Genomic DNA, 101,726 nt, shown 5'->3' with positions numbered 1-101,726 from the left:
CCACCAAACCCTCCGCCAAACCCTCGACCAAATCACCCACCCGAGACCTGACCCAGGGCCCCATCGCCAGCACGCTGATGGTGTTCTCCCTGCCGATTCTGGCGGGCAATGTGCTGCAGTCGCTCAATGGCTCGGTCAATGCCGTCTGGGTGGGCGGCCATCTGGGAGAAGCCGCGCTGACCGCAACGGCCAATGCCAACAATGTGATGTTTGCGCTGATTGGCGCGGTATTCGGCATCAGCATGGCCAGCAATATTCTGGTGGCCCAGGCCATGGGGGCCAAGAAGCTCGGCCAGGCCAAGCGCGTGCTGGGCAGCAGTGCCACGTTTTTCGGCTTTGTCTCGCTGCTGATCGCCCTGCTGGGCGTGCCGCTGTCGCGCAAGCTCATGCAGTGGATGGGCACGCCCGAGGAGGCCCTGCATCTGGCCGAGGCCTATCTGCAAATCATTTTTCTGGCCATTCCCCTGCTGTTCATGTTCACCTTCGTCACTGCCGTGCTGCGCGGCGCGGGGGACACCAAAACACCGTTCTGGTTTTTGCTGATCGTGGTGGCGCTGGACATGGCACTCAACCCGCTGTTCATCTTCGGCTGGGGGCCGGTGCCGGCCCTGGGCATCAAGGGCTCGGCCGTGGCCACGCTGATTGCCAACGGCCTGAGTTTTGCGGCTCTGCTGATCTGGCTGCGTACCCGCCGCCACCCGCTGTGGATTGGGCGGCGTCAGCTAGGCCTGTTCAAGCCGGATCTGGCCATCATCCGCACCCTCATCACCAAGGGCCTGCCCATGGGTGTGCAGCTGGTGATGATTTCCATGGCCATGATCGCAATGATTTCCATGGTCAATGCCTATGGCGTCACCACCGCCTCGGCCTATAGCGCCGCCCTGCAGCTGTGGACCTATGTGCAAATGCCGGCCATGGCGATTGGCGCAGCCTGCTCCACCATGGCCGCCCAGAACGTGGGCGCTGGCCTGTGGAAGCGGGTGGACGCCACGGCCCGCGCCGGCATGCTGGTCAATGTGCTGCTGACCGGCGGCCTGATCGCCCTCATCGTGCTGCTGGACCGCTTTGTGCTGGGCTGGTTTCTGCCCCTGGGCAGCCCTTCGCTGGAGGTGGCCCGCCATCTCAACCATATCGCCATAGGCTCGTTCCTGTTCTTTGGCGTCACCTTTGTGCTCTCGGGCGTGGTGCGTTCCACAGGGGCGGTCATGCCGCCACTGATCATTCTGGCTATCGCCATGTGGGGCATACGCGTGCCCGTGGCCAAGGGCCTGCAAGGTGCACTGGGCGCGGATGCCATCTGGTGGAGCTTTCCCATCAGCTCGCTGGCTTCGGTGCTGATGATCCTGGCCTATTACCGCTGGGGCAACTGGCGCAAGGCACGCATGCTGCCGGCCGCTGCAGCCAAAGCCGAGGAACAAACGCCGGAGCAGGAAGATGCGGAAGCCGCTGCCCCGGTGGACAGCAATGCCTTGCTGGCGCAATCGGGGCCTTGCGAGCGCATTGCCATGCCCGCCGAAGTGGCCGGCCTGCCGCCCTGCCCCGTGGCCACCCAGGCTGAAGCCATAGAGGCTGTGGAGACGGCAGCAAGCGACAAGAGCAGATAGCCGGTCGGCCCGGCCAGGCTAGCCCTAATCACCTCGGTGCACGGCAGGCCGGCGATGGAACCAAAATGCAGGCCTGCGCTCCTATATAACGCCATGCACTCCCTCTTCCCCCATCGCCGCCTAGCGGACTCTGCGCTGCTCCTGTGGCTGTCAGTCTTTTTTTTGATAGCTGCCAGCGCTTTATCCACAAGCGCCAGAGCCGAAATTACTCTTAAAAACAGCCATCTCTCCGCCGCTGTCGCCGGCGCCGCATCGCCCGTGGTGCAGACGCCGCGCGTGCGCGCCGAGCTGGTGGCCCAGGTGCCGGATGGAATTACCGCCGGCCAGACCTTCTGGCTGGGTCTGAAGATAGAGCACCAGCCCGACTGGCACACCTACTGGAAGAACGCTGGCGATTCCGGCCTGCCCACGGAGCTGCAGTGGCAGCTGCCCGCAGGCCTTACGGCCGGTGCCATCGACTGGCCCACACCCCATGCTCTGCGCGTAGGTCCTCTGGTCAACTACGGCTATGAAGGCATGGTGCTGCTGCCCGTTCCGGTCACGGTGGCCGATGATTTCAAGGCCCCGGCCTCGGGCATGGTGGAGGTGCAACTCAATGCCAGCTGGCTGGTGTGCCGCGTGGAGTGCATTCCGGAGAGCGGCAGCTTTCAGCTGCCCATTGCCGTGCAAGGCAGTACCGCCAGCCATGGCGATGCGTTTGTCAAAGCCCAGCTGGCGCAGCCCCGGTTGCTGAAACAAGCCGGCCAGGCCCAGGTCCAGCCCGAGGCACAAAGCCCAGGCACCGGCAATGTGCTGCGTGATGACCGCATCAGCCTGCGCGTGCCCGGCCTGCCTGCCAGCCTCCAAGGCCAGACACTGGAGTTCTACCCCGAAAACGGCGACACCTTCAAGCATGCGGCCGAAGCCGGCAAGGACTGGACACAGCGCTGGGATGGCGCGGTCTGGGTGGCCGAGAACCTACCCCTGTCCGATATGCGTGGCGACACGCCCCAGCAGCTGGCAGTTGTACTGGCCTTGTCGCCTGAAAAGCGCGCCGCCGCTCAAGATCAAGGCCAGCCCGTGGCCTGGCGCAGCGAGCTGGCCGTTGCAGGCCAATGGACACCAGCCACGCTGGCAACCGTCTCTCCGGCGCTGGCAGCCGCTCTGGAAGCCAACAAGAGCGCGGCCCAGCCGGCCACCACAGCCGGCAGCTCGGCCGGCAATTCGGCCAGCCTGTGGGCCGCCCTGCTCGGCGGTCTGATTGGCGGGCTGATCCTCAACCTCATGCCCTGCGTTTTCCCGGTGCTGGCCATCAAGGTGCTGGGCTTTGCAGGCCACGGCCAAAATCGCCGCGCACAGCGCCTGGGTGGCATGACCTATGCCCTGGGCGTAGTTCTGTCCTTTATGGTGCTGGGCGCCCTGCTGCTGGGCCTGCGCGCTGCCGGCCAGCAACTGGGCTGGGGCTTTCAGCTGCAGTCGCCGGTGGTCGTGGCGCTGCTGGCAGGCCTGTTTACCCTGCTGGGCCTGAATCTGGCCGGCCTGTTTGAGTTTGGTCGCATGCTGCCCAGCAGCTGGGCCAGCGCCCAGGCGCGCAATCCGGTGCTCGATTCATTCTTGTCCGGCGTGCTGGCCGTGGCCATTGCATCGCCCTGCACCGCCCCCTTCATGGGTGCCTCCCTTGGCTTTGCGATTGATATGCCGCCTGCCCAGGCCTTGATGGTGTTTGCCGCCCTCGGTGTGGGCATGGCCCTGCCCTATGTGCTGGCCAGCTTTGTGCCCGCCGTCTTGGGCTGGTTGCCCCGCCCCGGCCCGTGGATGGAGACCTTCCGCCGGGCCATGGCCTTCCCCATGTTTGCCACGGTGATCTGGCTGGTCTGGGTGCTGGGCCACCAAAGCGGCATGGATGCTGCCGCAGCCTTGCTGGCCCTGCTACTGGCGCTGGCCGCGCTGATCTGGGCGCTCAACCTCAGCGGCAAAAGCCGCGTCGCACTCGGCATCGCCGCCCTGCTGCTGAGCGCGGTCATTGCCTACCAGGCCGTGCCGCTGATCACCACGCAAGCAGCCAGCGTGCAGGCTCAGGCGGGCGAGCGCTGGCAGCCCTGGTCTGCCGACAAGCTGCAAGCCTTGCAGGCCGCCGGCCAGCCAGTGTTTGTGGATTTCACCGCCGCATGGTGCGTGACTTGCCAGGTCAACAAGCGCACCACGCTGAACAATGCCGAAGTGCTGGCCGCTTTCGATGCCCGCAAGGTGCAATTGCTGCGCGCCGACTGGACGCGGCAGGACCCGGCCATCACCCAGGCCTTGCAAGCTCTGGGCCGCAGCGGCGTGCCGGTCTATGCGCTGTACGCCCCGGGGAAATCCCCCCTGGTGATGACCGAGCTGCTGAGCAAGAGCGAAGTGCTGGATGCGCTGAAAAGCCTGTAGGCTGCCACTACAGCCCGGCCCAAGGGAGCGATTCGTCGCTCCCTTTTTCATGCGGACCGTGCCCTACCCTATGGCGCAGCCACGGCAAAAGTCCTAGACTGAAATCGCTCTGCGGACCTTTCCACGGAGCAGAGTTGTGCAGCTGCCGTGTCCTGTGCAAAGAGCGCAGCTGTACATCTCCATCCCAGCCAGGAGGTGAATCATGCATGCGCTTCATCTACATCCCTCGCCACGCAACCGCAGTCTGCTGATGGCACTGGTTCTGGCCAGTCTGGCGGTGGCCGGTCTGGTTCTGCCCTTTGTCTGGGATGCGCTGGCGGCCATCAACGAGCTGCCCAAAATGCTTTGGCTGCAACACGCGCTGGCTCAAGTGCCCATTGCCAGCTGGCTGATGATGTTTGTCTGGGGAGCAGCCGTTCCGGCCGTGCTCCTGCTGGGCATGCACAAGGCACCGGCCTTCGGACTGAGCTGCGCGCTGACCATTGCCGCACTGATGCTGATGGCCGTCACCTGGTATGTGCACATGCCGGCATCCAGCCAATGCATGGCCATGTACAGCAAAGCCGAATGGGCCTGCACGCTGCTGCGCTGGGGCTACAGCCTGAGCCTGGGCCTGGCCACAGCCGCCTATGTGTTCACCATGCTGGCCATGGGCTTCTCGGCCCTGGGTCTGCTGGCCGAAAACCTGGAAGAGCCCAAGGCCCACGCCTGACACAACAAGCCTATCCTGCGCGCATGCGCAAGGACTGGTTAAGAACGTGTTTACGATCTCCTCGGCGCCGCGCTAGTATCTTTGCGGGATGGGATGCTAGGCGCGATACCGCAAAGGCACTGGCCCGAAGGGTTGAGGCGAAATCGGGCGATCTCTTCGCGCTGCGGTTTGCTTGCACCCCGGTGCAAGCTGCTCCACATCGCTTCGAGCTCATCCCGATTGCGCCTCAACGCGGCTGCGTAGAGGTCGTAAACACGTTCTAAGCGCTCAATGCAAAGAGCGGGTGTTTTGCACCCGCTCTTTTTCGTTCACTGGCGACATTCGCCCATGGCTGGGCGAGCGCTTATTTCTTGAACGATTTTTCCGCAGCGTTAGCCAGATCGGCCACCTTGGCTTCGGCCTTGCCCGTGGCTTTTTCCAGCTTGCCTTCCACTTCCAGCTTGGTGTTGCCGGTCAGTTTGCCTGCAGCCTCCTTGATCGCTCCCTTGGCCTGATCCACACGACCGGTGATCTGTTCCTTCTTCATAAGCCACTCCTTTGCTTCGATAAACAAGCCGTCAGATCTGCATCTGAGCCGGCCAGTCACCTCACTTTGCCCTGCTTTGGGCCAGCATCTCGTCGGAGTCCAAGGCCCAGGCCGGTCATCAGCTGCAACTTGGTCGAGTAGGAGAGCAGCGCTCAAGTCTCATCAAAATAAATAGCTACAAACCTTTTAAATCAAAGGCATTAACAGCATTTTTTGCATAAATCAAAATGCAAGCACCACCGGCATGCAGCGGGAAAGCCGCAAGAAATGCGCCTTAGCTGCGTCGGCCAAACAGGCGTCGGTAGCGCGATGGCAGATCCTGCATACGCATCATGATGGGCAGATCGGCAGTGTTGAAGTCGCTATCCCAGGCCGGAGCACCCAGCACCTTGGCGCCCGTGCGCAAATAGCCCTGAATCAGCGCCGGAGGTTCTACCTTGAGATCGCTGGCAGACACATCGCTGGCATGGGCCAGCTGCTCGGGCAAAGCCACGCGCGGCTGCACCTGAAACTGCGCTTCGGCCAGATGCGTCTGGCGCAGCTGCTGCCAGATGCGTGCCGGCCCTTCGCCGTGGGCCAGACCCGGGTACTGCATGGGAATGCTGGCGCAGCCCACCATGGTTTCCAGCTGATTGCCCTGCATGAATTCGGCCAGAGCACCCCACAGGGCCAGAATGACGCCGCCCTGGCGATGCTCGGCATGGACACAGCTACGTCCCAGCTCCACCATATTCGGGCGCAGGGCATCGATGGCTGCGAGCTCAAACTCCTGATCACTGTACAGGCCGCCGGCTCGAATCGCCTGGGTGGGAGTGAGTAAACGATAAGTGCCTATCACCTTGCCCTGCACTTCGTCACAGACCATCAGGTGTTCGCAGAAATCATCAAAGACATCGATGTCGTGACCGGCCAGCGGCGTCTGCAGCAGCGCGCCCATTTCTTCGGCAAACACCTGGTAGCGCAGACGCTGGACCTGACGCACTTCATCCTGGTGTCTGGCCCAGCGCACATTCAGTCGCAAGGGCGCTGCTGGCGGCGCGGTTTGAGAGGAAAGCGGAGCAATTGGCGACCGGGGCGCTCTGATGACCTGAGGGTTCAGCGCTTCAAATACGTCAGGATGCCTCATATCTGCTTTCCTCTCTGTGTTGGACGCAGTTGGCGGCCTGCCTGTGCCACACGGTATGCCTGCGTGTCGCTATTGTGGAAAACACAGATGAAGCGCTTGCGACAGTTGCATGACGGTTGCATGACAGACATGAAAAAAGCAGCTGCGAACAGCTGCTTTCGAGGCGGCCTGCAAGCCCGGACTCAGGCCACGGCCTGCGCCTTGTTGCCCATGCCCAGATAGGTATCGATGATGCGTCTATCGTTGAGCAAGTCTCGTGCAGCACCCGTGAGCGCCACCGCGCCCATCTCCAGCACATAGGCGCGATCGGCCACCTTGAGTGCCGCGCGGGCGTTCTGCTCCACCAGCAGCACCGAGACACCATGGTTGCGCAGGCTGGCCACCACTTGCAACACCTCTCGCACGATCAAGGGCGCCAGACCCAGAGAAGGCTCATCGAGCATGAGCAAACGCGGTTTGGCCATCAGCGCCCGGCCTATGGCCAGCATCTGCCGCTCGCCGCCCGAGAGCGTGGAAGCCATTTGAGCCCGCCTTTCCTTGAGGCGCGGGAAGATGGAAAACACCTCCTCCATGCGCTGGCTCTGATCGCGCTGGCCTTTGCGCCACAGCGAAAAGCCGCCCAGCAGCAGATTGTCTTCCACCGACATTTCGCCAAACAGCTCGCGCTTTTCCGGCACCAGGCTGACACCGCGCGCCACCATGGCTTCCACCGATGGGCGTGCAATGCGCGCCTCGTCAAAGCGGACTTCCCCCTTGGAGGGCAGCAAGCCCATGGCCGCAGACAGCAGCGTGGTCTTGCCAGCCCCATTGGGGCCGATGACGGTGACGATTTCCCCGGCGCGCACATCCAGATCCACCTGATGGATCGCCTCCACCGGGCCATAGGAGACGCTGAAGCCGCGCAGCTGCAACAGATTCTTTTCACTCATGCTGCACTCTCCTCATTGTCATCGCCGCCACCCAGATAGGCATCGAGCACCCGCTGATTGGACTGAATCTCGGCAGGCGATCCGGCCGCAATCACGGTACCGAACTCCAACACGGTGATGCGGTCGGCCAGATTCATCACAAACTCCATATCGTGCTCCACCACCAGAATGCCCAGCCCCTGGGCCCGCAGCTGGCGCAGCAAATCGGCCAGCGCCTGCTTTTCCAGGTGGCGCAAGCCGGCGGCCGGCTCATCGAGCAGCAGCGCGGCCGGCTGGCCGGCCAGGGCACGGGCAATCTCCACAATCCGCTGCTGACCCAGCGCCAGAGACGCCGCCGGCACATGGGCAAAAGCCGCCAGGCCGCAGCGCTCTATCTGCTGGCGGGCTTCGTCCAGCAGAGCGGCTTCTTCGGCCCTGTCCATGCGCAGCATAGAGGCCAGCCAGCCTTTGTGTGCGCGCTGATGCGCGCCCAGTGCCACGTTCTCCAGCACGCTACGCTGTCCCAGCAGGCGCACATGCTGGAAGGTGCGTCCCAGGCCCAGCGCCGCAAAAGCACGCGATGGCGCATGGCCCATGGTCTTGCCCATGAGCTGCACCTGCCCTTCGGTGGCCGAATCCACGCCCGAGATCATGTTGAAGAAGGTGCTCTTGCCCGCACCGTTAGGGCCGATCAAGGCATGGACTTCACCGGCCTTGAGCGTCATGGACACGTCGTTGTTCGCCACCAGACCGCCAAAGCGCTTGGTCACATGCTCTGCGGCCAGCAGCACCGTACCGGCAGGCGGCAGCGCATGCTGATCCAGTGGTTTGACGGCAGCGGGCAGCGCCGCTTGCGGCTGGTAGACCCAGCGCGAAGCCATGCGCTGCAGCGTAGGCCACAGCCCTTCGGCAAAGCGCTGCAGCACCAGCACCATCAACAAGCCAAAAACAATGACTTCAAAGTTGCCGTTGGTGCCCAGCAGCGCGGGCAGTATGTCCTGCAGCTTTTCCTTGAGCAAGGTGATGACCGTCGCACCCAGCACTGCGCCCCAGAGATGGCCGGCACCACCGACCACCGCCATGAACAGGTATTCAATGCCGATATTGAGGTTGAAGGGCGCGGGACTCACAAAGCGCTGCATGTGCGCATAAAGCCAGCCCGACAGCGTGGCCAGCAAAGCCGCCAGCACAAACAGTTTGACCCGGTGGCGCGCGGTGTGGATGCCCATGGATTCCGCCATGATCTGCCCGCCCTTGAGCGAGCGGATAGCGCGGCCCTCACGCGAATCGAGCAGGTTGTGCAGCAGCCACAAGGCCACCAGCAGCACGATCCAGATCACCACGCCCATGGCGCGTGGCGACTCCAGCGACAGGCTGCCGAACTTGATGGCCGGAACGCTGGTGATGCCCGTCTGGCCGCCCAGAAATTCCATATTGCCGAACAGGTAGTACAGGCTCAGGCCCCAGGCAATCGTGCACAGCGGCAGGTAATGCCCTTGCAGCTTGACCGTGACCGCACCCAGAAACCAGGCCACCACAAACGTGATGAGCAAACCCAGCAGCAAGCCCACCCAGGGCAGGCCGTTGGTTCCGACAAGAGCACCCAGCGCCTGGGTGGCCACGGGCGAAGTGCCCACCCAGGCCGTGGCATAAGCGCCTATGCCCACAAAAGCGGCCTGACCAAACGAGGTCATGCCGCCCACGCCGGTGAGCATGACCAGACCAGCTGCAACGATGGAATACAGGCCGATATAGCTCAGTATCACCACCGTGAAATCCGGCAGAAAGCCCCAGGACACGGCCAGCAGAGCGACGGCCATCAGCGTCAGCGCACGGGTGCTGACGAAGCCACGGCGCGCGGGCGTAGCCGCAGGCTCGGCTGGCTTGGCCTGCGCTGTTTGAGAAGTGAGAGGCGCGCTCATTCTTCTTCCTCCACATGGTGACTGCTGCGTGAACGCCACCACAGCACGGGAATGATCAGAGTGAACACCAGAACTTCCTTGTATGCGCTGGCCCAGAATGAAGAGAAAGCTTCCAACAGCCCCACCAGCAAGGCCCCGGCCAGGGCCAGCGGGTAGCTGGCCAGGCCCGCCACAATGGCGGCCACAAAGCCTTTGAGGCCCATCAAAAATCCGGTGTCGTAATACACGGTGGTGATGGGGGCGATCAGCAGACCGGAGACCGCACCGATCAAGGCGGCCAGTGCAAAGCTGACATCACCCGCCAGACCGGCGGGAATGCCCATCAGACGCGCTCCCACGCGATTGATGGCCGTGGCGCGCAAGGCCTTGCCCACCATGGAACGGCCGAAGAACACAAACAGCGCCAGCACCAGGCAGATGGCCGTGCCGACCACCACCAGCGACTGGCCGGAGATACCTATATCGCCCAGCTGAAACTGGGCCTCGGAGAACGCCGGAGTGCGCGAACCTTCAGCACCAAAGAAAACCAGGCCCAGGCCCACCAGAACGCCGTGCATTGCTACGGAAACAATGAGCAGGCTCAACACCGTTGCATTGGCCAGAGGGCGATAGACCAGGCGGTACATCAGCGGTCCCATGGGCGTGATGATGGCCAGCGTCGTAATGGCTTGCAAAATCAGCGACGAAGGGCGCAGACCCCAGGCCAGGGCAAAGGCAATGCAGGGCGCAATCACCGTCCAGAAAATCGAGGCCGACCAGCTCACTTCGCGACCTGCACGGGCCCGCAGGATATCCAGCACCAGCACCATGGCAGCCAGCGCCACCAGCAGCCACAAGGTGGTCGGCAAACGCCCGGTCTGCATCATGGCCAGGGTCAGCGCGCCAAATGACACGAACTCGCCCTGGGGAATGAAGATGACGCGGGTTACGGAGAAAACAAGCACCAGAGCCACAGCCAGCAGCCCATAGATGGCGCCGTTGACTATGCCGTCCTGCCCGAGCAGCAAGGCAATCTGCAAATCCATATTCGACACTTTCGCGAAAGCAGCCTGCAGCCGGCCCTGCCCCGAAGCGCCGGCCATGTGCCAGCGACTTCAGGACAGTGCCGGTGTTTCAGGCGGAATCAAGCTCAGGGCTGGTATTTCCAGCTGCCGTTTTCGATCTTCACCATGACCACGCCATGCTGTATGCCCAGGTGATCGGTAGGTGACATGCTGAAAACGCCATGGGCGCCGGCCACATCCTTGGTGCTCTCCAGCGCATCACGCAAAGCGGTACGGAACTCCACAGTTCCCGGCTGCGCCTTCTTCAGCGCGGCAGGGACGGCAGCTTCCAGCACCTTGCCTGCATCCCAGGCATGGGCGCCAAAGGTGGCAGCCGAGCCCTTGCCGTACTTGGCCTCGTAAGCATCCACATAGGCCACGGCAGACTTCTTCACCGGATGGGCATCGGGCAGCTGATGGGCTACCAGCACCGGACCGGCGGGCAGCAGCGTGTTCTCCACATCCTTGCCGCCTACGCGCAGAAAGTCGGCATTCGCCACGCCATGGGTCTGGTAGTACTTGCCTTTGTAGCCACGCTCCTTGAGCGTTTTCTCGGGCAAGGCCGCAGGTGTGCCCGAACCCGCAACCAGCACCGCATCGGGCTTGGCGGCCATGATCTTCAAGGCCTGGCCGGTGACCGAGGTGTCGCTGCGCGAAAACGCTTCGGTGGCCACCAGCTTCATGCCCTTGGCTTCGGCAGCTTTCTTGAATTCCTGCAACCAGCCTTCGCCATAGGCGTCGTTGAAGCCGATGAAACCAACCGTCTTGATGCCGCTTTTGCCCATGTGATCGGCAATGGCGCCGGCCATCATGCTGTCGTTCTGCGGTGTCTTGAAGACCCACTTCTTCTTGTCGTCCATGGGCGAGATAATTCGGGCCGAAGCGCCCAGCGTCACCATAGGCGTCTTGCCTTCGGCCACCACGTCGATCATGGCCAGGGAATTGGGCGTGGTGCTGGAGCCGATGATGATGTCGGCCTTGCTTTCGCTGATCAGCTTGCGCGTATTGGCCACGGCAGCCGTGGTGTCCGAGGCGTCATCCAGAATGATGTAGTTGACCTTTTGTCCGCCCATGGTCTGGGGCATGAGAGCCACGCTGTTTTTCTCTGGAATGCCCAGCGATGCCGCAGGACCGGTCGCCGAAACCACCACCCCCACGGTGATATCGGCCTGAGCCGTACCCCATGCAGTTGCCAATGCCGCCGCCAACAGGCCCAGTTTGGTAAAGCTCTTCATGTCTGTCTCCTCGATTAGTTGTTCACACAAAAATCACTCTTGCCACTCCATCGGGAATCAGACCGCGTCCTATCAACTGGCCGTTCCCGCTTTTAAAGTGTTTGTATCTGGCGCACTCAAGGCGATGAAATTTACCTTGACAACTACTTTTGCACCAGCTTTTTTTCGACCTCCGTGGCTGGGGTTTGTACGGCATGGATTCCCCCCATGAACAAGTCCGCAACGACGGGGGCAATACCGGTATGGTCCAGCGCTCCACCGGGTTTGAGCCAGGTGAACATCCAGTTCATCATGCCAAACAGCAGCATGGTCAAGGCCTTGGAAATCCCGGCCTGGTCGGCATCGGGTCGTATCTGGGCCACGGTCTCGCTAAAGCCCGCCACCACGGCACGCTCCTTGTCCAGCACCCGCTGCTGATCTTCGCTTTCAAGAAACCGCACATCCTCGGTCAGCACCCGGTGCGCCTCCTTGGCATGGGCGTACTCCTGCACAAAGCGCTCGATCAGCGTGCGCAAGCGCAGCTCGGCGGGAAAATCCTGCTGCTGCACCTCCTGCACCAGGGCATGCAGACGCGAGACATGGCCGTCGCAGATCTGCAGCAGCAGCGCATATTTGTCCTGGAAGTAGTGGTAGATGCTGGGCTTGGACAAGCCACAGGCCTGGGCCACCTCATTCATGCTGGTGGCCGGGTAGCCGCGCTGGGCAAACAGCTCGGCTGCGCGCTGCAAAATCATGGTGCGCTGATCGTCATATCCGGGGGCGCGACCTCTAGCCATGGACTGCCCGGTGTTTGCTATTTTTCATCGATTTTGCGCTGTACTGCTTGGTTGAAAAGCGCCTACCGCTCATCAAACGATAGCGTAACCGAAGCACTGAGAGGGCGGCACTGGCAGGTCAGCACAAAGCCCTCAGCCACCTCGGCTGCGTTGAGGGCGAAATTGCGCTCCATGCGTACCTCGCCTTGCGTGCACTTGGCGCGGCAGGTGCCGCACACGCCCGAGGTGCAGGAAAAAGGCACTTCCAGACCCGCCGCTTCGGCCGCCTGCAGCAGACTGGCATGCTGCTCCTTGAAGGGGAAATTGCGCGTCAAACCATCGCGAATCAAGGTGATCTGCGCGCTGTGCGCATCCTGGCTGCGGCCGGCCTGTTGCGCGGCAGCAGAGCCCGCAGCCGGCAGCACGCCAAAGCGTTCGATATGGATATGCGCCTGCTCCACGCCGGCCGCCAACAAGGCGGATTCGGCTTCGTCATTCATTTGATAAGGGCCGCAGACAAAGGCTTCGCTGACTTGCTGCGCCGGCACTACCGTGGCCAGAAACTGCGCAATCTTGTCGCGGTTCATCAGCCCCATGTTCAAAGGCGCATCGGTGTCCTCGGCCGAAAACACATGGTGCAGCACCAGCCGCGTCAGATAGCGGTTCTTGAGGTCTTCCAGCTCCTCCTTGAACATGGTGGACTGCACGCTGCGATTGCCGTAGATCAGCGTGAAGCGGCTGCCGGGCTCGCGCGCCAACACCGTCTTCATGATGGACAGAATCGGCGTGATGCCGCTGCCGCCGGCAATGCCCAGATAGTGGCGCTGCGCAGCCGCATCGATAGGCACAAAAAACCGGCCTTGCGGCGGCATAACCTGAATCTGGTCGCCGGCCTTGAGGTGTTCATTGACCCAGTTGGAGAACACGCCGCCGCCCACGCGCCGCACGCCCACGCGCAGCTCCTTGTCGTCCACGCCGGCGCAGATCGAATACGAGCGGCGCAGATCCTGCCCCTCGATTTCGGTTCGCAGCGTGAGGTACTGCCCTTGCGTGAAGACAAACTGCGTGCGCAAGGCATCCGGCACCTCGAAGCAAACGATGGCGGCTTCGGCCGTATCGGCCTGCACGGAGCGCACGGTCAGCGGGTAGAACAAGGTGCTCATGGCGGACTCAGATCGGTTTGAAATATTCGAAAGGCTCGCTGCAACTCAGGCAGCGGTACAGCGCCTTGCAGGCCGTGGAGCCATAGGCGGAAAGCCGCTCGGTCTGCGCACTGCCGCAGCGCGGGCAGGCCACACCGGCTTGAGTCTGGCCACGCTGCTGCTGGTATTGCGCACACGGCACAAAGCGCAAGGTGATGGATTCATGGGGCTGCACCTGGCCAGGCGGCGCAATGCCATAGGCGCGCAGCTTGGCGCGGCCCTCGGGCGTGATCCAGTCCGTAGTCCAGGCCGGTGCGCGCTGCAGCCTTGTCTGCACCGGACCCAGACCGGCACAGCGCAGGCCGTCGATCACGCTCTGTTCTATCATTTCCGTAGCTGGACACCCTGAATAAGTGGGCGTCAACGCCACTTCCAGCACCTCACCCACCTCCTCTACCGAGCGCACCATGCCCAGGTCGCAAAGCGTGACAGCCGGCACTTCCGGATCGGGAATCTGCGCCAGCACGGCCCAGGCCTGGGCCACGCGCGTCAGGTCTGCGGGATGCGCAAGAGCCGCGTTCATCACCACACCCCGCCCGGGTAGGCACGCTGCAGATGCTGCATCTGCGCCAGCATGAAGCCCATGTGCTCGCTGTGAATGCCATGCTTGCCGCTGCTGACGAAGGCGCTGTCCTTGGGCGCTACCAGTGTTGCCGCATCCAGCACCGCCTGCATCTGCGCCAGCCACGGTTTTTGCAAAGCGCTCCAGCGGGGGCCCAGACCGGTTTTTTCGGCATGTAGATCCACGGCATCGGCGCTGAACAGCTCGGGCGTGTAAAGCCATAGCGCATCCACGGCATTCTGGGCGCGGCGATGCGATTCCTCGGTGCCGTCGCCCAGGCGCACCAGCCAGTCGGCCGCATGCTCCTGGTGATAGCGTGCCTCTTTGACGGCCTGGCCTGCAATGGCGGCCAGCTCGCCATCGTCGGACTGCTGCAGCTCGCTCCACAGCAGCAACAGCCAGGTGGCGGCCATGGTGTTGCGCACCACGGTATGGGCAAAGTCGCCGCGCGGCAGCTCCACCAGCGTGGGGTTGTAGTAGTGGCGCTCCTCTCGCAAAAAAGCCAGCTGGTCTTCGTCGTGACCCGAAGCCTTGCCCGCCAGCGTCAGCACGGCGCGGGCCTGGCCCACCAGATCCAGCGCCATATTCGACAGCGCGATGTCCTCCTCCAGAACCGGCGCGTGACCGCACCACTCGGCCAGGCGCTGCGCCAGGATGAGGCAGGTATCGCCCAGGCGCAGCAGGTATTGCTGCGCCAGATCATCCGGCAATGCGATGCTGTGTTGCATGGCTGCGCCCTCCTACATGTGGTTGACCGCCTGGGGCAGCTGGTAAAACGAGGGGTGGCGGTACACCTTGTCCTGCGCGGGATCGAAATACATATCCTTGTCGCCGGGATCGCTGGCCACGATCTGTTCGGACTTCACCACCCAGATGCTGGTGCCTTCCTGGCGACGGGTGTAGACATCGCGCGCCATCTGTATGGCCATGGCGGCATCGCAGGCGTGCAGGCTGCCGCAGTGCTTGTGATCCAGCCCGGCCTTGCTGCGGATAAATACCTCCCACAGCGGCCATTCCTTTTTGTCTTGAGCGATGTTCATCACGGACCTCGATTCTCTGGCTTCAAATAGCGTGTTTGCGCGGCATCTGCGCCTGCTTTTCGGCATGGGCCAGGGCCGCTTCGCGCACCCAGGCACCGTCGTCCCAGGCCTTGACGCGGGCGGTCAGGCGCTCGCGGTTGCAGGGGCCGTCGCCTCCCACCACACGCCAGAACTCGCTCCAGTCAATCGCGCCAAAGTCGTAGTGCTGGCGCTCTGCGTTCCAGCGCAGCTCGGGGTCGGGAAAGCTCACGCCCAGCACGGCGGCCTGCTCTTGCGAGGCATCGACAAACTTCTGGCGCAAGTCGTCATTGCTGATGCGCTTGATGCCCCAGCGCATGGACTGAGCCGAATTGGGCGACTGGTCATCGGGCGGGCCGAACATCATCAGCGTGGGCCACCACCAGCGGTTGACCGCGTCCTGCACCATGTCGCGCTGTGCCTGCGTGCCCTGCTTCATCATGGTCAGCAGGCTGTCAAAGCCCTGGCGCTGGTGAAAACTTTCCTCGCGGCAGATGCGCACCATGGCGCGTGCATAAGGCGCATAGGAGCAGCGGCAGATGGGCACCTGGTTCATGATGGCCGCGCCATCGACCAACCAGCCGATCACGCCCACATCGGCCCAGCTCAGCGTGGGATAGTTGAAGATGGAGCTGTACTTGGCCTTGCCGGTGTGCAGCGCATCCACCATCTGGTCGCGGCTGGTGCCCAGGGTTTCGGCGGCGGCATAGAGGTAGAGGCCATGGCCGCCCTCATCCTGCACCTTGGCCAGCAAAATGGCTTTGCGCTTGAGCGTGGGCGCGCGCGTGATCCAGTTGCCTTCGGGCAGCATGCCGACGATTTCCGAATGCGCATGCTGGCTGATCTGGCGCAGCAGCGTCTTGCGGTAATGCTCGGGCATCCAGTCCTTGGCTTCTATGAAGTCGCCGGCGTCAATGCGGGCATCGAAGCGCTCCTGCAGCTGCAGCTCCTCGGCGCTGCGCAGCACGGGCTTGTCGGCCTGGCCTTCCTTGGCCATCAAATCCAGGGCTTGGGTGTACATGGCGTACTCCTTTGATTAGCGCGGGCGCTTGTCGATCACGCGGCGGGCCTTGCCCACCAGGGTGCGTTCTATGGAATCGGCGCCCAGCACCTCCACCGCCGTGCTGATGCCTATCAAGGTCTTGATGCGCTGCTGCACCCAGTCGGCCAGTTGCTGCGCCTGAGCTTGCATGCCAGGCTGCAGCTCGCAGCGCACGGCCATCTGGTCTAGATTGCCGTCGCGCGTCACCACGATCTGGTACTGGCCCGAAAGCTGCTGGTTTTGCAGCACGATCTCTTCGATCTGGGTGGGAAAGACGTTGACGCCACGGATGATGAGCATATCGTCCGAGCGGCCCACGATCTTGCCCATGCGCTTGAACGAGCGCGCCGTGGGCGGCAGCAGACGCGTCAGATCCCGCGTGCGGTAGCGGATGATGGGCATGGCCTCTTTGGACAAGGAGGTGAACACCAGTTCGCCCTCGCTGCCGTCGGGCAGCACTTCGCCGGTGTCGGGGTCTATGACTTCGGCGTAGAAATGGTCCTCCCAGATCACCGGGCCGTCCTTGGTTTCCACACACTCGCTGGCCACGCCCGGGCCCATCACTTCCGACAGGCCGTAGATATCGACCGCGTCCAGCCCGCCCTTGCTTTCCAGTTCGTGGCGCATGGCTTCGGTCCAGGGCTCGGCCCCAAAGATGCCGGTGCGCAAGGAGCTGGCACGCGGGTCCTTGCCCTGGCGCAGCATCTCTTCGAGGATGACCTGCATATAGGAGGGCGTGACCATGATGATGTCGGGCTTGAAGTCCTCAATCAGCTGTACCTGCTTTTCTGTCTGTCCGCCCGACATGGGAATCGCCGTGCAGCCGGCACGCTCCACGCCGTAGTGCGCGCCCAGACCGCCCGTGAACAGCCCGTAGCCGTAGGCGATATGCACCATGTCCCCTGGCCGGCCGCCGGCCGCACGAATGGAGCGGGCCACCAGATCGGCCCAGACATTGATGTCGTTCTGGGTATAACCCACCACCGTGGGCTTGCCCGTGGTGCCGCTGGAGGCATGGACCCGCGCCACCTGCGTACGCGGCACGGCAAACATGCCGAAGGGGTAGTTGTCGCGCAAGTCCTTCTTGGTGGTGAAGGGAAACCTGGCAATGTCCTGCAGGCTTTTCAGATCGGCCGGGTGCACGCCTGCCGCATCAAAGGCCTGGCGGTAATGCGGCACATGGTCGTAAGCGTGTTGCAGCGTCCAGCGCAGGCGCTGCAGCTGCAGCGCCTCAATTTCATCGCGGCTGGCGGTTTCTATGGCTTCGCGTGCATTCATGCTGCTCACCTCTTCAAGCTTGAACAGGCACGGTAGGCCTGCCCTTCATGCAGTAGGAGCGACCACGAAACAGTGCAATCGCCTCGCCCTTCTGGTTGCGAATCGTCACGTCATACACGCCGGTACGCCCGGCCTGCGAGACCTCGGTCGCTTGCGCCACCAGTACATCGCCGGGTCGGCCCGGAGCCACAAAATCCACGGCCAGTCCCGAGGCCACCGTCATCTCGTTATAGGAGTTGCAGGCATAGGCAAACGCCGTATCTCCCAGCGTGGTGATAAAGCCGCCATGGCAGATATCGAAGCCGTTAAGCATGTCGTCCCGCACGGCCATTTCAATCGTGGCCTGACCCGGGGCGATATGGGTGATGCGCATGGCCAGCCCCTGCGCGGCGCGGTCGCGGGCCAGCATGCCGTCGCGCACATGTTCTGCGGTTTGTTGAGGATTCATATCGTCCTGCTTTCAACGATCGCTGAACACCGGCGCACGCTTGGCCATGAAGGCGGCCACGCCTTCAAGGTAGTCATGGGCGCTGCCCAGGGCTTTTTGCTCAGCGGCCTCCAGCGCCAGCGAGGCGCCAAAGTCCAGATGCTGCGCCGCATCAATCGCCTTGCGCGTCGCCACCAAGGCCTTTGTCGGCATGGCGGCCACCTTGTCGGCCATGGCCGCCACGGCCAGCTCGAAGCCGGCATCGGGCAGGCTGCGCCAGATCAGCCCCATTTGCTCGGCCTCGCTGGCCGAGAGTTTGTCGCCCAGCAACGCCAGCCCCAGAGCACGTTGACGCCCCACCAGACGCGGCAGCAGCCAGGTGCCGCCGCTATCGGGCAGCAAGCCGATACGGGTAAAGGCCTGGATAAAACTGGCCGACTCCGCCGCCACCACCAGATCGCAGCACAGCGCGATATTGGCGCCCGCCCCGGCCGCCACGCCGTTGACGGCCGCAATCACCGGCACGGGCATGCTGCGCAGCAGCTCGCACAAGGGGCGGTAATGGCGCTCGATCAAGACGCCCAAGTCCGTGGGCGGCTCGCCTGGGGCCGCAGGCGCGGCATCCGCATCGGCCAGATCCTGACCTGCACAGAAACCGCGTCCAGCACCTGTCAGAACTACGCAACGCACTTCTGAATCTGCAGCAGCCTGCTGCAGCGCTGCCAGCAGTTCCTCATGCATGGCTCCGGTAAAGCTGTTGAGAGCCTGGGGTCGGTTGAGCCACAAGGTGCGCACGGCACCACGGTTCAGCACCAGGACAAGAGGTTCCGACATGCTCACTCCTCTGCTAGCAAGACTGGCTTGCGGCAGATCAGAAACAAAATCTACCGCTTGGTCGGTAAATAGTAATTTGAGCCAGCGCAAGCAGTGCCCGAACAAACCCGAATCGCGGCAAACAGCAGAGACTGCAGCAGACAAGGGCAAACCCCGGCAAAGCCTTGTGCGGCCTGAGGCCTTGGCGTCTCTTGCGGCTTTTGGCAGTCCTTTGCAACCTATTGGTTCCATCACCTGCTCGGGAATGCATGCACCTGACGGGCCGGAGTGGGCGACAATCCCCCCATGAGTTTCGCTCCCCTGACCAATGACACCTTCCTGCGCGCCTGCCGTCGCCAGGCCACTGACTACACGCCGCTGTGGCTGATGCGCCAGGCGGGCCGTTACCTGCCCGAGTACAAAGCCACCCGCGCCCAGGCCGGCAGCTTCATGGGTCTGGCCACCAACGTGAACTACGCCACCGAAGTCACGCTGCAGCCGCTGGAGCGCTTCCCGCTCGATGCCGCCATTCTTTTCAGCGACATCCTGACCGTTCCCGACGCCATGGGCCTGGGTCTGTCGTTTGCCGAAGGCGAAGGCCCGCGTTTCGCCAAGAATGTGCGCGACGAAGCCTCCGTGGCCGCGCTGGCCGTGCCGGATATGGACAAGCTGCGCTATGTGTTCGATGCCGTCACCAGCATCCGCAAGGCACTCAACGGCCGCGTGCCCTTGATCGGTTTCTCCGGCAGCCCCTGGACGCTGGCCTGCTACATGGTGGAAGGCAAGGGCAGCGACGACTACCGCCAGGTCAAAAGCCTGATGTATGCGCGCCCCGACCTGATGCACCGCATTCTGGAAATCAACGCCGACAGCGTGGCCGCTTACCTGAATGCCCAGATCGATGCCGGTGCCCAGGCCGTGATGATTTTTGACAGCTGGGGCGGCGTGCTGGCCGACGGCATGTTCCAGCAATTCAGCCTGGCCTATACCAAGCGCGTGCTGGCCCAGCTCAAGCGCACCGGTGTGGACGGCACGGATGTGCCCCGCATCGTGTTCACCAAGGGCGGCGGCATCTGGCTGCAGGACATGAACACCCTGGACTGCGAAGTCCTGGGTCTGGACTGGACGGCCAACCTGGGCAAGGCCCGCGCCATCGTCGGCGGTGAAGTCGGCGGCCCCGGCAAGGCACTGCAGGGCAATATCGACCCCAATGTGCTATTTGCTCCACCCGAGCAAGTGGCCGCCCAGGCCCGTGCCGTGCTGGACAGCTTTGGCAAGCCTCACACCGACAAGACCACCACCGGCCCTACCCACATCTTCAACCTGGGCCACGGCATCAGCCAGTTCACCCCACCCGAACATGTGGCGGCCCTGGTCGAAGCCGTGCACAGCCATTCGCGCGCCATGCGTGCGGCGGGCTAAACGGCTGCGCTCAGCAAAAAGGACCTTCGGGTCCTTTTTGCTTATGGGCCATGTCGGAGCCTTGCCACATGCCCTTGAAGCTCGGACGACTGCGGCGCAGATTGAGTTCAGCAGCAATTAAAGGGTAAACCCTTGGAATTGACAGAGTTATCCACAGATTGGGCTTTTGATGCGCCACCGCCTTGCCGCGTCCGGCCATGACGCTATGTTTTTAGCGAAATATGGAGCGTATTGACGCATTTATCGACATTTAGGTCCTGGGAGCTACGCGCTTGACAGCGACCGCCATGCTGATTTATGCACAAGCACGCTCAGGCAGCAATCTAGCGCTTACCGGCGGATTCCATAGATATCCACAACACAGAATAAAACGCAAGTTATTGATTTTAATAGAAAATATCTAAATCATATTTCAAGAATGTGAGCACAAAAATCAATCACCAGCAGCCGATGACGCCGATCTGGCTCGCTTTCCCCACAAAGTTATCCACATAAATCCCATGAACCTCCGCCGGCGCCCTCAGCCAGCGCCTCGCGTATGCTTGGGCCGCCCTCGGATCGTTTCGCCTGCCCATGCCCCATATCTCCCATGTCGCCGTTCAGACCCCCGCCCATAGCGCGGTGGGCGAGCTGCTCAGCTACACCTGTGACGAGGTGCTGCAGCCAGGCACGCTGGTACGCGTACCTCTGGGCAAGCGGGAACTGCTGGGTGTGGTCTGGGATACGCCGGCCGCGCCGGCAGACATTCCGCCGGGCGTGGAGCTGCGCAGCATTGCCTGCGTGCTGCCGGGCATTGCCCCCCTGAGCCGGGGCTGGCGGCGGCTGGTGGGCTTTGCCGCTCACTACTATCAGCGCAGCGTGGGCGAGATTGCCGTGACGGCTCTGCCGCCCCAGCTGCGCGATATGACGGCCGAGCAGCTGACCCGGCGCCTGGCTCCGCCCAAGCCCGCCAAGGCCAAGAGCAGCAAAAGCAAGAAGGCCCAAGCCGAGGAAAACTTCGAGGACGCAGCAGCCGCCATTGCCGTGGCAGCGCCGGCCCCCACTACGCCTTTGGTAGCACTAAGCGCAGAACAGACCTCGGTATTTGCGCAAATCGAGCAAAATCCCGGTCCGTTTCTGCTTTACGGCAGCACCGGCAGCGGCAAGACCGAGGTCTATCTGCGCGCCGTACAGGCCTTGCTGGATGCCAACCCCGAGGCCCAGGCCCTGGTAATGGTGCCCGAGATCAATCTGACGCCCCAGTTGCAAGAGCGCTTTGTGGCACGCTTCACGCCGCAGTACGGCCAGGAGGCCGTGGTCAGCATGCACAGCGGCATGACCAATCCTCAGCGTCTGAAAAGCTGGCTGGCCGCCCACACCGGCCGCGCCCGCATTGTGCTGGGCACGCGCATGTCTATCTTTGCCAGCCTGCCGGGCCTGAAGCTGATCGTGGTGGACGAGGAGCATGACGCCAGCTACAAGCAGCAGGAAGGCGCGCGCTACTCGGCCCGCGATCTGGCCCTGTGGCGCGGGCGCGATACCGGCTCCAAAGTCATTCTGGGCAGCGCCACGCCCTCGCTGGAGAGCTGGTATGCCAGCGATGGCGAGGTGGGCCGCTACCAGCGGCTGGAGATGCCCAGCCGGATTGGCGCAGCGGCTCTGCCCCGGGTGCGGCTGGTGGATATGACCCAGCAGCCCAAACGCATCGTGTTCTCGCCGCCGCTGATAGATGCCATCACCGACCGCGTCAAACGCGGTGAGCAAAGCCTGATCCTGCTCAACCGCCGAGGCTTTGCCCCCGTGCTGTTTTGTGCCGATTGCAACTGGAAAAGCGACTGTCCCCATTGCAGCGCCCACCAGGTGTTCCACAAGGGCGACCGCACGCTGCGCTGCCACCACTGCGGCTTCACCCAGCGCGTGCCCTTTGCCTGCCCCAGCTGCGGCAACCCCGACATCCTGCCGCTGGGCAAGGGCACGGAGCAGCTGCAGGAGGAGCTGGAGCGGCTGCTGCGCAATGTGCAACGCCCCGACGGCGATCCGGCCCGCGTGGCCCGCATCGATGCCGACACCACCAAGGCCAAGGGCAGTCTGGAAGAGCAACTGGCCGCCATGCACGCCGGAGACATCGACGTGCTGGTGGGCACGCAGATGGTGGCAAAGGGCCACGACTTTAGACGCATCACCCTGGTGGCTGCCGTGCAGCCCGACAGCGCTTTGTATTCGAGTGACTACCGTGCGCCGGAGCGCCTGTTCTGTCTGCTGATGCAGGCCGCAGGCCGGGCCGGGCGCGACGCCCTGTATGTGAAGGCCCAGGGCAGCGCGCCGGAGATGTGGATTCAGACCCATGATGCACAGCACGCCGTCTATGCGGCCCTCAAGCGGCACGACTACCCGGCCTTTGCCAAGCAGCAGTTGCAGGAGCGGCTGGACGCGGGCATGCCGCCCTATGCCTTCCAGGCCATAGTCCGCGCCGATGCGCGGACCCAGGAAGCCGCGCAGGCGTTTTTGAGTGCGGCGACCCAGGTGGCCAAAGACGCCGGCCTGCCCTATCTGGACGAGGTCTTCATCTACCCGCCCATCCCCATGGCGGTGCAGCGCGTGGCCAATGTGGAGCGCGCCCAGATGCTGCTGGAAGCCACCAATCGCAGCGCCCTGCTGCGCTTTTTGAACAGCTGGCAGCAGTATCTGCACTGGTTGCGCGGCCTGCCCGATCACAAAGGCCTTGTTCGCTGGCTGGTCGATGTGGATCCTCTGAGCATCTGAAGCTATGCGTCAGCTCAGAAATTTAAGCCTTTTTGGCCTCCAGCCTTTATGTATCAAGCACATGCAGCTATCAAATAAACCCTAAATTCTTTTCATACCCGGCGCCATCGGGATTTGCGCGATTGTGCATCCCGGCATGGCTATTGCATGGTGCGAGGGGCTGCTCCACGAGAGCAGGCACTTTCAACCCTCGGAGCACTCTTACATGCACAAGCGTATTCTTCGTCGCACCCTGCTGGCCGCCAGCCTGGCCGTTTCCGGCTTGCTTTCCCTGCCCGGCGCCGCACTGGCCCAGGATGCATCGGCCACTGCCGCCAAGAGCGCAACAGCCCAGACGGCCAAGCCCAATGTGGTGGTGCTGGCCACCGGCGGCACCATCGCGGGTGCGGGTGCCTCCACCGTCAACAGCGCCACCTATACGGCTGCCAAGGTGCCGGTGGACAAGCTGCTGGCCGGCCTGCCCGAGTTGGCCCAGGTGGCCAATGTGCGCGGCGAGCAAGTGTTCCAGATCGCTTCCGAGAGCTTCACCAATGACAATCTGCTGACCCTGGCCAAGCGCGTCTCGCAGCTGTCCAAGCAAGCCGATGTGGACGGTATCGTCGTCACCCACGGCACGGATACGCTGGCCGAGACCGCCTACTTTCTGAGCCTGACCGTGCACACCGACAAGCCCATCGCCGTGGTCGGCAGCATGCGCCCCGGCACGGCCTTGTCGGCCGACGGTGCGCTGAACCTGGTCAACGCCGTCAGCGTGGCCGGCTCCAAGGATGCCAAGGGCAAGGGCGTGCTCGTCACCATGAATGACGAGATCAACACCGCCCGCGATGTGAACAAGGACATCAACATCCAGACCGGCGCCTTCAAGAGCCAGTGGGGCGCGCTGGGCATGGTGGTGGAGGGCAAGAATTACTGGTTCCGCGCCCCCGTCAAGCGCCACACCAACCAGTCCGAATTCAATATCGACAGCATCGACAAGCTGCCCCAGGTGGACATCGTCTACGCCTACGGCAGCGTGCAGCCCACGGCCGTGAATGCGCTGGTGGATGCCGGCGCCAAGGCCATCGTCCATGCCGGCACCGGCAATGGCTCGGTGGCCGACCGCATGGTCAAGCCGCTGCAGGACGCCCGCGCCAAGGGCACGCTCATCGTGCGCTCCTCGCGCGTGCCTTACGGCTTTGTGCTGCGCAACGCCGAGCAGCCCGATGACAAATACGACTGGGTCGTGGCCCACGATATGCGCCCCGAGAAAGCCCGCATTCTGACCATGTTGGCGCTGACCAAGGGTGCGAACACCAAGGAACTGCAGCGGATGTTCTGGGAGTATTGAGACTCACCCCCTGAGGCGCTGACGCGCCTTCCCCCTCTCTCTTCGGGAGGGGGACGACACCTTCGGTGCGGGGCGGCCCTTCCTCGGTGTCTCTTTGATGGGACATGCCTAATTTACGGACATCGATAAAAACAGCGGCTTGTACAGATGTGATCTGCGCAGGCCGCTCTTGTTTTTGATCAAACCATCAAGGCCACGGCGGCGGAGAAGGTCAGAAAGGCCAGGCTGGTTGAGACCAGAATGATTCTGGCAACGCGGCCGCTGTGGGCACCGTAACGCTCGGTGAGCAACGAGACATTGCTGGCCGATGGCAGCGCCGCCAGCAGCACCAGCACCACCAGAGCGCTTTGACTCAAAGGCAGGCCCAGGGCCATGGCAGCCTTGCCCACGGCAAACACCAGCAGCGGATGAACCACGAGTTTGGCCAGCGCTATGGGCACATAGTCACGCGCGGCCACGCGTTCGTGGCTGTTGCGCTGCGAACGGGCCAGCACGGCACCGATGGTGAACAGCGCCACCGGCGAGGCCGCTGCCGCCAGCATGGCCACGGTTTGATCGACCGGGCCCGGCAGAACCCAGCCCATGGCCGAGGCCATGCCGCCCAGCGCAATCGACCAGGGCATGGGATTGGCCAGCATGCCTTTGAATGCATTGCGCAGCGCCGGCCACAGGCCGCCCGCCAGATCCAGCCGCGACAGCCCTATGCACAGCGAAGTGGTGAGAATCATGTCTATGGCCATGGTCACAATCACCGGGCCGGCGCTCTGGGCACCCAGCAACGCCACCAGCATGGGCACGCCCATGAAGCCGGTATTGGGGAAGGCGGCCACCAGCGCGCCAAAGGCCGCATCATTCCAGCCCATGCGCCGACGGGTCAGCATCACCGTCGTCCCCACCATGAGCAGACCGCACAGCAGATAGACCACCGTAACGTTCACATCCAGCAGCTGCGCTATCGGCGTCTGTGCGCCAAAGCGGTACAGCATGCAAGGCAGGGCAAAGTACAGCACAAAGGCATTCAGCCCCGGAATCGCCGCCAGCGGCAGAACACCGCGCCAGGTGGCGATGAAGCCGCAGGCCACCAGGGCAAAGAAGGGGAAGGTGATGAGTAGAACGGACAGCACCCGCAAATTCTGACAGGGCCGCAGCCTTTGGAAGCTGTTCACGCCCGCAGGCATCACGTGAAATTTTTGCAGCCACCGCCTCACCAGGCAGCGCCCGAAACAACAAAGCCTGCGCGAGGCAGGCCGATGCGAGCTTGATGAGAACCGGATGGGTGCTGACGCTTACAGCTTCAAATCCCTCTCCACATCCACCACCTTGCGGCGGGCCAGCGCCAAGTTCGCACGGGTCTTGTCCAGCACAAAGTAAAAGAACACACCTTCGTTGGCCACCACCGGGCGAATGATGTGATATTGCTTGCCCAACGTGATCAGGATGTCGTCGATCTGATCGCTCAGATTCAGCATGCGCATGGTCTTGAGCTTGGCGCGCACCACCTCGGTATTGCCTGCCGCCGCCAGTTCCATGTCCACCCCGCTTCCCGCGCTGCCCATCAGCATGCCGCTGCTGCTGTCCACCAGAGCGCCGCAGAGCGCGCCGTCCATGGTCATCAAGCTATTGAGAGAGTCTTGAATAGAAGCCATACGTTCACCTTAGGTTAAGAATGCCGGCACGGGATAGCGGTGCGATTCAACGCACTCAATTCATCTTGTATCAGAAACTCTTTGAGACAACTATCGGTGTAGGAACCCGGTTGCCACCTCGGCTGCCGCCCACAGCGCACGGCCCAGCAAGGCGTTTTGATCCACCACCAGGCACAAAATCGCAGGGAATTCCCCGGGCACGGCCTGAAAGACCACGGTGCCCGATTCCGTCTCGAACGTCAGGCGGCGGCAGTCCTGGTGGCCGATCTCATTGGCCACCGCCCTGGCCATGGCCATCAGCGAGCCCGCCATGGCCGACAGGCGCTCGGTCGGCAGATCGCTGTGAAAACGCACCGTCGTGATTTCAAAGCCATCCGGCGTGCACAACAAGGCAATGCGCACGCCTTCCACGGGTGCCACGATGCGGTGGAGGATTTCTTGCCCGGCTTGCGCCATGCCCGATGGGATCACAGGAAGTGCGTTGTTTTTCATAGGCTTTGGCTTTGCAGGGACAGCAGGGACGCCAACACACCCAGCGCATCCAGCATTTGCTGGCGCTCGCGGGGATCGGCCTGGATGATGGGCACCAGTTCATGCCCGCCGGCGATCAGGGCCGAGCTGAAATCCTCCAGCTGCTGTCCTGTGGCCTCACGACAACTCAAAATGATGATCAGCGGAGTTGTGTCCAGTTGTGCAATGCCCTTCAGCATCCCGGCAACGTAATCCACCGCCTCTTCATCGCCGACATCCACCATCAGCAGCGCACCGACGGACGCGGACAGCACCCAGCGGCGCACGAAATCGAAACGGTCCTGCCCCGGACTGCCCACCAGTTGCAGGCGTTCGCCTGAGCCCAGATCGATCTCGCCAAACTCGGCCCCGACAGTGGTGAATTCCTTGCTGTGCGCCGCGCGGTCCAGGTTGCGCACATCGGAGCCGGCCATCAGCTGGCCGCAAAGGCTGCGCAAGGCCGTGGTCTTGCCTATGCCCATGGGGCCCAGCAGGCTGACCCGCATCAGCCCCTGGCTTGGCTGCGTGGGAATGAAAACTGTCATATGCGCCCTCCACGCGTAATCCAGCCGGTCAGCTTCTTCACCCAACCCTGGGAGACCGCTGCCGGCTGATTTTTTACTTCGTGCTGCGGCTTGGCCGCCTCGCTGGTTGACAAGCTGCAGCGCAGCACTTTTTGCACTGCCGCCTGGGCCAGCAAGTGCTGCAGCTGGCCGATGTCAATCGCACCGTGCTCGCACAGTGCTCTGGCCGCAATAGGGCCTCGTGCCAGCAGGGCCAGAACACGGCTGTTTTGTGCCGAGTTGACGCCGCCCGGCAGCACCACCCAGGAAGCAAGCTGAAACTGGTGCGTACAGTTCTCGCCCATGCTCAGCAAATCCTGCATGGCAGCAGGCAGCGTCAATGCGGAGGGCGCAGAGAGCGGGAAAGAAGTCGGGGCACAGGCAGGAGCAGTGGCCGGAGCAGCCATAGGGCCTGAGCGGCATGCTTTCCAGTCCATGAGAAAGACTGCGGCCCTGTCCAGCATGTCGATCAGGTCGGAGAGCGTGAAATTCACATCCAGATGCGCTGCCCAGCCCCGGGCCGAGCGCCCCAGCGGCTGGTTTGCGGCCTCGCCGCCCACATAAACCACGCAAGGGATGCTGGCCGCAGCATGGGGCGCGGCAGCTCCGCCATCGACCACCAGCACCTGGGCCCTGCCAGGCGGCACCTCACGCCAGCTGGACAGCGATTGACGCGAGGCGACGGCAAACAATGTTTCGAAACGCTGCTTGATGGCGGGAGTCCACAGCTCTGCCGCCAGACCTACTTCACCAATGGTTCTTGCCATGCTTTGCTACCTTGTTGCACAAAAGATAGATAAAACAAATAGCCCCACGTCAGCCATCGCAAAAGCACGTAAATCACTAAACATACTGATTCACGAACCAACAATTAAACACCTAAATGCCTCACATCGACTTACACCTATGCGACGCATGATGGAAACGCCACGACTTTCATGAGCGCTGTCCGGCCCTGACACAGTTTGTCAAAACCACCCCGCCGAGCATGAACAGACCAAGGCTGTATGCTCCCAGCTCCCCTATTTTTATGAGTTCCTCTGCTACATGTCCGCAGGTCTAAACCTCGCTCAGCTTCAAGCCGTGCATTACACAGAAGGCCCATGCCTGGTGCTGGCCGGTGCCGGCTCGGGCAAAACGCGGGTGATCACGCAAAAGATTGCACGTCTGATTGAAACAGGCATGGCTCCCAAACGTATTGCAGCCATCACCTTTACCAACAAGGCGGCAGCAGAAATGCGCGAACGTGCGACCGGGCTGATAGGCCGCAAGGCCAAGGAAGTGCTGATCTGCACCTTCCACGCCCTGGGCGTGCGCATGGTGCGTGAAGACGGCCATGCGCTAGGCCTCAAGCCCCAGTTCAGCATTCTGGACACCGATGATGTGACCGGCATCTTGAAGGATTGCGCCGGCGGCACCACCGATGCGGCCACGGCCCGCCAATGGCAGTGGACCATCAGCGGCTGGAAGAACGCCGGCTGGGACAGCCGCAAGGCCCTGGCCATGGCCCAGGACGACAATGAGCGCACGATTGCTCTCATCATGCAGCGCTATGAAGAGCGGCTCACGGCCTACCAGAGCGTGGACTTCGACGACCTGATCGGCATGCCCATGCGACTGCTGCGCGGCCACCCCGAGGTGCGCGAGAAATGGCAGCGTTTGCTGGGCCATGTGCTGGTCGATGAATACCAGGACACCAATGCCACGCAGTACGAGCTGCTCAAGATGCTGGTCGGCGAGCGCGGCCACTTCACGGCCGTGGGCGATGACGACCAGTCCATCTACGGCTGGCGCGGCGCCACGCTGGACAACCTCAAGAAGCTGCCCATAGATTATCCCGAGCTCAAGCTCATCAAGCTGGAGCAGAACTACCGCTCCACCAGCGCTATTCTGCGGGCGGCCAACAATGTGATCGGCCCCAACCCCAAGCTGTTTCCCAAGACCCTGTTCTCCGAGCTGGGCGAAGGCGAGCCGGTGCGCATCGTGGATTGCGACACCGAAGAACATGAAGCCGAGCGCGCCGTAGCCCGCATTCAGGGCCTGCGTGCCGGCAGCAATCCCCAGCCCGCGTGGAAGGACATGGCGATTCTTTACCGCGCCAACCACCAGGCCAAGCCTTTCGAGAAAGCGCTGCGCAAGGCCAATATTCCCTACAAGGTTTCGGGCGGCACCTCGTTCTTTGACCGCGCCGAAATCAAGGACTTGTGCGCCTGGTTTCGTCTGTGGATCAACAACGATGACGACCCGGCTTTTCTGCGCGCCATAGGCACGCCCAAGCGCGGCATAGGCCATACCACACTGGGAAAGCTGGGCGAATTCTCTGGGGCGCACAAGCTGTCCATGTTCGGCTCGCTGTTCAACTCCATGCTTGAAGATGCGCTGCCCAAGAAGGCCTTCGAGAGCCTGCTGGAGTTCGGCCGCTACATCAACGATCTGGAATACCGCGCCCGCCATACGCTGGGCGCGCAGGATTCGCGCAGCTTTCTCGTGGACTGGCTCAAGGAGATCGGCTACGAACAGTATCTGTACGACAGCGAGGACAGCGAAACCGTGGCTGCCGCGCGCTGGAGCAATGTGCTGGAGTTCTGCGACTGGATGGCCCAGCGCGCAGGCGGCACCATCGAAGATGCGGCCGGCACCACCACGCAGACCGAGGTGAAAAGCCTGCTAGAGGTTTCACAGAATATTGCTCTGCTCTCCACCATCAGCGAACGCGAAAAAGAGCAGGACATGGTGGTGCTCTCCACGCTTCATGCCTCCAAGGGTCTGGAATGGCCGCATGTGATCCTGGTGGGCGTGACTGAGGGCATGCTGCCCTTCAAGCTCGACGATGACAACGGCCGCCAGCTGCAAGTGAGCGACGAAACCGCCGCCCGCCTGCAGGAAGAGCGCCGCCTGATGTATGTGGGCATCACCCGTGCCCAGCGCACCCTGGCCGTGAGCTGGACCAAGCGCCGCAAGAAAGGGCGCGAAATGGTGGCCTGCCAGCCCAGCCGCTTCATCAAGGAGATGGGGCTGGACTCCGCCACTGCCAAGGAAGACCCGCGCGAGAAACTGCGCAAGCTGCGTGAGGAATTTGCCGCGCGCAAAGCCCCCACTGCCACCGGCCCGACAACCGGGCCGACCCATTGATCCGATTGAAATGACCCAGCACAAGCTCAAACAAGCTCTGCTTTTCATAGCTACAAGCGCTTTTCTATCAAGCCCTTTTGCACAAACCACTTCTGAAACCGCCAGCGCTTGCAACGCCGACTCCGTCATGACGGACAAGCAGCTGCAAGGCCAATGGCAGGGCACGATCTCCGGCCGCGATGAGGCCGTTCGCATCGTGCTGGCCCCCCATCCTGAATGGAAGGGCAATGTCAAAGGCACGATAGAACGCCCCGGCAGCCGCTACCCCATGGTGGGCGATGTGAATCAGGGCAGCATCACGCTGGAGGAAAGCGCAGACGGCGTGCACATCACCGGCACCTGGCTGGGCCAGGCGGTGGGCGACAGCTGTGCCCGCGAAATCCAGGGCGAATTCCAGGCCGGCGAAGACGGCGAGCGCCAGAACTTTGTCCTGCGCAAAAGCCAGCCACAAAGCCAGCAATAACCCAAACCCCACCCAGAACGCAACAGCCGCCACATTCTTTTCACCTTTTTGCAGCCATCTTGACCATGTACCCCTTTGTGCCAACCGCGCGCCTGAAACCACTGCCACAAGCAGGCACGGCCGCCGCCATTGCGAGCGCACTGGCGGCCTGTGGCTGGCTGCTGCCGGCCCAAGCGGCCGAAACCACTCCTCTGCCGGCCGAAGCCTGGCGCCAATGCGCGGCCACCACGGACAACCAGACCCGCCTGGCCTGTTTCGATACCTGGGCGCAAGCCCAGCAACCGCTGAGTGCACCGCCTGCCAGCAGCTGGTCGGCACCGGCAGCCACGGCCTCCATGGCCGCGGCTGACGATAACGCCACGCCCACTGTTACGCCAGTTGCCGCAACGACGGCGACCGTAGCGCCGGCCGCCATGGCAGCGGACGGCAGCGCCCAAGGTCTGGCGCTTCCCCTCACCCCCACCAATGGCGGTTGCCGCGATCCCCGCTACAGCGAAATCTCACGCTACTACGAGCTGGAACCGGGCTCGGACTGCGGCACCTTCAGCTTCCGCGGCTACCGCCCCATGAGCGTCTCGGTCGTCGTGGGCGATAACGTCAACCAGCAGCCTTATTCCCCCTCGCGCGGCTCACCCGACTCCCAGCCCTACCAGGAGCACGAGATGCGGCTGCAGCTGTCGGCGCGCACCAAGATTGCATCGGGCCTGCTGACCGGCCCCACCTCCAGCGGCAAGGACTCGCTATGGTTTGGCTATACGCAGCAGTCCTACTGGCAGCTGTTCAACAGCGATATCTCGCGCCCCTTCCGCAACACCGACCATGAGCCCGAGGTCTTCTACGTCTACCCCAGCGATGCCCAGCTGCCGTTCGGCTGGCGCTGGCGCTATTCGGGTGTCGGCCTGGTCCACCAGTCCAACGGGCAGAGCAATCCGATTTCCCGCAGCTGGAATCGCTGGTATCTGATGACCGGCGCCGAGCTGGGCAACCGCTGGCAATTGCATCTGAAGGCCTGGCAGCGCCTGAGCGAAAGCGCTCTGGAAGACGACAACCCCCATATCCAGGACTACATAGGCCGCGGCGAAATCAAGCTGGGCTGGAACGTCAACGAGCAGAACTACCTGGGCTTTACCGCACGTGGTTCGGTGGGCAAAGGCAAGGGGTCCGGCCGCGTCGAATGGCTGCGCACCCTGGGCGAGGGCTGGAATGGCGGCAAGAGCAATCTGCGCCTGCATGTCCAGCTTTTCAGCGGCTATGGCGACAGCCTGATCGACTACAACAACAAGCGCACCACGTTCAGCGTGGGCTTGAGTCTGCTGGATTTCTAAGACCGCAGACCCGCAAGACAAAAGGCGCCGACGGCGCCTTTTGTCTTGCGGGTGCTGAACTCAAGCCATTTCCGGCTTGAGCCCACGTCCATCATGCGTGTGCAGCTACGCAATCCATAGCTGCATCACTCAGGCACCACGGCAGTCACCTCAATCTCCACCTTGGCCCGGTCTTCAATCAGCGTCGCCACCTGCACCGCCGTCATCGCCACGCTGAACGAGCCGATCAGATCGCGGTAAGCCCGGCCGATCTCGGCCTGCTGGGCCAGATAGTCTTGCTTGTCGGTGATGTACCAGGTCATGCGCACAATGTGCTCGGGCTTGGCGCCGCCGGCGGCCAGCACCGCCACAATGTTTTGCAGCGCCTGGCGTACCTGGCCGGCCAGCTCGTCGGTGTGGAACACGCCATCACCATCCCAACCAATCATTCCGGCCACAAAAATCTGGCGGCCTTGCACCGAGACGCCGTTGGCATAACCCTTGGGCCGGGGCCAGCCCGGTGGCAGCAGTACTTGCATGTTTGCTTCCTTTTCAATGTGAAGACGATTGCATCCACTGCTCCATGGCAGTGCGGATATTAGAGGGAATGTTGAGCGCCTGATGGGTTTGCAGATCGGTGAACACCAGCACCTTCTGCGCCGAGACGCGCAGCTGGCCGTCGGGCCCCAGGCAGTCGAGCGCCAGAGTCAGCGAGCGCGTGCCCAGCCTGGCCACGGACAGCCCCAGGCTCACCACCTCGCCCATGCGGGTGATGGCACGAAAATCGCACTCCAGATGCACGATGGGCAGACCAATACGATCCGTCGCCAGCATCTGCGCATAAGGCACTTGCAGCACCTGGTTGAACCAGTCTTCCACCAGACCGTTGAACAGCACCAGATACTGCGGAAAGAAAATGATGCCGGCCGGATCGCAGTGCGCAAAGCGAATCGGCACTTGCGTCACAAAGCGCGGCAGGGCGGCGACAGTCTCAGACATGCAGGGCTCCAGAAATCAGACAAATATCGCGCTAAGCGCATATTACATATACACAACCAGCTATTACAAGCATAGCAATCACGACTGGTGCAATCTGAAGCGCTGCAGCTTGCCCGTGGGCGTGCGCGGCAGCAGGGAGACGAACTGCACGGCGCGCGGATACTTGTAGGGTGCCACCGTGCTTTTCACAAAATCCTGCAGCGTCTTGGCCATGGCCTCGTCGCCCGCATGGCCGGCACGCAGCACTACAAAAGCCTTGACGATCTGACCGCGCTCGGCATCGGCCACGCCGATCACCGCGCATTCGGCCACGGCCGCATGCGCCATCAACGCTTCTTCCACCTCGGGCGCGGCAATGTTGTAGCCGGCCGAGATGATCATGTCGTCGGTGCGTGCCTGGTAGACAAAGTAGCCGTCGGCATCCATCAGATAGGCGTCGCCGGTCAGGTTCCAGCCATGGCTGACATACTTGGTCTGACGGCTGTCGTTCAGATAACGGCAGCCGGTAGGGCCTTGCACGGCCAGCTTGCCCACCGTCCCCGGCGGCACCTCCTGGCCCTCGTCATCCACTACCTTGGCTTGGTAGCCGGGCACGGCCTTGCCGGTGGCGCCGGGCCTGGCCTCTTCCTCGCGGTGCGAGATGAAGATGTGCAGCATCTCGGTAGAACCTATGCCGTCAATGATCTCGATGCCGGTGGCATTCTTCCACAGCGCACGCGTGGAGGCGGTCAAGGCCTCACCGGCCGAGACGCATTTGCGCAGCCGGGTCTTGCGCATGCGCTCGCCTTGCTGGGCCATGACGCGGTAAGAGGTGGGCGCGGTAAACACCACGGTCGCGCCAAACTGCTCTATGCCGTCGGCCAGCTGCGGTGGCCCGGCTTTTTCCAGCAGCGCCATGCTGGCGCCTATGGCCATGGGAAACAGCACCTGTCCGCCCAGCCCGAAGGTGAATGCCATCGGCGGGCTGCCTATGAACACATCGTCGGCATTGGCGCGCAAGGTGTGCAGCGGCCAGCAGGCGCAGACGGCCATCACATCGCGGTGGAAATGCATGGTGGCCTTGGGAACGCCGGTGGTGCCCGAAGTAAAGCCCAGCAGACAGGTATCGGTTGCTGCCGTGTCCACCGTCTCGAACTGGCCGGAGGCTCCATCCATCAGAGCTTCCAGCCCCTGCAGGCCATCGCCGCTCTTGGCATTGAAGAACTGCACCACCTTCAGGGTCTGGCATTGCTGCTGGGCGCCCAGCACTTCGGCGCGCAGCGCCTCGTCGCACAGCGCATGGCTGACCTGCGCAATATCGACGATGGTAGACAGCTCCTTGGCACGCAGCAGCGGCATGGCCGCCACGGCAATACCGCCGGCCTTGATGACGCCAAACCAGCAGGCCACCATCATGGGATTGTTGGGCGCACACAGCAGCACGCGGTTGCCCGCCACCAAGCCCAGCTGCTGCGTGAGCACATTCGCAATCCGGTTGGCCTTGTCCTGCAGATCGGCATAGCTCCAGCGCACACCGGCGGCCTGAATGCACAGGCGCTCGCCACGCCCTTCGGCCACATGTCTGTCCAGCAGCTGCGCCGCACAGTTCAGCCGCTCGGGGAACTGCAGCTCGGGCAGCTCAAAAACAAAGTCCGGCTGCAGCTGCAGCGGCGGCAGATTGTCGGCAGCAAAAGTGTCGATATGTGCGGTGTACGACATGGTTCCAAACCTTTTGAACAAAAACCCGGTCTTGCGTTGGTTGGTCTTGCGCTTTTAGCTATGACTTTTGATTAAGTCACGGCCAATGATGAGCTGCTGCACCTCGGTCGCACCTTCATAGATGCGCAGGGCGCGGATCTCGCGGTACAGCCGCTCCACGGGCTGATCGCTGACCACACCCAGGCCGCCCCAGATCTGCACGGCGGCATCGATGACTTGCTGCGCGTTTTCCGTTGCCGTCATCTTGGCCATGGCGGCCTCGCGCGTCACGTTCTGTCCCTGGTCGCGCTGCCAGGCTGCGCGGTAGGTCAGCAGGGCCGCGCTATCTATCAAGGTGGCCATCTGCGCCAGCTTGGCCTGGGTGAGCTGGAAATCGGCCAGCACGCCGCCGAACATCTTGCGCGTGGTGGCGCGCTGCAGCGCTTCGTCGAGCGCCCGGCGCGCAAAGCCCAGCGCGGCAGCGGCCACCGAGGTGCGAAACACGTCCAGCGTGCGCATCGCCACTTTGAAGCCTTCGCCGCCTGCGCCTACGCGCTGCGACACAGGCACGCGGCAGTTGGTAAATTGGAGGCGTGCCAGCGGGTGCGGAGCAATCACGTTGATGCGCTCGGCAATCTCGAAACCCTGCGTGTCCGCATCCACAATCAAGGCCGAGATGCCGCGCGAGCCCGGAGCCTCACCGGTGCGCACAAAGACCACATAGAAATCGGCAATGCCCCCGTTGGAGATCCAGGTCTTCTCGCCATTGAGCACATAGTGATCGCCGTCCAGCCGGGCTTCGCAGGCCATGGCCGCCACATCGGAGCCGGCTTCGGGCTCGGACAAGGCAAAGGCCGAGATCGCTTCACCGGCAGCCACCCGGCTCAGATAGCGCTGCTTTTGCGCAGGCGTGCCGGCCAGGCTGATCGCCCCCGAACCCAGGCCCTGCATGGCAAAGGCAAAGTCCGCCAGGCCGTTGTGACGCGCCAGGGTTTCGCGTATCAGGCAGATGGCGCGGGTATCGATCTGCTCGCCAGCGCCGCCATTTTCCACTCCTGCCACGGCATGGCGCAGCCAGCCGCCCTGGCCTAGGACCTTCACCAACTGGCGGCAATCGCCATCGTTGTCATCGCTGTGGATATGTGCCACGTGCTGCGCGGCCCAGGCATCGAGCTCGGTGGCGAGCTGGGCGTGTTTTTCGTCAAAGAAAGGCCATTGCAGATAGCTGGTGTCCGCCATATCAGTTCCCCTTGAATTGAGGTTTTTGCTTGGCGACGAAGGCATGGTAGGCACGCGAGAAGTCTTCGGTCAGCATGCAGATGGCCTGCGCCTGCGCTTCGGCTTCAATCGCCTGCTCTATCGTCATCGCCCATTCCTGGTGCAGCATGGTCTTGGTGATGCCGTTGGCAAAGCTGGGGCCGGCGGCCAGATCGGCGGCCAGCTTCTGTGCCTCGGTCAGCACCGCCTCGGGCTCGCAAAGACGGTTGAAAAAGCCCCAGCGCTCGCCTTCCTCGCCCCCCAGGCTACGGCCGGTGTAGAGCAGCTCGCTGGCCCGACCCTGACCGATGATGCGCGGCAGGAAAGCGCAAGCGCCCATATCGCAGCCGGCCAGGCCCACGCGGTTGAACAGAAATGCCGTCTTGCTGCGCGCCGTGCCCAGGCGCATGTCGGAGGCCATGGCCATGATGGCACCGGCACCGGCGCAGACACCGTCCACCGCCGCGATGATGGGCTGGGGGCAGGCACGCATGGTCTTGACCAGCTCGCCCGTCATGCGGGTGAACATCAGCAGCTCGGGAGCCTTGAGCGCTACCAGCGGGCCAATGATTTCATGCACGTCGCCGCCCGAGCAGAAGTTGCCGCCATCGCCCACGATGACCACGGCCTTCACGTCCTGCGCCCATTTGAGCTTATGGAACAGATCACGCAGCTCGGCATAGGAGTCGAAGGTCAGCGGGTTCTTGCGCTCTGGCCGGTTCAAGGTGATGGTGGCCACCTGGTCTTTGACCTGCCACAGAAAATGCCTGGCCTGGTAATCGGCCAGATGCAGCTGATTGCCGGCGCGCAGCGCGGGATCAATGGAGTAGTCGCTCATAGTCATTCCTCGTGTTCACATCACATCACTTCGCCACCGGCAACGGCAATAGCCTGCCCGGTCACTGCGCCCGCGCCCTGGCCGCACAGCCACAGCACGGCGTCGGCCACTTGCTGCGGCTGCACCAGACGGCCCTGGGGATTGTTTTTGACAAACTCGGCCATGGCCTGCTCCGGCGTGCGGCCGGTCTTGGCCACCACGCGCTCAATGCTGGTGGTGACGATTTCGGTCTCTGTGTAGCCGGGGCAGACGGCATTGACGGTGATGCCCTTCTGGGCAAACTCCAGCGCCAGCGATCGCGTCAGCCCTATCACGCCATGCTTGGCCGCGCAATAGGCCGCCACATAGGCATAGCCGGTGAGCCCTGCCGTGCTGGCCACATTGACAATGCGGCCGCCACCGGCCTCCACCATGGCCGGCAGCACCTGCTGAATGCAGAGCATGGTTCCCGTCAGGTTGACGGCCAGCATGCTCTGCCAGTGCTGGTCATCCAGCTTCAGAAAAGGGCTGCTCAAAGCCTGACCGGCGTTGTTCACCAAAATATGGATAGCACCTTGCGCAGCCACAGCCTGCGCAAAAGCAGCTTTTACCTCGGCCGCATTGGCGATATCGGCCAGCACCATATGGCAACGGTCCGGGTGTTCATCCACCAGTTGCTGCAAGGGCTGGGGCCGCCGCCCCAGCACCGTCACCCTGGCGCCGCGCGCCAACAGCTGTCGTGCAATCGCCTCGCCAATGCCCTGGCCCGCACCGGTCACCAGTGCGTGTTGATCATTTAGATCGCCTGTCATTTAGTTCTCCATCGCTCACGAACAGGGCACACCCGCCCTTGGGACACCGATGGTGTCGTCCCCCTCCCGCAGCGCGCAGCGCGGGGAGAGAGGGAAGGCGCGAAGCGACTCAGGGGATGCTTCATTTCAAGGCCTTTTCGCGCTCGAACAGGCTTTCCATCTGACGCTTGCCCTGGTAGATCTGTTTGGGCCATTCAATCGGCGTGTAGCCAATCTTGGCGGCTTCGGTCAATGTCCAGTTCGGGTTGGCCAAATGGGGTCTGGCCACGGCACACAGATCGGCGCGGCCGGCGGCAATGATGGAGTTGGCATGATCAGCCTCGCTGATCGCACCCACGGCAATCGTGGCGATGCCCGCCTCCTGCCGCACGCGGTCGGCAAACGGGGTCTGAAACATGCGACCGAAGGTGGGTTTTTCCCGCTTGCTGACCTGACCCGAAGACACGTCGATCAAATCGGCGCCGGCCGCCTTGAAGGCCTTGGCAATCTCCACCGCGTCATCGGCCGTAGTGCCACCCACCACCCAGTCGGTGGCAGAGATGCGCACCGACATGGGCTTGTCCTCGGGCCAGACGGCGCGCATGGCCGTGAAAACTTCCAACGGATAGCGCAGCCGGTTTTGCAGACTACCGCCATATTCATCGCTGCGCTGGTTGGTCAGCGGCGAGATGAAGCCCGACAACAGATAGCCGTGCGCGCAGTGCAGCTCCAGCCAGTCCACGCCGATCTCGGCCGCCATGCGTGCCGCCTGCACGAACTGGGCCAAAACCAGGTCCATGTCGGCACGTGTCATGGCTTTGGAAATCTGGCTCACGCCCTCCAGATACTGCTGCGGCGAGGCCGACATGATGGGCCAGTTGCCCTCGGGCAGAGGCAGGTCCGTGCCGTCCCAGGCCAGGCGGGTCGAAGCCTTGGCACCGGCGTGGCCGATCTGCATGGCGAACTTGGCATCGGTGTATTGATGAATCCAGTCGCTGATGCGCTTCCAGGCTTGCTTTTGCGCCTGATCATAGGTGCCGGGGCAGCCGGGGGTGATGCGGCCTTCAGGGCTCACGCAGGCCATCTCGGCAAACACCAAGCCGGCGCCACCCATGGCGCGAGCGCCCAGGTGCATCAGGTGGTAGTCGCCGGGCACGCCGTCCACGGCCGAGTACTGGGCCATGGGCGAGACGACGATGCGGTTCTTGAGCGTGAGCCCGCGCACGGTATAGGGCAGGAACATGGGCGGCGGCGCCTTGCCTTGCACCGTCACGCCGTTTTTCTCGGCCAGCCATTGCTCGTAACCGCCCAGCCACTGGGCATCGCGCAGGCGCAAATTTTCATGGCTGATGCGCTGGCTGCGGGTGAGCATGGAATACATGAACTGCTCGGGCTCCAATTGGTCGCAGTAGCGCTTGCCGCAGACCTCAAACCACTCCATGGCGTTCCAGGCCGCATTCTGGATACGCAGCGTCTCCACGCGGCGCACTTCCTGGTAGGCGGCCAGGACCTCGGGAAGATGTTCCTTGCCATCGCCCGCCAGCTTGAACTGGCGCGCCAGCTCGATCGCATCCTCGATGGCCAGCTTGGTACCCGATCCAATCGCAAAGTGCGCCGTGTGCACGGCATCGCCCATCAGCACCACATGGCTGCCCTGGGTGTTTTGGAGCCACCACTGGTCGCAGACCACGCGGTTGAAGTTGATCCAGGCCGAACCGCGCAGATGGCGCGCGTTGGTCATGAGCTTCTCGCCTTGCAGATTGTCGGCAAAGATTTTTTCGCAAAAATCAATCGACTGCTGCTGATCGGCGGTGTCCAGACCGCTGGCCTTCCAAGTCTCTTCGGTAGTTTCGACGATGAAGGTCGATGTCTGGTCGTCAAACTTGTAGATATGGGCCTGAAACCAGCCGTGCTCGGTGCGCACGAAGTCAAAGGTGAAGGCCTCGTATACCTTGTGGGTGCCCAGCCAGATGAAGCGGTTGGGCCGCACCACGATGTCGGGTTTGAACACCTCTTGGTACTGGGTGCGGATGCGCGAGTTCACGCCGTCGCAGGCCACGATGAGATCGGCATCGGGGTAATCTGCATCCGATTGCACATCGGTCTCGAACACCAGTTTCACGTCCAGCTCTTCGCAACGCGCCTGCAGAATATTGAGCAAGTGCTTGCGGCCTATGCCCACAAAGCCATGACCGCCAGAGCGCAGGGTACGGCCCTTGAACAGCAGCTCGATATCGTCCCAGTGGTTGAAGGCCTTTTCCACCTGCGCGGCGGTGACGGGGTCCCACTCGCGCATATTGTCCATGGTGGCATCCGAGAACACCACGCCCCAGCCAAAGGTGTCGTAAGGCTTGTTGCGCTCGACCACGGTGATGTCGTGCGCGGGGTTCATCTGCTTCATCAGCAGTGCGAAGTACAAGCCGGCGGGACCGCCACCGACGCAGACGATTTTCATGGCTGATTTCCGGGTGAAGAAAAATTACTTTATATCTAAATTATTCACCCATGAATATTTCACTAAAATCCGAGATAACCCTGAACACCTAAACGCCGTGCAGCGGCACGATGTGAAACCATGGCCACCAAGAAAACTCTGCCTACTGTTGCCACACCGGATGTGCCGGGCCGCGAAGCGGGTCTGTCGCATGACGACCACCAGGCCGTGCGCCTGTGGCTGCGCCTGCTCACCTGCAGCACGCAGATTGAACAGGTGATACGCAGCAATCTGCGCACCCAGTTCGCCACCACGCTGCCGCGCTTTGATTACCTGGCCCAGCTCAGCCGCTTTCCTCAGGGGCTGCGCATGAAGACGCTGTCGGAGTATCTGATGGTGACCGGCGGCAATGTGACGGGGCTGACGGATCAACTGGTCGCCGAAGGCTGGGTGGAACGCGTGGCCGACGATGAAGACCGCCGCTCCATGATCGTGCGACTGACGCGCCGTGGCAAAAAACAGTTCGCCGCCATGGCCGCAGCCCACGAGCAGTGGCTGGAACAGCTGCTGGCACCGCTGGGCCTGAAAAGCTCGCGCGAGCTTTATGAGCAACTGGGGAAACTGAGGCTGATACTGGCGGGAAACCAGGCGTCTTGAGCTACAGCGGGGCGAGAAAAAGCGCTCTCGCGGTTTTCGTGGAGAATGACCTGCACGACGCTTCAAGGGGCACCGCTCATGGATTTGCAACATCTGCAATATCGGCTCAAGGCTGGGTACTACTACCTCTACGACATGCGCGAGGTGCCCAATGCCGTCACGGGCGAGCGGCGTTTCAAGCTCAGGACCGAGCTGGTAGCGATTGCCTTTGACCTGATCACCGGCCAGGTACACCAGCACGGCCACCCCACACGCATACACAGTTGGGCCATGGGGATTCGCCGCAAGCTGCGCGCCGCCGGCAACTGGGAGATGGCAGACCGCCTGATCGTGGTCTCCGGCCCCTTGCCCGAGCATGAGATCAATCAATGCCTGCGTGTGCGGGGCTATTGCCGCTGGATGTTTAGGCGCCTGGCCAACCTGCCCCACGGCAAGTTTGGCAACCAGGCACGCCACAGTCGCCAGCAGCGCGAAGCAGGCCACCAGCGGCAGGCAGCCTGATCACCATCAAAAAGGCCTACCCCCTTGATCAGAAAGCTTAGACAGCTATCAAATCAGGACCATCAGGACTCTTCGTCCGTACTGTCCATGGTTTCCGGCACGTCCGGCAGTTTCACAATCGTCACCGGCAGACGGCTGTGGCGCGCCACCTCTCTGGAGACCGAGCCGATCAGAATGCTGGAGAGCCCGCCCTGCCCCGTGGCACCGACGATGATCTGATCGCACTCGTTGCTATCGGCGATGTCGATCAAGGTATTGGCCGCTTCGCCCAGACTGATCTCCACTTCATAGGAGGCACCGGCCGCCTTGAGCAGATCCTGCGCCGAGGCAATCAAGTCCATGCCGGCATCGATGCTGGCGTTGGCAATGAGATCGGAGTCCGTGGTTGCCAGCTCCAGCAGCGATGCCTCCTTTTGCACATGGGCAATCACGAAATGGGCTTTCAGCCCCTGCTCATACAGCTTGATGCCGTGGCGTACGGCCTCCAGCGAGGCATCCGATCCATCGACGGCAATCATGATTTTGTGCATATCAACCTCCGTGTGTGAGCATGAGAGCAGTGTAGGCGTTCAGAGAAAAAACAGGCAGTGGATACAGGGCAAGCCCGGGCCTTTGCAGCAACGCTTTCTCGCATCTGGGAAAATGGTGGGCTATGCTGCAGTTTGACCTCCTCAAGACCGACCCGACCAGCCACGCCCGCCGTGGTGCGCTCACGCTCAACCACGGCGTGGTGCAGACCCCCATCTTCATGCCCGTGGGCACCTATGGCACCGTCAAGGGGGTGATGCCGCGCAGCCTGGAGGAAATGGGTGCGCAGATCATTCTGGGCAATACCTTCCACCTGTGGATGCGCCCCGGCCTGGACATCATGAAGTCCTTTGGCGGCCTGCACGGTTTCGAGAAGTGGAACAAGCCGATTCTCACGGACTCGGGCGGTTTCCAGGTCTGGTCGCTGGGCGCCATGCGCAAAATCACCGAGGAAGGCGTGCACTTCCAGAGTCCCGTCAACGGCGACAAGCTGTTCATGTCGCCCGAAGTCAGCATGCAGATCCAGACCGTGCTGAACTCCGACATCGTCATGCAGCTGGACGAATGCACGCCCTACGAGACCAACGGCAAGAAGACCACCGAAGCCGAGGCACGCAAGTCCATGGAGATGAGCCGCCGCTGGGCCAAGCGCTCCAAGGACGAGTTCGAGCGCCTGGAAAACCCCAACGCCCTGTTCGGCATCGTGCAAGGCGGCATGTTCCTCAATCTGCGCGAAGAATCGCTGCAGGCGCTGGTCGAGATGGACTTCCCCGGCTATGCGGTCGGCGGCGTTTCCGTGGGCGAGCCCAAGGACGAGATGCTGGAGATCATGGCACACACGCCCCATCTGCTGCCCGCCCACAAGCCCCGCTACCTGATGGGCGTGGGCACGCCCGAAGATCTGGTGCAAGGCGTGGCCGACGGTGTGGACATGTTCGACTGCGTGATGCCCACCCGCAATGCGCGCAACGGCACCATCTTCACCCGCTACGGCGACCTGAAGCTGCGCAACGCCCGCCACAAGAGCGATCACCAACCCATCGATACCACCTGCACCTGCCACGCCTGTGCCGGTCAAAGCGGCGTGAGCTGGGACGATGGTGGCCGTGACGGCTTCAGCCGCGCCTATCTGCACCATCTGGACCGCTGCGGCGAAATGTTGGGCCCCATGCTGACTACCATCCACAATCTGCACTACTACCTAAACCTGATGCAGGAAGTGCGCAACGCCCTGGATGCCGGCACGTTTGAGCAGTTCCGTGCCCAATTCAAGGCTGACAGAGCCCGCGGCGTCTGATCAGACCTGCTCCACCAAAAAGCCAGAACCCGGTTCTGGCTTTTTTTGCGCCTTGCAAGGCCTTGGCAATCGAAAAACAGCAGTCGATAGCGCACTCAGTGGTTCGAGCCCGCCACCACGATCTGGTCATAACCGCTGGCATGGCCGTGCTGCAGCGCAGCCTCGGCGCGCTCGAACATCTGCTCGGCCGTCTCGCCGCTGCGGTATTCGGCCACGGCCATGGTCAGCGTCAGCCCCTGCTTGGCCGCCGCGTTGAGGCTGCGCGCCTCGCCCCACTGCCCATGGCGCATGCTGTCGCGAATACGATGCAGGACCGCAATCGCATGCATGGCGTTGGTGTCCTCCAGCACCAGCAAAAAAGCATTGTGGTGATAGCGCCCCACATGATCCAGGGCACGCAGCTGGGTAATGAGCAGGCCGCTGAGCATCAGCTGCAGCTTGTCGTTCAACGAGGGGCGATTGGGCTGTTCTGCCACAGGGGACTTGGCTATCCACGGGTCCAGCTCCAGCAGCACCACGCAAAACGGCTCCACTTTTCGGGCATAGCGTTCGCGCAATAGGTTGATCGCATCGAGCGAGCGGGCAAAGTTATCCACACCGGTCAGCGCATCGGTACCTGCCGCCGCCCCCTGCTCACGCAACTGCTGCTGCAGGCGCAGCCGGTCTTCGTCCAGCGAGCGGCCCTGCTGCTCAAGCGCCAGCATCTGCAGCTTCTGCAGCCGCAACTGCCTATGCAGTTGCTGCACGGCCCCCATTGCCAGCACCGCGTGCAGCAGCACGGGCAGCAGCAGCGCCGCCAGTTGCAAGCCGTCGTGCAAAAGCGCAGGCGCGGCCAGGAAAAACATCTGCAGTGCCGCCCCCACCACCAGCAGCGAGCCGCTGATCAAGGCCAGCAGCGCGCCGGTGCGGCTCAGTCTCAAGCCCTGGCCCCAGAGCATCAAGGCACCGCCAGACAGGCCTATGGATAGCGCCAACCAGACCAGCTCAGGTTGCAGTATCAGCAAGGCGATGGCGGCCAGAGTCTGCAGAGCCCCCCAGCCCAGAAGCCGCCATCGGGGTGGTGAAAGCAAAATCCAGCCCAGACCCAAGGCCAGCCACAGCCCCATGAGCCAGCCCAGGCCGCTCCAGCTCCAGTGCCCCGTGAAAACGGCTGCGGCCAACAAAGCGCCTGAGCCGGCAAACCCGGCCAACGCCAACGCGTAAGCCCAGTGGTCCACCAGCAGTCGTCCAGGCTCATGCGACTGCGCGGGCAAGGAGTTAGTCCGTAAGGGTTCTGTGGTGATCACCATGGTGGGCATGCTGGTCAAACGTTAAAGACGTCTGCCAATGATGTCACAGGCCCGGGATTGCGCGCATCCGATTTTTTGCGCGCCCATGAACGAGGGCTGCTTGGGGCTGACGTTTAGGGCGTGCCGTGCTGCGGCATAGGCTTTGGCGCTACGGCCGCGCTTGCGAGCTCTGCATCCTGCCTGGACAGCAGCTTGCGAGCCGGCACACCACAAGCATGGCAAAAACGGCTGAAGGCGCTCTTACGGGTATTGCAGTGGCCGCAGTGATCGAACAGCCCGATGCCGCAGTGCGGGCAGAAGTCGATCTCGGTATTCTTGAGATCCACCGGCCGCTCGCAGCCCGCGCACACGCTTTTGGCTAGGCGCTCCAGTGCCACGTCATAGCTGAGTTCTTCGCGGCGCTTGTTCTCGGGCAGGGCTTCCTGCAGCTTCTGCCTTTCCAGATAGCGGTTGAGCGCCACGATGGCATAGCGCCCCAGCAGCACCGTGACCACAATGCCCACGATATAGCGCACATAGCCGCCATAGTCAGGCAGATACGGCACCAGCTCCACAAAAAAGGCGAATAGGGCAAAAAAGATGAAGCCCCAGACAAACGGCCACCAAGTGCTCTTGCGCTTTTTGGCAAACAACCAGCCCGCAGCCACCAGCAAAGGCAAGGTCAGAGCCAGGCGGTACAGGAAGACGCGCAGCTCGATGGAGCGCATGGCCGACTGCCACTGCGGATACGCGGCATCGCGCAGCTGGCTCATTTCGCTTTGCGCATTGGAGAGCGCTTGCGAGGCCTCCAGATGCGTCTGCTCCTGCTTTTCCAGCTCCTGGCGCGTGCGGTTCTCGGACTGCTTGAGAGCGTCCAGCGCCTTGGAGCGGGCGATCAGCTCCGTATCCTGCTCGGGGCGCTCGGTGGCGCGGCGCGTGGCCACCCAGTTGTCGAAGGTTTCGCGGGCCGACTGGTAGCGCGCGCGCTCGGCCTCAAACCGCAACTGGGCCTTGTCGCGCGCCATGTCCGCCAGATTGGCCTGTGCCTGTGCCTGCGCCTGATCGATCTGGGCACGCACGCGCTGGGCATCGGCCTCAGGGATGAAGGCCTCCACCTCCAGAGAGCGCTCCACCTGGGGCAGATTGCCCACGACCAGACTGCCCAGCCCGATCAGAAAGAACGCAAAAGCCGCCGCTACCAGCCACAGGCCGCGGCGAAACCACTTTTCGGGCAATCGCAAGGATTTACTCATGGCGTCTTACTCCTTGATTGATAGCTACAAACGTTCAATTCATATGAACTGCAAGCCCATTTTTCTAAAAAATCATTGCACCGTGCGCACGGGAGCCGCCAGTTGGGCGCGCTGCAGCCACTGGGTGACGGAATCCACGGTCACCGTCTCGATGCGGCTGGCGTAGCGCTTGTCATTGGGGTGATCGTCGAAAGCGATATTGGCCGCCGTCATGCGTCCGCCCAGACGCGAAAAAGCCCGGATGATGAGGGTGCTGGGCTCATAACCCCTGGCCTGCAGCCAGGTCTGCGCCTGGGCCCGGTTCTGGATGGCGGCCGGCTCCATGGCGGCGGCCAGCGTTTCCGTGGCCCACTGGTTGGACTGCTGGTACTTCAAACCCCAGGCATAGCTGATCATGCTGTAAGGCTCGCTTTGCAGGCGCAGCACCGTGGGCGCCGTCAGAAACTTCAGCAGCGCCTGCTGCACCGCCGGAGTGGGCACCTGGATCACGGCCTCATAGCGCCACAGATCGTCGAGGAAAAACTCGCCCAGGCCCTGGCGATAGACATGGCCGCCGGCCGTTCCGCATTCGTTGAGCTTATGGGCCACGCGCCACGGGCCTTCGGCCGATTTGTAGGCCCAGCCGTAATGGGAGTATTGAAGCTCGTACTTGCTCAAATCCTGGCCCTGGCGCGCCAAGAGCACCACCTGGGTGCCGTTTTTCTTGAACTCGGCGTCCAGCGCCTGCGAGGTGCGCAGAGCCAGATTCAGGCCCTTGGCCATGACATCGGCCGTCAGCGGCTTGTTCTCGCAGCTGCGACCCGCCTGGGCCGATCCCGCCCAGGCAAACAAAGCGGTGCCCAGCGCCAGCACCAGGGCTCGGGCAATGGGGGTAGATGAGCTACGCGCAGGCGCAACCGCCTGTACAACGCCGGTGTTTTGCATGAGTGGCTCCGTGAGATTACAGACGTTCGTTGTGCATCAAGGCCTTGCCGATTTCGTTGGGTATGAAGGCCAGCACCTTGCCTGCGGCGGAAAGAATCACGCCTGCACCGATCACGCTGGTCTGCACCACCGTGCCCACACCGACCGACAAGGCGCCTGCGGCCTTGCCCGATACCTTGACCACGGCCGAAGCACCATCTGCCACATTTTTCAGCACATAGCTCACGCCATCGGCCGTGGACTCCACCGCTGCCACCACGACGGATGCACCGGCAACAGAAAGAAACAAGGGAATTGCCACAACGTCCTCCGATGCGCCTCCAGAAGCTGCACCAATCACCGAGGCCACGGGCAGGGCCGACAGCACCAGAGAGGCTTCGCTCTGGGCGTAGGCGACACCGCCGCCCAGCAAAGCACATGCCATGCCCAGAGCACACAGACTGTTGCGAAGAGGACGGGTGATGGCTGAGGCGTTGATCACAAAATGCTCCTGGTTATAGAAATGAATGCCGCAACACTTTGGGCTGCGGTGAAATGAATCATCTGCGCGATGGACTCGCCAGAAGCCTGGTTTGTCACAATCGGCGTTATACAGGCCTTGGGGTATTGAATATCGATACTTTCAACCGCCTGCATGTCTCCGCTGGAGCACACAGGTGTGACCTGTCCGGCATCTTGCCCCGAACCCGCGCCCAAAACCTTTAAAAATCATGAGGCACATCATTCGGACCATCTCTCACCGCCGCACACCGTGGCGAACGCCGCTTGCCGCTGCACTGGCAGCCTTCACGCTGCAAGCCGGTCTGGCGCAAAGCCCCAGCCCCGCGCCATTCTCGAAAATGACCGCGGGTGCGCTGCCCGCGCCCTGGCACTTTGCCAGCCTGCCCAACAAGACGCCTACCGAATTTGGCATCGTCCAGCTCAATGGCGAGAACGTGCTGCGCGTGAGCACCAAGGATGCCTACGGCAACATGGTTCATCCCCTGCACCAGCAGGGCAGCGCAGCCATGCAGCTGCAGTGGCGCTGGCGCGTGGACGAGCTGGTCGGCAAGGCCGATATCCGAAGCCGCTCGGGAGACGATGCGGCGCTCAAGCTCTGCGTGTCTTTCGACTTCGACCGCTCCCAGCTGGGTTTTGGTGAACGCACCAAGCTGCGCCTGGGCAAGATCAGCACCGGCGAAGACATTCCGGCGGAGACGCTTTGCTACCTCTGGGACAACAAGCAGCCCGTGGGCACGCAGTTGCACAACGCGTTTACCCACCGCATGCGCTTTATCGTGCTGCAAAGCGGTAGCGCCCATCAGGGCCAGTGGATGACGGAGCAGCGCAATCTGGCCGCCGACTACGCCCAGGCCTTTGGCGACGAATCCAGCGCCATGCCCGAGCTGATTGGCATCACCGTCTCTGCCGATTCGGACAACACCCACGGCAGCGGCCTGGCCTATATGGGTGATATCCGCCTGCAGCCCTGAATCAGTTCTGCATCAGCTGCGCCACGCGCTGCTGCAGCAAGCCTGGCGTGGCCTCGCCGGATGGAACGGCCGGGCCTGCCTGCAGACTCACCCGGTTGAGCCAGCCCCGGCGCAGCGGCTTGACCATGGCCACGTTCTTGCCGCCCCGCACTTCGATGCGGCTGAAATACGAGCCCCAGAGATTGCCCAGCGCCATGGGTACCACGGGCACCTCCAGCCCGTCGGCATGAGCCTGCTCCAGAATTTTCATGATGCCGGCCTTGAAAGGCTGGAGCTGACCGTCGGAGGTGATGCCGCCTTCGGGGAAGATGGCCAGCAGATCGCCTTCACGCAGCACCTGAGCGGCGCTGGAAAATGCGGCCTGATACACGGCCGGATCTTCCTTTTGCGAAGCCACGGGAATCGCCTTGGCCAAGCGGAACAGCCAGCCCAGCACGGGCGTCTTGAAGATGCGGTGATCCATGACGAAATGAATGGGCCGCGGGCTGGCTGCCATCAGCAGGATCGCGTCCACAAAGCTCACGTGATTGCAGACCAACACCGCAGGGCCGTCGTGGGGGATGTTCTCCTCGCCACGCACCTTGAAGCGGTACACGAAGTGGGTGATGATCCAGGCCACAAAGCGCAGCAGATACTCAGGCACCAGCAGGAACACATACAGAGCCACCAGGGCATTGGCGATGCCGGTGATCAAAAACACCTGGGGAATGCTGCAGCCTGCCGCCAGCAAGGCACCGGCCAGCACGGCCGAGGCAATCATGAACAGCGCATTCAGAATATTGTTGGCCGCAATGATGCGCGCCCGGTGCGTAGGCTGGCTGCGCATCTGGATCAGCGCATACATGGGCACGCTGTAGATGCCGGCAGACAGGGCCAGCATGCCCAGATCGAACATCACGCGCCAGTGCTGGTGCTGGGCAAAAAAAGCGCCCACACCCATCAGCTCGGAGGCCGGCAGGGAACGCGTGGCAAAGAACAGGTCGATGGCAAACACGCTCATGCCTATGGCGCCCAGCGGCACCAGACCGATTTCCACTTGGCGGCGGCTGAACACCTCGCACAGCAACGAGCCAATGCCTATGCCTACCGAGAAGATCACCAGCAGCAGCGAAGCCACATGCTCGTCGCCATGCAGCACTTCCTTGGCGAAGCTGGGGAACTGGGACAGAAACACCGCGCCGAAGAACCACATCCAGCTGATGCCCAGCAGCGAGCGGAACACCACGGGCTGCTCATGCGCCAGCTTGAGATTGCGCCAGGTTTCGGTGAAGGGGTTCCAGTTGATGACCAGATTCGGATCGGTCGCCGGCGCATGGGGAATGAACTGCGCGCAGATGCGGCCCAGCACTGCCACGCTCACGCAGGCAATCGCCACCTGGGTATGACCGACCTGGGGCACGGCAACCAGCAGACCGCCGGCCACCTGGCCCAGCAAAATGGCCACGAACGTGCCCATTTCCACCATGCCGTTGCCGCCGGTCAGCTCTCTGTCGTTGAGCACCTGGGGCAGATAGGCAAACTTGACGGGCCCGAACAGCGTGGAATGCAGTCCCATCATGAATACGCACAGCAGCAGCACCGGCACATGGGCGTTGATAAAGCCCCATGCGGCAATCAGCATGATGGCGATTTCCAGATTCTTGACCAGGCGGAACATGCGGGTCTTGTCCCACTTGTCCGTGAGCTGCCCCGAGGTGGCCGAGAACAGCAGATAGGGCAGCGTGAACAGCGCGCCAATCACCAGCCCGGCCAGCGAAGGCGGCAGCCAGGAGACGCTGAGCTGGTAAGTCACCATCACCGTGAAGGCGAACTTGAACAGATTGTCATTGCCGGCGCCAGCAAACTGCGTCCAGAAGAACGGCGCAAAACGCCGCTGCCCCAGCAGTGCAAACTGGTTGGGATGGGCGGCAGGCGCCGTCTGTTCGGTCTGCGTTGAATTCATGAATCTCTCCCGGAAGCAGTGCGGCTCATTGTGCCTTTTATGCTTTCATCAACCATGGATATTGCGCGAGCCGCTATGAATTTGATTGCCTGGCGTGGAACGCTTGCAACACAGGCAAGGCTGCTGCCGCCACCACCCAGTGCTTGAGGCTGTGGCCGGAAATCCAGCCGCCCGTGAGTTCGAACACATCCAGATCGGACAGCTCCAGCAGCTTGGCCAGCCCATACCAGGCGATGACCCAGCCCAGGCTCAGCGACATGGCGTTTTTGCGCACGGCCACAAAAGCCAGCCACAGCACCAGCAACATGCCGCCGCCTTGCAGCAGCACCCAGGGCAGGAGATTGCCTGAATGGCTCCATACGCCCATGCTGAGCGCCGCCGCCACCAGGGTGGCAATGGCGGTCAGCCAGGCACTGCCGTCATCCAGCCGGGTTTGCACCGCCAGCCCCAGCAGGCCCGCAAACGCCACGCCCATGGCCATGCGATCCCAGAACAGGCCCGCATCCGTGGGTGCTAGGTGGTATGCGGCGGAGGCCAGGGCCGTACAGGCCAGGCCGACAAAGAACAGCGCGCACATGACCCGTGTCGTGCCGCTGATCTGCCAGCCGTGCTTGAGCAGCTGCCTGCCGCCCGCCAGTGCGGCCAGCGCAAAGCCCAGATTGCTCAGCACATCGCCGGCATAAGCCAGGCCCAGCCAGCTGCGCTGATCGGCAAACGCGTGATAGTGCTCAGGCTGGGCCACGGCGGGTAAAAGCAGCGCCAAAACCAGCAACAGCAGCATGCCCCCGTAGAGCGCCAGAGCTTGCTCCCAGAATCCGTGGCGGCGAGGCTGCAAAACAGCCGTCAGCACCGGCAAGACAGGTTGCAGACGACGAAGCGGACTGGAAGAGTGCGTGCGCATGATGGCTGCTCTTGGGCAATGAAGATGGGGTGAATATCCAAAAGCAACGCTCCAAAAGCATCGATCCACTACACTTGGCTAGCCAGATAACACCATCGGTACACGATAAAGATACCTCCCACCATGAGCACGACTGCAGACCTCATCACCGCCCTCAAGAAGGAACTCAAGGCCGCGCAGATGACTTATGCCGATCTGGCCAAGTCCATAGGCATGGCGGAGTCCAGCGTCAAGCGCATGCTGGCCAAGGGCGATATGCCCCTGACCCGCATCGATGAGATCTGCCGCGCCCTGCATCTGGACTTTGCCGATCTGGCACGCAGCGTGGCCGACAGCCGCCCGCTGCTGCAGCAGATCTCACGCGAGCAGGAAGTCTCGGTGGTAGCCGACCGCAAGCTGCTGCTCACCGCCATCTGCGTGCTCAGCCAATGGACGCTGGAGCAAATCGTCACCACCTACCGCATCTCGGAAACCGAGGGCATCGGCTACCTGGCCCAGCTGGACCGCATCGGCATCATCGAGCTGCGCCCCGGCAATCGCTACAAGCTGCGCCTGGCCAAGACCTTCCGCTGGCAGACCAACGGGCCGGTCATGGATTTCTTCCGCGAAAACGCGGTGCTGGATTATTTCGGCGGCCACTTTTCCGATGAGGATGAGACCATGCTGCTGGTCCATGGTTCGATTGCCCCGCATCTGGCGCCCAGCTTTGTGGAGCGGATCCAGCGCATAGGCCAGGATTTCTCGCAGCAACATTTACAGGACCAGCGCCTGGCACCCAGCAAGACCGAGGGCTACACCCTGGTGCTGGGCATGCGCAAATGGGAGCTGCCGGCCTTTGCCAGCTTGCGGCGCTGACCACATACCGTAGAACTACCAAAAACATAGCTGCTTGCGCTTATCAGTGAAGGGCTTGAAGCCAATTAAGCCTCAATCTTTCGATTGGCAACCAATCTTCACTAAGCAGATACACAAGATTGCAAGACTTCGCGCCGCAGCAACCCCCGCTTGACGCAAGGCCTTCAGCATTCAGGTCATGGGATGCCGGAGCACAAAGCACGGCAACCCGCCCACTTGAACAGGAGGCCCCATGCTGAATATTCGCTACACCTTCCAAACCGCCCTGGGCGCCACCGCACTGGCCATGCTGGGCTTTGCCGGCACCGCCCAGGCCCAGACGGGCTACGGCTACGGTCCCGGCTACCATCCCGCAGCCCAGCAGGGTGCTTCGATCAATGTGCAGTTCAACGCACCTCCGGCGCCGCGCCGTGAAGCCGTTCCCTCCCCGCGCCGCGGCTATGTCTGGGCTCCGGGCTACTGGGAGCCGCGTGGCCACCGCCATGTCTGGCGCACCGGTCACTGGGTCAAGGCCCGCCCCGGTTATGTGTATCGCCAACCGGGCTGGCAGCAAAACGGCAACCGCTGGAATTACAACGCCAGCCGCTGGGATCGCGACGGCGACGGTGTGCCCAACCGCTACGACCAGCGCCCAGGCAACCCCTACCGCCATTGACGCCAGTCGCTGAGCAGTATTCAATCGCTGCGTCCGCCGGCCATTTTTCCGCCCTCAAGCCAGCGGATCTTCAAGCCCTGCATTTGCAAAAATGCAGGGCTTTTTCTGCGCCATGCCAAAAGACCTTGCTGCGCCATATGCAATATAAGCATATAGAAAGCGGTTCTTAACTTAGATACACAATTGGCAGATTCATTGTTCCATCGGACTGCGTCACTCCCATGCGCCTGCTCACCCGCTCTTTTTCCGGATCCCGCGCCCTCGCTGTTTCGGCCTCAGCGCTGACTCTGGCATTGCTGTCTCACATCAGCCATGCGGCCGAAGCTGTGGCCCAGTATCCACACCAGCCCATCACCCTGATCATGGGCTTTAACGCAGGCTCGGGCGTGGATGTCGTCGGCCGTCTGGTGCAGGAGCCCCTGAGCCAGAAGCTGGGCCAGCCCATCATCATCGACTACAAGACCGGCGCCGCAGGCAATATCGGCAGCGAGCATGTGGCCCGTGCCAAGCCCGATGGCTACACCCTGTATTTCGGCACCGCCGCCACCCACGGCAGCAATGCCGCCCTGTACAAAAAGCTGCCTTTCGATGTGGAAGCCGACTTTGTGCCGGTGGCACCGCTGATCGATGTCGCCAACGTGCTGACCATCAACCCCAATGTGATCAACGTCAAGAACCTCAAGGAGTTCGTGGACGAGGTCAAAGCCCACCCCGGCAAGTACAACTTTGCCTCCACCGGCAACGGTGCAGGCACCCATATGGCGTTTGCCGAGTTCAACTCGCGCCTGGGTCTGGACATGGTTCACGTCCCCTACAAGGGCGGCCCCGAAGCCATCACCTCCGTGGTGCGCGGCGAGACCTGCTGCATCATGAACCAGGTGCAGACCGTGCTGCCCCATTACAAGGCGGGCAAGGTGCGTCTGCTGGGAGTGACCACCGCCAAGCCGGTGGAAGCCGTGAAGGAAGTGCCCACCATCGCCTCCAGCGGCCTGCCCGGCACCAAGGGCTTTGACAGCTCGATCTGGTTCGGCATTTTTGCGCCCAAGGGCACGCCAGCGGCCATCGTCAGCAAGCTCAACAAGGCTGTGCGCGAAGTACAGCAGCAGCCCGAAATCCGCGAACGCTTTGTCTCGCAAGGCAACAGCCTGCGCGAAGAATCGCCCGAACAATTCAAGAAGACCGTGCACAGCGATCGCATCAAATGGGCCAAGGTGGTCAAGGATGCCAACATCAGCATTGATTAAGATCGGCATACAGAGTTAGTTTGCGCGCCTGCAGCCTCTTGGCTGTAGGCGCTTTTTTGGGTTTTTCTATGTCAATTTCTGCTTCTACGGCCTCCCAGCCTTTGGGCCTGGCCGCTCTGGAAGAACGCCTGCGTGACGATCTGCTCACCCTGGGCTGGCCTGCCAAGGCCTGGATTCCCTCCTTCACCCGCAACAACCAGCCCGTGCATGACGTCATCGTCATCGGCGCCGGTCAGGCGGGCCTTGCGCTGAGCATGGCACTCAAGCAGGTGGGCATCACGCCCGTGCTGCTGGACAAATCCCCGCTGGACATGGAAGGCCCCTGGGCCACCACGGCACGCATGGAGACCCTGCGCTCGCCCAAGGAGCTGACAGGCCCGGCCATGGGCATTGCTTCGCTGACCTTCCGCGCCTGGTTCATTGCCCAGTTCGGCCTGCAAGCCTGGACGGCGCTGGACAAGATCCCCCGCCTGCAGTGGATGGACTATCTGCGCTGGTACCGCCGCGTCACGCAAGCCGATGTGCGCAACAGCCATGAAGTGCTGGCCGTGCGCCCCCAGGCCGATGGCGTGGTGGAAGTCGATGTCAGGGCAGACGGCCAAGTCCAGACCTGGCAAACCCGCCGCCTGGTGCTGGCCACGGGCCGCGACGGCCTGGGCGGCGCGCAGCTACCCGCTTTTTTGCAAGGTGTGGACCGAAAGTTCTGGGCCCACTCTTCGGACGAAATGGACTACGCCACGCTGGCCGGCAAGCATGTGGGCGTGGTGGGCGCCGGAGCCTCGGCCATGGATAGCGCGGCTACTGCTCTGGAGAACGCCGCCGCCAGCGTGGACATGCTGGTGCGCCGCAAAGAGCTGCCGCGCATCAACAAATCCAAGGGTTCGGGCGTGCCCGGCCTGACCCACGGCCAATATCTGCTGGCCGATGAATGGAAATGGCGCATACGCCACTACATCAACGCCCAGCAGGTGCCGCCACCCCATGGCAGCACACTGCGCGTCTCGCGCCATGCCAATGCCCACTTCAACTTTGGCTGCGCCGTGCAAAGCGTGGAGCAGGCGGGCGACAAGCTGCATGTCAGCACGCCCGGCGGCGTGTTTGTACTGGACTTTCTGATCGTCTCCACCGGCTTTGCCATTGACTGGAGCCTGCGACCGGAATTTGCCGACATCGCCCCTCACGTCAAGCTGTGGAATACGCGTTTCACACCCGAAGCGGGCGACGAAGATGCCGAGCTGTCGGCCTCGCCCGATCTGGGCCCGCTGTTCGAGTTTCAGGAAAACACTCCGGGCCAGCAGCCAGGGCTGAATCACATCCACTGCTTTTGCTACCCCGCTGCGCTCTCGCATGGAACCGTCTCCGGCGACATTCCCGCCATCAGTGACGGCGCGCGCAAGCTGGCGCAAGGTCTGGCCTCGCTGTTTTATCGCGACGATATCGCGCAGCACTTTGCCCAGCTGCAGTCCTATGCCGAGCCCGAGCTGGACGGTACGGAATGGACACCAGCCAACCCGGCCGAGCGCGTGCAGGCGCTGAGCCAATCCCACCGCATTTAAGCCACAAGATTCGAGAGACAAGACATGAGCGACACAATTGACCGCCTGGCAGGCCTTGGCAATGCCTCCCCCACCTTCACCACCCGCCATGAGCGCGAAAAAGTGGCCGTGGCCACGCAGGCCTGCGAAGACCTGCTGCTGGGCAACACGCTGGCCGGCTCGCTGACCCAGGCCGAACGCCTGGTGCTGGCCGCCGAGCAAGCCCGGGTGAGCGGTGTGGCAGCACTGGAGGCCGAGTACCGCAGCCGCGCCCAGGCGCTGGACGGCACCCTCGCACCCGAGCTGCAGGCCATTCTGGCCACGGCAGGCGTGCAGACCGGCAATGCCCGCATGGATGCCATGCTGCACTTTGTCCGGGCGCTGGCGCTCAATCCTGCCGAGAGCGATCAGCAGGCCCTGCTGGCCATTCCCGCTGCCGGCCTGTCGGTGGACGACACCGTGCTGCTGGCCCAGCTGATCGGCTTTGTGGCCTATCAGGCCCGGCTGCTGGTGGGCGTGAAAGCCATGGCCGATATGGGCGGCCAGGCCGATGCGCCGGCCGCAGAGCCTGCAGCCGCCGTCGCTTTTGTGCACCCCGCCAATCTGCCGGCCCCGGGCGAGCCGCTGCGCCGCAACGGCTTTACCAGCGAAACCCTGGACTGGAAGGCCTGGCTGCCGGTGCTCGACCCTGCAACGGCCACGCCCGAGCAGCAAAAAGTGCTGGAAGTCAGCCACCCCAAGGCCAAGAGCATGGACTTTTACCTGCTGCTGGGCCGCCAGCCCGAGGTGCTGATGGAGCGCTCACAGGCCTTCAACGCCATCATGTATGCGCCCGGCGGCCTCTCGCGCGCCGAGCGTGAAGTGGCAGCCACGGCCGTATCGCGCTCCAACCGCTGCGTGTACTGCGCCTCGGTCCATGCCCAGCGCTTTGAGCAACTGGCCAAACGCAACGATGTGATGGCCCAGATGTTCGACGACCCCGATACCGCCGGCACCAATGCCCGCGAACGCGCCATCATTCAATCGTCGCTGGCACTGACTCGTACGCCCGGCAGCTTTGGCAAGCAGAACCTGCAGCCGCTGCGCGATGCAGGCCTGTCGGATCTGGAAATTCTGGACATGCTGCACTCCGCCGCCCTGTTTGGCTGGGCCAACCGCCTGATGCTGAATCTGGGCGTGGAAATCTATCCACAGGCCAGCTAAGGTTTGCAGGCATTAAAAAAGCGAGGCTGGCCCTCGCTTTTTTAATTGCTATTTATTCAGAAGCAGCTGTCCATTGATGGACCAGGGCTTGGTGGCTATTCCACGGTATCAACTTCGGTAAACACCGTCAGCACCCCTGCCAGGTGATGCAGCCGGCCATCCATGATTTCGGCATCGGCCATCAGCCCTATCAGCGGCACCGAGCCCAGCGCATGGCGAAGGATCTGGAGCTCGGCATCGGGCCCGCCAAACAGCTCGCTGCCTCGGCCTTTGCAGCTGACATAAATCGCGCCGCGAATCTTTTGTGCCACCGCTTCCGGCACGGAGGGTGAATCGCCCTCAGCAAAATCCGGCTGCAAAGCATCCTTGAGCGCAGCTGCCATCTGCATCAGCTCCTGCCGCGCCGCGCTGGGCTGGCGCTGGCAGAAGATCACCGCACTGTCTGCCTCGACCGCAGCCGACAGGGCCACGCCATGGCGCATGGGGTCCAACCCCACCAGGTTCAGCACCTGGGCTTCGTCGGTCAACACGCCGCGCTCCAGGCCATGGCCTGGCTGCGCAATCGCGGCCTGGGTCTGGCGCAAGGCCTTGAGCGCGAAATCCCAGCCGCTGTGCCCGACATCACTGTCTTTTTCCTGCTGCAGATCCAGCAGGCGCAGCAGCTTGGGCAAAGCCGGCTCGCCATCGAGGCTCAGCAGCACGGGGCCTTGGGCGGCCGTGATTTCCATCTCCTCGCCCAGCGGCGTGCAGCCCTGGGCCAGACGGGAAAGGCAGGCCACCTCGGCAGAGAAAGCCACGCCCGAGAAGCCGCCGCGGAACACGCCTACGGCCGCACCGGTACGCAGCGCTGGCAAATCGTCGCTGCGGCAGGCGAACTGCACGCCCTGGGCCTGCGCGCCGCCCAGCGCACCAAAGAGATGGCCGGATGCCGTTCGCTCGGCAAGTTCCTGCAGCAGCTCGGCCAGTTCAGGCTGACCGGCATCGGTATGCACCAGGGCGGCCTGGGCCTCAAACCCGGCTTCGGTGCCTCCCAGGGCCAGCGGCGCCACGCCGGAATACACGCGGTAATGGGCCGCAGGCACATCCAGCAGCATCACTGCCAGGCCGTTGTCGTCCAGGTATTCATGCTCCATGGCCAGCACGCCGGCGGCGGAGCAGCCCACCCAGTCCGTTACCTGCGGCAGAGACTGGGCCAGCAGTGCCAGCATGTCTTGCGCATGGCGGGCAAAGCCATGCGAGGCATAGATCAGCCCCAGCTGAGGCCGCTTGGCGCATTGCTTGCGCAGCATCTGGCTGCGCAGCTGCTGCACCACCTCCTGTACCGCTTCACGCCATTGAGGGTGGCTGGCATGCCCTACAGGAAACAACGACATGGGGGACCTCCTTTTCTGGACAGGTCTGGCGCTGTTGCGCTCAGACCATGCCATCTACAGGCCGGCAGCGTTTAAGCGCGCGGGCTGCTTTTCTTGGCCGCCGCCTTTTTGGCTGCCGGTTTGGCCGCTGCCTTCACGGCGGGCTTGGCTGCAGATTTGGCTGCGGCTTTCTTGGCCGCTGCCGCGCGTGGTGCGCCGGCCTTGTCTTCGGCGGGCTGAGGCGGGGTCTTGCCGGCTGCAAACGCACCAGCCTGCTGCATGACCTTCTCCATGGAAGCCTTGGCAAAATCGCTGGCCATATCGGAGGCTCGCTGCGCTGCGGCCACGGTCTGGGCCGGCACCGGCTCTGCCATGGCCTTGGCGGCAATCTGCTGAAACTGCTGGGTCAGCGCACCCCACCACTGCATGGCCTGGCCCATGGCGGCCTGGGCCTGCTGTTGCGGGTTGGCAGCAGACTCCGATTCTGTCGCCTGAGCCTGGGGTTCCGGCTGCGGTTCGGACTCGGGTGCCGCTTGTGGCGCAGGTGAAGGCGCAGCAGCTGGCTGCGGTGCAGGCTCAGCGGCCTTGCCCTCGCCCGTCATGGGCCAGGCGCCAAAACCCTTCTGGGCAGCCTCGGCAGCGGCCGAAGCCACGCCGGGGAACTGGAAGGACTTGGCCAGATCGCCCATGCTCACGTTCATGCCCTGCAAGGTGGAGAGCGTCATGCGCTGCACCTCCAGCGCCTGAATCGTGGCCGACAGCGCCTTGCCGTTTTGCTCCAGCCAGAATTGCACGGTCTTGAGCTCGGCAATGCGCTTTTCCACTTCTTCCACGCTGACCGTGGGCGCAACCCACTGCGATATGCGTCCCATGGGGTTGTTGGCAGAACCGGCGTTTTGCGCCAGATTCTGCAAAAACTCGAAACCGGGGATGAACTTGCCGAAACCAAACGGGGATGTGTCGCTCATGGATGCCTCTCGCAGGAAAATTGCACGTTGAATAGAGCTTAACCCAGAGCTCCCAACTCACCGCACGCGGCATTGCGGCTCAGCTCCGTGCTTTCCCCGAAAAACAGGTCCTGGAGGTTCAAGCCAAGGCCTGTTCATTCTCAATGCTGATGGCCGCCGTGGCCCGTGTGATCCGTGGCCGGTGCTGCGCCCTTGGGCGGCACCATGCTCACCGGCACTTGCAAGGTCAGGCGCGATACGGCGCCCTTGCCGTCCTTGAGCACCAGGGTGATGGGCACTTGCGAATCCTTGACCAGCGGCGCCTTGAGCTGCTGCAGCATCAGGTGGTAGCCGCCGGGCTTGAGCTCCACCGTCTTGCCCGCAGGCAAAGGCAGAGCCTCGACGGCACGCATGCGCATCACATCGTTTTCCATCTTCATCTCATGCACCTCGGCCACGGCGGCGGCCGGAGTTTCCACACCGATCAGCGTCAGCGGCTCTGTGGCCGTCAGGCGCATAAAAGCTCCCGTACCCTGCTGACCCGGCACGCTGGCGCGGGCCCAGGCCCCTTCGGCCTTGACATGGGCAGCATCGGAATGCGCCATGGCCGCTGCGGAAAACAGGGCAGAGCCAAGGGCCAGGGCAGCGCCGAATTTGCGCAGATTCATGTGATTTTCTCCATTCAAGACATTTGGCATTAAAACCGGCTTGCTGCAGCAAAAATGCGTTCCAGCCCAAGAGATTCATGCGCAGAACGCTCTTGTTTCAAGAGCAAAAAGCCGATGCAGCAGGCGATGGCGGCGCAGGCAAACCCAGGGCCGCATCTCGATTCATTGTAGAAGCCGCGCTATCCAATCGGTGACGCAGGGTTCTCGCAGCCTGCGACTAATATGCGGACACGCGGCCACAACTCTCACCCCGACGGCGGCAGATATTTCACAACCCTAGGAGACAACAGCATGATCACTTTGTGCGGATTCTCGGCCAGCAACTACTACAACAAAGTCAAACTGGCCCTGATGGAAAAGCGCATCGCTTTCGAAGAAGAAAATGCCTGGCTGGGCGAGACCAATCCGGCCGAATCGCCTCTGGGAAAAGTGCCTTATCTGCGCACCCGCCACGGAGCCATCAGCGAATCCGACGCCATCATCGAGTACGTGGAAACGCTGTCCAGCGAAGTGCCGCTGCTGCCCGCCGATACATTTGCCGCCGCCAAGGTGCGCGAGCTGTGCGTGTATCTGAATCTGCACCTGGAGCTGGTGGCGCGCAATCTCTACCCCCAGGCTTTCTTTGGCGGCAAGGTCAGCGACAGCACACGCGACCGAACGCTGGAGCAGCTGGAAAAAAACGTGGCCGCCTTTGCCAAGCTGGCCCGCTTTGATACGCCCTTCATCGCCGGTGAGCAGTTCACCCTGGCCGACTGCAGCGCCATCGTCCACCTGCCGCTGATCAGCGGCGCCAGCAAGATCGTCTGCGGCAAGGACGTGCTGGCCGATTTGCCGACACGCGACTACCTGGCCCGCATGGGCGAGCGCCCCACGGTGCAAAAGCTCAATGCCGACCGCAAGACCAATACCGCCGAGCTGATGGCACGCATCCAGGCCAAGGCCAGCCGCTAAAGCCCAGGTGACGGACTTTGGCCGGCGGCAGGCCTGGGTGGTGCTATCTTAGGCAGCACTATGCAAAGCCTGTTTCACCTTGCCTACCACGTGACCGATCTGGATGAGGCGCGCCGCTTTTATGGCGGCGTGCTCGGCTGCCGCGAGGGCCGCTCCACGGATTCCTGGGTTGATTTCGACTTCTTCGGCCACCAGATCTCTCTGCATCTGGGCCCGCCTTTTGCCGTGGCCAATACCGGCAAGGTGGGCAACCATATGGTGCCCATGCCCCACCTGGGCGTGATCCTGCTCAAGCCCGACTGGCTGGCCCTGGCCGAGCGCCTGAAAGCCGCCAATACCCAATTCGTGCTGGAGCCTCAGGTGCGCTTTGAAGGCGAGCCCGGCGAGCAATGGACCATGTTTTTCTACGACCCCAGCGGCAACCCCATCGAGGTCAAAGGCTTTGCCAACTGGGAAGCGGTTTACGAGCATTGAAAATGCCTGAAGCGCTTGTCAATCAAGCGCTTTTTGCTCCAAAAATCGCAGCAAACCGCTGGAGCGCTGCGTCGGGCTGGCAATGGCCGAGGCCAGCAGCCCCGGCACTTCGGCCCAGAGCGTGAACGCCTCGCGGGCCCGCGTGATGCCGGTGTAGACCAGCTCGCGGTTGAGCACGCTGCCGCCCTGTGCGGACAGCACCAGCGCCGTGTGCTCGAACTCCGAGCCCTGGCTTTTGTGCACCGTCATGGCAAACGCGGTCTCCACATGGGCCAGCCGCGCAGTGCTCACATGGTGCAAGCCATCGCCTTGCAAGAAATACACGCGCAGCCGTGCTGGGTCGGCAAAGCTGGGCAAGGCCATGCCTATATCGCCGTTGAACACGCCCAGCGCCGCATCATTGCGGCTGACCATCACCGGGCGGCCCATATACCACTCGCCCTCCTTGCGGATCACGCCCTGGGCCTGCAACTGGGCTTCCACGGCACGGTTGAGGCCGGCCACACCCCAGTCGCCTTCGCGCACGGCGCACAACAGGCGAAAGCGGTCAAAAGACTGCAGCACCTCCATCACCCAGGCCTGATGCGCAGGCTCGGTCTGCGGGCGGCTTTCGCGCCACAGGCCCAGACTTTGCGCATAAGCGGCATAGCTGGCCTGGCTTCCACGACCTTGCACGGCAGCGCTGGAGACTTCCGCCACCTCGCCTCCTTGTCTGGCCCACAGTACGGCCGAGCGCCCCAGGCGTGAGTGCTCCTCGAGCAAGGCCAGGGCCTGCCGCGCCTCACCCTGGTTCACGGCTTGTGCCAGCTGGCCTATGGGGCCGCCAAAGCGGCGGCTTTTGCGCAGCATCACGGTGTGCTGGGCCAGCGGAAGCGCCGCCTGGGCGGCCACAAAACCGGCGGGAATCTCCAAGCCCGTCACGCGCCGGGCATAGGCCACGGTATCGGGCAGATAGCAGCCAGCCTGCGCATCGCGGCATAGATCGCCAAGCACGGCACCGGCCTCCACCGAGGCCAGCTGGTCCTTGTCGCCCAGCAGAATCAGGCGCGCCGTGGGCGGCAAGGCCTGGAGCAGCGCCGACATCATCTCCAGATGGATCATGGACGCCTCATCCACGATCAGCACGTCCACATCCAGCGGCTTGCCGGCATGGTGGCCCCAGTGGCGGGTATCTGGCCGCGCGCCCAGCAGCGAGTGCAGCGTGCGGGCGCCGCCCATGCGCTGCACCAAGGCCTGCAGATCCAGCTCGCCCTGCACCACGGGGTTCAGGTCCAACAGCGCCGTATCAATCGACTGCTTGAGCCGCGCCGCCGCCTTGCCCGTGGGCGCGGCCAGCGCCACGCGCAGCTGCTGCGCATCGGGTGCGGTGGCAAACAGCAAGGCCAGCAGGCGCGCCGCGGTATAGGTCTTGCCCGTGCCCGGACCGCCCGTAATGACGGACAGCTGGCCGCGCAAAGCCAGCGCGCAGGCCAGCTTTTGCCAGTCCAGATCGACCGCCTCGGCTGAGCTGGTTGAACTGGCAGAAGCGGCAAACAACCGGTCCAGCCAGAGGCGTACCTTGGCTTCATCCACGCCAGCCTCATCCACGGCCGTGCGGCTGGCAATATGCGCAGCCACGCTGCGTTCATAGTCCCAGTAGCGGCGCAGATAAAGCAGCGGAGCTTCGCCGCCCAGCAGCACCAGGGGCTGGCCATGATCGGCATCGCGGCCCAGCACACGCACCACGGGGCTGCGCTGCAAGGCGGCCAGCCAGTCGGTAAGGCTGGCGGGCAGCTGCGCCCATAGCACTTCCTGCGCGGCCAAGGCCTCCTTGGGCCAGGCCAGCACGTTATTGGGGCTGCGCACCAGCTCTGCCAGCGGCAGGCAGCTGTGACCGCGCCCCTCCATCTGCGCCAGCACGGCGGCCGCCATCAGCAAGGCCGGCTGCGCCGCCGCATCCTGGCTCCACAGAAACTGCGCCAGAGCGCTATCAATTCTGCGCAGCAAGCCCGCATCGCTCAAGCGCTGCAAGGCAGTCAGCATGTACTGCACGCTCAGCTCGGGCGCGGCAAACAAATCCTGGGTATGCACATCCAAGTGGCGTTTGCTTTTCATGCCTCGCCCTCCTTCTCCTGCAGCAAGGCATCCAGCCCATCCAGCAGCGCCAGCATGTCGTCGCTGCAGCCCTGCACATGCATGCCTTGCGTCTCGCCATCGATACCGCGCAAAAAGTAGTACAGCGCTCCGCCCAGCTGCTGTGCGGGCTCGTAAGCCTGGCCCAGGCGGCTGCGCAGCAGACGGTGCAAGGCCAGCAGGTACAAAGCGGCCTGCACGTCATAGCGGTGGGCCAGCATGGCATGGGCCAAGGCCTGGGGAGTGTAGGCACCGGCATCCGGGCCCAGATGGTTGGTCTTGTAATCAAGCACCCAGTAGCGCCCCTGGTGGCTGAACACCAGGTCGGCAAAGCCCATCAACATTCCGTGCAGCTCGCGCTGCGGCAGCGCCGGGCGCGGCAGGCCGGGCAGGATGTACTGGCGGCACAGCGCATCGATGCGCGGAGCCGAGAGCTTGTGGGCCGGCAACCAGAACTCCATCTCGGCCAGCAAGGCCTGTTCCCGACCCAGCTGCACCAGGCTGGTCTGCAGCGGCGGCAGCGGCTGGTGCACCACGGCGCGCAACCAGCGCAGCACATCCAGCGCCTGATCCTTGCGGCCTGCGCGCTCACAGCGGCGCAGCAACCGGGTCTCCAGCGCACTGAACTCCCCTGCTTCGCTCGGCACCTGCGGCAGGTCAAAGCCCTCGCCCATCAGCCATTCCAGCTGGTCGTGCAGAAAGTTGCCCACCACGGGGCCGCGCATGAAGCGGTGCCAGACGGCAGCCACGGGCGCGGCCTGCATGGGCAGGCCTGGCAGCAAAGCGTCCGGCAAGGTGTTGGCAGATGCGTTGTCGGCGGCGTCCGGCGTTGCAGCCGGCGCCTCATCGTCGGCCGGATGCAGGGACACCACGGGCAGCACCGGCACGCTGGGAGCGGCCATGGCCCGCGTCAGCGAGGTAAAACTGCCAATACCCCAGCGTCGGTCAAATTCCGCCGCGTACTGGGGCGCGGCCAGCAGCGCCGGAGCGGCCTCTGGCGACTGCCAAAGCTGCAGCTCGGGCAGCTGCGCCGGCAGATCCAGCACAGCAATCTGTTCGCAGCCATCGGCCAAGGCGCCCAGTTGCTGGCGCCAGCCGGGCAGGGATTGCGCCTCATCGCCGGCCAGCAGATAGCCGGCCGAGCCTTTCTCATTCACGCAGGCCTTGCCATTGCCGCGCTTCATGGGCGCCATGCCCATCCACAGCGCGTGGCGCGGACGGGTGAGCGCCACATAGAACAGCCGCAAATCCTCACGCAGCCGCTCGCGGTCGGCCTGCGCCAGCTGCTCGTCGTCATAGTCCAGCACCAGTTCGCGCGCCGGGCCTGCCTCGCCCTGCACGGGCAGCGACAGATAGGCCGTGCCGCGCCGCTCCATGAGCCTGAAGCTGCCGGCAAACGGCAGGCAGACCACGGGATATTCCAAGCCCTTGCTTTTGTGCACCGTCACCACCTTGACCAGATCGGCATCGGATTCCAGTCGCACGATCTGCGCCTCGCCGCCGCTGCCTGGCTGCTCGATCTGCGTGGCCAGCCAGCGGATCAAGGCTTGTTCACCCTCCAGCTGGGCGCTGGCAGTTTGCAGCAACTCGGCCAGGTGCAGATAGTTGGTCAGCCGCCGCTCGCCCCCCAGCTCGGCCAGCCAGCGCGCAGGCAGCTGGAAGCGGTATAGCGTCTGGCGCAGCATGGCCAGCACGCCGTGGCGCAGCCACAGGCTGTGCAACTCGCGCAGTTGCTCGCTTTGGGCATCAAAGGCCTCTTCATCGGCGGCCAGCCAGGCCAGTTCGTCCAGCGTCAGGCCCATCAAACGGGTGGCCAGACCCGCGCGCGCTGCCATTGCATCCAGCGGCGCGGCCACGGCGCGCAGCCAGTACAGCAGGTCTTGCGCCTCGTCGCTGGCAAACACCGAATCCTGATCAGACAGATACACCGAAGCCACCGAACGCTGGGCCAAAGCACGGCGCACGGCGGCAGCCTCCTTGCCGGTACGCACCAGCACGGCAATATCGGCGGGCCGCAGGCGCTGCAGCGGCTTGCCCGGCTGCGCAAAACCCGTGGCCTCATCCATCAGCCACTGCACGATCCGGTCGGCACAATGCTCGGCAAACCGGCGACGAATCACCTCGTTGCTCAGCGGCTCATCGCTCACGGAGCCATCCCAGGCCACGGTCAGCGCGGCCATGGGCTGGGCCCCGGTCATCAGCACCTCGGCGCGGCCGTTGGCAACCACAGCCTCAAATGGCAGAGGATTCTCGGCGCTGCTCTGGCGGAACATGAAAGCGCCTTCGCCGGGCCGCTTTTCTGCCTCGGCAAACCAGTGATTGACGGCAGCCACCAGAGCCTGGGTGGAGCGGAAATTGGTGCCCAGCACATAGTGCCGGCCCTCGGTGGCTTGGCGCGCCTGCAGATAGCTGTAAATGTCGGCACCGCGAAACCCGTAAATCGACTGCTTGGGATCGCCGATCAGCAGCAAAGCACTTTCCGAGTCGTTGTCGGCCGTGCGGTAAATCTGCTCAAACAGACGGTATTGCAGCGGCGAAGTGTCCTGAAACTCGTCAATCAGCGCCACCGGGTACTGGGCCAGAATGCTGGCCCTGAGCGCCGCGCCGTTCTCGCCAGCCAGCGCGCCATCCAGCCGCTGCAGCATATCGGCAAAACCGAAGGTGCCGGCTTGGCGCTTGAGCCATTGCAGACGTTGTCGCACCTGGGCCGCAGCATGCAGGCGCAGCACCACGGCCATGCTGGGAATCCGGGCCAGCTGGCCCAACAGCTGCTGCAGCTGGGCAAATTCCGTGGGCAGCAGCAAATCCATGGTCGAGCCTTTGAAGGCCTCGGCCATGCCCTCGGGGCTCAGGCGCTTGCGCGCGGCATCCGTCAACTCCAAGGTGCTGTTCAAAGGGTCAGCGGCCCAGGCCGCAATCTGCGCCAGCCAGCCCGTGTAGCGCCCCGGCTGCAGCTTGCGCTTGTCCCATAGGGCACCGTTGCCGTCCAGCTGCGCATCCAGCCAGGTCTGCAAGCGCTGGGTCTTGTCCGCCCAACCCTCGGCCAGGGCTTGCAAGGCCTGGCACCGCTGTTGCCGGGCTTGCGCCACGCATTCGGCCAGCGAGCCGGCTCCGGCCTCGGCCGGCACCGCCTCGCGCTGCAGTGACTGCATATCGCCCACCAGCGCCCCCACATGGGGCCAGACCTCAAGCACCTGCTCCAGCAGTTCGCCAGACAGGGGGTAGCACTGCTGGCGCCAATAGTCCTGGGCCGCTTCGATCTGGCGCTGGCTTTCATCGGCTTCCAGCGTCTCGTCAAACAGGTTGCCGCTGTCGAAAGCATGCTCGCGCAGCATGCGCTGGCACCAGGCGTCTATGGTGTGAATGGCCGCGTCGTCCATGCATTGCGCGGCCATGTCCAGCCGCCATGCAGCGGCTGCGCGCAGCGGGCCTTCGGGATAGACCGCGCGCAGATCGCGCAGGAACACATCGTGCTCCTCAGGCTCTTGCTCGCCGCGAAAGCATTTGACGGCATTCACCAGGCGATCGCGAATCCGGTCCGACAGCTCGCGCGTGGCGGCCCGGGTAAAGGTCATGACCAGAATATCGGGCGGCATCAGCGGCCGGTTGAAGCCCTGCTCGCCGCCATGGCCCAACACCAGGCGCAGATACAGGGCGGCAATCGTCCAGGTCTTGCCCGTGCCCGCGCTGGCCTCGATCAGGCGCGAGCCCCAGAGCGGAAGCTGAAACGCATCAAGAATATGGCTGGCCGCCTGGGTCATGGGATTCATCTCTTGTGGCCTGCTCATGCCTGTCCCTGGTTCAGCTCGGGCAAGGCCTCGGTGCGCAGGTACTGGCTTTTCCATTCCAGCAGGGGGGTGTAAGCCGTCTTGGCCAGGTCTTGAAACTGGCCGCTGGCCAGCAAGTCGTCCCAACCGGCATAGCAACGCGCCCAGCTGGCATCCGTGCATTCGCCGTCCAGCACATGGCTGCCCTCATAGGCCGTCGTGGCGGCGCGCAGATCGTCAGCGGCAGCGGCCATGGCCGTGCGCAACGGCAAGGGCAAGGGCGCGCTCTGGCCTTGCAGCCACAAGGTCATCAAGGACCGCAGCGCCGATTGTGCTTGGCGCTGCTCCATGGGCAAGGCCCAGAGCACGGTATCGCGCGCCACCACACAGCCCAGGGCCTGTGTGCCCGTGGCAGACAGAGCCAGGCTGCGCACATAGATGGACAGCAGCTTGTCCGCACGCGGCTGGCGCTCCTTGTCCAGGAGGCTACGCGGGTCCATGGCAAACCAGCTCAGTTGAAATTCATGGGCCTGCGCCGTGAGGGCGTCGCTGCGCTGACGCAGACCGTCCACCCAATCATCCAGCAGCAAGTCATTTTCTTGTAGCAGCAAGCGCATTCTGGATGCCGGCTGCGGCCATTCTTTCATCAGATTTTGCCAAGCCACCAGCGAGGGTGTGACCTGGGCTTGCAAGACCTGGGCTTCGCGTGCACCCAGACCCGCCAGCGGCAGCACGCCCGCGCGCGCCAGGCGTTGCACCTGTTGCTGCACCTGCCGCGAGACATCTGCATCCACCAAATCTCCGGCATGAACCAGCTGCGTGACCACGTCTTGCTGCAGCTGCTGCACCAGGCTGTAGGCGGTCAGGCCGTCCACCTGGAACAGCTCGTCGTCTTCGATGACCTCCTCGTCCGGCTCGAAGCGCACCAGCAGCCGGTTGCGCAAAAAAGCACGGGCAGGGTGGCGCAGAAAATCCGTCAACCGCGCCAGCGTGAGCGGGGTGCCAGCATCCAGCACAAAGGGCACGGCCTGGGAGGCGACGGCCGCAACTTGCGCCGCGTGCGCCGCATGCCACTCGCGGGCATAGGTGCGCACAGCGGAATCGGCCTCGAAATAACGGCGGCTAAAGGGTTGCAGCGGGTGCTGATGCGTGCGCTGCGCCAGCAACTTGCCTCCCTCCTCGCCCTGCCAGGCCTGCTCCAGATAGTCACGCAGCTGCGAAACCAGTACGGACGGCGGCTGCTCGCTGTTGTCGCGCACATGGCGCCCAGCCCAGCTGATGTAGAGCATGCGCCGCGCAGACAGCAGAGCATCGAGCATGAGCTGGCGATCGTCATCGCGCCGGGCCCGGTCGCCGGGACGCGATTGCTTTGGCAAGGCCATCAGATCGAAATCGGAACGGCTGGCACGACGCGGATAGTCGCCATCATTCATGCCCAGCAGGCAAACCACCTCAAACGGAATCGCCCGCATGGGCATGAGGGTGCAGAAGGTGACGCCACCGGCACGAAAGCGCTGGTTCAAGGCGGGTTCCGACAAGGCCTGCAGCCAGGCCTCCTGGGCAACTTCCAACACCAGCTCGGCATGAAAATCGGCCTGCTCGCAGGCTCTTTGCCAGTGGACCAGGGCCATATCCAACGCGGCCAGCAAAGCCTGATCCTCATCGCTACGGCTGACAAAAAAATCGTCCAGCAGGGCGCGAAAGCGCTCTGCCCACTGCGCAGGCGCTGCAGGCTCATTGGCGGTTTGCCACCATTGCAGCAGACGCTGCAGCAAGCTGGCCAGGCTGCCGGCCAGCTCGGCACTGAGACCACCAACCTCGTCATAGGGCTCAATCCCGGCAAAAGCCTGGACTTGCGTCTCGGCGCTGCCGCCGCTGGCATAGCCCAGCAACATGCGTTGCAGACCAAACCAGGCGCTATTGGGGTCGCCGCAGGCCTGCAAGCCCAGTTGCGAACGCTGGGCTTCATTGAGGCCCCAGCGTATGCCCGCCCCCGCCATCCAGCGGGTGAGCTGCGGCAGCTCATCGGCATCCAGCCCCACACGGGCCGCCACGGCAGGCACATCCAGCAGATCGCATAACTCACTCAAGCGGCAGCGCTGCTGCGGCAGCTTGAGCAACCATTGCAGCGCCGTGATCAGCGGGCTGCTGGCGCGCGCGCCCATGTCGGCAATATCGAAAGGGATGTATCGCGCATCGTGGCGCCCGTACTGGCCGAACACAGCACGGATGGACGGCGCCGCCTCTTCGATCGCCGGCAGCATGACCACCACATCGCGCGGGGCCAGCCTTGCCTGCTCGCCTTGCGCAGGTTGGGCCAGCATGTGCAGCAATTCATCGTGCAACACCTCCAGCTCCCGCACCAGGCCATGGGCCTTGTGGAAAACGATGGAGCGGTCAGCTGCGGGAATCTGCAGCTGCGGATGCTCGGCCAGCGGCACCAGATCGCGTATGCGCTGCTGCACCTGGGTGAGCAAGGGAGCCTGCGCCAGATCATGGGCATCGGCTTCGTCATACACATCCACACGCGGCCAGCTCCATTGTGCAGCCACCTCGTCCGTGGTGTCGAAGCTGTCGAGCTGGCGCACATAGTCGCGGCTTTGCCGGCCCCAGGCCGCCAGCAGCGGATGGGCATGGGCGTGCATGGCCTCCAGCGGTATGCGCGCCAGATCCTGCCCCCCTCGATGCGGGTGACGGCGGCGCTCCTGCCGTAGCAGCTCGCGCCCGTCAATCGCATCGGCCCAGTGGAAACGGCAGGGGTTGGGCACGGCAATCAGCACCTGGCTGTGCTGGGCAATGCCACTGAGAAACTGCATCAGAGACAGCGGCATCTGGCTCATGCCGAAAACCACCACCCGGCGGGCCAGCGGACTGACCGGCGGCTGACCGGATTGCAGCGCAGCCAGCACGCGCGCCAACAAGGCAGGGCGCGTGGCTTCGCGTTCCACCTCATCAAGCTCGGCCAGTACCGTGCGCCACAGGCTGGGCTGCCACAGCTGGCCTTCGGGGACGGGCACATCGGGGCGCCCGGGGTTGCGCAGCACAGCCAGCCCCTGGGCCCAGGCATCCAGCCAATCGGCCCGGTAAATCTGATACTGGTCAAACAGGTCGGCCAGGCGCTCGGCCAGCTGCAGCAGGCGCTGAGGTTCGCCAGGTCGCAAAAAGCTGGCAATCGGCGCAAATTCAGGCTGCTCCAGACATTGCGGCAGGATGCGCATCAGACGCCAGATCATGGGCGTTTCGTCCAGCGGCGATTCACGCGGCACCTTGTCCGCACCCAAAATCTGGCGATAGCTGCGCCACACAAAACGCGCGGGCAGCTCGACCCGGGCGGCGGCACACACGCCTTGGGCCGCTGCCATGCGCATCTTGAACCACTCGGCCATGCCGTTGCTCTGCACCAGCACGATCTCCGGCTCCAGCACCTGCAGCGGATGCGCGGCCAGCCAGGCCAGCACCGTATCGGCCAGCGCTTCGGTCTGATTTCCATGCAGGGCGATCAGCCCCGGCTGCCATTGTGTCGTCACGTAAGCCCTCCCAATGCCCTGCCTGCGCCTTGTACGCCGGCAGCATGGCAAGCAGCGAGCTTACCGCGTCTTGTCTACCCCGCGGCTGCATGCCGAGCGCCCGCAAAATCCCAGGGCCCGGGCCTTGATGCAATGAGAAAAGCCCCAGTACTTTGCAGTACTGGGGCTTTGAATCTGGTGGCCTGGGACGGAATCGAACCGCCGACACAAGGATTTTCAATCCTCTGCTCTACCGACTGAGCTACCGGGCCTTTTTCATTCAGCGTTGATGTTTGCTGAAGTCGTGATTATATGCATACTTTCGCCATCGCATCGTGCCTAGGCATCCGGCGATGAAGTCGCCGTTAGAAATCAGGCCTGAATGCAAAAATCCCCAGTACCTTGCAGCACTAGGGATTTGAATTTGGTGGCCTGGGACGGAATCGAACCGCCGACACAAGGATTTTCAATCCTCTGCTCTACCGACTGAGCTACCGGGCCTTTTCTTTATGCTCTCGCATACCGAAGCCACGATTATATGCATACTTTTCGATCTCAAATCGAAATACGCCAATTTTCTGAAAATTATCCGCGGCGATTGCGTCCGAGGTCCACGCCCAGTTGTCGCAGCTTTCGGTACAGGTGGGTACGCTCCAGCCCCGTCTTCTCGGCCACACGCGTCATGGAGCCGCCTTCACGGGCCAGATGGAACTCGAAATAGGCTTTTTCAAATCCATCACGAGCTTCACGCAACGGGCGATCCAGGTCAAAGCCCTGGTGGGCATGGGGCAGATTGTCTTCAGTTGCCTGAGCCGAGACGCTGGTGGCCAGCGTCGGTGCGATGCCATCATTGCTGGCGGCTGTAGATTCAGCCGCCTGGCTGGTCGAGCTTCGGGCCAGACCCTGCTCCACCGCTTTGAGCAGCTTTTGCATGGTGATGGGCTTTTCCAGAAAGGACAGCGCGCCTATGCGCGTGGCTTCCACAGCCGTCTCTATCGTGGCATGACCGCTCATCATGATGACGGGCATGGTCAGCTGTCCGGCCGTTGCCCATTCCTTGAGCAGCGTGACGCCATCCGTATCCGGCATCCATATATCCAGCAACACGAGGTCATAGGCATTGGAGGCACGCGCTATGCGCGCCTGATTGGCGTTCTCCGCCACGTCCACACTATGACCTTCGTCGTTGAGGATTTCCGACAACAAATCCCGGATCCCCAGTTCGTCGTCGACCACCAGTATGTTTGCCATGTGTCTAAAGCCTATTGCTATGCGGTGTGCGAGGCGGCATCAGGCCACGTCGCACGGTCATCAGGTGCAAATGATAGCGAGACTCGTGCACCTTGCACTATCCCGTCTTCCTCTCGATTACCCAGGTCAACCCGGGCATGGTGCTCGTCGGCAATCTTTTTAACCACTGCCAGACCCAGTCCCGTGCCACGCGATTTGGTAGTCACGTAGGGCTCAAACGCCCGTTGCAGTATGTTGGCAGCAAATCCCGTGCCACTGTCGCTGATGCTCAGCCTTACCCGTTGTGTTGAATCAATCCAGCGGGTTTCAATAGTGACGGGCCCTGGAGTCTGCCCGGTTTCCTGAGCCTTTTGCATCGTCGCGTCCTGCGCATTTTGCAAAAGATTGTGGATGACCTGTCGCAACTGCTGGCTGTCACCATGAATGGGAGGGCATTGCTCGTCCAACATGGCGTCTACGCGCACCGTCGCATTTTCCTCGCCATAGAGCTGAAGCACCTCGGTCACCAGAGTGTTCAAGTCTAACGCCTGCAGATTGGCGGCCGGTAAACGCGCATATTCGCGGAACTCGTCCACCAGCCGTTTCATGGCGGCCACCTGATCCACGATGGTTTTGACGGATTTGGCCAGCAGGGCTTGCTCCGTTGGCTGCAGCTTGTCGGTAAGCTTCATCGCCATGCGCTCCGCAGACAGCTGAATCGGGGTCAGCGGATTCTTAATCTCGTGCGCCACCCGTCGCGCCACTTCGCCCCAAGCCTGTGCACGCTGGGCGGACACAATCTCGGAGATATCGTCAAACACCAGCAGGCGCTGGTCATCCGGCAGCTCTGCACCACGCATGACCAGGCTCGTCGTGTTGTGCACCACGTCGCCGTCGCCGCCGTCGAGCTCGAACACCAGCTGCCAGCGGTCGCGCCCCTGGGCGGCATTGGGATCGCCAAGGAACAGGGCAAACTGCTCCTGCACCACACGGGCAAATTCCTGCAGCCCCGACACATCGCGCAAGCGCTTGCCCTGGAACACTGCCATGGGCGCACGCAAGATACGGGTCGCGCCCGGATTGCTGAGCACGATGCGTCCCTGGTCATCGAGCACGATGACACCCGAAGTCAGATTGTCCAGAATGGTTTGCAGATTGGCGCGGGCGGAATCGAGCTGCAGCAAATTACGGTTGGCATCCGAGCGTGCATCGGCCAGCTGCTGTGTCATCACCGCAAACGAGCGGGTCAGCCCACCGATTTCATCCTTGTTCTGCAGGGCGGGCTTGGGCCGCAGATCGCCTCTCGCCACATCGCGCATGCCCTGGGCCAACAAAAGCAGCGGTTTGGCCAGCTGATTGCCCAGCACCACGGCCAGCACCACGGCACCAAACACGGCCAAAAACAGGGCCAGCGTGAGCGTGCCTATATACATGCGCTGCAGGCCGCCACGGGCCAGGGCGCGCTCCTGGTACTCCCGGTTCGCCTCCTGCACGGCCAGGGCATTGGTCACCAAACTGGACGGCAGCGGGATGGTGGCTTGCAGATAGCGCGGTTCTTCCAACAGGTTGACGGAAGGGTTGGGCACCTGCACCAGGGTCCGCACGCGGGCGTTGGCAGCAGCCTTTTCTGAAGGGCCTTCGGTTTCGTCATCCAGCCCTTCGATGCTGGCAATCGTTCGCTGCTCGCGCAGAGTGCGCAGCTCCTGCGTGCTGGGGCGCTCCGGCTGCAGATCGAATTGGGATTTACCGACACTGGCAATGGCCCGGCCCGAGGCGCTCCAGAGCACGGCATCCGTGGCGCCAATCTGATCCCGTATGCGCTCCAGCACCAGCGCCGCACCGGTGTCGGACACCGTGGACAGCTGAGCGACTGCCGTGCGGGTGTTATTGGCCATGTCGTTGGCCACCGTCTCCAGCGTGGCGCTGGCCAGACTCACCCCGGCGGACAGCGCCCCTTCCACCTTGACATCGAACCAGCTCTCGATGGAGCGGGACACAAACTGATAGGACACGACATAAATCAGCAAGCCCGGCACCAGGCCCACCAGAGTGAAGATACCTGCCAGCTTGAGCAGCAGCCGGCTGCCGAAACGTCCACGGCGCAGGCGCAGGGCAAGACGTATGCCGCCCCACAGCAAAATGAACAGCAACAGGCCTGCGGCCACCACATTGGCGGCAAACAGCCAGTTGTAATTCCTCTCGTAGGCCAAGCGGTTATTCGTAGCCAAGGTGAGCAGAAACAGCAGCATCACGCCGACAACGGCCATCAAAGCCACGCCCGTACCCACGGCCAAGCGGGTGGCGCGGGACCAGCGCGTGGTGGACGGCAGCGCGCCTTCGGAATCCAGATGCTTGAAATCAGCCATCAGGGCTCCAGTATCTGTGTGCGCGAGAGTTGCAAATTCCAGCCCGAACGGCCGAGAGCGCCAATTTGCAAAGGCCTTGGCAAGGCCGACAAATCCACTCTGAAGCGCAGTTGTACCGAGACACCCGAGGTGCCATTGAGCTGCCCCGGCTCCATGATCTTCCAGCGCGAGATGCGCTGAATGGCAGCAAGTGCGTCTTCCAGCTGCTCATAGGTCTGGCCCAGAACCAGCCCCCCGGAGGAACTGGTGAAGGCGTTATTGGAGATATGCAGACGCCAGCGGCGTGTCAGCGGCTGGTGGGTGAGGCGGTAATAGCGCGTGGCCGTGCCCAGTTGCTGGTCGGACCAGTACCAGCGCTCGCGCTGCACCTGGGCTTCGGCAGCAAAGTAAATGGGGATGCCCTGCCGCAGGGCATCATCGACCTGCATGGGCAAATCGAACTGCAGATTGGCAGACAGAAACAGGCCTTCGTCACTACGCTCGACCTTCATGGAACTGATATCGGCCGGCACCGTGTCCGCCCAGCTTTTCATCAGCATGCCGGAAGCCGCCAGACACAGCATGCAGGCCAGCAGCGTTCGCCACCAAGCCTGCGCGAAAGTGTCAGCGCGTTTTTTCCAGCAGTGCGTAATAAAAGCCGTCGTGGTCACCTAAAGCATTGTCAGTCAGCCCATCCGCTTTTTCCGGTTTGCCAGGAATTAAATGCCCTGCCGCAGGCAAGCTGAGCGCCGTAGTGTTGCGTGCAAGAAACGCTTGCACCTGAGCCTCCCCCTCGGCCTTGAAGACCGAGCAGGTGCAATAAACCATGCGCCCGCCGGGTTGCAGCAAGGGCCACAAGGTATCGAGAAGACGGGATTGAATCTCCCCCAGCTGGGCAATATCGGTTTCACGGCGCAGCCAGCGTGCATCGGGCTGGCGGCGCACAATGCCCGAAGCCGAGCAAGGCGCATCCAGCAAAATGGCATCGAACAGCTCGCCACCGCACTGCGATGCAAACCACTGATCAGGCGCGCTGGCGTCTGCCACCAGCACCTGGGCCTTGAGGCCCAAACGGCCCAGCGTGTCATCAATGCGGTGCGCGCGCTCAGCATCGATCTCCAACGCCGTCACTTGCAGCGAGCCAGGCGCGGCATATTCCAGCAAATGCGCCGTTTTGCCGCCGGGTGCTGCGCAGGCATCGAGCACGCGCAGCGGGCGGCCTGCTACCGGCGTCAGGCCCTTGAGCAGCAAGGGAGCGGCCAGTTGCGCGGCCGCATCTTGCACGGAAGCCCAGCCTTCGGCGAAATGCGGCAACTCGTTCACCGGCGCAGCATGCTCCAGCTGCAAGCCCATATCCGCCACCAATGAAGCTCTCAAATCAATAGCTTCAAGCGCCTTCAGGTACTGGGATTGAGTGCATTTTTGCTGATTAACACGCAAGGTCATGGGCGGCTGCGCATTGTTGGCGGCCAAAATGGTCTGCCAATCCTGCGGATGGTCTTTTTTCAGACGTTCTATCCACCAGGCAGGATGGTTCCAGACGGCCACCGGGCTCGCTTGCGTGGCCGCAACCAGCGCATCACGCTCGCGCAAAAAACGGCGCAAACAGGCGTTGATAAAACCCGACTGGGCACGTGCCGCACCGCGCTTGGCCGCTTCGACGGCCTGATTGACCAGGGTAAACGGCGGATACGGTGCCTGCTCATCCGTCCAGGCCAGGGCCAAGGCGGTGCACAGCAAGGCACTGACCTTGGGGGCCGGAGCGCGCGGCGCCAGCTGCTTTTGCAGCGCTTGCGCACGACCCAGATTGCGCAGCACCTGGAACAACAAAGCCTGGACACCGGGGCGCAAGCGCTGTGGCACCTGTGCCAACACCGTCTTGCTCGACTGCCCACCCAAGATGCCATGCAGGGCCTGGGCCACGGCATCCAATTGCTGCCACAGCGCAGGCGCATGGTGCTGATCTGCTGTGGGCTGCTTTTTCTCGGGCTTTTGATTCATGGACGACAGGCCTTGAAGCCAAGGCAGATTTAAATAATTCTTCAAAAGAAAAACGCTCCCGTCTGCGGCAGGCAGAGCGGGAGCGCACAGCTGAGCTCAATCCAGGGCGGTTGCCCACCCTGGATCCGGCTGCAGCTTACTCGGCAGAAGCGTCGCTGGAAGCTTCGTCGGCGGTCACGCCAGCCAGTTCAGCCGCTTCGGCATCGGCGATGGCACGGCGCTCGGCGTCGTCCATTTCGTCCTTGGCCTTGCGTGCCTGGTGGTAGGCCAGACCGGTACCGGCAGGGATCAGACGACCCACGATCACGTTTTCCTTCAGGCCACGCAGCTCGTCGCGCTTGCCCATGATGGCAGCCTCGGTCAGCACGCGGGTTGTTTCCTGGAAGGAAGCAGCCGAGATGAAGGAGTCGGTCGACAGCGAAGCCTTGGTAATACCCAGCAGCACGTTGGAGTACGTTGCAGGAATCTTGCCTTGCTTTTGCATGTCCTCGTTGGTGTTGAGCACTTCCGAGCGTTCGACCTGCTCACCCTGGATGTAGGTGGTCTCGCCTGGGTTCTCGATCACAACGCGGCGCAGCATCTGGCGAACGATCACCTCGATGTGCTTGTCGTTGATCTTCACGCCTTGCAAGCGGTACACGTCCTGAACTTCGTCCACGATGTAGCGCGACAGCTCTTCGATACCCAGCAGACGCAGGATGTCCTGCGGATCGGCCGGGCCGTCCACAATGGATTCACCCTTGTTCACCACCTGGCCTTCGTGGACCAGAATGTTGCGCTCCTTGGGTACCAGCTCTTCCCAGACCTTGCCTTCCAGATCGGTGATCTGCAGGCGGATCTTGCCCTTGGTTTCCTTACCGAAGGACACGGTACCGGTCATCTCGGCCAGAGTGCCCTTGTCCTTGGGCGTACGGGCTTCGAACAGCTCGGCCACGCGAGGCAGACCACCGGTAATGTCGCGGGTCTTCTGACCTTCGACGGGGATACGGGCCAGCACTTCGCCGGGGCCCACATCCTGGCCATCACGCACCTGGATCAGAGCGCCGACCTGGAAGCCGATCGTCACTGCGTGGTCGGTACCAGGAATCTTCACTTCCTGGTTGTTGGCATCGATCAGCTTGACCTGGGGACGCACGACCTTGGCAGAACCGCGACGCTTGGGATCGATCACCACCAGAGTGGACAGACCGGTCACTTCGTCGACCTGCTTGGCAACCGTCAAGCCTTCTTCCACATTCTCGAAATTCACCCGACCGGCGTATTCCGTAATGATGGGGCGAGTCAGCGGATCCCAGTTAGCCAGGATCTTGCCAGCCTTGATGGCTTCATCGGGCTTGACCGTCAACACAGCGCCGTAAGGCACTTTGTGACGCTCACGCTCGCGACCGTTTTCAGCAATCACGATTTCGCCGGAGCGCGAAATCACGACCAGCTCACCCTTGGTGTTGCTCACATAGCGCATCGTGCTGTTGAAGCCGATGGAGCCGTTGGACTTGGCTTCCACGCTCGACGCGATGGCTGCACGCGAAGCCGCACCACCGATGTGGAACGTACGCATGGTCAGCTGGGTACCGGGTTCACCGATGGACTGGGCTGCAATCACGCCCACGGCTTCGCCGAGGTTGATCATGCCGCCACGGCCCAAGTCGCGGCCATAGCAGGTGGCGCACAGACCAAAGCGGGTTTCGCAGGTCAGGGCCGTACGGACCTTGATCTCGTCCACGCCTTGAGCTTCCAGCTCTTCGATGTTGTCTTCGTCCAGCAGCGTGCCTGCGGCCATCAACACAGTGCGTGTTTCAGGGTGCAGAACGTCTTCAGCGACGGAACGGCCCAGCACGCGATCGCGCAGGGATTCGATCACTTCACCGCCTTCGACGATGGCGCGCATCAGGTAGCCGTTGAACGTACCGCAGTCTTGTTCGTTCACGACCAAGTCTTGCGTCACGTCCACCAGACGACGAGTCAGGTAACCGGAGTTAGCTGTCTTCAACGCCGTGTCGGCCAGACCCTTACGGGCACCGTGGGTCGAGATGAAGTACTGCAACACATTGAGGCCTTCGCGGAAGTTCGCGGTAATAGGCGTCTCAATAATGGAACCGTCAGGCTTGGCCATCAGACCACGCATACCGGCCAGCTGACGAATCTGGGCTGCAGAACCACGGGCGCCGGAGTCGGCCATCATGTAAATGGCGTTGAAAGACTCTTGCTCCACTACGTTGCCGTGACGGTCGGTGGTCTTTTCAACCTTCAGCTGGTCCATCATCACCTTGGACACGTCGTCGCCGGCCTTGCCCCAAATGTCCACCACCTTGTTGTAGCGCTCACCGGAGGTCACCAGACCCGAGACGTACTGCTGCTCGATTTCCTTCACTTCGCCTTCGGCACGGGCCAGGATCTCAGCCTTTTGCGGAGGCACCAGCATGTCGTCGATCGACACGGAGAAACCAGCGTGAGTCGACAGACGGAAGCCGTTTTGCAGCAGCTTGTCGGCGAACACCACGGTAGCCTTCAGGCCGCAGCGACGGAAGGACGCATTGATCAGCTTGGAGATTTCCTTCTTCTTCAGTGCCTTGTTCATGTTGGTGAACGCCAGGCCCTTGGGAAGAATCTCGGACAGCAGAGCACGACCCACCGTGGTTTCAACCAACGAGGTCACAGGCTCGAATTCGCCGGTGTCCTTGTTCTTGTTCCACTCGGTCAGGCGCACGCTGATCTTGGCATGCAGCTCGGTTTCGTTGGCATCCAGTGCGCGCTGCACTTCAGCCAAGTCGGCAAACACCATGCCTTCGCCCTTGCCGTTGATCATCTCACGCGTGGCGTGATACAGACCCAGCACCACGTCCTGAGAAGGAACGATGGAAGGCTCGCCCGAAGCAGGGAACAGCACGTTGTTGGAGGCCAGCATCAGCGTACGGGCTTCCATCTGCGCTTCCACAGACAAGGGCACGTGAACAGCCATCTGGTCACCGTCGAAGTCGGCGTTGAACGCAGCGCAAACCAGCGGGTGCAGTTGCAGTGCCTTGCCTTCGATCAGGATGGGCTCGAAAGCCTGGATACCCAAACGGTGCAGCGTAGGCGCACGGTTGAGCATGATCGGGTGTTCCTTGATGACTTCTTCAAGAATGTCCCACACCACGGGTGTACCGGCTTCCACTTCCTTCTTGGCAGCCTTGATGGTCGTGGCAATGCCGCGCTGCTCGAGCTGCGCAAAGATGAAGGGCTTGAACAGTTCCAGCGCCATCAGCTTGGGCAGACCGCACTGGTGCAGCTTGAGGTAAGGACCCACGGTAATCACGGAACGACCGGAGTAGTCCACGCGCTTGCCCAGCAAGTTCTGACGGAAACGACCGCTCTTACCCTTGATCATGTCGGCCAGGGACTTCAGGGCACGCTTGTTGGCGCCTGTCATGGCCTTGCCGCGACGACCGTTGTCCAGCAAGCTGTCCACGGCTTCTTGCAGCATGCGCTTTTCGTTGCGCGCAATGATTTCGGGAGCCTTCAGCTCCAGCAGACGACGCAGACGCGAGTTACGGTTGATAACGCGACGGTACAGGTCGTTCAGGTCGGAGGTCGCAAAGCGGCCGCCGTCCAGGGGCACCAGAGGACGCAGATCCGGAGGCAGCACAGGCAGCACTTCCATCACCATCCAGCCGGGACGAATGCCGGACTTCTTGAAGGCTTCCAGCAGCTTCAGACGCTTGGCGTTCTTCTTGACCTTGACTTCGGAGCCGGTCAGATCGCCGCGCAGACGCTCGATCTCGACGTCGATATCAATGCCTTCCAGCAGGTCCTTGATACCTTCAGCGCCCATCTTGGCGGTGAATTCGTCGTAGCCGTATTCGATGCACTTAGCGTCGTAATCGTCTTCGGTCATGATGCTGAACTTCTTCAGCGGAGTCATGCCGGGATCGGTCACCACATAGGCTTCAAAGTACAGCACGCGTTCGATGTCGCGCAGCGTCATGTCCAGCACCAGGCCCAGACGCGACGGCAGGGACTTCAGGAACCAGATGTGGGCGCAAGGTGCAGCCAGGTCGATGTGACCCATGCGTTCACGACGCACCTTGGTCTGTGTGACTTCAACGCCACACTTCTCGCAGATCACGCCGCGGTGCTTCAAGCGCTTGTACTTGCCGCACAGGCATTCGTAGTCCTTGATCGGCCCAAAGATCTTGGCGCAGAACAGACCATCACGCTCGGGCTTGAAGGTACGGTAGTTGATCGTCTCAGGCTTCTTCACTTCGCCGAAAGACCACGAGCGGATCTTTTCGGGCGAGGCCAGGCCGATCTTGATGGCATCGAAATGCTCATCAGGCGTAAATTGCTTGAACAGGTCGAGTAGCGATTTCATAGACTCTTTCCTTTTCAATTAAGAACGTTCGAGTTCAATGTCCAGGCCCAGGGAACGGATTTCCTTGACCAGCACGTTGAACGACTCGGGCATGCCTGCCTCGATGGAATGCTCACCCTTGACGATGGATTCGTACACCTTGGTACGGCCCACCACGTCATCGGACTTCACAGTCAACATTTCCTGCAGCACGTAGGCGGCGCCGTAAGCTTCCAGCGCCCACACTTCCATTTCACCGAAACGCTGACCACCGAACTGAGCCTTACCGCCCAGAGGTTGTTGCGTCACCAGCGAGTACGGACCGGTGGAACGGGCATGCATCTTGTCGTCGACCAAGTGGTGCAGCTTCAGGTAGTGCATGTAGCCGATGGTGGTGGGACGCTCGAAGCGGTCACCAGTGCGGCCGTCATACAGATACGCCTGTGTGCGGGTCTCGGTCAGGCCCTTGCGCTCCTTCAGGTCATCGGGATATGCCAGCTTCAGCATGTCCTTGATTTCCTGCTCGGAAGCACCGTCGAACACGGGAGTGGCAAACGGCACGCCCGTAGTCAAGGTCTGGGCCATGGCCAGAACTTCGTTGTCGTCCAGCTGAGCCAGGTCTTCCTTGCGGCCTCGGCTGTTGTAAACCTCTTCCAGGAAGGCGCGCACTTCAGCAGCACGGGCTTCTTCTTGGAGCATGTTGCCGATGCGCTGACCCAGACCCTTGCCGGCCCAGCCCAAGTGCACTTCCAGCACCTGACCGATGTTCATACGCGAAGGCACGCCCAGCGGGTTCAGCACGATGTCGGCAGTGGAGCCATCAGCCATGTAAGGCATGTCTTCCACAGGCACGATCTTGGAGACCACACCCTTGTTACCGTGACGGCCGGCCATCTTGTCACCAGGCTGCAGACGACGCTTGACGGCCAGGTAGACCTTGACCATCTTCAGCACGCCAGCAGGCAACTCGTCGCCTTGCGTGAGCTTCTTGCGCTTTTCTTCAAAAGCCAGGTCGAAGTTGTGACGCTGCTGCTCAATGGAGTTCTTGATGGACTCCAATTGTGCAGCCACATCGTCTTCTGCCGGACGAATGTCGAACCAGTGGAACTTCTCCACACCGTCCAGATACGCCTTGTCGATCTTGGCGCCCTTGGACAGCTTTTGCGGGCCACCATTGGCCACGCGGCCGGTCAGCAGCTTCTCGATACGGTCGAACGCATCGGCTTCCACAATACGCAGCTGGTCGTTCAGATCCAGACGGAAGCGCTTGAGCTCATCATCAATAATCTGTTGAGCACGCTTGTCGCGCTGGATGCCTTCACGCGTGAACACTTGCACGTCGATCACGGTGCCTTGCGAGCCCTGATCCACACGCAGCGAGGTGTCCTTCACGTCCGAAGCCTTCTCACCGAAGATAGCGCGCAGCAGCTTTTCTTCAGGAGTCAGAGTCGTTTCACCCTTGGGAGTGACCTTGCCCACCAGCACATCGCCGGGTTGCACTTCAGCGCCCACGTAGATGATGCCGGACTCGTCCAGACGGTTCAGTTGCTGTTCCGACAGGTTCGGAATGTCGCGCGTGATTTCCTCTGGGCCAAGCTTGGTATCGCGAGCCATGACCACGAGTTCTTCGATGTGGATCGAGGTGTAGCGGTCTTCAGCCACCACGCGCTCGTTGATCAAGATCGAATCTTCGAAGTTGTAGCCGTTCCAGGGCATGAAAGCGATCAGCATGTTCTGACCGATGGCGATTTCGCCCAGATCGGTAGAAGCGCCGTCCGCCAGCACATCACCCTTGGCCAACTTGTCACCGCGCTTGACGATGGGGCGTTGGTGGATGTTGGTGTTCTGGTTGGAACGCTGATACTTGATGAGGTTGTAGATGTCCACACCCACTTCACCAGCCACTGCTTCGTCGTCGTTCACGCGGATCACGATGCGGGTTGCATCCACGTAATCCACGATACCGCCGCGAGTTGCCGTCACCACGGTGCCGGAGTCCACAGCGGCCACGCGCTCGATACCGGTACCAACCATGGGCTTTTCAGGACGCAGCACAGGCACGGCCTGACGCGACATGTTGGCACCCATCAATGCGCGGTTCGCGTCATCGTGTTCGAGGAACGGAATCAGGGAAGCAGCCACCGACACGATCTGCGCAGGCGACACGTCCATGTACTGCACGCGCTCGGCGGACAGCAGGGTCGATTCACCGTTTTCACGGGCCGACACCAGGTCACCCGTCAGACGGCCTTCGGCGTCCAACTCGGCATTGGCCTGAGCGATCACGTACTTGCCTTCTTCGATGGCAGACAGGTAATCGATCTGGTTGGTCACCTTGCCATCCACCACGCGGCGGTAAGGCGTTTCGATGAAGCCGTATTCATTCAAGCGGGCATACAGGGCCAGCGAGTTGATCAGGCCAATGTTTGGACCTTCAGGCGTTTCGATAGGGCAGACGCGACCGTAGTGGGTCACGTGCACGTCACGCACTTCAAAGCCGGCACGTTCGCGAGTCAAACCGCCCGGGCCAAGAGCCGAAACACGGCGCTTGTGGGTGATTTCGGCCAGAGGATTGGTCTGGTCCATGAACTGCGACAGCTGCGATGCACCGAAGAACTCCTTCAGGGCTGCAGAGATGGGCTTGGAGTTGATCAGATCGTGAGGCATCAGAGGCTCTTGCTCAGCCTGACCCAGACGTTCCTTCACAGCCTTTTCGATACGTGCCAGACCGGTGCGGTACTGGTTTTCGGCCAGTTCGCCCACGCAGCGCACGCGACGGTTGCCCAGGTGATCGATATCGTCGACTTCACCCTTGCCATTGCGCAGATCCACCAAAATCTTGACCACGGCCAAGATGTCTTCGTTGGACAGCACCATGGGGCCGGTTGCGCCATCGCGACCGACCTTGGCATTGAACTTCATACGACCCACGCGCGACAGATCGTACGTATCGGGGTTGTAGAACAGGCGCTGGAACAGCGCTTGCACAGCGTCCTCGGTAGGCGGCTCGCCGGGACGCATCATGCGGTAGATGGCAACGCGGGCGGCAAATTCGTCCACGGTTTCATCGGTACGCAGAGTCTGCGAGATGTAAGCGCCTTGATCCAGTTCATTGGTGTACAGGCATTGCAGATCTTGCACGCCGGCGCTGCGCAGCTTCTTGAGCAGAGCTTCGGTCAACTCTTCGTTGGCCTTGGCAATGATTTCACCGGTGTCGGGATCAACAATGTTCTTGGCGACTACGCGACCAATCAGGAAGTCTTCAGGCACGCTGACGTACTTGGTACCCGATTGCTCCATCTCACGAGTGTGACGGGCGGTGACGCGCTTGTCCTTGGCCACAACGACCTTGCCAGCCTTGTCGGTGATGTCGAAACGGGCAATTTCACCCTTCAGACGATCAGCCACGAACTCCATCTGGGCACCACTGTCCATCAGACGGAAATTGTCGTTGACGAAGAAGTTGGCCAGAATGGTTTCAGGCGTCAGACCGATGGCCTTCAGCAGAATCGTCACAGGCATCTTGCGGCGACGGTCCACACGGAAGAACAGCAGGTCCTTGGGGTCGAACTCAAAGTCCAGCCAGGAACCGCGATAAGGGATGATGCGTGCCGAGAACAGCAGCTTGCCCGAGCTATGGGTCTTACCCTTGTCGTGTTCGAAGAACACGCCAGGCGAACGGTGCAGCTGAGACACGATCACGCGCTCGGTACCGTTGACGATGAAAGAACCCTTTTCGGTCATCAGGGGCACTTCGCCCATGTAGACCTCTTGTTCCTTCACTTCCTTGACCACCTTGGACTGAGCCGTGGAAGACTCACGGTCATAGATGATCAACTGCACCTTGGCACGCACGGCCGAGGCGAAGGTCAGACCACGGGTCTGGCATTCACGAACGTCAAAAGCAGGCTTGGCGAGGTTGTACTCGACAAACTTCATTTCAACGAATCCGTTGTGGGAGACGATGGGGAAAGCGGAATTGAAAGCCGCTTGCAGGCCATCAATGGTACGTTTTTTGGGGGCTACATCTGCCTGCAAGAATGCGGTATAGGCATCTTTTTGCATCTGCAGCAGATAAGGCACTTCGAGCACGCTTTCGCGGCTCCCGAAGCTTTTGCGAATTCGCTTGCGTTCGGTGTAAGAATAGGCCATGAGATCTCCGGGCAAAGACATGAGTCCTGGGTCTGCGACGACTGCCCCACAGAGGATTCACTCTGCGGGCTTGGCGGTTGGCCACTACCAACCATGGCTGACGGTGATGCGTTGCACATCACCCGAACCAAGGCATCTTCTGCTGTCGGATTGTCAGAAGACACTAAAAAGCAGACTCCCCAGGAAACCTGCTTTTTGGTGTGTTCTTTTCAGCGCATTTCACAAGCGCCAAAGGCTGGAGACCCTGAAAAGAGTCTCCAGCCCTTGATTTCACTGAATTACTTCAGTTCAGCCTTAGCACCGGCTTCGATCAGCTTCTTCACAGCAGCTTCAGCGTCAGCCTTGGCAACAGCTTCCTTCACGTTCTTGGGAGCGCCGTCAACCAGATCCTTGGCTTCCTTCAGGCCCAGGCCAGTGATTTCACGCACAGCCTTAATCACGGAAACCTTGTTCGCGCCGGCTTCAGTCAGCACAACGTTGAACTCGGTCTTTTCTTCCACAGCAGCGGCAGCAGCGCCACCAGCAGCGGGAGCAGCCATAGCGGCGGCAGACACGCCAAACTTCTCTTCAATTGCCTTGACCAGGTCGTTCAGTTCCAGAACAGTCATGCTGTCCAGGGCGGTCAAGAATGCGTCTTTATCGAATGCCATGTTATTTCCTAACAAATTTGTTGGTTTGTGCCGCGCAATTAAGCGGCAGCTGCTTCAGCTTCAGCTTCAGCTGCAGGTTCTGCGCCTTCGCTCTTCTTTGCCGCCAGGGCGCCCAGCACAACGGCTGTACGCGACATTGGGGACATAAGCAAGCCACACACTTGTGCCAGCAAGATTTCCTTGGAGGGAATGCTAGCCAGTTGCTTCACGCCGTTAACGTCCAGGGCTTTGCCCGAAAACGCGCCACCGCGAATCACCAACTTGTCGTTGGTCTTCGCGAAGTCGGCCACCACCTTAGCGGCAGCCACTGCGTCTTCAGAGAAGCCATAGATCAGCGGACCAGTCATCTGGTCAGCCACCACGTCAAACTGGCCGCCAGCCACAGCACGGCGGGCCAGGGTGTTCTTCAACACGCTCAAGCTCACGCCCTTGCTGCGTGCATCAGCGCGCAGTTTGGTCATGTCGGCGACCGTGATGCCACGGTATTCCGCGATCACAAGCGTTTGAGCTTTAGCGGCGAGGCTGGTCACTTCGTTGATGACCGCTTCTTTCTCACTGCGATTAAGACTCAAGGTCTACTCCTTAAATGCGCACTCAGGGCTAGCCCCTCATGCGCGCTCTTGTTGCAGCGACCAACTGTTTTGGAAAAAAATCCATCTGCAGCGGGATCGCCATCTGCGTTGGCCATCACGATTAAGTGATCTGAATCACACCAACGGTCTTGGATGACCTGATAGAGCAACAACCCCATCAGCCCACCACACCAGATGAGCCAAGGCTCATCTGACGATTTCTAGCAATTACGCCGAGATGGATTGCGTATCGACGCGAACGCCCACACCCATAGTCGACGAAACAGCAACCTTGCGCAGGTACAGACCCTTGCTGGAAGCAGGCTTGGCCTTGTTCAGCGCTTCGATCAAAGCAGCCAGGTTACCCTGCAGCTTTTCGGTGTCGAAGGAACGACGACCAATAGTGCCGTGAACAATACCGGCCTTGTCGACGCGGAACTGCACTTGACCAGCCTTGGCGTTCTTCACGGCCGTAGCGACGTCAGGAGTCACGGTGCCAACCTTGGGGTTAGGCATCAGACCACGTGGACCCAGGATCTGGCCCAGCTGACCCACAACGCGCATAGCGTCAGGAGCAGCGATCACCACGTCGAAGGGCATGTCGCCAGCCTTCACCATGGCAGCCAGGTCGTCCATACCAACCACGTCAGCGCCGGCAGCCTTGGCTTCTTCAGCCTTGGCACCTTGTGCGAACACGGCCACGCGAGCAACCTTGCCGGTACCGTGAGGCAGAACCACGGCGCCACGCACCACTTGGTCCGACTTCTTGGCATCCACACCCAGCTGAACGGCCACGTCGATGGATTCATCGAACTTAGCGGTAGCTGCGTCCTTCACCAGGGCGATAGCATCAGTCAGAGCGTACAGCTTGTTGCTGTCAACTTTGCCTTGGAGAGCTTTTTGCTTCTTGGTCAACTTGGCCATTTACACACCCTCCACGATCACGCCCATCGAACGGGCAGAACCAGCCAGCGTACGCACAGCAGCGTCAACGTCAGCGGCGTTCATGTCCTTCAACTTGGTCTTGGCGATTTCTTCCAGCTGAGCGCGGGAAATCTTGCCGACCTTAGTCTTCAGGGGGTTCGAAGAGCCCTTGTCGAGCTTGATCGCCTTCTTGATCAGCACGGTTGCGGGAGGAGTCTTGATGACAAAAGTGAAGCTCTTGTCAGCAAATGCCGTGATAACCACGGGCAAAGGCAGGCCGGGCTCGACACCTTGGGTCTGGGCGTTGAACGCCTTGCAGAATTCCATGATGTTGAGGCCGCGCTGACCCAGCGCAGGACCGATGGGAGGGGAAGGATTGGCCTTACCAGCTGGCACTTGCAGCTTGATGAAGCCGACGATTTTCTTCGCCATTGAATGCTCCTAACGGGTAAAACGCCATATACATCCAAACTGGATGCAAGTAGCTCCCCGAAGTTAAGACTCTACAAAAAAGCTCCGCATCGAGTCAAAAAATGCGAAGCCTTATATTCTAAGTTGGAACTTAAGTTTTCTCAACTTGAGCGAACTCTAATTCCACAGGCGTTGCACGGCCAAAAATGGTAACCGAGACGCGCAGACGATTCTTTTCGTAGTTAACTTCTTCAACGGAGCCGTTGAAATCGGTGAAAGGACCTTCCTTCACACGAACCAACTCACCAACCATGAATTCAACCTTGTGGCGGGGCTTCTCAGTACCCTCTTGCATCTGATCGACGATCTTGCGCACTTCTTCTTCAGAAATGGGTGCGGGTCGATTCTTGGCACCACCCACAAAGCCAGTCACCTTGCTGGTGTGCTTGACCAAGTGCCAAGTATCGTCTTCCATCACCATTTCGACGAACACATAGCCGGGGAACAGGCGACGCTCTGTCGTGCGTCGCTGTCCATTGCGCATCTCCACCACTTCCTCGGAAGGAACCAGAATGCGGCCAAATTTGGACTGCATGCCCGAACGTGCGATACGTTCTGCAATATTGCGCTCAACAGCTTTTTCCATGCCCGAATAAGCATGGACGATATACCAGCGCAGATCAGGATTGGCCGGTGCAGCTGCACCGCCGTTCACATCTGCTTCAACAGCGTCTGCCATTACTTCCTCCAGCCCAAAATCAGGTCATACAAGACCCATTCCAAGGTCTTGTCCGTGAACCACAAGAACAAAGCCATGACCACCACAAAGCCAAAGACGTAAAGCGTCATTTGGAAAGTTTCCTTGCGGGTCGGCCACACGACCTTCTTGACTTCACGCCAGGCATCTCGCGCAAAACCAGTAAACCGCTTGCCAGGCTCAGAGACCAAGAACACACCAGCAGCGATGACCAAACCGAGGATCAGCGCAGCCCATTGTGCCACCGGGCCTTGCTTGCTCAACAGATAGAAGCCGGCAATAGAAGCAACAACTAAAGCCGCAACTGCGGCTAATTTTGCTTTGTCAGCAACGGAGCTGACTGTTTCAACCTGAGTAGTGGCCATATTTCATTTCAAATGCGCAAAATTTGCACAATTTCAAGACGGCAAAGCCCGCCAAAGGCGGGCTCTCGTTGATTCCACCATTATAAGGTGGCAGGGGCAGTAGGAATCGAACCTACAACCTTCGGTTTTGGAGACCGACGCTCTGCCAATTGAGCTATACCCCTAAAAACCAATCAATTAAGCAATAACCTTGGCAACCACGCCAGCGCCCACGGTACGACCACCTTCGCGGATAGCAAAGCGCAGACCTTCTTCCATGGCGATGGGGTTGATCAGCTTCACAGTGATCGACACGTTGTCACCAGGCATAACCATTTCCTTGCCTTCTGGCAGCTCGATGGAGCCGGTCACGTCAGTCGTACGGAAGTAGAACTGAGGACGGTAGTTGTTGAAGAAAGGAGTGTGGCGACCGCCTTCGTCCTTGGACAACACATACACTTCAGCGGTGAAGTGGGTGTGGGGCTTGATGGAGCCGGGCTTGGCCAGAACTTGGCCACGTTCCACGTCTTCACGCTTGGTGCCGCGCAGCAGCAGACCCACGTTGTCACCAGCTTGACCTTGGTCCAGCAGCTTGCGGAACATTTCCACGCCGGTAACGATGGTCTTGACGGTGTCCTTGATACCGACGATTTCGATTTCTTCGCCGACCTTGACGATACCGCGTTCGATACGGCCAGTCACCACGGTACCACGACCGGAGATCGAGAACACGTCTTCCACGGGCATCACGAAGGCGCCGTCGATAGCACGCTCGGGGGTGGGGATGTAGGTGTCCAGAGCTTCAGCCAGACGCAGGATAGCGGGCTCACCCTTGTCGGATTGGTCGCCTTCCAGGGCCAGCTTAGCGGAGCCGCGGATGATGGGAGTGTCGTCGCCAGGGAAGTCGTACTTGGACAGCAGCTCGCGCACTTCCATTTCGACCAGTTCCAGCAGTTCTTCGTCGTCCACCATGTCAGCCTTGTTCAGGAAGACGATGATGTAAGGCACGCCAACTTGACGCGACAGCAGGATGTGTTCGCGAGTTTGGGGCATGGGGCCGTCAGCGGCCGAGCACACCAAGATAGCGCCGTCCATTTGAGCAGCGCCGGTAATCATGTTCTTCACATAGTCAGCGTGACCGGGGCAGTCAACGTGAGCGTAGTGGCGATTAGCGGTTTCGTACTCGACGTGCGAAGTGTTGATCGTGATACCACGAGCCTTTTCTTCAGGCGCGTTGTCGATCTGGGAGTAATCCTTGGCTTCGCCGCCGAAGTGCTTGGACAGCACGGTGGCGATAGCAGCCGTCAGAGTGGTCTTACCATGGTCAACGTGACCGATGGTGCCCACGTTGACGTGGGGCTTGGTGCGCTCGAATTTTTCTTTTGCCATTTTTCCGACTCCGAAAAAAATCTATATCACTGCAACAGGGATTTCGGCGCTACCCTATCAAAGCGAGCGCACCAGAAATGGTGCCCATGGCGGGAATCGGACCCGCGACCTCTCCCTTACCAAGGGAGTGCTCTACCACTGAGCCACATGGGCAACGAAGTCACAACTAGCAACTTCAAAAATCTTTGCTCGCAAACTGGAGCGGGAGACGGGAATCGAACCCGCGTCATTAGCTTGGAAGGCTAGGGTTCTACCATTGAACTACTCCCGCACAGATTGACTGCACGCGACCGCTATCTCTAGCAATCTTCTCTTCCAAACCATTGCTGGTGGAGGGGACAGGATTCGAACCTGTGTACGCGTTAGCGGGCAGATTTACAGTCTGCTGCCTTTAACCACTCGGCCACCCCTCCGAAGAGATTTGAATTGTAGCACCGTTTTTTCAGCCCAAAAAAAATATGGAATTTTTTTGATTTTTTGCTGATCGACGATGTTGGCGCGGCTGGCGGGGATCGAACCCACGACCCTTGGCTTCGGAGGCCAATACTCTATCCACTGAGCTACAGCCGCGAATCCGTTAACACGCTTGCGCAGCCAACAACAATTCAACAGCCGCCATTATGCACGGCAAATACAGCACAAATTACAAACTCAGCTGAAATCCCAATCCAGTCAAGTACACATCCACCGACATGCGCCCAACAGGTGCCAGCGCAAAACGGCCTTCATTCAGAACCCAACCATGAATGAGCCCGACAAACAGCGAATGCAGACCCAATGCTGCATCCGCCGGAGAGATCGACAAATTCACTGATTGCTCCTGCGCTGCAAGCGCAAGATCCTGGGCAAATTTTTCTTGCGAGCAGCGGGCACTTTCTATGTGCTGCCCCCGCAGCTCCGCCAACTCCCCCACGTACTCCATCTTGAACAGCGCAGTGTCGAAGACCTTGCGCTTGCGCTCATCTTCATCCATGCTCTCAAAGACCATCTGAATGGAATGGCGGATACGCTGCAGAGGCGCCATCTCGCCATATTTGTCATCACAGATCTCATCAAACGGCATGCAAATACGGCTGAGCATGGAACCAAAGACATCCATCTTGTCTTTGAAGTGCCAATACACCGCCCCACGCGTAGCCCCTGCGCGTTGCGCCACATCCCCTAGAGATGTGCGCGACACCCCTTTTTCAAAAAAAACCTCTTCCGCAGCATCCAACAACCTGGTGCGCGTTTCATCGGCCTCGGCCTTGGTTCTACGTGCCATTTCCAATCCTTATCGCCACTCACCCGTAGCAATTCTGCGCAAGAAAGACCCCGCTAAAAAAGGCCTTTCACACGAATTTCCTAATTATACATTTATGGATGTATGTATAATTCATACACCATCATTAGTAGGGAAGTCCAGTCGGATTCCCCCTTATTCGAGCGCTACGTTCTCACGTCGCGCTCTTTCACGTTTTCAAAGTCAACCGGAAGGACGTTCATGCATCACATGTATGAAACACACCAGGCCCCCGAGAAACAGTCCAAGCCTGCCGCGCAGTACAAGCGCACGATGGTTATCGGCCTGAGCCTGATCGCAGCCTTGGGACTTGCTGCCTGCAGTGACAAGCAAGAAGATGCCCAAAAAGCACAGGCTGCGGCACAAGCGCAGCCACCGGAAGTGGGTGTTATCACGGTAGAGCTGCAGGCAGTTCCGCTGGTGTCCGATCTGCCTGGCCGCCTGGAAGCTTCGCGCGTGGCTCAGGTGCGAGCACGGGCTGCGGGTATTGTGCAAAAACGTCTGTTCCAGGAAGGCTCTGACGTCAAAGCGGGACAGGTCCTGTTCCAGATCGACAACACGCCTTATCGCGCCAACCTGCAAAGCGCTCAGGCCACCTTGGCTCAGGCCGAAGCCAACCTGGCTCAGGCCGCAGCAACCGCCCGTCGCTACAAGCCATTGGTAGAAGCGAATGCTATCAGCAAGCAGGAATACGACACGGCTATCGCCAATGAAAAGGCGGCGCGCGCGCAAGTGGCTGCAGGCAATGCCGCAGTGACCAACGCCAACGTCAATCTGGGCTATGCCAGCGTGACCGCCCCTATCTCCGGACGCATCGGTCGCGCACTGGTCACGGAAGGTGCTCTGGTCGGTCAAGGTGAAGCCACGCAACTGGCAACCATCCAGCAAATCAATCCGCTGTATGTGAACCTCACGCAATCGTCGTCTGAAATCATGCGCATGCGCGAAGCGCTCAGTTCTGGCAAGTTAGCAAAGGTAGGCGAAAACGCGGCCAAGGCCATCGTCTATTTGGACGATGGTCAGCAATATGCGCATCCGGGCAAGCTGCTGTTTACCGACCTGACAGTGGACCCTACGACGGGCCAGGTCAGCATTCGCGCAGAGCTGCCAAACCCCCAAGGTCTGCTGCTGCCCGGTACTTATGTGCGGGTGCGCCTGGAGCAGGCCCAAGTGGACAACGCAGCCCTGATTCCTCAGCAAGCCGTGACGCGTAACGAAAAGGGCAATTTCGTGATGATCGTCGCTGACGACGGAACGGTGGCACCTCGCCCCGTGCAGATCAGCCAGTCCAAAGGCTCTGACTGGATCGTCACCTCGGGCCTGAAGGCCGGTGAAAAGGTGTTGGTGGACGGCATCGTCAAGGTTGGCATGGGTGCCAAGAAGGTAACGCCTGTGCCATGGAAGGGCGATGCCAAGGCGCCAGCTGCACCGGCAGCCAACGGCGCCGAAAAACAGGCGGCACCTGCCGCTGGAGCTGAGGCGGCCGATAGCGCACCAGCCCAGAAGTAACCAGGGCGAACTGCTATGTCAAAGTTCTTTATTCATCGCCCTATTTTTGCCTGGGTGATCGCGATTTTCGTGATTCTTGCAGGTATCGTGGCCATCACCAAGCTGCCGATTTCGCAGTTTCCAACGGTCGCGCCGCCCACCATTTCGGTGACCGCGACCTACCCCGGTGCAACAGCGCAAACCATGACGGATTCGGTGCTGCAGCTCATCGAACGCGAGATGAACGGCGCCACCGGTCTGATGTACATGGAAACCAGCGCCTCGGCCACCGGCCAAGGCACGCTGACCGTGACATTCGAGCCCGGCACCAACCAGGATCTGGCCCAGGTGGACGTGCAAAACCGTCTGGCACGGGTGCAGTCCCGCCTGCCGCAAATCGTGCAGGCGCTGGGCGTTCGGGTCGAAAAGTCCATGAGCAACTTCCTGATGATTCTGGCTTTCCAGTCAGACACAGGGGAAACCTCGCGCGACGATATTGCCGACTACGTCAACCGCAACGTCCTGCCTGAAGTGCAGCGTCTCGAAGGCGTAGGCAAGGCCCAGTTGTTTGCTTCCGGACGTGCCATGCGCATCTGGGTAGACCCGGCCAAGTTGCAGGGTTTCAATATGTCGATTGCGCAGATTAATTCTGCCATCGCAGCCCAGAACCAGCAGATCTCCGGCGGCTCGCTGGGCAACACGCCCAGCCTGCCCGGCACAACCATGAACGCCACCATCGTGGTGCCTGGCCAGTTGACAACACCCGAGGAGTTTTCCAATGTGGTGCTGCGCTCCAATCCCGACGGCTCCACCGTGCGCATCAAGGATATTGGACGTGTCGAACTGGGCACGGAAAGCTATGGCTTTGAGTCTCGCCTGAACGGCAAGCCCGCAGTCGCCATGGCTGTGCAGCTGACGGCAACCGCCAACGCCATGGCAACAGCCAAGCTGGTGTACGCCAAGATGGCGGAAATTGAACCTTTCCTGCCTGCCGGCGTGAAGTGGTCTTCGCCTTACGACACTTCCAAGTTCGTCAAGATCTCCATTGAAAAAGTGGTGCACACGTTGATCGAAGCCATCGTGCTGGTGTTCATCGTGATGCTGATCTTCCTGCAGAACATCCGCTACACGCTGATCCCAACCATCGTGGTGCCTATCGCGCTGCTGGGCACTTTTGCCGTGATGCTGGTATCCGGCCTGACCATCAATATTTTGGCCATGTTCGCCATGGTGCTGGTGATCGGTATCGTGGTGGACGATGCCATCGTGGTGGTGGAAAACGTCGAACGCATCATGTCCGAAGAGGGGCTGCCGCCCAAGGAAGCCACGATCAAGGCCATGGGCCAGATCCAGGGCGCCGTGGTCGGTATCACCGTGATTCTGGTGACCGTGTTCCTGCCATTGGCGCTGTTCAGCGGCGCCACGGGCGCGATCTACCGCCAGTTCTCGCTGGTGATGGCGATCTCCATCTTCTTCTCCGGCTTCTTTGCGCTGACGCTGACGCCCGCACTGTGCGCCACCATGCTCAAGCCCATCCCCAAGGGCCATGCGCATGACAAAAAGACCGGTTTGCTGGGCCCGTTCTACAACTGGTTCAACCGCAAGTTTGAGGCTGGAACCCACCGCTACTCCGGCGCGCTGTCCTTCGTCGTCAAGCGCTCGGTGCAAGCCACCATCGTGTATGCGCTGGTGATTGCAGGTGCGGCCTTTATCTTCCTGAAGCTGCCCTCCTCCTTCCTGCCCACGGAAGACCAGGGCTATGTGATCTCCCTGACCCAGCTGCCGCCCGGCGCCACACTGGAACGCACCAGCAAAACCATGGGTGAGCTGGAAAAGTTTGCGCTCGCGCAACCCGAAACCGCAGACATCGTGAGCATTCTGGGCTTCAGCTTTGCGGGCCAGGGCCAGAACGTCGGCCTGTCCTTCACCACCTTCAAGGATTGGTCTGAACGCACCGCAAAGGGCTCGGATGCCAAGTCTTTCGCGGACCGCGCCATGGGAGCCATGATGCAGCTGCGAGACGGTTTCATCTTTACCCTGGTACCTCCATCCATCCCCGAACTGGGCAATAGCGACGGCTTTACCTTCCGCCTGCAAGACCGCTCCGCCAAGGGACACGCAGCCTTGCTGGCAGCGCGCAACGATCTGGTGGCCAAGGCCAATCAGAGCGCCGTGCTGACCGGCGTGCGCTTTGACGGCGTGGACGATGCGCCGCAGTGGCAGGTGGATATCAACCGTGATGCCGTGTACGCCCAGAAGGTGAACATGTCGGACATCGCCACCACGCTGTCCACAGCGCTGGGTTCGGCCAACTCCACCGACTTCCCGAACCAGGGATATATGCAGCGCGTGACCATCCAGGCCGATGCCGCTCGCCGCATGCAGCCCGAGGACGTGATGCGCCTGACCGTACCCAACGCGGATGGCAAGCTGGTGGAGCTCTCTTCTCTGGTCACCACCAAGTGGATCAGCGGACCCATGCAGATGTCGCGCTACAACGGCTACCCGTCCATGAGCATTACCGGCCAGGCCAAGCCCGGCTATACCAGCGGTCAGGCCATGGAGGAAATGCAGAAACTGGCCACCGAACTGCCGGAAGGCTTTGGCTATGAATGGACAGGCCAGTCCCTGGACGAAAAGAAGGCGGGTTCATCGGCAGCATTGCTGTACGTGTTCTCCCTGCTGGCCGTCTTCCTGTGTCTGGCTGCTCTGTACGAAAGCTGGAGCATTCCGCTATCCGTGATGCTGGTCGTGCCATTGGGCGTGTTCGGTGCCGTGGCCGGCGTGATGATGCGCAGCATGCCTAACGACATCTACTTCCAGGTGGCGCTGATCACGGTCATTGGTCTGTCGGCCAAGAACGCCATCTTGATTGTGGAGTTCGCCAAGGATCTGCATGCACAGGGCAAGAGCGTGCTGGAGTCGGCACTGGAGGCCGGTCACCTGCGCTTCCGCCCCATTTTGATGACCTCTCTGGCCTTCATTCTGGGCGTGGTGCCGCTGTATATCGCCTCCGGCGCCAGTGCTGCCAGCCAGCAAGCCATCGGTACCGGCGTGTTCTGGGGCATGGTGATCGGTACGCCTTTGTCCGTGTTCCTGGTGCCGGTGTTCTTTATCTCAGTGTTCAAGCTGTTCGGTAAGAAATCCAAGCCAGACAACCACACCACTTCCCCGGCAGCAACTTCTGCAGCGCAGGGAGGCTCGCATGATGAATAAGACTTTGCTACCCGTGGCACTGGCTGGCGTACTGCTGGTCAGCGGCTGCTCCTTCATTCCCACGCTGGATAGACCCGCTGCACCCGTGGCCGAGCACTTTCCTGCCGCCAACGAGCAAGCCGGTGCTGTGGCTGCTGCCGATACGCCCTGGCAGCAGTTCTTCACCGACCCGCGATTGCAGCAGGTCATCAACCTGGCGCTGGAAAACAACCGCGATCTGCGCGTGGCCGTGCTCAATATCGAGAAAGCCCGCGCCCAGTACCAGATTCAGCGCGCAGCCCAGTTTCCCGAACTGGGTGTTGCAGGTACCGGCAGCCGTCAGCCCAACACGGCAACCGGCAACTACGCGAACACCTACATGGCAGGCCTGTCCATGCCGAGCTGGGAGATCGATTTCTGGGGCCGCATCGGCAGCATGAAGGAGCAGGCTCTGGCGCAGTACTTGGCTACCGAGGAAGGCCGAAAAGCCGCCCAGATCAGCCTGATTGCCAATGTCGCCAACACCTGGCTGGGCTTGCAGGCCGACGAGGAGCTGATGACCATCTCGCGCCGTACCTTGGGCACGCGTGAGCAATCCATCAAGCTGACCAAGCTGCGCCTGGATGCGGGAGTGGCTTCCGAGCTGGACTTCCGCCAGGCCCAGTCGCTGACCGAGAATGCCCGCGCCACCCTGGCCCAGCAAACCCGCCAGCGCGCCCTGGATGTGAATGCGCTGACGCTGCTGGTGGGCCAGACCCTGCCCGCCGATCTGCTCAACAGCATGCAGGACAAGAAGCTGGCCGACCTGCCGGCGCTTGCCGATGTGCCCTCGGGCCTTCCCTCCGATCTGTTGCTGCGTCGACCCGACGTGCGCCAGGCGGAACAGTCCATGATTGCGGCCAACGCCAATATTGGTGCAGCACGCGCAGCGTTCTTCCCCAATATTTCCCTGACTGCAGCGGCGGGCTTTGCCAGCAGCGATGTGTCTGACCTCTTCAAGTCTGACTCGGCGATGTTCAGCATTTCACCTTCGCTGTACCTGCCCATCTTCAACGCGGGCCGCAACCGCGCCAATCTCGAGTCGGCGCAAGCCGGCCAGAAGATTGCGGTGGCCCAGTATGAAAAAGCCATTCAGTCGGCTTTCCGGGAAGTCTCCGATGCACTGGTAGGCCGCCAGACGCTGCAGGACCAGCTTGACGCCCAGTCGCGCCAGCTGGACGCCGAGTCGGTACGCTACAAGCTGTCTGACCTGCGCTACACCAACGGCGTGGCCAGCTATCTGGATCTGCTCGATGCACAGCGCTCGTTGTTCGCACTGGAGCAATCCGTGGTGCAGGTACGACTGGCACAGCTGCAAAACCAGGTCAATCTGTACAAGGTTCTGGGCGGCGGCTGGAGCGAGCCCTCTAGCGCAGCACAGTAAACCCGCGTTGCTGCAGCTCACCAAGGCGCCCTTGTGGCGCCTTTTTCACATCTGGCCGCTGCGGTTTGATCCAACGCAACTCCTTTATGCACCCGGCGTCAACCCGTATCGTCGTGCACTGACTTTCGATAACCCCACTCCTATAATGTTTTGCTAACACCTTCCCCACGACGACAGAGGACTTCATGAGCGAACAACCCCACGAAGAAGCCCATACCGGCCCCATCAAAAACCCCAAGCATCTGCTCCTGGCCGTCTTCTTCTCTTTTGTGGTTCCCGTGTTCGTGATCATCGGTCTGGTCAAGTTCGTCACCTCCGCCGAGACCACCGGAGCCGGTGTAGGCCACGCCGAACTGTCCAAGGCCCAGCGCCTGCAAAAAGTGGGCTCTGTGGAACTGCGCGATGCCAACCGCCCTCTGCGTGCCGGCGAAGAGGTTTACAAAGGCCAGTGTGCGGCTTGTCACGCCACCGGCGCTGCCGGTGCACCCAAGTTTGAAGATGCTGCCGCCTGGGGCCCGCGCCTCAAGCAAGGGCTTGAAGCGCTGGTCCACTCCGCCTTGGCCGGCAAAGGCGCCATGGCCGCCCAGGGTGGCGGCGAATTCAATGACATCGAGATCGCGCGTGGCGTGGTTTACATGGCCAATGCCGCCGGCGCCAAGTTTGCCGAGCCTCAGGCTGGAGGCAACGCCGCCCCTGCAGCCGATGCAGCACCAGTCACTGCCGCAGCTCCCGCTGCCGAGCCGGTGGCCGCAGCACCCGTCGCTGAAGCGGCACCGGCTGTTGCCGTGGCTGCAGCACCTCCGGCGGCAGGCAATGTGGGCAAGGATCTGTATGACAAGACTTGCGTCACCTGCCACAGCAGCGGCATTGCCGGCGCACCCAAGTTTGGCGACAAGGCCTCCTGGGCGCCGTTTATCGCCCAGGGCATGGACACCATGGTGGCCAAGGCCACCAAGGGCGTGAATGCCATGCCACCCAAAGGCGGCTCCACCGCTTCGGATGCCGATTTCAAGGCCGCCATTCAGTACATGGTGGATGCCGCCAAATAATCAGCGCCTCCCGCCGGCAATTGCGCATTGCCGGCTTTTTTATTGAAAATTACAGTCAAACAAGGCTACAGCCCTGGTTCACCAAGCGTCAACCGCTATCAAAACAGGTGTCTCAGGCTTGTGCCAGCTGCGGACTGGGCACAAAACCGAACCGCGCCGGCAGTTGCGCGGCCTGCTCGATCTGCGGCTCGGCCAACCAGCCACGCTCCATGGCCGTGGCCGCATCCAGCATATCCTGGGTGTGCACCAGACCCAGGCCCTGGGGCAGCGCCAGATACAACTGACCCAGCTCATCCATCAGCACCTGTTCGATATCGGCGGCCTGCAGCACCTGGCCGGTATGGCTGCGCAGCTGCAGCCCCTCGTCGGTGCAGTGCAGACGCCAGATCCAGGGCGTGGCTTCCAGCTCCACATAAACGCGCTGCGGGCCATTCTGAAAAAACCAGCGGCCGTCGCCCTGAGCCAGATCGGCCATGTAGTTGCGGCCTATAAAGTCCATCAGCTTTTCATGCTGTACCAGCGAACCTCGGGTACCACTCACGCCGCTGGCAAATGCGCCACAGGCCTGGGCCTGCTCATCGCGCAGCCACCACTGACCGCGTGCATCCAGACCCAGCCAGCCATAGCAGGCGGGCACATTCGGCCATTTGGCCATGGCCTGCTTCACGATATCGTCCATGGGTGTCTCTACTCCTTGCCGGTTTTCTGATCTGTTAACTGCTGCTCCAGCCAGTCTGCCACGGCTTGGGGCATGGCCAGCACATGACCGGGCCAGCGCCCGCTGGCAAAACCCACATGACCGCCATGCAAAGGCCGCCACAAATGTATGCATTCACTTACTTCGGATGCCTTTGGCAGACTGTCTTCGGGCACGAAAGGATCGTTGCGCGCATTGAGCAGCAGCATGGGCAGGCGCACCCTCTTGAGCAGCGGCTTGGCCGAAGCGCGGCACCAGTAATCCTCGGCGTCCTTGAAGCCATGCACCGGGGCGGTGAACACATCATCGAAGGCGCGCAAATCCCTGGCGCGCAACAGCGCGTCCTTGTCGAACAGGCCGGGCGATTTTTCCCATTTCCCTAGCGCCTTGGGCACCAGTGTGCGCAAAAACATGCGGGTATAGAGCCAGCGGTTCAAACCCTTGCCCAGACGGTTGCCGCCGGCGGTCAAATCAAGCGGCGCACAGACCACGGCGGCGGCACGGATCCAGTCTTTGGCCTGCTCTTGCTGCAAGGCGGCCCAGCAGGCCAGCGCATTGCCGCCCAGCGAGACACCCATGGCCAGCATGTCGCCAGCGGCGCGCAGCTTCATGCGGGCCAGAACCCAGGCTATCTCGTCCGCATCCCCTGAGTGATAGGCACGCGGCAGGCGATTGGGCTCGCCGCTGCAGCCCCGGAAATGCGGCACGGCCAGCTGCCAGCCTTTGGCGGCACATACCTGGGCCATGGCTTGCGGGTAGTGGCTGGAGGACGAGCCCTCCAGCCCATGAAACAGCACCAGCAAAGGCGCAGCGCTAGCTGCCGGCACAGCCAAAAAATCTACATCGACAAAATCGCCATCGGGAGTCTCCCAGCGCTCGCGCCGCCAGGGCAAGGCAGCTTGCGCACCCAGGCTGCGCCGCGCCACCAGCGCCGACCAAATGGTTTGTAGATGGCCGCCGGGCAGCCACCAGGGGGCTCGAAAATTTTGCATCAGCCCCTGTCCAGCCAGGCCTTGAGCTCTGGCTGCAAGGCATTTTTCTGTGCCGAACGCCATACCAGCTCCGGCGGCGCCACATGAATGCCAGCGGGCGCCTGGTTCAAGGCGGCATCCACCAGCCTGGCCACATGCACGGCGCGCACGGGCCGTTCAGTGCTCGGCACCATATAGCTCCAGGCGGAGAACAGCATTTGCGCCACGCTCTGCAAGAAATCAGCGGGCGCGGGCCGGGGCGCTTCCATGGCCGAACGCACAAAGATCAGCCGCTCGAACCCCAGCGCCGCCACCTCATGCTCATCCAGATTGGCCAGCCCGTGCTTGACGGCCTCGGGCAAGCGTCCCATTTCGTGGGGCAGCACCACGGCCAGGCTCTTGACGCCACAGCCGTGCATCCAGCGCGCCACGCCGCCCAGCTGTTGCGGCTGGGGCGTCCACAGCGCACGCTCGCGTTGGTAGAAGGCGCGCGGCGGCTCAAACATGATCACCCCCACATCGGCCACCACCTGCGGCCACCGGCTCAGCTCATTGCCCGGCACCTGCAGCAGCTGCATGCCGCGCACAGCCTCTATATAGGGCGACTGGGCCAGCACCTGCACTTGCGCATAGCTTTGCCCGCCCACCAGGCGGTTGAGCACTTCATTGCCCAGCGAGCCCGTGGCGCCGGCCAGCAGCATGCGCGGCCCGGCAGGCATTGCAACCGTGGGGCGTGAGGCGGCGCGCAGAGCATCCATGGGAGAGACAGCGGTCATGACGGCAATGCTAGCTTGTTCAAGGTCGGCCTTGGGCGCGCGGTCGGCCTGCCGCCGCTGCCATCGCCTCATGCCAGGCCATATGCTATTGTTTGCTCTCTTTTATCGTGAATGGATGAACCCATGAAACGCTGGCTGCTCTTGTTCGCAACAATGGTGTCGCTGCTCACCCTGCACGGTTGCGGCTACAACGATTTCCAGCGCCTGGATGAAAAATCCAAGGCCGCCTGGAGCGAGGTGCTCAACCAGTACCAGCGCCGCGCAGACCTGGTGCCCAACATCGTGGCCACGGTCAAGGGCGAAGCCAGTTTCGAACAGGACACGCTGACCAAGGTGATCGAGGCCCGCTCCAAAGCCACCTCCATCCAGGCCACGCCCGAGCTGATCAACAACCCCGAAGCCTTCAACAAATTTCAGCAGGCACAAGGCGAGCTGTCCAGCGCCCTCTCGCGCCTGATGGTGGTCTCCGAGCGCTATCCGCAGCTGCAGGCCAACCAGGGCTTCCGCGATTTGCGCGTGACGCTGGAAGGCACGGAAAACCGCATCACCGTGGCCCGCAACGAATACATAGGCACGGTCCAGGCCTATAACGTGCTGGCGCGCAGCTTTCCGACCAATCTGACCGCCAAGGTGTTCGGCTACGCCGTCAAGCCCAATTTCACGGTGCAAAACGAAGCCGAAATCTCCAGCCCGCCCAAGGTGGACTTCTCCGCACCTGCGGCACCGGCTGGCAGCAAGTAACTGGCCATCCATAGGCAAACTCTGTGTCAAACATGCCTATGATGCGCTTGTGGCATGCGCTGGCAGCTATTGTTTTTGCATGGCTGTGGCTGCTGCCCGGCCACGCACAAACCAGCCAGGCCCCCAGCACCCAGCTTCAGCCCGTACCCGCGCTCACGGCCCGCGTGCTGGATCAGACCCAGACGCTGAGCGAAAGCGAGCAGCAATCGCTGAGCCAGAAGCTCAAGGCGCTGGAAGACAGCACGGGCGCGCAGGTGGTGGTGCTCATGGTCCCCACCACGGCACCGGAAGACATTGCCGCCTACGCCTGGCGCGTGGCCAGCAGCTGGAAGATCGGCCGCATGGACATAGGTGACGGCGTGCTCATCCTGGTGGCCAAGAACGACAGACGCATGCGCATCGAGGTGGCACGCAAGCTGGAAGGGGCGATTCCCGACCTGCAGGCCAGCCGCATCATCGACAACGCCATGAAGCCGAAATTCCGCGCCAACGACTACGCGGGCGGCCTCTCGGATGCGATTGACCAGATGGGCATGCTGATTCGCGGCGAGAACCTGCCGGCTCCAGCGCCACGGCCCTCCTCCTCGTCGAGCACGCCGTTCAGCGACTATGCGGAATTCCTCCTGCCTCTGCTGTTCTTTGGCTTTCCCATAGGCATTGCCGTTGCGCGCGCCATTTTTGGGCGCTTTCTGGGATCGCTGGTGGTGGGTGGCGTGGCCGGTCTGGCCGCCTATTTTTTCACCACCAGCTTGCTGATTGCGGGTTTTGCCGCCTTTCTGGGCCTGATCTTCACCCTGCTCTCCAACCTCTCGCGCGGTGGAGGCGGTGGCGGGCCTTACATCAGCAGTGGCGGCGGTGGTGGCGGCTGGAGCTCAGGCAGCAGCGGCGGTGGCGGCTTCAGCTCGGGTGGCGGCGGCAGCTTTGGTGGCGGCGGCGCCTCGGGGGATTGGTGAGATGAGCACTATTTTTCATCGCCTGGCAAGGCTGGTACGCCATCGCTGGGCCGAGCGGCAACTCAATCAGGCCCTGCCGGTTGCCGTGCTGGCAGAGCTGGAACAGCTGATTGCCCAAAGCGAGCTGCGCCACACCGGCCAGGTGCGCATCTGCGTGGAGGCGGGCCTGCCCTGGAGCTATATCTGGGAGCATGCCACGCCACGCCAGCGCGCCATCTCGCTTTTCAGCAAGCTGCGCGTCTGGGATACGGAGCACAACAATGGCGTGCTGATTTATTTGCTGATGGCCGACCATGCCATCGAAATCGTGGCCGACCGGGCATTGCATCGCACC

85 protein-coding genes and 7 tRNA genes (1 of these 92 only partly in view) are annotated in these 101,726 nt (G+C 61.8%); 27 read left to right on the top strand and 65 right to left on the bottom strand.

The window, feature by feature from the left end; translation table 11 throughout:
• Positions 1-47: 47 nt before the first annotated feature.
• The 3 genes from ACNAZA_RS10670 (at position 48) to ACNAZA_RS10660 (ending at position 4,719) form a co-directional block, all read left to right on the top strand.
• Complete coding sequence (locus ACNAZA_RS10670) at positions 48-1,604, top strand: MATE family efflux transporter (protein ID WP_415796562.1); 1,557 nt, start codon at positions 48-50, stop codon at positions 1,602-1,604.
• A 93-nt stretch (positions 1,605-1,697) separates the two neighbouring features.
• Complete coding sequence (locus ACNAZA_RS10665; RefSeq protein WP_415796550.1) at positions 1,698-4,007, top strand: protein-disulfide reductase DsbD family protein; 2,310 nt, start codon at positions 1,698-1,700, stop codon at positions 4,005-4,007.
• A 202-nt stretch (positions 4,008-4,209) separates the two neighbouring features.
• Entirely contained in the window at positions 4,210-4,719 is a 510-nt protein-coding gene (locus tag ACNAZA_RS10660) for a hypothetical protein (protein ID WP_415796549.1), read from the top strand.
• Positions 4,720-5,062: 343 nt separating this feature from the next.
• Here ACNAZA_RS10660 and ACNAZA_RS10655 read toward each other — a convergent pair whose 3' ends face one another.
• From ACNAZA_RS10655 to ACNAZA_RS10585, 15 genes are all read right to left on the bottom strand, one after another.
• Complete coding sequence (locus ACNAZA_RS10655) at positions 5,063-5,245, bottom strand: CsbD family protein (RefSeq protein WP_120966066.1); 183 nt, start codon at positions 5,243-5,245, stop codon at positions 5,063-5,065.
• Positions 5,246-5,519: 274 nt separating this feature from the next.
• On the bottom strand, positions 5,520-6,371 hold the full coding sequence (locus ACNAZA_RS10650; RefSeq protein ID WP_415796548.1) for a GNAT family N-acetyltransferase: 852 nt from the start codon (positions 6,369-6,371) through the stop codon (positions 5,520-5,522).
• A 182-nt stretch (positions 6,372-6,553) separates the two neighbouring features.
• Entirely contained in the window at positions 6,554-7,300 is a 747-nt protein-coding gene (locus tag ACNAZA_RS10645) for an ABC transporter ATP-binding protein (RefSeq protein WP_415796547.1), read from the bottom strand.
• Positions 7,297-9,201, bottom strand: coding sequence for a branched-chain amino acid ABC transporter ATP-binding protein/permease (locus tag ACNAZA_RS10640; protein ID WP_415796546.1), 1,905 nt, complete (start codon positions 9,199-9,201; stop codon positions 7,297-7,299). The genes ACNAZA_RS10645 and ACNAZA_RS10640 overlap by 4 nt, the downstream gene beginning before the upstream one ends.
• Positions 9,198-10,226 (bottom strand): branched-chain amino acid ABC transporter permease, encoded by a 1,029-nt coding sequence (locus tag ACNAZA_RS10635; RefSeq protein WP_415796545.1) that lies wholly within the window; start codon positions 10,224-10,226, stop codon positions 9,198-9,200. The genes ACNAZA_RS10640 and ACNAZA_RS10635 overlap by 4 nt, the downstream gene beginning before the upstream one ends.
• A 104-nt stretch (positions 10,227-10,330) precedes the next feature.
• A complete protein-coding gene (locus tag ACNAZA_RS10630) occupies positions 10,331-11,479 on the bottom strand; it encodes an ABC transporter substrate-binding protein (RefSeq protein ID WP_415796544.1) in 1,149 nt (382 codons plus the stop codon).
• Positions 11,480-11,622: 143 nt separating this feature from the next.
• Complete coding sequence (locus tag ACNAZA_RS10625; protein WP_415796543.1) at positions 11,623-12,255, bottom strand: TetR/AcrR family transcriptional regulator; 633 nt, start codon at positions 12,253-12,255, stop codon at positions 11,623-11,625.
• A gap of 62 nt (positions 12,256-12,317) precedes the next feature.
• Positions 12,318-13,397: a 1,2-phenylacetyl-CoA epoxidase subunit PaaE gene (paaE, locus tag ACNAZA_RS10620; protein WP_415796542.1), complete on the bottom strand. Its 1,080-nt coding sequence runs from the start codon at positions 13,395-13,397 to the stop codon at positions 12,318-12,320.
• A 7-nt stretch (positions 13,398-13,404) separates the two neighbouring features.
• Entirely contained in the window at positions 13,405-13,959 is a 555-nt protein-coding gene (gene paaD / locus ACNAZA_RS10615; protein WP_415796541.1) for a 1,2-phenylacetyl-CoA epoxidase subunit PaaD, read from the bottom strand.
• Positions 13,959-14,726: a 1,2-phenylacetyl-CoA epoxidase subunit PaaC gene (gene paaC / locus ACNAZA_RS10610; protein WP_415796540.1), complete on the bottom strand. Its 768-nt coding sequence runs from the start codon at positions 14,724-14,726 to the stop codon at positions 13,959-13,961. The genes paaD and paaC overlap by 1 nt, the downstream gene beginning before the upstream one ends.
• Positions 14,727-14,738: 12 nt before the next feature.
• The gene (gene paaB / locus ACNAZA_RS10605) at positions 14,739-15,038 is read right to left on the bottom strand and encodes a 1,2-phenylacetyl-CoA epoxidase subunit PaaB (RefSeq protein WP_415796539.1); all 300 of its coding nucleotides are present in this window, start codon (positions 15,036-15,038) and stop codon (positions 14,739-14,741) included.
• Positions 15,039-15,060: 22 nt separating this feature from the next.
• A complete protein-coding gene (gene paaA, locus ACNAZA_RS10600; RefSeq protein WP_415796538.1) occupies positions 15,061-16,077 on the bottom strand; it encodes a 1,2-phenylacetyl-CoA epoxidase subunit PaaA in 1,017 nt (338 codons plus the stop codon).
• A 15-nt stretch (positions 16,078-16,092) separates the two neighbouring features.
• The gene (gene paaK / locus ACNAZA_RS10595) at positions 16,093-17,376 is read right to left on the bottom strand and encodes a phenylacetate--CoA ligase PaaK (RefSeq protein WP_415796537.1); all 1,284 of its coding nucleotides are present in this window, start codon (positions 17,374-17,376) and stop codon (positions 16,093-16,095) included.
• Between the two features lie 13 nt (positions 17,377-17,389).
• Positions 17,390-17,824: a hydroxyphenylacetyl-CoA thioesterase PaaI gene (paaI, locus tag ACNAZA_RS10590; RefSeq protein WP_120966042.1), complete on the bottom strand. Its 435-nt coding sequence runs from the start codon at positions 17,822-17,824 to the stop codon at positions 17,390-17,392.
• 12 nt (positions 17,825-17,836) lie between these two features.
• Complete coding sequence (locus tag ACNAZA_RS10585; protein ID WP_415796536.1) at positions 17,837-18,637, bottom strand: enoyl-CoA hydratase-related protein; 801 nt, start codon at positions 18,635-18,637, stop codon at positions 17,837-17,839.
• Between the two features lie 285 nt (positions 18,638-18,922).
• Here ACNAZA_RS10585 and hemE point away from each other — a divergent pair, with 285 nt between their 5' ends.
• On the top strand, positions 18,923-20,038 hold the full coding sequence (gene hemE, locus ACNAZA_RS10580) for a uroporphyrinogen decarboxylase (RefSeq protein WP_415796535.1): 1,116 nt from the start codon (positions 18,923-18,925) through the stop codon (positions 20,036-20,038).
• Positions 20,039-20,048: 10 nt separating this feature from the next.
• Here the strand turns inward: hemE and ACNAZA_RS10575 are convergent, their stop codons facing one another.
• Complete coding sequence (locus ACNAZA_RS10575; RefSeq protein ID WP_415796534.1) at positions 20,049-20,237, bottom strand: hypothetical protein; 189 nt, start codon at positions 20,235-20,237, stop codon at positions 20,049-20,051.
• A 374-nt stretch (positions 20,238-20,611) separates the two neighbouring features.
• On the opposite strand from ACNAZA_RS10575, the gene priA reads away from it, so the two are divergent.
• Both priA and ACNAZA_RS10565 read left to right on the top strand, forming a co-directional pair.
• Positions 20,612-22,780 (top strand): replication restart helicase PriA, encoded by a 2,169-nt coding sequence (priA, locus tag ACNAZA_RS10570; RefSeq protein ID WP_415796533.1) that lies wholly within the window; start codon positions 20,612-20,614, stop codon positions 22,778-22,780.
• A gap of 205 nt (positions 22,781-22,985) precedes the next feature.
• Entirely contained in the window at positions 22,986-24,107 is a 1,122-nt protein-coding gene (locus tag ACNAZA_RS10565) for a type II asparaginase (RefSeq protein ID WP_415796532.1), read from the top strand.
• Positions 24,108-24,286: 179 nt separating this feature from the next.
• On the opposite strand, the gene ACNAZA_RS10560 is transcribed toward ACNAZA_RS10565, so the two are convergent.
• The 5 genes from ACNAZA_RS10560 to ACNAZA_RS10540 form a co-directional block, all read right to left on the bottom strand.
• Complete coding sequence (locus tag ACNAZA_RS10560) at positions 24,287-25,231, bottom strand: AEC family transporter (RefSeq protein ID WP_415796531.1); 945 nt, start codon at positions 25,229-25,231, stop codon at positions 24,287-24,289.
• Between the two features lie 162 nt (positions 25,232-25,393).
• A complete protein-coding gene (locus ACNAZA_RS10555) occupies positions 25,394-25,753 on the bottom strand; it encodes a hypothetical protein (protein WP_415796530.1) in 360 nt (119 codons plus the stop codon).
• 90 nt (positions 25,754-25,843) lie between these two features.
• The gene (locus ACNAZA_RS10550; protein WP_415796529.1) at positions 25,844-26,245 is read right to left on the bottom strand and encodes a roadblock/LC7 domain-containing protein; all 402 of its coding nucleotides are present in this window, start codon (positions 26,243-26,245) and stop codon (positions 25,844-25,846) included.
• On the bottom strand, positions 26,242-26,808 hold the full coding sequence (locus ACNAZA_RS10545) for a GTP-binding protein (RefSeq protein WP_415796528.1): 567 nt from the start codon (positions 26,806-26,808) through the stop codon (positions 26,242-26,244). Before ACNAZA_RS10545 ends, ACNAZA_RS10550 begins: the two co-directional genes overlap by 4 nt.
• Complete coding sequence (locus tag ACNAZA_RS10540) at positions 26,805-27,593, bottom strand: hypothetical protein (protein ID WP_415796527.1); 789 nt, start codon at positions 27,591-27,593, stop codon at positions 26,805-26,807. The genes ACNAZA_RS10545 and ACNAZA_RS10540 overlap by 4 nt, the downstream gene beginning before the upstream one ends.
• 280 nt (positions 27,594-27,873) lie before the next feature.
• On the opposite strand from ACNAZA_RS10540, the gene ACNAZA_RS10535 reads away from it, so the two are divergent.
• From ACNAZA_RS10535 to ACNAZA_RS10525, 3 genes are all read left to right on the top strand, one after another.
• Positions 27,874-29,958 carry an ATP-dependent helicase gene (locus ACNAZA_RS10535; RefSeq protein WP_415796526.1) on the top strand — a complete coding sequence of 695 codons (2,085 nt, stop codon included), beginning with the start codon at positions 27,874-27,876 and terminating at the stop codon, positions 29,956-29,958.
• Between the two features lie 127 nt (positions 29,959-30,085).
• Positions 30,086-30,421 carry a hypothetical protein gene (locus ACNAZA_RS10530; RefSeq protein WP_415796525.1) on the top strand — a complete coding sequence of 112 codons (336 nt, stop codon included), beginning with the start codon at positions 30,086-30,088 and terminating at the stop codon, positions 30,419-30,421.
• Positions 30,422-30,486: 65 nt separating this feature from the next.
• Positions 30,487-31,746 (top strand): phospholipase A, encoded by a 1,260-nt coding sequence (locus ACNAZA_RS10525; RefSeq protein ID WP_415796561.1) that lies wholly within the window; start codon positions 30,487-30,489, stop codon positions 31,744-31,746.
• Positions 31,747-31,871: 125 nt separating this feature from the next.
• Here the strand turns inward: ACNAZA_RS10525 and ACNAZA_RS10520 are convergent, their stop codons facing one another.
• The 7 genes from ACNAZA_RS10520 to ACNAZA_RS10490 all read right to left on the bottom strand — a co-directional run bounded on the left by ACNAZA_RS10520 (position 31,872) and on the right by ACNAZA_RS10490 (position 39,721).
• On the bottom strand, positions 31,872-32,264 hold the full coding sequence (locus ACNAZA_RS10520) for a RidA family protein (RefSeq protein WP_415796524.1): 393 nt from the start codon (positions 32,262-32,264) through the stop codon (positions 31,872-31,874).
• A 13-nt stretch (positions 32,265-32,277) separates the two neighbouring features.
• Positions 32,278-32,724, bottom strand: a complete 447-nt coding sequence (locus ACNAZA_RS10515) for an acyl-CoA thioesterase (RefSeq protein WP_415796523.1) — start codon at positions 32,722-32,724, stop codon at positions 32,278-32,280.
• A gap of 78 nt (positions 32,725-32,802) precedes the next feature.
• Positions 32,803-34,422, bottom strand: coding sequence for a benzoate-CoA ligase family protein (locus tag ACNAZA_RS10510; protein ID WP_415796522.1), 1,620 nt, complete (start codon positions 34,420-34,422; stop codon positions 32,803-32,805).
• A gap of 54 nt (positions 34,423-34,476) precedes the next feature.
• Entirely contained in the window at positions 34,477-35,640 is a 1,164-nt protein-coding gene (locus tag ACNAZA_RS10505) for an acyl-CoA dehydrogenase family protein (protein WP_415796521.1), read from the bottom strand.
• 1 nt (position 35,641) lies between these two features.
• The gene (locus ACNAZA_RS10500; RefSeq protein WP_415796520.1) at positions 35,642-36,496 is read right to left on the bottom strand and encodes an enoyl-CoA hydratase family protein; all 855 of its coding nucleotides are present in this window, start codon (positions 36,494-36,496) and stop codon (positions 35,642-35,644) included.
• 20 nt (positions 36,497-36,516) lie between these two features.
• Complete coding sequence (locus ACNAZA_RS10495) at positions 36,517-37,287, bottom strand: SDR family NAD(P)-dependent oxidoreductase (protein WP_415796519.1); 771 nt, start codon at positions 37,285-37,287, stop codon at positions 36,517-36,519.
• A gap of 121 nt (positions 37,288-37,408) precedes the next feature.
• Entirely contained in the window at positions 37,409-39,721 is a 2,313-nt protein-coding gene (locus tag ACNAZA_RS10490; protein ID WP_415796518.1) for a bifunctional salicylyl-CoA 5-hydroxylase/oxidoreductase, read from the bottom strand.
• A 120-nt stretch (positions 39,722-39,841) separates the two neighbouring features.
• Between ACNAZA_RS10490 and ACNAZA_RS10485 the strand changes: the two genes are divergently transcribed.
• On the top strand, positions 39,842-40,357 hold the full coding sequence (locus ACNAZA_RS10485; protein ID WP_415796517.1) for a MarR family winged helix-turn-helix transcriptional regulator: 516 nt from the start codon (positions 39,842-39,844) through the stop codon (positions 40,355-40,357).
• A 78-nt stretch (positions 40,358-40,435) separates the two neighbouring features.
• Positions 40,436-40,858 carry a hypothetical protein gene (locus ACNAZA_RS10480; protein ID WP_415796516.1) on the top strand — a complete coding sequence of 141 codons (423 nt, stop codon included), beginning with the start codon at positions 40,436-40,438 and terminating at the stop codon, positions 40,856-40,858.
• A 62-nt stretch (positions 40,859-40,920) separates the two neighbouring features.
• Here the strand turns inward: ACNAZA_RS10480 and ACNAZA_RS10475 are convergent, their stop codons facing one another.
• Positions 40,921-41,388: a universal stress protein gene (locus tag ACNAZA_RS10475; protein ID WP_415796515.1), complete on the bottom strand. Its 468-nt coding sequence runs from the start codon at positions 41,386-41,388 to the stop codon at positions 40,921-40,923.
• Between the two features lie 122 nt (positions 41,389-41,510).
• On the opposite strand from ACNAZA_RS10475, the gene tgt reads away from it, so the two are divergent.
• Positions 41,511-42,683 carry a tRNA guanosine(34) transglycosylase Tgt gene (tgt, locus tag ACNAZA_RS10470; RefSeq protein WP_415796514.1) on the top strand — a complete coding sequence of 391 codons (1,173 nt, stop codon included), beginning with the start codon at positions 41,511-41,513 and terminating at the stop codon, positions 42,681-42,683.
• 95 nt (positions 42,684-42,778) lie between these two features.
• On the opposite strand, the gene ACNAZA_RS10465 is transcribed toward tgt, so the two are convergent.
• From ACNAZA_RS10465 to ACNAZA_RS10450, 4 genes are all read right to left on the bottom strand, one after another.
• On the bottom strand, positions 42,779-43,972 hold the full coding sequence (locus tag ACNAZA_RS10465; RefSeq protein ID WP_415796513.1) for a diguanylate cyclase: 1,194 nt from the start codon (positions 43,970-43,972) through the stop codon (positions 42,779-42,781).
• 113 nt (positions 43,973-44,085) lie between these two features.
• Positions 44,086-45,204 (bottom strand): serine endopeptidase, encoded by a 1,119-nt coding sequence (locus ACNAZA_RS10460; protein ID WP_415796512.1) that lies wholly within the window; start codon positions 45,202-45,204, stop codon positions 44,086-44,088.
• A gap of 72 nt (positions 45,205-45,276) precedes the next feature.
• Positions 45,277-46,128: a DUF2145 domain-containing protein gene (locus ACNAZA_RS10455; protein WP_415796511.1), complete on the bottom strand. Its 852-nt coding sequence runs from the start codon at positions 46,126-46,128 to the stop codon at positions 45,277-45,279.
• Between the two features lie 16 nt (positions 46,129-46,144).
• Positions 46,145-46,552 (bottom strand): hypothetical protein, encoded by a 408-nt coding sequence (locus ACNAZA_RS10450; RefSeq protein ID WP_415796560.1) that lies wholly within the window; start codon positions 46,550-46,552, stop codon positions 46,145-46,147.
• A 286-nt stretch (positions 46,553-46,838) separates the two neighbouring features.
• Here ACNAZA_RS10450 and ACNAZA_RS10445 point away from each other — a divergent pair, with 286 nt between their 5' ends.
• Positions 46,839-47,600 (top strand): DUF3047 domain-containing protein, encoded by a 762-nt coding sequence (locus ACNAZA_RS10445; RefSeq protein WP_415796510.1) that lies wholly within the window; start codon positions 46,839-46,841, stop codon positions 47,598-47,600.
• Position 47,601: 1 nt separating this feature from the next.
• Here the strand turns inward: ACNAZA_RS10445 and ACNAZA_RS10440 are convergent, their stop codons facing one another.
• Both ACNAZA_RS10440 and ACNAZA_RS10435 read right to left on the bottom strand, forming a co-directional pair.
• Positions 47,602-49,542 (bottom strand): MFS transporter, encoded by a 1,941-nt coding sequence (locus ACNAZA_RS10440; RefSeq protein WP_415796509.1) that lies wholly within the window; start codon positions 49,540-49,542, stop codon positions 47,602-47,604.
• Between the two features lie 73 nt (positions 49,543-49,615).
• A complete protein-coding gene (locus tag ACNAZA_RS10435; RefSeq protein WP_415796508.1) occupies positions 49,616-50,443 on the bottom strand; it encodes a hypothetical protein in 828 nt (275 codons plus the stop codon).
• Between the two features lie 123 nt (positions 50,444-50,566).
• Here ACNAZA_RS10435 and ACNAZA_RS10430 point away from each other — a divergent pair, with 123 nt between their 5' ends.
• The 5 genes from ACNAZA_RS10430 (at position 50,567) to ACNAZA_RS10410 (ending at position 55,935) form a co-directional block, all read left to right on the top strand.
• Positions 50,567-51,298, top strand: a complete 732-nt coding sequence (locus ACNAZA_RS10430) for a helix-turn-helix domain-containing protein (protein WP_120965992.1) — start codon at positions 50,567-50,569, stop codon at positions 51,296-51,298.
• 232 nt (positions 51,299-51,530) lie between these two features.
• Positions 51,531-51,953 carry a YXWGXW repeat-containing protein gene (locus tag ACNAZA_RS10425; protein WP_415796507.1) on the top strand — a complete coding sequence of 141 codons (423 nt, stop codon included), beginning with the start codon at positions 51,531-51,533 and terminating at the stop codon, positions 51,951-51,953.
• 221 nt (positions 51,954-52,174) lie between these two features.
• Positions 52,175-53,197 carry a Bug family tripartite tricarboxylate transporter substrate binding protein gene (locus ACNAZA_RS10420; protein ID WP_415796506.1) on the top strand — a complete coding sequence of 341 codons (1,023 nt, stop codon included), beginning with the start codon at positions 52,175-52,177 and terminating at the stop codon, positions 53,195-53,197.
• A 68-nt stretch (positions 53,198-53,265) separates the two neighbouring features.
• Entirely contained in the window at positions 53,266-54,753 is a 1,488-nt protein-coding gene (locus ACNAZA_RS10415) for an NAD(P)-binding domain-containing protein (protein WP_415796505.1), read from the top strand.
• 24 nt (positions 54,754-54,777) lie between these two features.
• Positions 54,778-55,935, top strand: coding sequence for a CMD domain-containing protein (locus ACNAZA_RS10410; protein WP_415796504.1), 1,158 nt, complete (start codon positions 54,778-54,780; stop codon positions 55,933-55,935).
• A 95-nt stretch (positions 55,936-56,030) separates the two neighbouring features.
• Here ACNAZA_RS10410 and ACNAZA_RS10405 read toward each other — a convergent pair whose 3' ends face one another.
• From ACNAZA_RS10405 to ACNAZA_RS10395, 3 genes are all read right to left on the bottom strand, one after another.
• Entirely contained in the window at positions 56,031-57,308 is a 1,278-nt protein-coding gene (locus ACNAZA_RS10405) for an FIST signal transduction protein (protein WP_415796503.1), read from the bottom strand.
• Between the two features lie 71 nt (positions 57,309-57,379).
• Positions 57,380-58,255 (bottom strand): PhaM family polyhydroxyalkanoate granule multifunctional regulatory protein, encoded by an 876-nt coding sequence (locus ACNAZA_RS10400; RefSeq protein ID WP_415796502.1) that lies wholly within the window; start codon positions 58,253-58,255, stop codon positions 57,380-57,382.
• Positions 58,256-58,395: 140 nt separating this feature from the next.
• A complete protein-coding gene (locus ACNAZA_RS10395; protein ID WP_415796501.1) occupies positions 58,396-58,902 on the bottom strand; it encodes a copper chaperone PCu(A)C in 507 nt (168 codons plus the stop codon).
• A 291-nt stretch (positions 58,903-59,193) separates the two neighbouring features.
• Between ACNAZA_RS10395 and ACNAZA_RS10390 the strand changes: the two genes are divergently transcribed.
• Both ACNAZA_RS10390 and ACNAZA_RS10385 read left to right on the top strand, forming a co-directional pair.
• A complete protein-coding gene (locus tag ACNAZA_RS10390) occupies positions 59,194-59,853 on the top strand; it encodes a glutathione S-transferase (protein ID WP_415796500.1) in 660 nt (219 codons plus the stop codon).
• 60 nt (positions 59,854-59,913) lie between these two features.
• Entirely contained in the window at positions 59,914-60,327 is a 414-nt protein-coding gene (locus ACNAZA_RS10385) for a VOC family protein (RefSeq protein ID WP_120965973.1), read from the top strand.
• Between the two features lie 18 nt (positions 60,328-60,345).
• On the opposite strand, the gene recD is transcribed toward ACNAZA_RS10385, so the two are convergent.
• The 24 genes from recD to ACNAZA_RS10265 form a co-directional block, all read right to left on the bottom strand.
• On the bottom strand, positions 60,346-62,421 hold the full coding sequence (gene recD / locus ACNAZA_RS10380; RefSeq protein ID WP_415796499.1) for an exodeoxyribonuclease V subunit alpha: 2,076 nt from the start codon (positions 62,419-62,421) through the stop codon (positions 60,346-60,348).
• Positions 62,418-66,227: an exodeoxyribonuclease V subunit beta gene (recB, locus tag ACNAZA_RS10375; RefSeq protein WP_415796498.1), complete on the bottom strand. Its 3,810-nt coding sequence runs from the start codon at positions 66,225-66,227 to the stop codon at positions 62,418-62,420. Before recB ends, recD begins: the two co-directional genes overlap by 4 nt.
• A complete protein-coding gene (gene recC, locus ACNAZA_RS10370; protein ID WP_415796497.1) occupies positions 66,224-69,733 on the bottom strand; it encodes an exodeoxyribonuclease V subunit gamma in 3,510 nt (1,169 codons plus the stop codon). The genes recB and recC overlap by 4 nt, the downstream gene beginning before the upstream one ends.
• A gap of 175 nt (positions 69,734-69,908) precedes the next feature.
• A tRNA-Phe gene (locus ACNAZA_RS10365) sits at positions 69,909-69,984 on the bottom strand.
• Between the two features lie 153 nt (positions 69,985-70,137).
• Positions 70,138-70,213, bottom strand: a tRNA-Phe gene (locus ACNAZA_RS10360).
• An 84-nt stretch (positions 70,214-70,297) separates the two neighbouring features.
• On the bottom strand, positions 70,298-70,963 hold the full coding sequence (locus ACNAZA_RS10355) for a response regulator (RefSeq protein WP_415796496.1): 666 nt from the start codon (positions 70,961-70,963) through the stop codon (positions 70,298-70,300).
• A 17-nt stretch (positions 70,964-70,980) separates the two neighbouring features.
• Positions 70,981-73,308 (bottom strand): sensor histidine kinase, encoded by a 2,328-nt coding sequence (locus ACNAZA_RS10350; RefSeq protein ID WP_415796495.1) that lies wholly within the window; start codon positions 73,306-73,308, stop codon positions 70,981-70,983.
• Entirely contained in the window at positions 73,308-73,847 is a 540-nt protein-coding gene (locus ACNAZA_RS10345; RefSeq protein WP_415796494.1) for a DUF4390 domain-containing protein, read from the bottom strand. The genes ACNAZA_RS10350 and ACNAZA_RS10345 overlap by 1 nt, the downstream gene beginning before the upstream one ends.
• Before the next feature lie 64 nt (positions 73,848-73,911).
• On the bottom strand, positions 73,912-75,288 hold the full coding sequence (gene rsmB / locus ACNAZA_RS10340) for a 16S rRNA (cytosine(967)-C(5))-methyltransferase RsmB (RefSeq protein ID WP_415796493.1): 1,377 nt from the start codon (positions 75,286-75,288) through the stop codon (positions 73,912-73,914).
• 136 nt (positions 75,289-75,424) lie between these two features.
• Positions 75,425-79,639 (bottom strand): DNA-directed RNA polymerase subunit beta', encoded by a 4,215-nt coding sequence (rpoC, locus tag ACNAZA_RS10335; RefSeq protein ID WP_415796492.1) that lies wholly within the window; start codon positions 79,637-79,639, stop codon positions 75,425-75,427.
• Positions 79,640-79,657: 18 nt separating this feature from the next.
• Positions 79,658-83,770 (bottom strand): DNA-directed RNA polymerase subunit beta, encoded by a 4,113-nt coding sequence (gene rpoB, locus ACNAZA_RS10330; RefSeq protein ID WP_120965956.1) that lies wholly within the window; start codon positions 83,768-83,770, stop codon positions 79,658-79,660.
• 278 nt (positions 83,771-84,048) lie between these two features.
• Positions 84,049-84,420 carry a 50S ribosomal protein L7/L12 gene (gene rplL / locus ACNAZA_RS10325; RefSeq protein WP_120965954.1) on the bottom strand — a complete coding sequence of 124 codons (372 nt, stop codon included), beginning with the start codon at positions 84,418-84,420 and terminating at the stop codon, positions 84,049-84,051.
• A gap of 38 nt (positions 84,421-84,458) precedes the next feature.
• Positions 84,459-84,992 carry a 50S ribosomal protein L10 gene (gene rplJ, locus ACNAZA_RS10320; RefSeq protein ID WP_120965952.1) on the bottom strand — a complete coding sequence of 178 codons (534 nt, stop codon included), beginning with the start codon at positions 84,990-84,992 and terminating at the stop codon, positions 84,459-84,461.
• A gap of 228 nt (positions 84,993-85,220) precedes the next feature.
• The gene (gene rplA / locus ACNAZA_RS10315) at positions 85,221-85,916 is read right to left on the bottom strand and encodes a 50S ribosomal protein L1 (RefSeq protein WP_120965950.1); all 696 of its coding nucleotides are present in this window, start codon (positions 85,914-85,916) and stop codon (positions 85,221-85,223) included.
• The gene (rplK, locus tag ACNAZA_RS10310; RefSeq protein ID WP_120965948.1) at positions 85,917-86,348 is read right to left on the bottom strand and encodes a 50S ribosomal protein L11; all 432 of its coding nucleotides are present in this window, start codon (positions 86,346-86,348) and stop codon (positions 85,917-85,919) included.
• 130 nt (positions 86,349-86,478) lie between these two features.
• Entirely contained in the window at positions 86,479-87,066 is a 588-nt protein-coding gene (nusG, locus tag ACNAZA_RS10305; RefSeq protein ID WP_415796491.1) for a transcription termination/antitermination protein NusG, read from the bottom strand.
• Positions 87,066-87,449, bottom strand: a complete 384-nt coding sequence (secE, locus tag ACNAZA_RS10300; protein WP_120965944.1) for a preprotein translocase subunit SecE — start codon at positions 87,447-87,449, stop codon at positions 87,066-87,068. Before secE ends, nusG begins: the two co-directional genes overlap by 1 nt.
• Positions 87,450-87,537: 88 nt before the next feature.
• Positions 87,538-87,613: transfer RNA gene (locus ACNAZA_RS10295), tRNA-Trp, on the bottom strand.
• Positions 87,614-87,626: 13 nt separating this feature from the next.
• The gene (tuf, locus tag ACNAZA_RS10290) at positions 87,627-88,817 is read right to left on the bottom strand and encodes an elongation factor Tu (protein ID WP_415796468.1); all 1,191 of its coding nucleotides are present in this window, start codon (positions 88,815-88,817) and stop codon (positions 87,627-87,629) included.
• 78 nt (positions 88,818-88,895) lie between these two features.
• Positions 88,896-88,970: transfer RNA gene (locus tag ACNAZA_RS10285), tRNA-Thr, on the bottom strand.
• A gap of 44 nt (positions 88,971-89,014) precedes the next feature.
• Positions 89,015-89,088 (bottom strand) — tRNA-Gly (locus tag ACNAZA_RS10280).
• Between the two features lie 56 nt (positions 89,089-89,144).
• Positions 89,145-89,230 (bottom strand) — tRNA-Tyr (locus tag ACNAZA_RS10275).
• Positions 89,231-89,311: 81 nt separating this feature from the next.
• Positions 89,312-89,387 (bottom strand) — tRNA-Arg (locus tag ACNAZA_RS10270).
• A gap of 73 nt (positions 89,388-89,460) precedes the next feature.
• Complete coding sequence (locus ACNAZA_RS10265; protein WP_415796490.1) at positions 89,461-90,081, bottom strand: TetR family transcriptional regulator; 621 nt, start codon at positions 90,079-90,081, stop codon at positions 89,461-89,463.
• Positions 90,082-90,309: 228 nt separating this feature from the next.
• Here ACNAZA_RS10265 and ACNAZA_RS10260 point away from each other — a divergent pair, with 228 nt between their 5' ends.
• The 4 genes from ACNAZA_RS10260 (at position 90,310) to ACNAZA_RS10245 (ending at position 97,254) form a co-directional block, all read left to right on the top strand.
• Entirely contained in the window at positions 90,310-91,608 is a 1,299-nt protein-coding gene (locus ACNAZA_RS10260) for an efflux RND transporter periplasmic adaptor subunit (protein WP_415796489.1), read from the top strand.
• Positions 91,609-91,623: 15 nt separating this feature from the next.
• Positions 91,624-94,803 carry an efflux RND transporter permease subunit gene (locus tag ACNAZA_RS10255; RefSeq protein WP_415796488.1) on the top strand — a complete coding sequence of 1,060 codons (3,180 nt, stop codon included), beginning with the start codon at positions 91,624-91,626 and terminating at the stop codon, positions 94,801-94,803.
• Complete coding sequence (locus ACNAZA_RS10250; RefSeq protein WP_415796559.1) at positions 94,796-96,205, top strand: efflux transporter outer membrane subunit; 1,410 nt, start codon at positions 94,796-94,798, stop codon at positions 96,203-96,205. Before ACNAZA_RS10255 ends, ACNAZA_RS10250 begins: the two co-directional genes overlap by 8 nt.
• 185 nt (positions 96,206-96,390) lie before the next feature.
• Positions 96,391-97,254, top strand: coding sequence for a c-type cytochrome (locus ACNAZA_RS10245; RefSeq protein ID WP_415796487.1), 864 nt, complete (start codon positions 96,391-96,393; stop codon positions 97,252-97,254).
• Positions 97,255-97,366: 112 nt separating this feature from the next.
• Here the strand turns inward: ACNAZA_RS10245 and ACNAZA_RS10240 are convergent, their stop codons facing one another.
• From ACNAZA_RS10240 to ACNAZA_RS10230, 3 genes are read right to left on the bottom strand one after another with little or no spacing between them, the layout of a single operon-like run.
• A complete protein-coding gene (locus ACNAZA_RS10240; protein ID WP_415796486.1) occupies positions 97,367-97,933 on the bottom strand; it encodes a DUF2946 family protein in 567 nt (188 codons plus the stop codon).
• Between the two features lie 8 nt (positions 97,934-97,941).
• Entirely contained in the window at positions 97,942-98,943 is a 1,002-nt protein-coding gene (locus ACNAZA_RS10235; RefSeq protein ID WP_415796485.1) for a YheT family hydrolase, read from the bottom strand.
• On the bottom strand, positions 98,943-99,698 hold the full coding sequence (locus ACNAZA_RS10230; RefSeq protein WP_415796484.1) for a Rossmann-fold NAD(P)-binding domain-containing protein: 756 nt from the start codon (positions 99,696-99,698) through the stop codon (positions 98,943-98,945). Before ACNAZA_RS10230 ends, ACNAZA_RS10235 begins: the two co-directional genes overlap by 1 nt.
• Before the next feature lie 123 nt (positions 99,699-99,821).
• On the opposite strand from ACNAZA_RS10230, the gene ACNAZA_RS10225 reads away from it, so the two are divergent.
• The 3 genes in view from ACNAZA_RS10225 to ACNAZA_RS10215 are tightly spaced (at most 32 nt apart) and all read left to right on the top strand, a layout consistent with a single transcriptional unit that may run on beyond the window.
• Positions 99,822-100,439 (top strand): LemA family protein, encoded by a 618-nt coding sequence (locus ACNAZA_RS10225; protein WP_415796483.1) that lies wholly within the window; start codon positions 99,822-99,824, stop codon positions 100,437-100,439.
• 32 nt (positions 100,440-100,471) lie between these two features.
• On the top strand, positions 100,472-101,392 hold the full coding sequence (locus tag ACNAZA_RS10220; protein ID WP_415796558.1) for a TPM domain-containing protein: 921 nt from the start codon (positions 100,472-100,474) through the stop codon (positions 101,390-101,392).
• Position 101,393: 1 nt separating this feature from the next.
• On the top strand, positions 101,394-101,726 hold the 5' portion of the coding sequence (locus ACNAZA_RS10215; RefSeq protein WP_415796482.1) for a TPM domain-containing protein. 204 nt of this gene lie beyond the right edge of the window; only the first 333 of its 537 coding nucleotides appear in the window; its start codon is at positions 101,394-101,396; its stop codon lies beyond the right edge, outside the window.

Source organism: Comamonas aquatilis (assembly GCF_965139575.1).
Lineage (GTDB): Bacteria > Pseudomonadota > Gammaproteobacteria > Burkholderiales > Burkholderiaceae_C > Comamonas > Comamonas aquatilis.
Note: the sequence above shows the minus strand (reverse complement) of the source record. Positions and strands in the feature narration are given on the sequence as shown.

Bases quoted from the DNA above. Each gene is read 5' to 3' on its own strand.
- ACNAZA_RS10665 (WP_415796550.1), top strand. From the start codon at position 1,698: ATGCACTCCCTCTTCCCCCATCGCCGCCTAGCGGACTCTGCGCTGCTC.
- ACNAZA_RS10660 (WP_415796549.1), top strand. From the start codon at position 4,210: ATGCATGCGCTTCATCTACATCCCTCGCCACGCAACCGCAGTCTGCTG.
- ACNAZA_RS10655 (WP_120966066.1), bottom strand. From the start codon at position 5,245: ATGAAGAAGGAACAGATCACCGGTCGTGTGGATCAGGCCAAGGGAGCG.
- ACNAZA_RS10650 (WP_415796548.1), bottom strand. From the start codon at position 6,371: ATGAGGCATCCTGACGTATTTGAAGCGCTGAACCCTCAGGTCATCAGA.
- ACNAZA_RS10645 (WP_415796547.1), bottom strand. From the start codon at position 7,300: ATGAGTGAAAAGAATCTGTTGCAGCTGCGCGGCTTCAGCGTCTCCTAT.
- ACNAZA_RS10640 (WP_415796546.1), bottom strand. From the start codon at position 9,201: ATGAGCGCGCCTCTCACTTCTCAAACAGCGCAGGCCAAGCCAGCCGAG.
- ACNAZA_RS10635 (WP_415796545.1), bottom strand. From the start codon at position 10,226: ATGGATTTGCAGATTGCCTTGCTGCTCGGGCAGGACGGCATAGTCAAC.
- ACNAZA_RS10630 (WP_415796544.1), bottom strand. From the start codon at position 11,479: ATGAAGAGCTTTACCAAACTGGGCCTGTTGGCGGCGGCATTGGCAACT.
- ACNAZA_RS10625 (WP_415796543.1), bottom strand. From the start codon at position 12,255: ATGGCTAGAGGTCGCGCCCCCGGATATGACGATCAGCGCACCATGATT.
- paaE (WP_415796542.1), bottom strand. From the start codon at position 13,397: ATGAGCACCTTGTTCTACCCGCTGACCGTGCGCTCCGTGCAGGCCGAT.
- paaD (WP_415796541.1), bottom strand. From the start codon at position 13,959: ATGAACGCGGCTCTTGCGCATCCCGCAGACCTGACGCGCGTGGCCCAG.
- paaC (WP_415796540.1), bottom strand. From the start codon at position 14,726: ATGCAACACAGCATCGCATTGCCGGATGATCTGGCGCAGCAATACCTG.
- paaB (WP_415796539.1), bottom strand. From the start codon at position 15,038: ATGAACATCGCTCAAGACAAAAAGGAATGGCCGCTGTGGGAGGTATTT.
- paaA (WP_415796538.1), bottom strand. From the start codon at position 16,077: ATGTACACCCAAGCCCTGGATTTGATGGCCAAGGAAGGCCAGGCCGAC.
- paaK (WP_415796537.1), bottom strand. From the start codon at position 17,376: ATGAATGCACGCGAAGCCATAGAAACCGCCAGCCGCGATGAAATTGAG.
- paaI (WP_120966042.1), bottom strand. From the start codon at position 17,824: ATGAATCCTCAACAAACCGCAGAACATGTGCGCGACGGCATGCTGGCC.
- ACNAZA_RS10585 (WP_415796536.1), bottom strand. From the start codon at position 18,637: ATGTCGGAACCTCTTGTCCTGGTGCTGAACCGTGGTGCCGTGCGCACC.
- hemE (WP_415796535.1), top strand. From the start codon at position 18,923: ATGAGTTTCGCTCCCCTGACCAATGACACCTTCCTGCGCGCCTGCCGT.
- ACNAZA_RS10575 (WP_415796534.1), bottom strand. From the start codon at position 20,237: ATGGCCGGACGCGGCAAGGCGGTGGCGCATCAAAAGCCCAATCTGTGG.
- priA (WP_415796533.1), top strand. From the start codon at position 20,612: ATGCCCCATATCTCCCATGTCGCCGTTCAGACCCCCGCCCATAGCGCG.
- ACNAZA_RS10565 (WP_415796532.1), top strand. From the start codon at position 22,986: ATGCACAAGCGTATTCTTCGTCGCACCCTGCTGGCCGCCAGCCTGGCC.
- ACNAZA_RS10555 (WP_415796530.1), bottom strand. From the start codon at position 25,753: ATGGCTTCTATTCAAGACTCTCTCAATAGCTTGATGACCATGGACGGC.
- ACNAZA_RS10550 (WP_415796529.1), bottom strand. From the start codon at position 26,245: ATGAAAAACAACGCACTTCCTGTGATCCCATCGGGCATGGCGCAAGCC.
- ACNAZA_RS10545 (WP_415796528.1), bottom strand. From the start codon at position 26,808: ATGACAGTTTTCATTCCCACGCAGCCAAGCCAGGGGCTGATGCGGGTC.
- ACNAZA_RS10540 (WP_415796527.1), bottom strand. From the start codon at position 27,593: ATGGCAAGAACCATTGGTGAAGTAGGTCTGGCGGCAGAGCTGTGGACT.
- ACNAZA_RS10535 (WP_415796526.1), top strand. From the start codon at position 27,874: ATGTCCGCAGGTCTAAACCTCGCTCAGCTTCAAGCCGTGCATTACACA.
- ACNAZA_RS10530 (WP_415796525.1), top strand. From the start codon at position 30,086: ATGACGGACAAGCAGCTGCAAGGCCAATGGCAGGGCACGATCTCCGGC.
- ACNAZA_RS10525 (WP_415796561.1), top strand. From the start codon at position 30,487: ATGTACCCCTTTGTGCCAACCGCGCGCCTGAAACCACTGCCACAAGCA.
- ACNAZA_RS10520 (WP_415796524.1), bottom strand. From the start codon at position 32,264: ATGCAAGTACTGCTGCCACCGGGCTGGCCCCGGCCCAAGGGTTATGCC.
- ACNAZA_RS10515 (WP_415796523.1), bottom strand. From the start codon at position 32,724: ATGTCTGAGACTGTCGCCGCCCTGCCGCGCTTTGTGACGCAAGTGCCG.
- ACNAZA_RS10510 (WP_415796522.1), bottom strand. From the start codon at position 34,422: ATGTCGTACACCGCACATATCGACACTTTTGCTGCCGACAATCTGCCG.
- ACNAZA_RS10505 (WP_415796521.1), bottom strand. From the start codon at position 35,640: ATGGCGGACACCAGCTATCTGCAATGGCCTTTCTTTGACGAAAAACAC.
- ACNAZA_RS10500 (WP_415796520.1), bottom strand. From the start codon at position 36,496: ATGAGCGACTACTCCATTGATCCCGCGCTGCGCGCCGGCAATCAGCTG.
- ACNAZA_RS10495 (WP_415796519.1), bottom strand. From the start codon at position 37,287: ATGACAGGCGATCTAAATGATCAACACGCACTGGTGACCGGTGCGGGC.
- ACNAZA_RS10490 (WP_415796518.1), bottom strand. From the start codon at position 39,721: ATGAAAATCGTCTGCGTCGGTGGCGGTCCCGCCGGCTTGTACTTCGCA.
- ACNAZA_RS10485 (WP_415796517.1), top strand. From the start codon at position 39,842: ATGGCCACCAAGAAAACTCTGCCTACTGTTGCCACACCGGATGTGCCG.
- ACNAZA_RS10480 (WP_415796516.1), top strand. From the start codon at position 40,436: ATGGATTTGCAACATCTGCAATATCGGCTCAAGGCTGGGTACTACTAC.
- ACNAZA_RS10475 (WP_415796515.1), bottom strand. From the start codon at position 41,388: ATGCACAAAATCATGATTGCCGTCGATGGATCGGATGCCTCGCTGGAG.
- tgt (WP_415796514.1), top strand. From the start codon at position 41,511: ATGCTGCAGTTTGACCTCCTCAAGACCGACCCGACCAGCCACGCCCGC.
- ACNAZA_RS10465 (WP_415796513.1), bottom strand. From the start codon at position 43,972: ATGGTGATCACCACAGAACCCTTACGGACTAACTCCTTGCCCGCGCAG.
- ACNAZA_RS10460 (WP_415796512.1), bottom strand. From the start codon at position 45,204: ATGAGTAAATCCTTGCGATTGCCCGAAAAGTGGTTTCGCCGCGGCCTG.
- ACNAZA_RS10455 (WP_415796511.1), bottom strand. From the start codon at position 46,128: ATGCAAAACACCGGCGTTGTACAGGCGGTTGCGCCTGCGCGTAGCTCA.
- ACNAZA_RS10450 (WP_415796560.1), bottom strand. From the start codon at position 46,552: ATGGCATGTGCTTTGCTGGGCGGCGGTGTCGCCTACGCCCAGAGCGAA.
- ACNAZA_RS10445 (WP_415796510.1), top strand. From the start codon at position 46,839: ATGAGGCACATCATTCGGACCATCTCTCACCGCCGCACACCGTGGCGA.
- ACNAZA_RS10440 (WP_415796509.1), bottom strand. From the start codon at position 49,542: ATGAATTCAACGCAGACCGAACAGACGGCGCCTGCCGCCCATCCCAAC.
- ACNAZA_RS10435 (WP_415796508.1), bottom strand. From the start codon at position 50,443: ATGCGCACGCACTCTTCCAGTCCGCTTCGTCGTCTGCAACCTGTCTTG.
- ACNAZA_RS10430 (WP_120965992.1), top strand. From the start codon at position 50,567: ATGAGCACGACTGCAGACCTCATCACCGCCCTCAAGAAGGAACTCAAG.
- ACNAZA_RS10425 (WP_415796507.1), top strand. From the start codon at position 51,531: ATGCTGAATATTCGCTACACCTTCCAAACCGCCCTGGGCGCCACCGCA.
- ACNAZA_RS10420 (WP_415796506.1), top strand. From the start codon at position 52,175: ATGCGCCTGCTCACCCGCTCTTTTTCCGGATCCCGCGCCCTCGCTGTT.
- ACNAZA_RS10415 (WP_415796505.1), top strand. From the start codon at position 53,266: ATGTCAATTTCTGCTTCTACGGCCTCCCAGCCTTTGGGCCTGGCCGCT.
- ACNAZA_RS10410 (WP_415796504.1), top strand. From the start codon at position 54,778: ATGAGCGACACAATTGACCGCCTGGCAGGCCTTGGCAATGCCTCCCCC.
- ACNAZA_RS10405 (WP_415796503.1), bottom strand. From the start codon at position 57,308: ATGTCGTTGTTTCCTGTAGGGCATGCCAGCCACCCTCAATGGCGTGAA.
- ACNAZA_RS10400 (WP_415796502.1), bottom strand. From the start codon at position 58,255: ATGAGCGACACATCCCCGTTTGGTTTCGGCAAGTTCATCCCCGGTTTC.
- ACNAZA_RS10395 (WP_415796501.1), bottom strand. From the start codon at position 58,902: ATGAATCTGCGCAAATTCGGCGCTGCCCTGGCCCTTGGCTCTGCCCTG.
- ACNAZA_RS10390 (WP_415796500.1), top strand. From the start codon at position 59,194: ATGATCACTTTGTGCGGATTCTCGGCCAGCAACTACTACAACAAAGTC.
- ACNAZA_RS10385 (WP_120965973.1), top strand. From the start codon at position 59,914: ATGCAAAGCCTGTTTCACCTTGCCTACCACGTGACCGATCTGGATGAG.
- recD (WP_415796499.1), bottom strand. From the start codon at position 62,421: ATGAAAAGCAAACGCCACTTGGATGTGCATACCCAGGATTTGTTTGCC.
- recB (WP_415796498.1), bottom strand. From the start codon at position 66,227: ATGAGCAGGCCACAAGAGATGAATCCCATGACCCAGGCGGCCAGCCAT.
- ACNAZA_RS10355 (WP_415796496.1), bottom strand. From the start codon at position 70,963: ATGGCAAACATACTGGTGGTCGACGACGAACTGGGGATCCGGGATTTG.
- ACNAZA_RS10350 (WP_415796495.1), bottom strand. From the start codon at position 73,308: ATGGCTGATTTCAAGCATCTGGATTCCGAAGGCGCGCTGCCGTCCACC.
- ACNAZA_RS10345 (WP_415796494.1), bottom strand. From the start codon at position 73,847: ATGCTGATGAAAAGCTGGGCGGACACGGTGCCGGCCGATATCAGTTCC.
- rsmB (WP_415796493.1), bottom strand. From the start codon at position 75,288: ATGAATCAAAAGCCCGAGAAAAAGCAGCCCACAGCAGATCAGCACCAT.
- rpoC (WP_415796492.1), bottom strand. From the start codon at position 79,639: ATGAAATCGCTACTCGACCTGTTCAAGCAATTTACGCCTGATGAGCAT.
- rpoB (WP_120965956.1), bottom strand. From the start codon at position 83,770: ATGGCCTATTCTTACACCGAACGCAAGCGAATTCGCAAAAGCTTCGGG.
- rplL (WP_120965954.1), bottom strand. From the start codon at position 84,420: ATGGCATTCGATAAAGACGCATTCTTGACCGCCCTGGACAGCATGACT.
- rplA (WP_120965950.1), bottom strand. From the start codon at position 85,916: ATGGCCAAGTTGACCAAGAAGCAAAAAGCTCTCCAAGGCAAAGTTGAC.
- rplK (WP_120965948.1), bottom strand. From the start codon at position 86,348: ATGGCGAAGAAAATCGTCGGCTTCATCAAGCTGCAAGTGCCAGCTGGT.
- nusG (WP_415796491.1), bottom strand. From the start codon at position 87,066: ATGGCAGACGCTGTTGAAGCAGATGTGAACGGCGGTGCAGCTGCACCG.
- secE (WP_120965944.1), bottom strand. From the start codon at position 87,449: ATGGCCACTACTCAGGTTGAAACAGTCAGCTCCGTTGCTGACAAAGCA.
- tuf (WP_415796468.1), bottom strand. From the start codon at position 88,817: ATGGCAAAAGAAAAATTCGAGCGCACCAAGCCCCACGTCAACGTGGGC.
- ACNAZA_RS10265 (WP_415796490.1), bottom strand. From the start codon at position 90,081: ATGGCACGTAGAACCAAGGCCGAGGCCGATGAAACGCGCACCAGGTTG.
- ACNAZA_RS10260 (WP_415796489.1), top strand. From the start codon at position 90,310: ATGTATGAAACACACCAGGCCCCCGAGAAACAGTCCAAGCCTGCCGCG.
- ACNAZA_RS10255 (WP_415796488.1), top strand. From the start codon at position 91,624: ATGTCAAAGTTCTTTATTCATCGCCCTATTTTTGCCTGGGTGATCGCG.
- ACNAZA_RS10250 (WP_415796559.1), top strand. From the start codon at position 94,796: ATGAATAAGACTTTGCTACCCGTGGCACTGGCTGGCGTACTGCTGGTC.
- ACNAZA_RS10245 (WP_415796487.1), top strand. From the start codon at position 96,391: ATGAGCGAACAACCCCACGAAGAAGCCCATACCGGCCCCATCAAAAAC.
- ACNAZA_RS10240 (WP_415796486.1), bottom strand. From the start codon at position 97,933: ATGGACGATATCGTGAAGCAGGCCATGGCCAAATGGCCGAATGTGCCC.
- ACNAZA_RS10235 (WP_415796485.1), bottom strand. From the start codon at position 98,943: ATGCAAAATTTTCGAGCCCCCTGGTGGCTGCCCGGCGGCCATCTACAA.
- ACNAZA_RS10230 (WP_415796484.1), bottom strand. From the start codon at position 99,698: ATGACCGCTGTCTCTCCCATGGATGCTCTGCGCGCCGCCTCACGCCCC.
- ACNAZA_RS10225 (WP_415796483.1), top strand. From the start codon at position 99,822: ATGAAACGCTGGCTGCTCTTGTTCGCAACAATGGTGTCGCTGCTCACC.
- ACNAZA_RS10220 (WP_415796558.1), top strand. From the start codon at position 100,472: ATGCCTATGATGCGCTTGTGGCATGCGCTGGCAGCTATTGTTTTTGCA.